The sequence below is a fragment of the Nocardia fodinahabitans genome, from assembly GCF_052983615.1.
Genome location: NZ_JBRJJC010000001.1, coordinates 2,173,771 through 2,286,603, shown reverse-complemented (window position 1 = coordinate 2,286,603; position 112,833 = coordinate 2,173,771). Strand labels below are relative to the sequence as shown.

General features: G+C 63.7%; 117 protein-coding genes, 1 tRNA gene and 2 pseudogenes (2 of these 120 cut by a window edge). 58 read left to right on the top strand and 62 right to left on the bottom strand.

The features are described from left to right. Positions 1-626, top strand: the 3' portion of a protein-coding gene (locus NV348_RS10730; protein WP_245914564.1) for a tyrosine-type recombinase/integrase. It extends 1,708 nt beyond the left edge of the window; 626 of the gene's 2,334 nt are visible here — the last part of the coding sequence; its start codon lies off the left edge, out of view; the stop codon is at positions 624-626. A gap of 153 nt (positions 627-779) precedes the next feature. On the opposite strand, the gene NV348_RS10725 is transcribed toward NV348_RS10730, so the two are convergent. The 3 genes from NV348_RS10725 to NV348_RS10715 all read right to left on the bottom strand — a co-directional run bounded on the left by NV348_RS10725 (position 780) and on the right by NV348_RS10715 (position 3,290). Next, on the bottom strand, positions 780-1,094 hold the full coding sequence (locus tag NV348_RS10725; RefSeq protein WP_374104922.1) for a PaaI family thioesterase: 315 nt from the start codon (positions 1,092-1,094) through the stop codon (positions 780-782). A gap of 234 nt (positions 1,095-1,328) precedes the next feature. Further along, positions 1,329-1,778, bottom strand: a complete 450-nt coding sequence (locus NV348_RS10720; protein WP_101465742.1) for a universal stress protein — start codon at positions 1,776-1,778, stop codon at positions 1,329-1,331. A gap of 12 nt (positions 1,779-1,790) precedes the next feature. Continuing rightward, positions 1,791-3,290, bottom strand: a complete 1,500-nt coding sequence (locus tag NV348_RS10715; RefSeq protein WP_170112309.1) for an MFS transporter — start codon at positions 3,288-3,290, stop codon at positions 1,791-1,793. A gap of 188 nt (positions 3,291-3,478) precedes the next feature. Between NV348_RS10715 and NV348_RS10710 the strand changes: the two genes are divergently transcribed. Next, on the top strand, positions 3,479-4,147 hold the full coding sequence (locus NV348_RS10710) for a TetR/AcrR family transcriptional regulator (protein ID WP_101468442.1): 669 nt from the start codon (positions 3,479-3,481) through the stop codon (positions 4,145-4,147). 23 nt (positions 4,148-4,170) lie between these two features. Here the strand turns inward: NV348_RS10710 and NV348_RS10705 are convergent. After that, positions 4,171-4,392, bottom strand: a pseudogene (locus tag NV348_RS10705) (Tn3 family transposase); the annotation flags it as partial. A gap of 148 nt (positions 4,393-4,540) precedes the next feature. Between NV348_RS10705 and NV348_RS10700 the strand changes: the two are divergent. Beyond that, positions 4,541-5,290 carry an ATP dependent DNA ligase gene (locus NV348_RS10700; RefSeq protein ID WP_357220729.1) on the top strand — a complete coding sequence of 250 codons (750 nt, stop codon included), beginning with the start codon at positions 4,541-4,543 and terminating at the stop codon, positions 5,288-5,290. Positions 5,291-5,459: 169 nt separating this feature from the next. Here NV348_RS10700 and NV348_RS10695 read toward each other — a convergent pair whose 3' ends face one another. Further along, on the bottom strand, positions 5,460-5,771 hold the full coding sequence (locus tag NV348_RS10695) for a hypothetical protein (RefSeq protein ID WP_101465744.1): 312 nt from the start codon (positions 5,769-5,771) through the stop codon (positions 5,460-5,462). A 311-nt stretch (positions 5,772-6,082) separates the two neighbouring features. Beyond that, positions 6,083-6,541: a DUF3085 domain-containing protein gene (locus NV348_RS10690; RefSeq protein WP_101465745.1), complete on the bottom strand. Its 459-nt coding sequence runs from the start codon at positions 6,539-6,541 to the stop codon at positions 6,083-6,085. Between the two features lie 20 nt (positions 6,542-6,561). Between NV348_RS10690 and NV348_RS10685 the strand changes: the two genes are divergently transcribed. Continuing rightward, positions 6,562-7,212, top strand: a complete 651-nt coding sequence (locus NV348_RS10685) for a hypothetical protein (protein ID WP_211300395.1) — start codon at positions 6,562-6,564, stop codon at positions 7,210-7,212. A gap of 524 nt (positions 7,213-7,736) precedes the next feature. Here NV348_RS10685 and NV348_RS10680 read toward each other — a convergent pair. The 11 genes from NV348_RS10680 to NV348_RS10630 all read right to left on the bottom strand — a co-directional run bounded on the left by NV348_RS10680 (position 7,737) and on the right by NV348_RS10630 (position 15,646). Continuing rightward, positions 7,737-7,976, bottom strand: coding sequence for a DUF6374 family protein (locus NV348_RS10680; RefSeq protein ID WP_062984935.1), 240 nt, complete (start codon positions 7,974-7,976; stop codon positions 7,737-7,739). 159 nt (positions 7,977-8,135) lie between these two features. After that, positions 8,136-8,861 (bottom strand): hypothetical protein, encoded by a 726-nt coding sequence (locus NV348_RS10675; RefSeq protein WP_062984933.1) that lies wholly within the window; start codon positions 8,859-8,861, stop codon positions 8,136-8,138. Positions 8,862-9,069: 208 nt separating this feature from the next. Further along, positions 9,070-9,609 (bottom strand): hypothetical protein, encoded by a 540-nt coding sequence (locus NV348_RS10670; RefSeq protein ID WP_062984931.1) that lies wholly within the window; start codon positions 9,607-9,609, stop codon positions 9,070-9,072. Between the two features lie 77 nt (positions 9,610-9,686). Then, entirely contained in the window at positions 9,687-10,031 is a 345-nt protein-coding gene (locus NV348_RS10665; RefSeq protein ID WP_062984929.1) for a hypothetical protein, read from the bottom strand. Beyond that, positions 10,028-10,510, bottom strand: a complete 483-nt coding sequence (locus NV348_RS10660) for a hypothetical protein (protein WP_062984927.1) — start codon at positions 10,508-10,510, stop codon at positions 10,028-10,030. The genes NV348_RS10665 and NV348_RS10660 overlap by 4 nt, the downstream gene beginning before the upstream one ends. After that, on the bottom strand, positions 10,507-10,842 hold the full coding sequence (locus NV348_RS10655) for a hypothetical protein (protein ID WP_062984925.1): 336 nt from the start codon (positions 10,840-10,842) through the stop codon (positions 10,507-10,509). The genes NV348_RS10660 and NV348_RS10655 overlap by 4 nt, the downstream gene beginning before the upstream one ends. Before the next feature lie 50 nt (positions 10,843-10,892). Further along, positions 10,893-11,669: a class II glutamine amidotransferase gene (locus tag NV348_RS10650; protein ID WP_062984923.1), complete on the bottom strand. Its 777-nt coding sequence runs from the start codon at positions 11,667-11,669 to the stop codon at positions 10,893-10,895. Continuing rightward, entirely contained in the window at positions 11,657-12,898 is a 1,242-nt protein-coding gene (locus tag NV348_RS10645; protein ID WP_245914568.1) for an amidoligase family protein, read from the bottom strand. The genes NV348_RS10650 and NV348_RS10645 overlap by 13 nt, the downstream gene beginning before the upstream one ends. A gap of 84 nt (positions 12,899-12,982) precedes the next feature. Then, entirely contained in the window at positions 12,983-13,768 is a 786-nt protein-coding gene (locus NV348_RS10640) for a class II glutamine amidotransferase (RefSeq protein WP_063816141.1), read from the bottom strand. Then, positions 13,756-14,979: a hypothetical protein gene (locus tag NV348_RS10635; protein WP_245914569.1), complete on the bottom strand. Its 1,224-nt coding sequence runs from the start codon at positions 14,977-14,979 to the stop codon at positions 13,756-13,758. The genes NV348_RS10640 and NV348_RS10635 overlap by 13 nt, the downstream gene beginning before the upstream one ends. A 91-nt stretch (positions 14,980-15,070) precedes the next feature. Next, positions 15,071-15,646: a hypothetical protein gene (locus NV348_RS10630; RefSeq protein WP_062984920.1), complete on the bottom strand. Its 576-nt coding sequence runs from the start codon at positions 15,644-15,646 to the stop codon at positions 15,071-15,073. 230 nt (positions 15,647-15,876) lie between these two features. Between NV348_RS10630 and NV348_RS10625 the strand changes: the two genes are divergently transcribed. After that, positions 15,877-16,401 (top strand): hypothetical protein, encoded by a 525-nt coding sequence (locus NV348_RS10625; protein WP_143876023.1) that lies wholly within the window; start codon positions 15,877-15,879, stop codon positions 16,399-16,401. Here NV348_RS10625 and NV348_RS10620 read toward each other — a convergent pair. Then, on the bottom strand, positions 16,386-17,003 hold the full coding sequence (locus NV348_RS10620) for a hypothetical protein (RefSeq protein ID WP_157125210.1): 618 nt from the start codon (positions 17,001-17,003) through the stop codon (positions 16,386-16,388). The genes NV348_RS10625 and NV348_RS10620 overlap by 16 nt on opposite strands. Positions 17,004-17,178: 175 nt before the next feature. Continuing rightward, positions 17,179-18,018 (bottom strand): DUF2637 domain-containing protein, encoded by an 840-nt coding sequence (locus tag NV348_RS10615; protein WP_062984914.1) that lies wholly within the window; start codon positions 18,016-18,018, stop codon positions 17,179-17,181. Positions 18,019-18,301: 283 nt separating this feature from the next. Here NV348_RS10615 and NV348_RS10610 point away from each other — a divergent pair, with 283 nt between their 5' ends. Together NV348_RS10610 and NV348_RS10605 are read left to right on the top strand one after the other, a co-directional pair. After that, positions 18,302-18,757 carry a hypothetical protein gene (locus NV348_RS10610; RefSeq protein ID WP_143876025.1) on the top strand — a complete coding sequence of 152 codons (456 nt, stop codon included), beginning with the start codon at positions 18,302-18,304 and terminating at the stop codon, positions 18,755-18,757. Between the two features lie 266 nt (positions 18,758-19,023). Then, positions 19,024-19,091: transfer RNA gene (locus NV348_RS10605), tRNA-OTHER, on the top strand. Positions 19,092-19,237: 146 nt separating this feature from the next. Here the strand turns inward: NV348_RS10605 and NV348_RS10600 are convergent. Further along, positions 19,238-20,557: a site-specific integrase gene (locus NV348_RS10600; RefSeq protein ID WP_084503720.1), complete on the bottom strand. Its 1,320-nt coding sequence runs from the start codon at positions 20,555-20,557 to the stop codon at positions 19,238-19,240. Positions 20,558-21,154: 597 nt separating this feature from the next. Between NV348_RS10600 and NV348_RS10595 the strand changes: the two genes are divergently transcribed. Beyond that, entirely contained in the window at positions 21,155-21,571 is a 417-nt protein-coding gene (locus NV348_RS10595; RefSeq protein WP_218721768.1) for a hypothetical protein, read from the top strand. Between the two features lie 474 nt (positions 21,572-22,045). Beyond that, on the top strand, positions 22,046-22,198 hold the full coding sequence (locus tag NV348_RS10590; protein ID WP_174562648.1) for a hypothetical protein: 153 nt from the start codon (positions 22,046-22,048) through the stop codon (positions 22,196-22,198). Between the two features lie 193 nt (positions 22,199-22,391). Here the strand turns inward: NV348_RS10590 and NV348_RS10585 are convergent, their stop codons facing one another. Continuing rightward, positions 22,392-22,835 carry a DUF3099 domain-containing protein gene (locus NV348_RS10585; RefSeq protein ID WP_062984908.1) on the bottom strand — a complete coding sequence of 148 codons (444 nt, stop codon included), beginning with the start codon at positions 22,833-22,835 and terminating at the stop codon, positions 22,392-22,394. Between the two features lie 95 nt (positions 22,836-22,930). Here NV348_RS10585 and NV348_RS10580 point away from each other — a divergent pair. After that, positions 22,931-23,434, top strand: a pseudogene (locus NV348_RS10580) (cytochrome ubiquinol oxidase subunit I); the annotation flags it as partial. 7 nt (positions 23,435-23,441) lie between these two features. On the opposite strand, the gene NV348_RS36495 reads toward NV348_RS10580, so the two are convergent. The 3 genes from NV348_RS36495 to NV348_RS10570 form a co-directional block, all read right to left on the bottom strand. Further along, positions 23,442-23,600 (bottom strand): DUF8730 family Cys-rich protein, encoded by a 159-nt coding sequence (locus tag NV348_RS36495; protein ID WP_494408692.1) that lies wholly within the window; start codon positions 23,598-23,600, stop codon positions 23,442-23,444. After that, on the bottom strand, positions 23,600-24,220 hold the full coding sequence (locus NV348_RS10575; protein ID WP_062984906.1) for a mycothiol-dependent nitroreductase Rv2466c family protein: 621 nt from the start codon (positions 24,218-24,220) through the stop codon (positions 23,600-23,602). The genes NV348_RS36495 and NV348_RS10575 overlap by 1 nt, the downstream gene beginning before the upstream one ends. A 101-nt stretch (positions 24,221-24,321) precedes the next feature. Then, complete coding sequence (locus NV348_RS10570) at positions 24,322-24,543, bottom strand: YgaP family membrane protein (RefSeq protein WP_062984903.1); 222 nt, start codon at positions 24,541-24,543, stop codon at positions 24,322-24,324. 109 nt (positions 24,544-24,652) lie between these two features. Here NV348_RS10570 and NV348_RS10565 point away from each other — a divergent pair, with 109 nt between their 5' ends. The 4 genes from NV348_RS10565 to NV348_RS10550 all read left to right on the top strand — a co-directional run bounded on the left by NV348_RS10565 (position 24,653) and on the right by NV348_RS10550 (position 27,884). Next, positions 24,653-26,812 (top strand): MMPL family transporter, encoded by a 2,160-nt coding sequence (locus NV348_RS10565; RefSeq protein ID WP_062984901.1) that lies wholly within the window; start codon positions 24,653-24,655, stop codon positions 26,810-26,812. 79 nt (positions 26,813-26,891) lie between these two features. Continuing rightward, on the top strand, positions 26,892-27,161 hold the full coding sequence (locus tag NV348_RS10560; RefSeq protein ID WP_062984899.1) for a metal-sensitive transcriptional regulator: 270 nt from the start codon (positions 26,892-26,894) through the stop codon (positions 27,159-27,161). 48 nt (positions 27,162-27,209) lie between these two features. Beyond that, the gene (locus tag NV348_RS10555) at positions 27,210-27,449 is read left to right on the top strand and encodes a YgaP-like transmembrane domain (RefSeq protein WP_062984897.1); all 240 of its coding nucleotides are present in this window, start codon (positions 27,210-27,212) and stop codon (positions 27,447-27,449) included. Between the two features lie 27 nt (positions 27,450-27,476). Next, positions 27,477-27,884: a DUF302 domain-containing protein gene (locus tag NV348_RS10550; RefSeq protein ID WP_062984895.1), complete on the top strand. Its 408-nt coding sequence runs from the start codon at positions 27,477-27,479 to the stop codon at positions 27,882-27,884. A gap of 630 nt (positions 27,885-28,514) precedes the next feature. Here the strand turns inward: NV348_RS10550 and NV348_RS10545 are convergent. From NV348_RS10545 to NV348_RS10525, 5 genes are all read right to left on the bottom strand, one after another. Continuing rightward, positions 28,515-29,249, bottom strand: a complete 735-nt coding sequence (locus tag NV348_RS10545; protein ID WP_211300396.1) for a TetR/AcrR family transcriptional regulator — start codon at positions 29,247-29,249, stop codon at positions 28,515-28,517. A gap of 116 nt (positions 29,250-29,365) precedes the next feature. Further along, the gene (locus NV348_RS10540) at positions 29,366-30,409 is read right to left on the bottom strand and encodes a ferredoxin--NADP reductase (protein ID WP_062984987.1); all 1,044 of its coding nucleotides are present in this window, start codon (positions 30,407-30,409) and stop codon (positions 29,366-29,368) included. Between the two features lie 62 nt (positions 30,410-30,471). Further along, positions 30,472-31,329: an SDR family NAD(P)-dependent oxidoreductase gene (locus NV348_RS10535; protein WP_062984890.1), complete on the bottom strand. Its 858-nt coding sequence runs from the start codon at positions 31,327-31,329 to the stop codon at positions 30,472-30,474. Further along, a complete protein-coding gene (locus tag NV348_RS10530) occupies positions 31,326-32,924 on the bottom strand; it encodes a flavin-containing monooxygenase (RefSeq protein ID WP_084503719.1) in 1,599 nt (532 codons plus the stop codon). The genes NV348_RS10535 and NV348_RS10530 overlap by 4 nt, the downstream gene beginning before the upstream one ends. A gap of 108 nt (positions 32,925-33,032) precedes the next feature. Continuing rightward, a complete protein-coding gene (locus NV348_RS10525; RefSeq protein WP_062984888.1) occupies positions 33,033-34,019 on the bottom strand; it encodes an AurF N-oxygenase family protein in 987 nt (328 codons plus the stop codon). Positions 34,020-34,225: 206 nt separating this feature from the next. Between NV348_RS10525 and NV348_RS10520 the strand changes: the two genes are divergently transcribed. The 3 genes from NV348_RS10520 to NV348_RS10510 all read left to right on the top strand — a co-directional run bounded on the left by NV348_RS10520 (position 34,226) and on the right by NV348_RS10510 (position 37,605). Further along, positions 34,226-34,621: a DUF4873 domain-containing protein gene (locus tag NV348_RS10520; protein WP_022565921.1), complete on the top strand. Its 396-nt coding sequence runs from the start codon at positions 34,226-34,228 to the stop codon at positions 34,619-34,621. Between the two features lie 61 nt (positions 34,622-34,682). Continuing rightward, complete coding sequence (locus NV348_RS10515) at positions 34,683-36,317, top strand: MFS transporter (RefSeq protein ID WP_063816138.1); 1,635 nt, start codon at positions 34,683-34,685, stop codon at positions 36,315-36,317. A 1,087-nt stretch (positions 36,318-37,404) separates the two neighbouring features. Then, a complete protein-coding gene (locus NV348_RS10510; RefSeq protein ID WP_143876026.1) occupies positions 37,405-37,605 on the top strand; it encodes a hypothetical protein in 201 nt (66 codons plus the stop codon). A 165-nt stretch (positions 37,606-37,770) separates the two neighbouring features. Here the strand turns inward: NV348_RS10510 and NV348_RS10505 are convergent, their stop codons facing one another. The 12 genes from NV348_RS10505 to NV348_RS10450 form a co-directional block, all read right to left on the bottom strand. Next, a complete protein-coding gene (locus NV348_RS10505; RefSeq protein WP_062984885.1) occupies positions 37,771-37,968 on the bottom strand; it encodes a hypothetical protein in 198 nt (65 codons plus the stop codon). Between the two features lie 688 nt (positions 37,969-38,656). Continuing rightward, positions 38,657-39,871, bottom strand: a complete 1,215-nt coding sequence (locus tag NV348_RS10500; RefSeq protein ID WP_447146854.1) for a cytochrome P450 — start codon at positions 39,869-39,871, stop codon at positions 38,657-38,659. Continuing rightward, the gene (locus NV348_RS10495) at positions 39,868-40,398 is read right to left on the bottom strand and encodes a PaaI family thioesterase (RefSeq protein ID WP_022565926.1); all 531 of its coding nucleotides are present in this window, start codon (positions 40,396-40,398) and stop codon (positions 39,868-39,870) included. Before NV348_RS10495 ends, NV348_RS10500 begins: the two co-directional genes overlap by 4 nt. A 282-nt stretch (positions 40,399-40,680) precedes the next feature. After that, positions 40,681-42,312 (bottom strand): long-chain fatty acid--CoA ligase, encoded by a 1,632-nt coding sequence (locus NV348_RS10490; protein ID WP_062984881.1) that lies wholly within the window; start codon positions 42,310-42,312, stop codon positions 40,681-40,683. A gap of 82 nt (positions 42,313-42,394) precedes the next feature. Next, positions 42,395-43,462: a BtrH N-terminal domain-containing protein gene (locus NV348_RS10485; protein ID WP_062984879.1), complete on the bottom strand. Its 1,068-nt coding sequence runs from the start codon at positions 43,460-43,462 to the stop codon at positions 42,395-42,397. Positions 43,463-43,511: 49 nt separating this feature from the next. Beyond that, complete coding sequence (locus NV348_RS10480) at positions 43,512-44,348, bottom strand: SDR family oxidoreductase (RefSeq protein ID WP_062984877.1); 837 nt, start codon at positions 44,346-44,348, stop codon at positions 43,512-43,514. Continuing rightward, positions 44,345-45,871: an aldehyde dehydrogenase family protein gene (locus tag NV348_RS10475; protein WP_062984875.1), complete on the bottom strand. Its 1,527-nt coding sequence runs from the start codon at positions 45,869-45,871 to the stop codon at positions 44,345-44,347. Before NV348_RS10475 ends, NV348_RS10480 begins: the two co-directional genes overlap by 4 nt. Next, complete coding sequence (locus NV348_RS10470; RefSeq protein ID WP_062984873.1) at positions 45,868-46,593, bottom strand: transglutaminase domain-containing protein; 726 nt, start codon at positions 46,591-46,593, stop codon at positions 45,868-45,870. The genes NV348_RS10475 and NV348_RS10470 overlap by 4 nt, the downstream gene beginning before the upstream one ends. Next, positions 46,590-48,050: a cytochrome P450 gene (locus NV348_RS10465; RefSeq protein ID WP_084503729.1), complete on the bottom strand. Its 1,461-nt coding sequence runs from the start codon at positions 48,048-48,050 to the stop codon at positions 46,590-46,592. Before NV348_RS10465 ends, NV348_RS10470 begins: the two co-directional genes overlap by 4 nt. 64 nt (positions 48,051-48,114) lie before the next feature. Further along, positions 48,115-49,317: an NAD(P)/FAD-dependent oxidoreductase gene (locus NV348_RS10460; protein ID WP_062984869.1), complete on the bottom strand. Its 1,203-nt coding sequence runs from the start codon at positions 49,315-49,317 to the stop codon at positions 48,115-48,117. Beyond that, a complete protein-coding gene (locus NV348_RS10455; RefSeq protein WP_062984867.1) occupies positions 49,314-50,702 on the bottom strand; it encodes a cytochrome P450 in 1,389 nt (462 codons plus the stop codon). Before NV348_RS10455 ends, NV348_RS10460 begins: the two co-directional genes overlap by 4 nt. A gap of 23 nt (positions 50,703-50,725) precedes the next feature. Continuing rightward, positions 50,726-51,046, bottom strand: coding sequence for a 2Fe-2S iron-sulfur cluster-binding protein (locus tag NV348_RS10450; protein ID WP_019050196.1), 321 nt, complete (start codon positions 51,044-51,046; stop codon positions 50,726-50,728). 118 nt (positions 51,047-51,164) lie between these two features. Between NV348_RS10450 and NV348_RS10445 the strand changes: the two genes are divergently transcribed. After that, positions 51,165-52,166, top strand: a complete 1,002-nt coding sequence (locus NV348_RS10445) for a helix-turn-helix domain-containing protein (protein WP_062984985.1) — start codon at positions 51,165-51,167, stop codon at positions 52,164-52,166. A gap of 529 nt (positions 52,167-52,695) precedes the next feature. Here NV348_RS10445 and NV348_RS10440 read toward each other — a convergent pair. Continuing rightward, the gene (locus tag NV348_RS10440) at positions 52,696-53,364 is read right to left on the bottom strand and encodes a TetR/AcrR family transcriptional regulator (protein WP_062984865.1); all 669 of its coding nucleotides are present in this window, start codon (positions 53,362-53,364) and stop codon (positions 52,696-52,698) included. A 128-nt stretch (positions 53,365-53,492) separates the two neighbouring features. Here NV348_RS10440 and NV348_RS10435 point away from each other — a divergent pair, with 128 nt between their 5' ends. The 4 genes from NV348_RS10435 to NV348_RS10420 all read left to right on the top strand — a co-directional run bounded on the left by NV348_RS10435 (position 53,493) and on the right by NV348_RS10420 (position 57,253). Beyond that, positions 53,493-55,091 carry an MFS transporter gene (locus tag NV348_RS10435; protein ID WP_062984859.1) on the top strand — a complete coding sequence of 533 codons (1,599 nt, stop codon included), beginning with the start codon at positions 53,493-53,495 and terminating at the stop codon, positions 55,089-55,091. Further along, positions 55,088-55,537, top strand: coding sequence for a universal stress protein (locus NV348_RS10430; RefSeq protein ID WP_062984857.1), 450 nt, complete (start codon positions 55,088-55,090; stop codon positions 55,535-55,537). Before NV348_RS10435 ends, NV348_RS10430 begins: the two co-directional genes overlap by 4 nt. Before the next feature lie 22 nt (positions 55,538-55,559). Then, complete coding sequence (locus NV348_RS10425; RefSeq protein WP_062984983.1) at positions 55,560-56,102, top strand: PaaI family thioesterase; 543 nt, start codon at positions 55,560-55,562, stop codon at positions 56,100-56,102. 191 nt (positions 56,103-56,293) lie between these two features. Beyond that, the gene (locus NV348_RS10420; RefSeq protein WP_169812775.1) at positions 56,294-57,253 is read left to right on the top strand and encodes a protoglobin domain-containing protein; all 960 of its coding nucleotides are present in this window, start codon (positions 56,294-56,296) and stop codon (positions 57,251-57,253) included. A 1,002-nt stretch (positions 57,254-58,255) separates the two neighbouring features. Here NV348_RS10420 and NV348_RS10415 read toward each other — a convergent pair. Together NV348_RS10415 and NV348_RS10410 are read right to left on the bottom strand one after the other, a co-directional pair. Beyond that, complete coding sequence (locus NV348_RS10415; protein WP_084503717.1) at positions 58,256-59,761, bottom strand: flavin-containing monooxygenase; 1,506 nt, start codon at positions 59,759-59,761, stop codon at positions 58,256-58,258. Then, entirely contained in the window at positions 59,758-60,687 is a 930-nt protein-coding gene (locus tag NV348_RS10410; RefSeq protein ID WP_062984851.1) for a ferritin family protein, read from the bottom strand. The genes NV348_RS10415 and NV348_RS10410 overlap by 4 nt, the downstream gene beginning before the upstream one ends. A gap of 1,002 nt (positions 60,688-61,689) precedes the next feature. Between NV348_RS10410 and NV348_RS10405 the strand changes: the two genes are divergently transcribed. From NV348_RS10405 to NV348_RS10380, 6 genes are all read left to right on the top strand, one after another. Then, complete coding sequence (locus NV348_RS10405; protein ID WP_022565909.1) at positions 61,690-62,334, top strand: TetR/AcrR family transcriptional regulator; 645 nt, start codon at positions 61,690-61,692, stop codon at positions 62,332-62,334. Positions 62,335-62,430: 96 nt separating this feature from the next. Further along, entirely contained in the window at positions 62,431-63,114 is a 684-nt protein-coding gene (locus NV348_RS10400) for a TetR/AcrR family transcriptional regulator (protein WP_084503727.1), read from the top strand. Between the two features lie 43 nt (positions 63,115-63,157). Beyond that, positions 63,158-63,598, top strand: coding sequence for a PaaI family thioesterase (locus NV348_RS10395; RefSeq protein WP_062984982.1), 441 nt, complete (start codon positions 63,158-63,160; stop codon positions 63,596-63,598). Between the two features lie 8 nt (positions 63,599-63,606). Continuing rightward, positions 63,607-64,485 (top strand): alpha/beta fold hydrolase, encoded by an 879-nt coding sequence (locus tag NV348_RS10390; protein ID WP_062984981.1) that lies wholly within the window; start codon positions 63,607-63,609, stop codon positions 64,483-64,485. A gap of 440 nt (positions 64,486-64,925) precedes the next feature. Beyond that, the gene (locus NV348_RS10385; protein WP_084503716.1) at positions 64,926-65,060 is read left to right on the top strand and encodes a transposase; all 135 of its coding nucleotides are present in this window, start codon (positions 64,926-64,928) and stop codon (positions 65,058-65,060) included. A 182-nt stretch (positions 65,061-65,242) separates the two neighbouring features. Next, the gene (locus tag NV348_RS10380) at positions 65,243-65,542 is read left to right on the top strand and encodes an IS3 family transposase (protein WP_063816137.1); all 300 of its coding nucleotides are present in this window, start codon (positions 65,243-65,245) and stop codon (positions 65,540-65,542) included. Between the two features lie 48 nt (positions 65,543-65,590). Here the strand turns inward: NV348_RS10380 and NV348_RS10375 are convergent, their stop codons facing one another. Continuing rightward, positions 65,591-65,890, bottom strand: a complete 300-nt coding sequence (locus tag NV348_RS10375) for a hypothetical protein (protein WP_062984847.1) — start codon at positions 65,888-65,890, stop codon at positions 65,591-65,593. Positions 65,891-66,903: 1,013 nt separating this feature from the next. On the opposite strand from NV348_RS10375, the gene NV348_RS10370 reads away from it, so the two are divergent. From NV348_RS10370 to NV348_RS10325, 10 genes are all read left to right on the top strand, one after another. Further along, the gene (locus NV348_RS10370; protein ID WP_084503715.1) at positions 66,904-67,638 is read left to right on the top strand and encodes an ABC transporter permease; all 735 of its coding nucleotides are present in this window, start codon (positions 66,904-66,906) and stop codon (positions 67,636-67,638) included. Beyond that, positions 67,639-68,505, top strand: coding sequence for an ABC transporter permease (locus NV348_RS10365; protein ID WP_062984843.1), 867 nt, complete (start codon positions 67,639-67,641; stop codon positions 68,503-68,505). It begins immediately after the preceding gene. Positions 68,506-68,571: 66 nt separating this feature from the next. After that, positions 68,572-69,564: an MlaD family protein gene (locus tag NV348_RS10360; protein ID WP_062984841.1), complete on the top strand. Its 993-nt coding sequence runs from the start codon at positions 68,572-68,574 to the stop codon at positions 69,562-69,564. Then, on the top strand, positions 69,561-70,577 hold the full coding sequence (locus NV348_RS10355; RefSeq protein WP_062984839.1) for an MCE family protein: 1,017 nt from the start codon (positions 69,561-69,563) through the stop codon (positions 70,575-70,577). The genes NV348_RS10360 and NV348_RS10355 overlap by 4 nt, the downstream gene beginning before the upstream one ends. A 107-nt stretch (positions 70,578-70,684) precedes the next feature. Continuing rightward, entirely contained in the window at positions 70,685-71,605 is a 921-nt protein-coding gene (locus NV348_RS10350) for an MlaD family protein (protein ID WP_357220750.1), read from the top strand. Positions 71,606-71,607: 2 nt separating this feature from the next. Further along, positions 71,608-72,711 (top strand): MlaD family protein, encoded by a 1,104-nt coding sequence (locus NV348_RS10345; protein WP_062984835.1) that lies wholly within the window; start codon positions 71,608-71,610, stop codon positions 72,709-72,711. Between the two features lie 20 nt (positions 72,712-72,731). Continuing rightward, positions 72,732-73,799, top strand: a complete 1,068-nt coding sequence (locus NV348_RS10340) for an MlaD family protein (RefSeq protein ID WP_245914573.1) — start codon at positions 72,732-72,734, stop codon at positions 73,797-73,799. After that, positions 73,796-74,752 carry an MlaD family protein gene (locus NV348_RS10335; protein ID WP_063816134.1) on the top strand — a complete coding sequence of 319 codons (957 nt, stop codon included), beginning with the start codon at positions 73,796-73,798 and terminating at the stop codon, positions 74,750-74,752. The genes NV348_RS10340 and NV348_RS10335 overlap by 4 nt, the downstream gene beginning before the upstream one ends. A gap of 30 nt (positions 74,753-74,782) precedes the next feature. Continuing rightward, a complete protein-coding gene (locus NV348_RS10330) occupies positions 74,783-75,415 on the top strand; it encodes a hypothetical protein (protein WP_084503714.1) in 633 nt (210 codons plus the stop codon). Positions 75,416-75,554: 139 nt separating this feature from the next. Beyond that, positions 75,555-76,352: an alpha/beta fold hydrolase gene (locus NV348_RS10325; RefSeq protein ID WP_169812772.1), complete on the top strand. Its 798-nt coding sequence runs from the start codon at positions 75,555-75,557 to the stop codon at positions 76,350-76,352. A 53-nt stretch (positions 76,353-76,405) separates the two neighbouring features. Here NV348_RS10325 and NV348_RS10320 read toward each other — a convergent pair whose 3' ends face one another. The 3 genes from NV348_RS10320 to NV348_RS10310 form a co-directional block, all read right to left on the bottom strand. Further along, positions 76,406-76,975 carry a Rossmann-fold NAD(P)-binding domain-containing protein gene (locus NV348_RS10320; protein ID WP_062984825.1) on the bottom strand — a complete coding sequence of 190 codons (570 nt, stop codon included), beginning with the start codon at positions 76,973-76,975 and terminating at the stop codon, positions 76,406-76,408. A gap of 27 nt (positions 76,976-77,002) precedes the next feature. Further along, positions 77,003-77,359: an NAD(P)-dependent oxidoreductase gene (locus NV348_RS10315; RefSeq protein ID WP_211300397.1), complete on the bottom strand. Its 357-nt coding sequence runs from the start codon at positions 77,357-77,359 to the stop codon at positions 77,003-77,005. A 267-nt stretch (positions 77,360-77,626) separates the two neighbouring features. Then, entirely contained in the window at positions 77,627-77,755 is a 129-nt protein-coding gene (locus NV348_RS10310) for a hypothetical protein (RefSeq protein WP_218721772.1), read from the bottom strand. 248 nt (positions 77,756-78,003) lie between these two features. Between NV348_RS10310 and NV348_RS10305 the strand changes: the two genes are divergently transcribed. After that, the gene (locus NV348_RS10305) at positions 78,004-78,543 is read left to right on the top strand and encodes a helix-turn-helix domain-containing protein (protein WP_062984823.1); all 540 of its coding nucleotides are present in this window, start codon (positions 78,004-78,006) and stop codon (positions 78,541-78,543) included. A gap of 1,045 nt (positions 78,544-79,588) precedes the next feature. Here NV348_RS10305 and NV348_RS10300 read toward each other — a convergent pair. Further along, positions 79,589-80,935 (bottom strand): site-specific integrase, encoded by a 1,347-nt coding sequence (locus tag NV348_RS10300; protein ID WP_447146853.1) that lies wholly within the window; start codon positions 80,933-80,935, stop codon positions 79,589-79,591. 1,257 nt (positions 80,936-82,192) lie between these two features. Then, positions 82,193-82,897 (bottom strand): TetR/AcrR family transcriptional regulator, encoded by a 705-nt coding sequence (locus NV348_RS10295; protein ID WP_447146852.1) that lies wholly within the window; start codon positions 82,895-82,897, stop codon positions 82,193-82,195. 69 nt (positions 82,898-82,966) lie between these two features. Here NV348_RS10295 and NV348_RS10290 point away from each other — a divergent pair, with 69 nt between their 5' ends. Continuing rightward, positions 82,967-83,755 (top strand): O-methyltransferase, encoded by a 789-nt coding sequence (locus NV348_RS10290; protein WP_447146851.1) that lies wholly within the window; start codon positions 82,967-82,969, stop codon positions 83,753-83,755. Positions 83,756-84,180: 425 nt separating this feature from the next. Here NV348_RS10290 and NV348_RS10285 read toward each other — a convergent pair whose 3' ends face one another. Next, entirely contained in the window at positions 84,181-86,337 is a 2,157-nt protein-coding gene (locus NV348_RS10285; RefSeq protein ID WP_447146850.1) for an MMPL family transporter, read from the bottom strand. Between the two features lie 204 nt (positions 86,338-86,541). Between NV348_RS10285 and NV348_RS10280 the strand changes: the two genes are divergently transcribed. The 6 genes from NV348_RS10280 (at position 86,542) to NV348_RS10255 (ending at position 92,505) form a co-directional block, all read left to right on the top strand. After that, positions 86,542-86,931: an ArsR/SmtB family transcription factor gene (locus NV348_RS10280; RefSeq protein ID WP_447146849.1), complete on the top strand. Its 390-nt coding sequence runs from the start codon at positions 86,542-86,544 to the stop codon at positions 86,929-86,931. After that, positions 86,928-88,892, top strand: a complete 1,965-nt coding sequence (locus NV348_RS10275) for a heavy metal translocating P-type ATPase (protein WP_447146848.1) — start codon at positions 86,928-86,930, stop codon at positions 88,890-88,892. The genes NV348_RS10280 and NV348_RS10275 overlap by 4 nt, the downstream gene beginning before the upstream one ends. Further along, positions 88,889-89,419: a signal peptidase II gene (gene lspA / locus NV348_RS10270; protein WP_447146847.1), complete on the top strand. Its 531-nt coding sequence runs from the start codon at positions 88,889-88,891 to the stop codon at positions 89,417-89,419. The genes NV348_RS10275 and lspA overlap by 4 nt, the downstream gene beginning before the upstream one ends. Positions 89,420-89,447: 28 nt before the next feature. Continuing rightward, a complete protein-coding gene (locus NV348_RS10265; protein WP_447146846.1) occupies positions 89,448-90,950 on the top strand; it encodes an MFS transporter in 1,503 nt (500 codons plus the stop codon). A 76-nt stretch (positions 90,951-91,026) separates the two neighbouring features. After that, positions 91,027-91,617, top strand: coding sequence for a cadmium resistance transporter (locus tag NV348_RS10260; protein ID WP_067486369.1), 591 nt, complete (start codon positions 91,027-91,029; stop codon positions 91,615-91,617). A gap of 135 nt (positions 91,618-91,752) precedes the next feature. After that, complete coding sequence (locus tag NV348_RS10255; protein WP_447146845.1) at positions 91,753-92,505, top strand: helix-turn-helix transcriptional regulator; 753 nt, start codon at positions 91,753-91,755, stop codon at positions 92,503-92,505. Positions 92,506-92,530: 25 nt separating this feature from the next. On the opposite strand, the gene NV348_RS10250 is transcribed toward NV348_RS10255, so the two are convergent. Further along, the gene (locus NV348_RS10250) at positions 92,531-94,525 is read right to left on the bottom strand and encodes an N-acetylmuramoyl-L-alanine amidase (RefSeq protein WP_447146844.1); all 1,995 of its coding nucleotides are present in this window, start codon (positions 94,523-94,525) and stop codon (positions 92,531-92,533) included. Between the two features lie 293 nt (positions 94,526-94,818). On the opposite strand from NV348_RS10250, the gene NV348_RS10245 reads away from it, so the two are divergent. Beyond that, positions 94,819-95,631, top strand: coding sequence for a sterol desaturase family protein (locus NV348_RS10245; protein ID WP_447150998.1), 813 nt, complete (start codon positions 94,819-94,821; stop codon positions 95,629-95,631). Positions 95,632-95,858: 227 nt separating this feature from the next. Here NV348_RS10245 and NV348_RS10240 read toward each other — a convergent pair whose 3' ends face one another. The 4 genes from NV348_RS10240 to NV348_RS10225 all read right to left on the bottom strand — a co-directional run bounded on the left by NV348_RS10240 (position 95,859) and on the right by NV348_RS10225 (position 99,057). Next, positions 95,859-96,263, bottom strand: coding sequence for a DUF302 domain-containing protein (locus NV348_RS10240; protein WP_447146843.1), 405 nt, complete (start codon positions 96,261-96,263; stop codon positions 95,859-95,861). A gap of 23 nt (positions 96,264-96,286) precedes the next feature. Continuing rightward, positions 96,287-96,529, bottom strand: coding sequence for a YgaP family membrane protein (locus tag NV348_RS10235; RefSeq protein ID WP_447146842.1), 243 nt, complete (start codon positions 96,527-96,529; stop codon positions 96,287-96,289). 48 nt (positions 96,530-96,577) lie between these two features. Further along, on the bottom strand, positions 96,578-96,844 hold the full coding sequence (locus NV348_RS10230) for a metal-sensitive transcriptional regulator (protein WP_447146841.1): 267 nt from the start codon (positions 96,842-96,844) through the stop codon (positions 96,578-96,580). A gap of 65 nt (positions 96,845-96,909) precedes the next feature. Next, positions 96,910-99,057: an MMPL family transporter gene (locus tag NV348_RS10225; protein ID WP_447146840.1), complete on the bottom strand. Its 2,148-nt coding sequence runs from the start codon at positions 99,055-99,057 to the stop codon at positions 96,910-96,912. Positions 99,058-99,335: 278 nt separating this feature from the next. Here NV348_RS10225 and NV348_RS10220 point away from each other — a divergent pair, with 278 nt between their 5' ends. From NV348_RS10220 to NV348_RS10175, 10 genes are all read left to right on the top strand, one after another. Further along, positions 99,336-99,728, top strand: coding sequence for an HXXEE domain-containing protein (locus NV348_RS10220; RefSeq protein ID WP_447146839.1), 393 nt, complete (start codon positions 99,336-99,338; stop codon positions 99,726-99,728). 158 nt (positions 99,729-99,886) lie between these two features. Beyond that, on the top strand, positions 99,887-100,237 hold the full coding sequence (locus NV348_RS10215) for a DUF3703 domain-containing protein (RefSeq protein WP_447146838.1): 351 nt from the start codon (positions 99,887-99,889) through the stop codon (positions 100,235-100,237). 84 nt (positions 100,238-100,321) lie between these two features. Next, positions 100,322-100,978 (top strand): class I SAM-dependent methyltransferase, encoded by a 657-nt coding sequence (locus NV348_RS10210; protein WP_447146837.1) that lies wholly within the window; start codon positions 100,322-100,324, stop codon positions 100,976-100,978. Between the two features lie 758 nt (positions 100,979-101,736). Further along, positions 101,737-102,375, top strand: a complete 639-nt coding sequence (locus tag NV348_RS10205; RefSeq protein ID WP_447150997.1) for a DsbA family protein — start codon at positions 101,737-101,739, stop codon at positions 102,373-102,375. Positions 102,376-102,466: 91 nt separating this feature from the next. Then, entirely contained in the window at positions 102,467-103,000 is a 534-nt protein-coding gene (locus tag NV348_RS10200) for a vitamin K epoxide reductase family protein (RefSeq protein WP_447146836.1), read from the top strand. A 126-nt stretch (positions 103,001-103,126) separates the two neighbouring features. Continuing rightward, positions 103,127-103,717 (top strand): TlpA family protein disulfide reductase, encoded by a 591-nt coding sequence (locus NV348_RS10195; RefSeq protein ID WP_447146835.1) that lies wholly within the window; start codon positions 103,127-103,129, stop codon positions 103,715-103,717. Continuing rightward, on the top strand, positions 103,714-104,367 hold the full coding sequence (locus tag NV348_RS10190) for a TlpA disulfide reductase family protein (RefSeq protein ID WP_447146834.1): 654 nt from the start codon (positions 103,714-103,716) through the stop codon (positions 104,365-104,367). The genes NV348_RS10195 and NV348_RS10190 overlap by 4 nt, the downstream gene beginning before the upstream one ends. Then, the gene (locus NV348_RS10185) at positions 104,364-105,167 is read left to right on the top strand and encodes a cytochrome c biogenesis CcdA family protein (RefSeq protein WP_447146833.1); all 804 of its coding nucleotides are present in this window, start codon (positions 104,364-104,366) and stop codon (positions 105,165-105,167) included. Before NV348_RS10190 ends, NV348_RS10185 begins: the two co-directional genes overlap by 4 nt. Then, a complete protein-coding gene (locus NV348_RS10180; protein ID WP_447146832.1) occupies positions 105,164-105,895 on the top strand; it encodes an AraC family transcriptional regulator in 732 nt (243 codons plus the stop codon). Before NV348_RS10185 ends, NV348_RS10180 begins: the two co-directional genes overlap by 4 nt. A gap of 52 nt (positions 105,896-105,947) precedes the next feature. Beyond that, entirely contained in the window at positions 105,948-106,868 is a 921-nt protein-coding gene (locus NV348_RS10175; protein WP_447146831.1) for a sterol desaturase family protein, read from the top strand. 22 nt (positions 106,869-106,890) lie between these two features. On the opposite strand, the gene NV348_RS10170 is transcribed toward NV348_RS10175, so the two are convergent. The 4 genes from NV348_RS10170 to NV348_RS10155 form a co-directional block, all read right to left on the bottom strand. Further along, positions 106,891-107,673 carry a M23 family metallopeptidase gene (locus NV348_RS10170; RefSeq protein ID WP_447146830.1) on the bottom strand — a complete coding sequence of 261 codons (783 nt, stop codon included), beginning with the start codon at positions 107,671-107,673 and terminating at the stop codon, positions 106,891-106,893. Positions 107,674-107,835: 162 nt separating this feature from the next. After that, positions 107,836-108,237, bottom strand: coding sequence for a Rieske (2Fe-2S) protein (locus NV348_RS10165; protein WP_447146829.1), 402 nt, complete (start codon positions 108,235-108,237; stop codon positions 107,836-107,838). Then, complete coding sequence (locus NV348_RS10160; RefSeq protein WP_447146828.1) at positions 108,234-109,418, bottom strand: ZIP family metal transporter; 1,185 nt, start codon at positions 109,416-109,418, stop codon at positions 108,234-108,236. The genes NV348_RS10165 and NV348_RS10160 overlap by 4 nt, the downstream gene beginning before the upstream one ends. After that, positions 109,418-110,458 (bottom strand): multicopper oxidase domain-containing protein, encoded by a 1,041-nt coding sequence (locus NV348_RS10155; protein ID WP_447146827.1) that lies wholly within the window; start codon positions 110,456-110,458, stop codon positions 109,418-109,420. The genes NV348_RS10160 and NV348_RS10155 overlap by 1 nt, the downstream gene beginning before the upstream one ends. Positions 110,459-110,598: 140 nt before the next feature. Here NV348_RS10155 and NV348_RS10150 point away from each other — a divergent pair, with 140 nt between their 5' ends. Then, positions 110,599-111,522, top strand: a complete 924-nt coding sequence (locus NV348_RS10150; RefSeq protein ID WP_447150996.1) for a cation diffusion facilitator family transporter — start codon at positions 110,599-110,601, stop codon at positions 111,520-111,522. 19 nt (positions 111,523-111,541) lie between these two features. Here NV348_RS10150 and NV348_RS10145 read toward each other — a convergent pair whose 3' ends face one another. Both NV348_RS10145 and NV348_RS10140 read right to left on the bottom strand, forming a co-directional pair. Then, on the bottom strand, positions 111,542-112,174 hold the full coding sequence (locus NV348_RS10145) for a DUF305 domain-containing protein (RefSeq protein WP_447146826.1): 633 nt from the start codon (positions 112,172-112,174) through the stop codon (positions 111,542-111,544). Positions 112,175-112,233: 59 nt separating this feature from the next. After that, a protein-coding gene (locus tag NV348_RS10140; RefSeq protein WP_447146825.1) for a thioredoxin-like domain-containing protein crosses the window boundary here: on the bottom strand, positions 112,234-112,833 show its 3' portion. It continues 162 nt past the right edge of the window; only the last 600 of its 762 coding nucleotides appear in the window; its start codon lies off the right edge, out of view — the gene reads right to left on this strand; it ends in the stop codon at positions 112,234-112,236.

Genomic DNA, 112,833 nt, shown 5'->3' with positions numbered 1-112,833 from the left:
AAGCGACCGGTGTCAAAGACGCTGCGGGGGCGCCGTTGTACTTCCAACCGCACGACCTGCGCCGGATCTTCACGACCGAAGCGATCATGAACGGAATGCCCCCGCACATCGCGCAACTGCTGTTGGGGCACAAGGACATCAACACCACCATGGGCTACAAGGCGATCTATCCGCAGGAAGCGATCGAAGGACATCGTGGCTTCATCGCCCGTCGCCGCGCGCTGCGCCCCGGTGAGGAGTACCGCACTCCGACCGATGCCGAGTGGGACGAATTTCTCGGCCACTTCGAGCGCCGCAAACTCGCCTTGGGCGATTGCGGGCGCGCTTACGGCACAAGTTGCCAGCACGAGCACAGCTGTGTCCGGTGCCCGGTACTGCGGGTCGACCCCGCCCAGCGCCACCGGCTCGCCGAAATCCGCGACAACCTCACCGTTCGTATCGCCGAAGCGCAGCAGGCGGGTTGGGTCGGCGAAGCCGATGGGTTGGCTGTGAGTTTGGCCGCCGCCGAGGACAAGCTCTCCCAGATCGACGCGCGCATCGCGCGCGCCGGTACCGTGTGTCTGAGCCTGCCGAGCTTCCCCGACATCGCCGCTCGGTCAGCCGTGATACCCGTCCGCCCGGATTGAACGGCCGGCCAGCCACCGCCCGGTTTGTGGTAGCGACCTCTGCGGTCGACGCCCGCGCTTTCCGAAGCTCAGTTATTCGGGGTTCCGGTAGAGCCTGTCCATCTGCGGGCGTTGTTTGGTCTTCGTGTGCGTGCATGGCCGCAGCCTGGGGTGCTATCTGCGTGTGGGGTTGGTGTGTCGTGGGGTCAGGAAGTGGTCGATGTCGACGATGAGGAACAGGGCGGTGGCGGTGGTGACCACCTGGGCGTGGTCGTTTTCGATGGTGGCGCGCAGGTGGAGTTTGCGGCCGTCGCGGGCGTGGATGTGGGCGCGCAGGGTGTAGGCGGTGTCGAGCAGGACCGGGGCGAGGTAGTCGATGGCGAGGTGGCGGGTGACGGCGAGTTCTTCCACGCTGTAGAGCAGAAAGCCGAACAAATCGTCGAGGACGGTGGCGACCGCGCCGCCGTGCGCGATTGCCGGGGCACCCACATGGCGAGAGTCGAAGCGGTGGTGGGCGTGGACACCGTGGGCGTCACCTCGCACGCGCAGCTGGTGACCGTGCGGGTTGGCCGGACCGCAACCGAGGCAGTGGTCGTGGTGAGGCGGCAGGTCGGCGGCTTCGGACGGGGCCACGGGGAATGCGGGGAACCAGTTCTCCGACCCGGGGGGAAGGGGTCCGGTGGTATCGGGTGTGCGGCTCATAGGTGCTTTCTGTGGGGTGTGTCACCGGGTGGTGGCGAACAGGATGTCGCAGTGGGCTTTACGAGCGAGTGCGATCGGTGGGGTGGTCAGCAGCCGGGCCAGCAGCGGTGATCGGTGCGCATCGGCGGTGACGATGAGGTCAGCGCCGGTGGCAGCGGCCAGGTGCAGCAGGGCGTGCGGGGTGGGCGCGGGCAGGATGTGGGTTTCGATGTCGGTGGCGCCGTGGTTGATCGCGTGCTGGTGGGCGGTACGCAGGATGGTGTCGGTGGGGGTGGTGCCGCGTAGCTGGTAGGCGTCGGGTCCGAGCCGGTCGAGGTCGGCCCCGAGATCATGTTCGTCGATGTCGTGACGGACGCAGATGATCAGGAGCCGGGCGTGGGTGGCGTGGGCGAGTTCGGCGGCGTGGTCGACCACGCGGTAGGAGCGGTCGGATCCGTCGGTGTCGACGATGATCGTGCGATAGGCCGTCATGACGGGCGTCTTTCATGGGATGGACGGGTGTGGGCGTGGTGTTCGGAATCGGCGGGTGGTGGGGCCGGGGGCGAGGAATGCCAGCACGATCGCCCCGATCGTGGTGAGAGCGGCCAGGGTGAGCGCGGCTTGGCCGCTGCCGTGCACGAACGCGGCCTTGGCGAACTCGGCCAGTGGCGCGGCTGCGGGTCCGGCCTGGTCGGCGACCTGCAGGGCGGCGGCCAGGGAATCGGCGACCGGGCCACGGGCGGGCTCGGGTAGGCGGGGCAGGGCGGGCGCGATGTGGTGGGAGTAGCCGGCGGCGAGCACACTGCCGGCCACGGCGATCCCGATCGCGGCGCCGATCTCGCGGGCGGCGTCGTTGACCGCGGCGGCGACCCCGTGTTTGGCCTCGGGGGTGTCGGCGACGATGGCGTAGGTCGCTGGGGCGGTGCACAATCCCAGGCCCGCGCTCATGATCAGCAGCGGCCACAGTAGATCGAGGTAGTGCGCGGCGAGGGTCAACCGGCTCACCAGCACCAGCGCGGCGGCGATGGTGAGCAGGCCGGTGACGGTCATCGCCCGCAACCCGACCTGGCCCGACAGCCACGGCGCGATCACCGAGATCACGACCAGCGGCACCACCATCGGCGCCAGCGCCAGTGCCGAGGCCAGCGGCCCGTAGCCGAGGATCAGCTGCAAATACTGCACCAGTAGCAGGAACACTCCGAAGGTGACCAGGAACTGGATGGTCACCGACAGCGATCCGGCACCGAAACCACGGCGGGCGAACAACCGCACGTCCAGCAGCGGTGCCGCCGAGCGCAGCTCGACGACCACGAACGCCACCGCCGCCGCGACACCGAGCCCGGCGGTGGCGGCGACGAGCGGGTCGGTCCAGCCGCGCGCGGGGACCTCGACCGCGGCGAACACGATCGCCGCGATCGCGACGGCCACCGCGCCCGCGCCGACCCAGTCCACCGGCGGATGCTCGCGTTGGCGGGACTCGGCGATGGTGCAGGCCAACCCCGCCAGCACTGCCCCGGCCACGGTCAACCCGACGAACACCGACAGCCACGACCACTGCTCGAGCAGTAGCCCGGCGCCGAGGATGCCCAGTACCGCCCCGGACCCGGCGACTCCGGCCCACACCCCTACCGCCCGGCCACGATGGGTAGGAGGGAAGCCCGCGGTCAGGATCGACAGTGTCGAGGGCATCACCAGCGCCGCGCCCGCCCCGGCCAGCGCGCGTGCCGCGATCAACCACGCCGGGTCGGACAGCAGCAGCGGCAACGCCGAGGCGGCGGCGAATACCGCCAGTCCCGCGACCAGTACCCCGCGACGCCCGTAACGGTCACCGATGGCTCCGGCGGGTAGCACCAGACATGCCAGCACCAGGGTGTAGCCGTCGACGATCCAGGTCAGCTGGGCTTGGGTGGCCCCGGTCGCGACCGCGATCTGCGGCAACGCCGAATACAACGCCGCCATCGCCGCGACCACCAGCGCCACCGCCAGGCACGACACCGTCAGCATCCACCACTGGGCCCTGGTCCAGCGGGCGATCTCGACCGTGTCCGTTCCGGGTGCGGTCACCGGCACCTCCCGACGTTGTAGACCAGCAGTCTCTGTGCGAGACCGTCAGTATCATAATGGTCGGGGTGTGGGATGATGTCTACACATTCGCAGGGTTGAACGACACGAATCGCAAGGAGCGCGCGGCCATGACCGACCCGGACCCCGCAGCGGCCGACCCGCTCACCACGGCCCCGGAGCAGGCCGATCCGCGGCTGGCACGCTCACGCAACCGGTTGCTCGACGCGGCCAGCCATCTGTTGTCCACCGGTGGTGTCGAAGCGGTCACAGTCGAGGCGGTCACCCGCGTGTCGAAGGTCGCGCGCGCCACCCTCTACCGGCACTTCGGTAGTACCACCCAACTGCTCGCGGCGACTTTCGAACGGCTGCTTCCGCAGGTCGACACACCGACCAGCACCGGGCCCGTGCGCGAGCGGCTCGTCGCGCTGCTCACCACCCAAGCCGACCTGATCCAACAGGCCCCGGTGCAGATGACCACCCTGTCCTGGCTGGCGATGGGTTCCATCGGCGAGGACCACCCAGACCCGGCCGCGGTCACCTCGCTGCGCGCGCGCGTCATCGAGCAGTACCGCCACCCGTTCGACCAGATCCTCACCAGCCCACAGGCCCGCGCGATGCTCGGCGAGCTCGACACCACCTTCGCCATCATCGAACTCATCGGCCCGATCGTGTTCGCCCGTCTCACCGGACTACGCACCATCGACCACGACGACTGCACCCGGCTCGTCGACAACTTCCTCACCGCCCACCGAACAAACACCCCGACACACACCCCTATCGACATCGCCACCCCGTAACCACAGATCCCGGGTCGCGCGGGTCAGAACAACGTGTCGCGCACCCGCAGCGGCCGGTACCCGGTCTGGCCCAGCTGGGCCAACTCGGCGTCGATGTCGACCTCGATCGCGCCGAAGAAGGTGATATTGGCGCTGTGGGCAGGGCTGATGTGGGTCAGGACTTCGTCATCGATACGCTGCCCGGCCCGGCGCATCTGCTCGATAGCGAGCCCGTAATGCTCCGTGGTCCAGGCGATGTTGTAGTTCAGAGAAGGGCCTATGAAATGAAACATGACGGCCTGAGGGCTATCGCCTATATCGATGACCAGCTGCGGCTCGAGTCGCGCAACGGCAACGACATCACCGGTCGCCTGGCCCGAGCTCGCCGGGCTGGCTCCGGTTGAGCCTGGTTTCGTGGTCGATGGGGAGATCGTGATCGAACACGCGGGCCGGTCCTCGTTCCAGGCGTTGGCTCCGCGGATGCATCAACGCAACCCGGCCACGATCCGGGCGCTGGCGGAAACGTCTCCGGCGACCTATCTGATCTTCGACCTGCTCCACATCGGTGACCGTTCACTGATCGAGTTGCCCTACGCCCAACGCCGCGAGCTCCTCGAACGCATCGGGCTGGCTGGACCGCATTGGCGGATCCCGCACCTGCTCCCGGGTCCTGCCGCTGCCGCTTTGGAGGTATCGAAAGAACTAGGGGCCGAAGGCATCGTCTGCAAACGTCGCGACAGCTGGTATCTGCCCGGCCAGCGAAGTCCGGCCTGGATCAAGATCAAGAACGTCAGCCATCAAGAGGTCGTGGTGATCGGGTGGAAGAGCGGGTCGGGTCGACGCGCGGGACAGATCGGGTCGTTGCTGGTGGCGGTGCCCGATGACCGGGGAAGTCTCGAATATGCAGGTAGCGTCGGGACCGGGTTCACCGCCGCGATGCTGACCGATCTACGCGAACGCCTGGCACCGCTGCAACAGTCGGACCCGCCGATCCCCAGCCTTGGACGTACCTCGGACGGAGTGGCCTGGGTTCGGCCGGCGCTGATCGGGGAGGTGGCGTTCACCGAATGGACCAGCGACGGCCGGTTACGGCATCCGAGCTGGCGAGGGCTGCGGCTGGACAAGGATCTCGACGAGATCGAAACCCCGACCGGGCGGCCGTGAAGCCGGTGCCGAGACCCTAGTCGGCTGGCGTGAGTGCATTTCCGCTCCACGTGGTCACCTGCCAGGGTTTCGTCGATGGCAGACCCTGGCTCGGTACCGCGAACAATGCCGGTGTGTGGTGAGCGTTCGGGCGGCGCATCGGTACAGCAGCCAGTGACGACGTCGATGGTCAGTAGGGCTGGTCATTCCAGTAGTCGAGCTGTGGGGGCGGGCTTTCCGCTGCCGCGAGCATGTCCCGCATGCGGGACAGCACAGCCGCCGACGATTCGCCGGGAGTGAAGCCGACGTGGGGCATCGCGAGGATATCGAGCACGGCACGCACGTCCCGGAGGCTCGGCGGGTTGGACGATTCGGCAACCAAGCCGCGATGCACGTCTTCGGCGGTGATGTCGGTATCGGGCTCAATCTGATCGATCACCAACGCCACGATCGCTGCCTGCTCGGCCGGGATCGGATCGCCATCATCGGGGACCACGGTCATCAGCGTAGTCCGATCTCGGCATCGGTCCTGTACGGCTGCCGTGATGCCGGGTTCAGTCGTCGGCGGTCACCATCAACGCTGTCGAGGCTGGCCACGGGTATGTGCCCGGGGTGTCGTCGACGGCTTCGACGAGTACCCGTTCCGGATCGCCCAGATAGTCGACTTCGAGCACCCTGAACACCGTTGCCCCATTGGGGTGTAATCGCACCCGCGCACCAACCTCGAACCTCATGGGTACAAGCTAACCGGATCGGCGGGGGAGCAAATCCGCGACATACTCCTCGGTCCGTTTCGGTGACTCGACATGACGGCTACTTGTTGAATGGTGAGGCGGCCGAGCTGAAACTGAGGTAGTAGGTACCGCCGGGAAACACGTTCAGCAGCAGGAATCCCCCGTGAGCGGCGTGGTGGCGGATCAGCTCGATCAAGGTGACGCCGTCTTGCTCGTCGGTGAGGGAGATGTATTCGACGAAGTCGTCGCCGCCGACCGCGGTGTCGGTGAAGTTGAAGTAGCTGTCGTAGCCGAGCGCGTACACCACCTGGGAGGAACCGTCGGGTTTGGCGGGGTCTGCCAGTAGCCGTGGTACTCCGTTCGAGAGTAGGTAGGTGCCTTGGTCTTTGGCCCATGCCAAAGCGGGTGGGATCGGGTTGGGTTTGTTGTCGTCCCAGGTGGGCCAGGAATGTTCGGTCGCGGCCATCGCGTGTTCGGCGATCGTGCTGACCTGGCTGAGTGGGAATCGCAGCTCGAATTCGCCTGTGTGCATGTCCATGGTCGTCCTTCTGTCGGTGGATGATTGAAGTGCGCAGTGGCGGGCCGGGGTACGCCCGCTTTAGCCGCCATTGCGACGGCGAACTCTGTCGGTGCCCCACGGCATGCTGGTGTTCGACGGATCGGCAGCAAGGGGGAAGTGCGATGGGCAGCAATGCTGGTAGCGGGGAAAGCGCGGACTATCTCGACAAGCACTACGTCCATCGGGACTGCGTGAGGCCAGGTCAGTCGCAAACCTCACCGATCTGGAACGCCTACCTCAAACTCCTCGTCGACCCGTTCGTCGACGAGGACATCGATTTTCGGTATTGCGATGAGGACGAACTCCACGAACTGATCTGGCAGCGGTGGGCCGACGCCGGCGTTGACAACGACGTCAGCATCGACCACGAGCTGGATCTCTCGGAGGGAACCTCGGCCGCGAAAGGCTGTCGGATCGACTTCGTCGCCACCTACGACGAGGGGCATCGGGTCGGTATCGAGATCAAAGGCGCGGGATGGTGGGCTTTGGATGTGGTGCAGGATCAGCTCGTCCGATACGCCGAGACCGGGCAGATCGACTCGCTGTTGCTGCTGACCGCCGATCCTGAGATGACCGAGATCGACTGGCCCAGTGATCTCACGGTGCCGTTGTTCATCGTCCTGATCACAGGGCGGCGGTCCCGGTTGTAGAAGGGGCGAGTATTGCCTGCTGGGCCGGGACCTTGGTGTTCGGAAATCGGGCCGCGGTGCCATCGAGATCACGACAGAGGGCTACCTCGGATCAGCAAACTCGCTGAGACGCTTCTTGTTTGACGCCGCGGCTGGTCATCGAGTGCCCGGCGCCCTGCGTGCGGGGTCCGATCAGCGTCGCGAAGAAGTCGACGGGTTCTGCGGAGACAGCGCGTGCTCGGGGCACCACTGTTCGACTGGGAGACGCCCCTGACCGTTCCCGGTGGGCACGGTGAAAGCCACGAGCCCCAGCCATGTCCCGTCCGCGACCCTGGCCCAAGCTCGGAGGAGGCCAGGTGTGGTATCTGTCAGGCGTAGGCCGCCTTTGCGGATGCCGAGGCGGACCTTGTTGACACCGAAGTGCGCCGGTCGGGTCACGATCGCGGTCCCGAGTTCGACGGTGACCGGCAGCGGGGGCTCGACGATCCGCCACATCGGCGCTGTCGGGTCGTGCGGCCAGGTCTCGAACAACGACGACGAACTGTTCACCGTGGGGTCTGTCGGTAGCTCTGGCAACCCATCGGCGATGGCGGTTTCAAGGGCCGGTTCGCCGCATTGAGCCCGTCGACGCGGAACTGTCGTTGCTTGTGCGCGTCGATGCGGGCGAGGACGTCATTGATCTGGTCGGCGGACGCGACCGCACCGAAGGCTGTCGCGTCACGGAGTTGCCGACCGACCGGGGCCAGGGTGGCTGCGGTTGATTCCGGTGTCGGCGGCGGGGTCATGTTCGGCACGTTACTCGTATTCGAACAAACTTTCGATAATGAGGTTCAGGGTCGAAGGTGTTGTGGTTGTCCACAGAGTTATCCACAACATGTGGATGCAGGTGAGAGTGGCTCACCATCTGTCGGTCGGATCGCCGACGGATCCAGTTGGTGATCGGGTCAGTGGCGTGGGCCGGTGTGGATGTGGAGGTATGCGCAGTCGATCACCTCCCACAGCGACGCGTCGCGAAGTCCGTGCTGGTCGGCGAGCTCCATCGCTGTGACGGCGATCGCGATGACATCCCAGGGCCGTATCGCCGGTGATCGCCCGTCTGATGGGTCTGGGTGCAGGCGCAACCGTTCGAGGGTGTCGAGTTGTCCGGTGCTCAGGATGTCGTCGGGGTCGCCGTAGGTGTCGTAGAGGTCGGTAGCGATCGAGATCAATCGTGCTGTGGTGACCGGGCCGATCGCGGCCGCGACCTCTGCGTTGTCCGCCATCGCGGTGGCGATGTCGGCCAGGGCTTGGGCCTGGTTCCATCCGTCGAGGAAGGTTCGCATGATTTCGGCAGCGCCGCCACCGACCGCCATCCCCGCGATCGCCTCGCGCACAGAGGAGTTCAGTGCGGGGGCTGCTGGCTCACCGCGGGCGTGGGCGTCCTGACCGACCTGGGCCCAGTCGATCGGCGCGGCCCGCGGAATCAGGTCCGGGGCGGGGTGGTCTGTGCAGGTGCACTTGAAGACGCCACACCGGCCGGGTCGCCCGGTGGATTGCTCGGCGGTGTGACCGCACGAGCACAGGGGCGAGGGGGAGTGTTCGTGGTCGACCGGGTCGAACTGGTGGACGTTGTTGGTCTTGTCGACCCACTGTCGGGGCGGCGTAACCCCGACTGCTTTGTCGGCTTGCAATGGCGCGATCGGTGCCTGGCATGTTGCGCACCGTTGATAGTAGGAACGTTGTGCTGGCGAGGCACGCTGGTCCTGAGCGCAGTGTTCGTCGGTCACTAGTGCACCCTCTTCTGTCACAGGTTCTCCATCCATTGGTGCCCGAAGTCGCGACCGCACCGGTCACGGCCAAGCCGGACGGTGACGGGCGCAACGCCGGAACGGGCGGGAATCAGGAATTGATGTCAGGGTGTTCGTCGACGACCAGGGTGTTCCACAGCCTTCGAGCCGCGACGATCTTGGCGAGCATGTCCATCCACTCGGTGTTGGCGCCGTCGGGTGCGGGATCGCGGACCTTACGCAGCCGCAGCAACGGCACCCGGCGAAGCGCGATTCCGGTGGCGGCGGGACCGGATTCGTCGGCGGGCACGGTGAAGATGCGGTAGTCCTCGAGCTTGATCCAGGCCTCGTACCAGGCTTCGGCGGGTTTGCCCTCGCGGCTCGGCGTGGCATCGTTGTCTTCGACAGAGGCCCAGAATCGGCAGCGACACAGCGGGTCACCGCACCGGTTGAGCGGGCTGCCGCCGGAGGGGTTGTAGCGGTCGACGTGCCCGGCCAGCATCACGCACGCACGCCGACTGTATAGAGCACATTCAGGATGCAAGCCGGGCTCTACGGCCACGCCGCGCACGTAGTCCGAAGGGCGGATCATCAGCACCAGGGTCGCGTCGAGCGGTTCGCCGCAGACCTGGCACCGCTTGTTGTCCAGCACCTCACCGAGGCGCTGCGCGTCGATCCGACCCCATATCGGACGGGTCCGATCCCGGTGCGCCAGAGTGATATACGGGACTACCAGTCCCGCCGAGACCGGAGAATGCGCCAAGCGCGCGGGGATCGGAACACGCTCGGCCGCAGCCGAGCGTGAGGCGGGGCAGCGGGGATTGTTGGGCAAGTGGTCCTCGAATCTGTCGATCCGGCATGCGGTTCGGTGTCGTCGGCGGGAGCGGGGTGGGCGACCAGGACCACCGTGGTGGCCCGATCGGGGGTGAACGGGGCTTCGACGCGGACGTGGATCAGCGTGACCAGCGACGCGGCGGTTGGTGTGCCGCTGTTCCAGGGCAGGTGCCGGTCTTCGTCGAGGGCGGGCATCTGGGCGCGCATCCACGCGGTGAGTTCACCGATGTGGGTAATCACGATGTCCAGCGTTTGCCGGTGTGGGGGTCGTGGTCATAGACCGGCACGACAGTGGGTGCGCCGAGCGCGCGTTCGGTGACCGAGTTCGACAGAACTGCTTCCTCGCCGTTGGCGGCCCACCACCCTGGTGCGATCACCCACCGGCCATCCCCGTCACGGTGGGCGGGGACCAGCCGCCAGCTGATGCCGGTCTTGGCGATCCCGAACGGGTCTGGACCCCATTGGGTTTCGTGGGTGCCGTCGTCGGTGATGGTGTCGAGCGCGGTGGCGTGTTCGATGCGCACCAACGCCATCACCGTCAGATGATCGGGGCCGGGTTCGACGTCGGGAAACACCGCAACCCGTGTACCTGCGGCGGGCGTGGTGGCGAATGCTGCGTGCCAGCCGATGACCAACACTTCCCGTGCGAGCTGGGGGATGGGGTGCAGGCGTGCGGTCCAGCGGGAGGGGTCGGCCGCGCCGAGGGCAGTGGTGCTCACAACAGCCCCCGCTCGCCGTCGGTGGTGGGGCGTAGTTGCTGCACGGATTCGATGAACCGCAACGGCACGATCACTGCTTCGCGGGAGTCGGTACTCAGGCTGGCGTGGCGGTTGTGGACGTTGTCCACGCTCAGCCGCGGCATCAGGTGTCCACCGCGGGTGCGGAGCGTGACCGGGCGGTTGTGGTGGCGTGCCTCGTGCAGTGCGGCTACCACCAGCGTCGACTCGCGCGAACCGGTGGCGGGATCGGCGGCCGACCCTGCTCCGCGCAATTGGGTGAGGGCGGCGCGCAGCCGATACCGCAGGGGAGGAGTGGTCAGGGGATGTGTCATCGAGGGTTTCCTTCCCGCAGAGCTCCACACGGAGCGATAGATGTTGGGGGTCAGGCGGTTTCGAGTTCGATGTCGATGAAGTCGGCGTAGCGCTCGGACTCGTCGGGGCAGGCGCACGTGCAGCGCGGGTAGGTCCGCTGGCACTGCACGCAGTAACCGCAATAGAGGCAGTGCGGGCCGTCCGGGTCGTCGATCTCGGCGCCGCAGTTGTCGCAGAAGCCGTCGTCGAACCCGTAGTCAAAGACCACGCCCTGGGGGAAGCGGCCCAGGTCGTAGGAGTGGTTGGAATACCAGGACCCGTCCCGCCAGTGCCCGGCCTGTTCGTTGAAGATGTAGGCGGGGTGTTTGTAGGCGGGATCGACAGTGAGGATCACGGCCTTGTCGGTCCCGAGCCAGCGTTCGAACCGTGTGCGTCCGGTCCAGGAATCCAGCGACCCGAACGGCAACCGGGGCAGGAAGTCCTCGGCCGCGATCCGGGTATCGGAGCGATCGTCACCCGGGAGCGGGTGGACATGCTCGGGCAGGATCCCGTTGTGGGCCAGCACGCTGCGTTTGTCACCACCGATAGCGAAGGGGTGACAGTTCGCGGTGGTGTGTTTGCCGTGGGTGGCGAAGCGGGAGTGGAACAACGCCGGCCCGTCCGGGAACAGCGAGCGGGCTTGGGCGAATTCGGTGATCGTGGTCTTCGGATCCAGGCCGTGCCCGACAATGAGCCGGTCTCCGGCATGGACGGCCCAACCATGCCCGTGCGGGTTGGCGGCGGCGCCGGCGGCGAGGGCGTCGTAGTCAGCGACGATGCCGGGCTTGATGAAGGTCAGGATGCACATGCGAGGTCCTCCTGGTGTTCGGTGGACACACTCGATCCGGTGGCGGTCAGCTCCGCGGTGAGCGCGGCGTACTCCGGTCGTGTGGCGACCCACGCGGTGAACGTGGCCCAGTCCCAGCCCTGGTTTCGGGCGACGTCGTAGGAGCGCAGGGTGCGCGTGTACTCCACGGAGGCGTGGGCGAAACCGAGGGCCGCCTGGACCTGCTGGCGCTGCAGTGAGCTGGCGAAGATCCGCAGCTCGAAGGTGTGCGGAGGGCGGGTGTTGATGGCGTGATAGCGGCCCCATCCACGGCCGCCGTGCGCGAGTTCCTTGGCTTTGGCGCGGATGTCGGGATGAAAGCCCGCCCATTGCGAATCGTGTCGGCGCGCGAGCGTGGTGACCTCGTCCTCGTTCCGGTAAACGAGTTTGAGCCAGCGGTAGATGTGGGCAGGGGAGTCGAACCCGGCCCGGGACAGATGGACGTGGATGCCGACCTCGTCGTCGGTGTAGCAGCCCAGCAACCGCAACCGCGACAGCACCGACCACGGAAACTCCGCGATCGCGTAGTCGAAACTCATTGGATGGGTGACGAGCTCGAATCCGCAGCTGATCGAGCCGTCGTGCTTGAGGTAGGCCAAACGCCCGAGCTGGTCGTTCGCGGTCTCGACCGAGTCGTCGAAACCGACTGGTGTGGTGCGCAGTTCGAGCTCGAGGCCCAGGAACAGCGGGCCGCTGCCGTGGAAGATCGGGCGCGGGGTGTACTCGGAGTCGTGGACCATTGCATGGTCGGGTCGGTAGCAGTCCTCGCAATAGTCCTCGCGGCCGCGGATGAGGGTCTCGCACCGGTCGCACTCGCGATAGTCCTGGCGGCAGTCATCACACACCGACCAATCACCGTTGATCGAGATCGGCTCGGCGACAGCGAAGTTGCAGTCCTCGCAGGTGGAGTACTCCAGCGCGCAGGACTCACACACATCACCACCGGAGATAACCGCGACGACGTAGCGGGCGTAGCGCACGCAGTCATCGCAAACACTGAACGCCGATCGGCAACTGGCACACCGGTAGTCGTCATCAGTGGTCAGCGCGGTCTCACGGGCGGGAAGATCACAGCCCGCGCACAGCTGCAGATCGGCGACGCAACCAGAGCAGAGCCGGTCGTCCTCAGCGGTCTCGACCAACTCCGTGAGCGGGTGTGGGGTGGAACAGGCCTCGCATTCGGCGAGGTCGACCATGACAGCGGTGGGCATCGAATTCCTTCCCTGAAAACGACGAAAGCCCGCACCGACGGGTGCAGGCTGAGGTGAAAAGTGGTGGTGGGCAGGTCAGGTCTGCTAGGTGCTCGGTGTAGTCGGCGGGCGCGCCGCGGGCAGGGCGATCGGGCGGCTGAGGGCGCGATGGCGGGTGCTGCGGGCGCGGGGTTGGCGGCATTCGCAGTGCGGGAACCGGTTCTCGCAGGCGAAGCACCACCCGCACTTGACGCAGTAGCGACTCACCCGGTACAGGTCGATGTCGTCACAGTTCTCGCAGACATACCGCTTCGGGTAGCGCTGGCTCAACGGCAGATAGCTGGTGTTCGAGTACCAGATTCCGTTGTCCCACTGGCCTTTCGACTCCCCGAACAGATACACCTGCTGATCGAAGGCCAGGTCGACCGTGAAGATCAGCAGCTTCGACGACCCCAACCACGACTCCAGCCCACGAAACCCGCGGTAGGTATCGATCGACCCGAACGGCTCAGACGGCAGGTAGTCCTCGGCCGCGATGCGCGTATCCGATCGCCAGTCATACGGGCCGGGGTGGACGCGTTTGGGCAGGACTCCGTTGTGCGCGAGAACCGTTCGCTTGTCTCCAGCGAGGCGGAAAGGGTGGCAGTTGTCTACGGTCCGGATGCCATGGGTGGCATAGCGGGAATGAAACAGCGCCGGACCTCTCGGGTGCTGGGCTCGGACACGGGCGAACAAGTCGATCACCTCATCGGCGTTCATGCCGTGGCCGGTCACGATCGTCGGCCCGGCGATGACCGCGAACCCGTGCCCGTGCGGGTTCGACTCGGCACCATGGCGCAACGCGGTCGGGTCGGGGGCCACGGAGGCCGGGATGAAAGTTAAGAGGCACACAGCACGACCTCCTGTTCGTCAGCAAGGTTGGTCAAGTCGGCGAGTTCGGCGACCAAGGGCGCGTATTCGAGCCGGCGGGTCAGCCAGTCGGTGAACCGCTCCCAGTCCCACCCGCCGGCGTGGATCTGGGGGATGGTGAGGTCGGCGGTGTAGCGGATCGAGGCCTCGGTGAACGCCAATGCCGCCTGCACCGCGCGGGTTTCGAGAGAGCTGGCGAAAACCCGCAGTTCGAGGGTGTCGCGGGGGTGGGGGTTGATCGCCTGATACCGCGGCAACCCGACCGCGTTGCGGCAGCCTTTCGCGAGGTATTTCGCCCGAGCGCGGGTGTTGGGTTCAAAGGGGGCGTAGCGGCTGACGCGTCGGGCCAACATCGAGACCTGGTCCTGGTTGCGATAGACCAATTTCATCCACCGGTAGATGTGGGCGGGCCCGGTGAACCCGGTCCGGGAAGCGTGGACATGGAGACCGACACTGTCGTCGGTTTCGCACCCCATCCGGGCGAGCTTGTCGAGGAGCTGCCAGGGGAACTCGGTCAGGGCGTATTGGTAGGTCATCGGGTGGCACACGATCTCGAAACCCGATGGCCGGATCGAGGAATCACGCTTCAAATACCCGAGCGAACCGAGCGCATCGGTCGCGGTAGCGATCGCGTCGTCGAAGCGATCCTCGGGCACGATGACTTCCAGTTCCAGCCCGAGGAACAGCGGCCCGGTGCCGTGGAAGATCGGATCGGGCCGGTAGGAGTAGTTCCACAACGCGTGCGGATCAGCGCAACGATCGCAGCCGCGGCGCCCGGCGATCAGCGTGCCGCAGTCCCGGCACGAGCGCTGCAACTGTGCGCACGCTGGGCAGGCGCGTTGGTTGCCGACGACGTAGCGGCTGTGCAGGGTGTAGCGCTCGCATTGGAAGCACTGGTCATAGAGCTGGTGTGCGCAGATCCCGCACACGAACCCACCGGTATCGACCGGCAACCGGGTGAACGTGACCGCCGAACACGACCCGCACGGGTGCAACCTGGACACGCAGATCGAACACAGCTGTCCTGCTTCGGCGGTCTCGGTCAGGGCGATCGAGCGGGCACCGCAGCGGTAGCACTGTCCGCAGGTCAGCACGCAGCGTTGGCAGACGCGTCCGCCGTCGATGTCGACGTGGATGTCGGGCTCACGGGATCGACAGATCCCACACGGGTCGAGCAAACCAAGTTCGGGCACAGCAAATAACCCCTTCCGGAAAACGACGAACGCCGCACCCGAAACCCGGGATGCGGCGCGAAAATTCAGGACGAAAAGGCGGAGGCGCAGGTCAGGCGGCTCGCGCGGACGTAAAGCGGCAGTCGGCCGGTTCGCCGAGGTGGCGGCCCTCGCAGGCGACGAGCGTCAGCACCCGTGAGGGCTTCGCGAGCTTGCGACGGGCGATGGCTTCGAAGTCATCGATCCCGCTGGTATTGATGGCTTCGTAGTGCCCGTCAAGGTCCTCGATCGGCCCGCCTAGGTCGGGCAGTCCTGCTTGGCGCCACATTCGTAAGTACAGGCCGAACGCGGTGGTGTTCAACGGCGTTACGAGGCTGGCACGCATCAGCAACAGCACGACCTCGACCGAGGTCCCGGGCTTGGTCGAGACTCCGGTCGCGACCCGCTCGATGAGCTCCCGGGCATGGGCTCGGTAGACGAACTCGGTGGCCATTCGTTCGTGAGTCGCGGTCAACAACGAAAAGCTGTGGTGCATCACGTCAGCCACGTCGGGATGTCGCTGTTGTGCTCGACTGATCTCGTCTTCGGCCCAGTCTTGCTGCGTGAGAGTCGTTGTGAGGGTCCTGATGAACTCTGGTCCGGCAATCTCGCGGAGTGCCAGCTCGATCCTGTTGAGTGCATCGGTCATTGGTGTCCGTTCTGTGCAATCGGTGCCACGGGTGAACGCTCATGTGGGGGTGCGGCGCGAAGACCGCTGGGTCCGACCCGCCGCAACGTGCGACATTCAGCGGATCACCGTTTCGACTGAGAGATGTTGTGGCAGATGTGGTTCCCTTCACAGCACTGGCAAGCCCCGCTGGCGGAGGCGTAGTCTGAAAGTGGAAGAGCCGCTGGTCGGGCCATTCTCAGGAGATTGAGATGCCTACTGGCAAACAACGACGGTCCAAGCGCGATCCCGAATTGAGTCGGCGTTTGGACGAGGTCCATAACGTGATGAAGGTTCGGCGTGACGAAGCCGAACGTCGCGAGGCCGCCATGATGGACGCGGTCCAGGTCTACCTGCGCGCTGCCGGATCGATCCGCCGGTGCACCGGGGTACATGATCAGCGCGTTAGTGAGCTACGCAAACGGATCGAACAGCTGGAAAGCGAGCACGAGGCAGAAGTTGCTCGATGGCTCGGTCAGCAAGCGGGCGCTGTGGCGGAGATACGCGACTTGGGGGAGTCCGATGACAGCATCGGTGAACTGCTCGAATTGACCAACAAACAAGTGCGACAACTGATGGCCTCGGCCCGAGCCTCCGACAGGGCAGCGAACAATCCTAAGCTGCGTGATCGCGGTCGACTCCCCGGATTGGCCCAGGAACCTGGACGGCCAGAGGCTCAGAGGGAACCGCAGGTCATGCCAAACGCTGATGAATCGGACGGTCAGAGTTTGGCGTAGCCGCCGGTGTTCCAGACATGCCAACGGAATTGGCTTGGTGCGAGGGCGACCCGGTAGGGGATGCCGGGTTCTGTTGGGTATGGCCAGTAGGCGACACCGCATCGGTGGCAGTAGTAGGCGTGGCTCCAGACACCGCGCGCGCGGTTGTGCCCGGCATCGACCTTGCCGTTGCGGCGGGCACGCTTGAACGCGACGGTCAAGATCGCTACAACCGGGATAGACAGCACGATTGGAAACAGATAGAGGCCCAGCAGCGAGGCCATCATCCGGATCGGATTGGATGGCAACGGATCCATGGTCAACCCGATACTGCAGAAGCCGAACATGATCAGGACGAAGAACATCAGGACCGTGCCTAGGGCGGACAGCGGGCCCGCCGATGGCAGAACTGGTCGCCACGCCAAGCTTCTGGCTAGGGCGGAGCTGTGGCTGAACTCGTGGGTAGAGGTACCGATGATGGGGACAGTTCCTCCCAGGGCGACGCCGAACCCGGCATGCATGCCGGTGCTGTAGCCGCTGTGCGTTCCCTCCGACATGGCGGCGGGCACGCTCTGGACCAAGTCGATACTTTGGCATTGCGGGCAGCTGATATCGAAGTTCACTGGTCCCCCAAGGACGTGGGTTTCGCTGGAGTTAGTACACGAGAGGTGGTGCCTGGCAACGAACCGTGCATCGATCCAACACCGGATGGCCTCAAACTGTCGATGTGTCCTGGCCCACATCGGCATAGTTTCGGGCGGGGTGTGCGCATGTTGAAACATTGTCTGGCCCAACCCGTCATAGGTGTTCTCCGTGCGCACGATCGCTGTCAGGGTGCGCACGCACAGTCGGCGGCCCAACCTCGGCGTGTGCACGGTCGGTGGCTGCGTGCGCACGCAACCGCTCGGCGTCGCGCAGGATACGGCTGACCGCCGAGCGGCTACATTCGAGCTCGCGAGAGATACGACTGGCATTCCACTCGTCGACATAGCGGTGTGTGAGAACTGTGGTGACAGTGCCGCGATCGCGCCGCCCGCCGGGATCTTGTTCGCAGATCAATGCTGCCAACACGTCGAGGTCGGGGCGTTTGTCCGCAGGTTGTTCGGCGGCGGCGTCCTCGATGGGCTCGGTGGCGGCTGGCTGTGGAGCCGGTAGTGTGACGGGCGCGCTGCGAGATTCGGGTAGTTCGGGTGTGGGCTGTGGTGCTGGGGCTGGAGTTACCGACTCGGTGTCGGTGTCAGGCTGCTGAGTGTGAGCCAACGTCAACAGGGCCAGAGAACTTTGCGTCATGCTCCCCTCCACTATGAGCGGCCAAAGCCATGCTTCGGCGGCGGGCACACCTGCGGTGATCGCCAAAGCGCGCAGCGCGGTGAACGACAGCCAGAACGCGCCACCGGCGATGACCACGGTCAGCGCGGTCGCAGCGCGTCGCGCAGTAGGGGAGGCGGTGTGCGCACGGGTGAGCAGGGCGACGCCGTGCACCGCGGCCAGCAAGGCCAGGGGCGGGATGACAGCGACGGTGGCCGCGACTGCTGGCAAGACGGTCGTATGGAGGACGGCTTGGGTTGCGTTGCCGACCACGCTGACTCCGGCGGCGATGCAGAGCTCGGTCCAGAAGAAGACGTGCGCACGGTCCATGCGCACGTCTTCGCTCGTAGTCGGCTGAGTTCGGGTAGATCGTGGTGATGCAGGCTGCATGGCTGGTCCCATCGTTCGGGGTGTTGATGGTCAGGACATTGCGGCGATCGGATGTGCCACGCGGTGGCTGACGGGACGGGTCAACACGGCGCGCGGCATCCAGCCACAATGCAACCGCTAAATGGTTGCCAACCGATTTGCGGTTGCATACCGTTGTGTGGGTCGCACCGGTTGCCCGTGATCACTGGGTCGGTTCTGCCTCTACCGTCAAGGAGTGTTCTCGATGACCGATAGCAATACCGCCGCCGTCGCCGACCAGCTGGCAGGTGCCCTGGACAACTACATCGTCGGAGCGCTCGAAGCGATCGGAGCTCTCGACCTCGCCGATATGACGCGAGAACGCATCGCCGAGACCGCCCCCACCCTGGCGGCGTCGCTGTGTAGCGACGATGATGAGGTCGCCGCGCAGACCGTGATCGACCTCGCTGGCGTCGCCTGGCCTGAAGAGCCTGAGCCGGTGTGGTGGCGAACACCGGTCGGGCGCATGGTGGGCCGCTCGGTCGGCAGGGACGACACCGAGTCGGTGTCGTACTCGGTGGCCGCGGCGATGCTGGGAGTCGCCACCGGCACAGTGAAATCGATGATGGCGCGTGAGCGCACCGACCTGGATCGCCACCCCGACGGCGGCTTGACCCGAGCGTCGGTGCTGGCGCGTATCGCCCGCCTCGACCGGCCGTGACCAGCTTCCGATTCAGGCCGCGCGGGCGCTCGGGGTTTCCCGAAACTTGGTGCGGGCGAGGCTTGCTGAGCTCGGCGGAATCGGGCATCCCAATGCGTCACGTGATGCTCGGCGTCGGGAGTGGGACCGCAAGGCGCTCCCCACTATGTCACCACTAATTCAGCTGGGCGGCCCGTTGCTGACCGTTGTCCATCGTTGTCGAAAGTTGTCGTAGCCAGTGCGTTTCACCAGGTAGGAGCGCAAATCAGTTGTCCGATTTGTTGTTTGGAGTTGTCTATGGTAGCCCGTCTCGCCTGTATCGAGAAGGTCAGGGGTTCGATTCCCCTTAGCTCCACATATGCGCAGTTCAGGCCATGTTTTTGGTCTGATTTGCGGGCTATGTGGTCACCAGTAAGTCCCCACTAATTCAAGTGGCGAGTGTCCGGCGGGGTTCGAGTTGGGCAGCGTATTTCGAACGGATTCGCGAGCGGTCTGAATCCGTTATCCGGTCACCGCTCGGTTGAGGACATCGGCGGCGGCCTTGTGTGGGCGTCCACGTGCCATGTAGTGGCGTTGGGTCATGGCAGGGTCGACGTGGCCGAGGACATCGGCAGTGACACGGGCCGACAGGCCGGCGTCGTCGAGGATGGTGGCCACGGCGTGGCGGAAACTGTGTGGGGTGATGTCCTCGGCGAATCCGAGGGCTTCACGGACTCGCTGCCAGCCGTGTCCGACGTTTTGCGGGTCACGCAATGTCCCCACGGCTGAGGGGAATACCAGGTCCAGCACTTCGATTCCGGGGTCCGGCGGAGAAGCCGGTCGGCGGTTCGCCACCGCGGCTTTGCGGCGTTTGAGCATTTCCACCGCGAACTCGGGTACTGCGATGGTGCCGGTCCGGTTCTTCGGGTCGTCTTTCCTGGTGACCCGGACCAGTCCTTTGCCTGCGACGCGGACGAGTTTTCCGGTGGGGCGCAGGGTCGCGGCGTCGAGGTCGATGTCGGTCCACAGCAAGGCGAGCATCTGGGAGCGGCGCAGGCCGGTGGCGGCGTAGAGGGTGATGACGTCGGCGAGGTCGGCGCTCTCGCAGTACGCAGCGACGGTCGGTGGGGTGTAGGCCTTGACGGGTGTGCCGCGTTCTCGTTCGGCTTTGGCGAGCTGTCGCGGGCACGGGATCTGGGAGGTCCGGACGGCGGAGAGGATGAACCGCAGTTCGTCGGTGGTGAGGTCGCCGGCCCCGCCGGTGCGGCCTTTGGCTTCGATATTTTTCGGCATCTGGACCTCGCGGACCGGGTTGACTTCGAGGGGGCTGGTGCGGACGGCGTAGCGGAACATCCCGGAGAGCACGATGCGCCCGGTGCGCATGTTCGAAGGGCCCCTGGCCTTTCCGACTTCGGTGAGGAAGGTTTCGATGGCTGAGGTGGTGACTTCGAACAGGCGCCGGTCACCGAAGGCGGTGTTGAACATTTTGGCGACTTCGTCGTAGCGGGCGATGGTGTTTGTGGTGCGGTCTTGTGCGATGAGGCTCGCGCGGTAGCGGACCCAGAGGTCGCGCACGGTCATGGATGTGGACAGTTCCCCGCCGAGGCCGACGGTGATGACGGCTGCGGCTGCCATGACGGCGTCGAGGGCTCGTTGGCCGGTGCGGTCGGGGATCGGGCGGTGGCGGGAGTCGAGTTTGGTCGGGGAGACACGCATGAGCTCTCGGCGTTTTCCGGAGGAGTCGCGGACCCGGACGCGGGCTTTCCAGTGCCCGGGAGCGAGTTCGGTGAGCATCGGTTTGCCGGGGACCCCGAGGGGCCGGGGTGGTCTACCGCGGGTCATGGGTACACCGATTGAGTCGGTTGTTGTGGGTGGCGGCTGTCTTGGTGTGGTGTGGCAACGAAATCCCTTTCCGTTCGGTGAGTTGGGGAGTCGGCGTCGTCTGCGGGTGGAGTTCGGGGTTCGACCTCGCGCAGTGCGCGTCGAGCACGCGGCGTCGGTCCACGTGACCTGTGTCTGGGGAGGCGACTTTTCTGAATGCGCAGCTCTAGCGGCTGCTGCGACCATTACGGTGGCGGCGGCGGTCGACCGTGTGGAGGATTGCTATGTCGCGCGAGAGGCGCCATGACCGTCTACCTGGCCCTGAACTAGCGCACCGGGCCCTGATTCGGCGTCGTCGAGTAAGTCCATCTCGGCGACGGCGACTGCCAGACTTGTCACCCCGCCTACGAACTGTTCGGTGTGCGCGTCGACGGCCACCCCTCGCGAGCGAGGATGAAGCCTCCCGATCGAGCTGCGGCACCTTTGCGTATGCGTGCTCCCCGGGCGCGCGGAATGAAGCCAGGGTGGGGGAGGTGCAGCTGTCCGGCCTACAGTGCTCCCCGCCCGAGCGGGGATGAAGCCACCGCCGGCCCCATTACAGGCAAGTCATGAGACTGCATGGTTCTGAGCGCCAAAGTGAACACCACGCGAGCGCGAATCCCGACACCACCTGCCGACGGCTCGATGTCCGTCAGCGCGAATTTCAACACCGCCGCCCGAGCTCGGCTCGTCCGGCGCGCTCGCCGTCCGGCGGCGCCAAGCCGCCGATCGCTGCTGATCTGGGCGACCTCCGCGTGCCGAGGGCGATTCGGCGGCACGACGACCCGCAACGCAACGGCCCTTCCTCTGGCTCGGGTGGTGTCGAAATTCGCGCTGACGATCGGCAGACCAAGATCGCGAAGTGGTGTTCGAGTTCGCGCTCGGGTGGTGTCAGTTTTCGCGCTCTTAGCCAACTGCATGCCGCTGCGGGAGATGCCGATGATGGATCATCTCCGTGTCGTGGGTATCGGCGAGTTCAGCCAGCATCTGTGCTGAGGGATCGCATCGACTGTCCGGTGACAGTGAAGATGAGCCACGCCAACCTCGCTGACCTGCGGTGGCCCATTTTGAGTGGCAGACTCCCCGACCCGATTTGCCATTCAAAGTGAGCCAACTCTCTCCATCGGCCACGGCGAACTGGCTGGTCGGGCTCTCGATGGTCCAGGTTCAGTGGCAAGGCTGCGTCGATGGCTCAGGTGGGTTGGCAATAGCCTATTTTCACTGGCAACGGACATCGGCTGAAGCGTTGCTCAGTGTCGGATCTCACCGATCCGATTGGTGAATTCTGACGTCGCCGGGTGTGGCAGGGCGGGATTGTCGACCAGTTGGCAGCACGCAACAGTGACAGCGGCGACCAGCAGAGTTCCGGGCGAAGATCCGTTGAGACAACGCTCAGCTAAGCCAGCGACGGGCCACTGGCCAGCGATAATCCCGGCGACGTCGATGGTCACCCCAGCCATAATCTCCGACGTGAAAGAAGTCGAGGTCGTCGTCCAGTACGAGCGCGCGACTCTGCACGTCGGCGGGGTGTTCCTGAAGATCGACGCTGAACAGTCGAACACCGACACCAAGGTCGAGGCGATGGCCGGCACCGTTCCCGACTCCGGATGTTCTGTGGCGTAAGCCACCAGTGCTCGCGCTCGCCGCTCTGCCAGGATTGGCACTCGGCGCCTCGGTGAGCCGTCGACCGCATCGCCAGCGGCGTGGGCCGCAGCGGGCGCCACCATACGGAAGCTGCACGACGCGCCGCTACCGCCATGGCCCGGCCGCAGCCTCGACGCGCACGCATCGGAGCTCAACCGCAAATGTGCAGCGCTTACCAGGAGCGGGGTGGCCCCACCAACGTAGTCGCACACAACCGCCGGATAGCCGAGATCGCGCTTCGGCCGTGAACGCCGGCATTCACCCACGGCGACCTCCAGATCTCCCATGTGTTCGTCGAAGGCGATGAGGTCACTGGCGTTAACCGGTGCAGCGAGGGAAGGCGTTTCTCGCGGGGTGGGCGGTCGTTGGCGATCAACACCGCCATCCACGACAACGGCAGTGTCACCCCCATGATCGCCGCGGCCACCCAGCCGGGACCACCAGCGGCGTACACGGCGGTGGCCAACAGCAACGACGGCACCCGACACGCCATCAGGACCACGTACTTGCGGACCCGACGGCGATGCTGTTCGGGGTAGGACAAGCCCACGGCGGTGATCAACGCCGCCTGCCGCTCGTCCCCGTCGGCGGCAGAGCCCGGCGCAGACCGTTTCATGCGCAGGCCTTACCCGCCTGTGCCGGACCGAATCACCGCGCGAATGTCGGATCCGCAGTGAGCGCATTGCTGACTGTATCGTCGGCCCGGATGCGATGTCGGTGACCGGCGCCTGGCCGAGCTGCTCCTGCGCGATCACGGCGGGCGAAGCAGATGCCGGTACGCATTGCCACCGATGTCGACGGGTGGGGCCCGGGAACTGTTTTAGGCGAGCAGGCGCGGGCATTTCGCAACAGGTCGTGTTGGGGCGATCGGATCGTGCAGTCCCGAGTGGCGAACTGACTTGTCACAGGGGGCGGAAAGGGGCTGTGATGGTGTCGAACACAGTGGTCTCGCTCCTGGTGGCGAGTGGGGAAGGACCGCCGGGCTTGTTGCCCGCTCGCCAGCAGATGGCGTTCTCGTTGGGCTGGCATATCGTGCTGGCCTGTTTCGGTGTCGCCTTTCCCGCCATGATCTATGTCGTGCACCGGCGTGGCCTGGTCCGGGAGGATTCCGTCGCGCTGGGGCTGGCCAAAAGGTGGGCGACGGTCTCGGCGATCCTGTTCGCGATCGGTGCTGTTTCCGGGACGGTGCTCAGTTTCGAAATGGGGCTGTTGTGGCCGGGGCTCATGGGCCGCTACGGCGATGTGCTCGGTCTGCCGTTCGCCTTGGAGGGCCTGGACACCAGTTATCGGGGCCCACCCGGGCGCGGACAGCCTCGATGTGGGCGCCGCAGCCCGACCAGGTGGTTTTACCGCAGGTGCGGCATCGCACCGGTGAGCACATCAGCGGGCCTCCTCGGTGGTGGCATCAATTGTGGGCGGGCCTTGATAGGGGCGATGCAGGGCAGCGAATCCCGGGGTGGTCGCGGCGGTGACCAAGGCGGCGAGCAGGCCCGGGCCGCGCTGCGCGGTCGGGGATTCGGTCAGGACGGGGCCGTGGAAGCCGTGTCCGTCGATGACGATGATCGGACTGCCACCGGCGCTGCCGAGCGCGTCCTGACTGGCTCGGTGGGTGTTCGCGAGTTCGGCGTCGAGGGCGGTGTCCTCGGTACGCTGGGCCAATGCCGGATCCAGGCCGGCCTCGGTGAGTGCGTCGGTGAGCGCGTCGTGATCGATCTCGTCGCCGCGAACGTGCAGTCGTGTCCCCAGCGTCTCATACAGTCGCGCGAAGGCCTCGCTTCCGGCGGTGTCGGTCGCCGCGGCGAAGACCCGGCCGAGGCGGCGTGATCGCTGGATCATCGGCTTGTGATCGGCGTCGACGTCGCTGCCTTCATTGAGCACCGCCAAGCTCATCTGTTGTAGCCGCACAGTGTGCGGACCGGATTCGGTGGCGGCGAGCAGCCACCGCGAGGTCACCCATGCGAACGGGCAGACGGGATCGAGATACAGGTCGATTTCGGCCATCGACGGCCTCCTGAGGGAAATGGTAGGAACGGCGGCTGGCGCCTTGGCATGAGCCGTGGGCCGCCGCGCAGGGTTTCGATGCGGTGCGAAAGTTGGGCCGATCAGTGGCTGCCGCGGGGTCGACCCTGCAGGTCGACTCCCAACACCGGACCGAGCAAGCAGAAGTTGAACACTCCCGCCGCGATGGGGACCAGCCCGATGATCGCCACCACGATCCCGGCGGTCCCGCCGACCAGGAGCAAACCCGCGGCGATCACCACGATTCCGGCGGCGATACGGGCCAGGCGCCCGGCGGTACTTCGCATGAATTCGACGATGCCCATAACGCTGCACTCCTTCGACACAGGAACAGGGGTTGCGCTCGACTATACCCCCTGGGGTATTGTCGAACTCGATATCAATATACCCCAGGGGGTATTAAAGGAGGGTCGGATGACCGAAACGAAGCTCGATACCGCCTCGGCGAAACCACCCCGCACGACCTCCGGGCCAGGAATGCTGGGCCGGTGGGGCGCGTTCATGGCCGGGCGCACCCGGGCAGTGATCGGGATATGGCTGCTGGTGCTGATCGCACTGGGCGCGGCCGCGCCGAGTGTGTTCACCTCCCTGGCCGGGGCAGGGTGGCAAGCCAACGGCTCGGAATCGGTCCGTGCCCGCGAGCTGGCTCAGCAGCATTTCGGCGGTAATTCCTCGGCCGCGGTGCAGGTGGTGATCCATTCCGACACCGCCACGATCGGTGGCCCGGCGATGGCACGGGTGGTCGAGCAGGCCACGGCGGTCTTCGCCGGGGACGAGCGGATCGGGCAGGTGATCGCCCCGCAGCCGGGGTTCACGATCAGCCCTGACGGACACACCGGCATCGTGATCGCGGGCGCCAATGCCTCCACCGATGACATGGTCAAAGCCGTCGACGAGCACAAAGCCGCGTTGACCGCGCTGTCGAAAGACGGGATCGAGGTGTATCCGACCGGGGCGTCGGCGTTGTGGAGCGATTTCAATGTCGCCAACCACGACGCGATGATCCAGGCCGAGATGTTGTCGTGGCCGGTCACGTTGGCGATCATGGTGCTGGCGTTCGGTTCGCTGGTCGCGGCCGGGCTGCCGCTGCTGCTGACCCTCGCGGGCTTGGTGGCCTCCGCGGGTGGGTTGGTGCTGCTGAATCAGATCACTCCGATCTCGGTGTGGGCGATGAACTTCGCCATGATGTTCGCCCTGGCCCTGGGGATCGACTACGCGCTGTTCCTGGTCGCGCGCTTCCGCGACGCGCTGGCCCGCACCGGCGATCCCCGCGCCGCGGTCACCGAAACCATGGACACTGCCGGCAAAGCCGTCCTGCTCTCAGGGCTGACGGTGCTGGTGAGCTTGTCGGCGGTGCTGATCGTGCCCGCTCCCGCCGTGCGGACCATGGCGGTCGGGATCATGCTCGCGGTGGTGTTCGTCCTCGCCGCGACCCTGACCCTGCTGCCCGCCGTCCTCGGCGCGCTCGGCACCAAGATCAACGCCGCCGCGCTGCCGTACGCGCGCCGCCAGCAGCACCGCTCGCCGGTGTTCGCGCGCTGGGCCCAGATCCTGCACAAGCATCCGTGGCCGTTCGCCGCGGTGGCACTGGCCATCCTGATCGGGCTGGCCGCACCGGTGTTCGGGCTCAAGACCGCGATGCCCTCGATCGCGGTCGTGCCCACCGACGCGCCGGTGCGCCAGGGCTATGAACTGATCGCCGAGCAGATGGGCCCCGGCGCCCCGGGCATGCTGTCGATCATCACCTCGACCGCCGACGCGGCGGCCACCGAGACCATCGCGCGCGCCGGCGACGGCATCGTCATGCTCACCCCGCCCCAGCTCGCCGTCGACGGTGCCGATCTGGTGATGATGCAGGCCATGCCCGCAGTCGATCCCTCCGCACCGCGGATGGCCGAAATCCTGGACCGGTTGCGTGCCGACCTGCCCGCCGACGCGGTGGTCGGTGGCGCGGCGGCGGAAAACCTCGACCTGCAACAAGCCCTCGACGACTATCTGCCGATCGTGGTGGTCATCATCTTGGTGCTCGGGTTCGTGTTGTTGCTGATCGCGTTGCAGGCCCCGCTCATCGCTGCCCTGGGAACCCTGGTCAGCCTGCTCTCGACCGCGGCCGCGTTCGGGGTGGCCAAGCTGATCTTCCAGGACGGGCACGGCGCCGAGCTGCTCGGCTTCACCCCGCAAGGGTTCCTCGACGGGTGGGGGCCGGTGTTCTTCTTCGCGATGATCTTCGCCATCGCCATGGACTACACGGTGTTCTTGCTGGCCACCGCCAAGGAACACTACGAGCGCACCGGCGACCCCCACGCCGCGCTCCTGGACGGGCTCGCGCATTCGGGGCGGGTCATCTTCGCCGCCGCGGCGGTGATGGTGGCGGTGTTCTTCACCTTCGCCCTGGCCGACCCGCTGCCCCCGAAGGAGATGGGCATCATCCTGGGTGTCGCGGTCCTGCTCGACGCACTGCTGGTGCGGTTGGTGCTGTTGCCGGTGATTCTGCGCCTGACCGGGCACGCTGCCTGGTGGAGCCCGGCGTGGCTGACCCGGGTGCTGCCCACCATCAGCTTCGCTCACCACTGACCCACCGGCCAACCCACTTCCTCGGAACCCCCTATACCCCATGGGGTATAGGGGGGAGGATCCGAGAAGGGAAACATCGATGATCGGCAACGACGACGCTATCGCGCAGGTACTCAACAGGCTGCGCCGCGCCCAGGGCCAACTCACCGGGGTGATCGCCATGATCGAGGACGGGCGCGACTGCAAGGACGTGGTCACCCAACTCGCCGCGGTCTCCAAAGCGCTCGACCGCGCCGGATTCAAGATCGTCGCCACCGGCCTGCGCGAATGCCTCACCGAGACCCCCGAGGGTGAGGCCGCGCCCATGAGCATCGACGAACTGGAAAAGCTCTTTCTCGCCCTGGCCTGACCCCGCACAGCGCGGGGTCGGGTACGCACACTGGAAGGACTCCCGCCGATGGCATTGCCACCGCGACCGCACGGATGGACCATCACCCGCCTCGTCCCGGCCCTGGCCGGGACCCTGGTCCTGCTCAGCGTATTGCTGAGTGTGACCCTGTCCCCGTGGTGGCTGATTCTGGCCGCCCTGGTCGGGGCGAACCTGCTGCTCTACAGCGCGGCGGGCTGGTGCCCGGCCACCCTGGTGATGCGCCGACTCGGTCTGACCGACACGACCTGCCCAACCCCCACCGCCTGACCACTCTCCTCGGATCGGAGCACACGAATGGACCTGGCCCTGTCGACCACGCTGCACACCACCTTCGACGACGCGCTCGAACGCACCCGAGACGCGTTGGCCGAGCAAGGATTCGGCATCCTCACCGAGATCGACATGCAAGCCACCCTCAAAGCCAAACTCGGCCACGACATGGAGGACTACCGCATCCTCGGCGCCTGCAACCCACCCCTGGCCCACCAAGCGGTCGAGATCAACCGCCAGATCGGGCTCCTGTTGCCCTGCAATGTCGTGGTCCGTCGCGACCGGACCGACACCGACACCATCATCGTCGAAGCGATGAACCCCCAGCTCATGGTCGCAGTCACCGGTCAGCCCGCACTCGATCCGGTCGCCGAGGATGCCACCACCCGCCTGCGCGCAGCCCTGGCTGCGCTGGGGGCCACGGGGATTTGACATGACGCCCACCGTCCCGGTCTATCCCGGTCACTGCGCCAGACTGCCGCGCCTTCCCAACGAGCCGATCGTCCCTACGGCCCTGAGCCGATTATCGACGACCCGAATAACCTTGGCACGCCGCTCGGTGAGACCACCCACCACATCTCACTCCGGCCTTCGCCAAGCCTAGGCTTTCCGACCGACCCGCCGAGCAAGCGCGCCGGTTCGAGACCTCGGACTCCGAGTGCACCGGTGGTGACTGGTTGCAGAGCGGGACCGATGGCGTCCTTGCCGGTGCCCGGCCGGGGGGATGCGTATCGCACTCACATGTAGCACCGGTGCATCAGCCACTGGCACTGAAGCAATTGAATATCAAGGAAATGATAGAATGATTGCCAACGCGAGGTGGTATGACGTGAGCAATGGGGCTGGATACATTGCAGCGCAGCTTCCTTCCAGAACCCTCATCAGCAATTACAGTAGCTATAGCCCGAAATCCTTTCTAATCTGCAGCAGACCCCGCACCCCAGCGCGGTCCTGAACCTGCTCGTCGGCCGTGCTGGGCCTGGCAAGCCACAGCAAAGCGACCGAGATGGTACGCCTGGAATGTAGGCCTTTGATCGGACTTCGTTGTCATGCGAAATCCGCCTAGAGCAGTCCAATATTCTCGGTGTGCAGCGTCGCAGTCGGATCGATTCGGATCCCCCGGGCTCGCGACGACGCATCGATAATTCCCCAAATGATAGCGCTGAGATGATCCCGGAAGGCCGAGCGGGACATCGCGGATGGGTCGGCTTGCGAGTTAATCCACCAATCGGTTGCGGAGAGGCTGGCCCCTATGATTGACTGCACGACCAAATCTATGCCGGTGCTGTCCGCGCCAACGTTCTCCAACACGGCGGCGAAATGGCCAGCAATGAAACCGGCGAGCTCGCGTGCATCCTCCAGGGCCTGATCGGATTCTGATGAGCTCTCGCTAAAATGACTCCGCACGAGATATTTGAAAACGTTGCGGTGCTCGTCGACCAATTGCGTATATTGCTCGACGAGCTGATTCATCACTTTACCGATCGGCTCGGATCCGAAGTCGACCGCATCGAGAATGTTGGTCCACATGAGGTCCTTCGCCCGCTCCACCACAGCGGCACGGAGGCCCTGTTTGTCGTTGAAGTGGCGATACAGCTTAGGTTTTGTTGCGCCTGCTTCCCGGGCGATATCGTCCATGCTGGCCTCGGGGCCATATTTAGCGAAGGCTTGGTACGCGGCATCGACCAGCTCCGCGCGCACTACGGCCCGATGCTCTTCCCAACGGCTTGATCGTGCGTCAACTCGCCGAACCACCGAGCTACCGACCTCCAACATTTTCCGTCGCGCGCCTGCCACGATGCCGATCTTACGCTACGGGCTACACGGATGGACAAGTACACGAGGTCGGCAGCCCGTTAACGCCTGGATTCTGGCGATGTCACCGCCGGACGGCCACTGCCGGTTGTGGACGGTTAGCCGAATGTCACAATGACAGTATCGGTGATCGGTAGAGACTGGCAAGCCAGGCGGTCGCCCTCCTCGATGTCGTCCTCGTCGAGTACGTCGTTCACTCTCATCTGTATGTCACCATCTATGACCTTGCATACGCACGCGCCGCATCCGCCTTCGCGGCACGAGTACGGCGGCGAAAAGCCCTCGTTCAGCAGGACTTCGACGAGCGTAAGATCCTTGGGCCATTGAAGCTCGGCACGGTCACCATCGAGGTAGACCACGAGACGTGCCTGCTCCGTGGTCATCGACTGCTTGACGCCAATTTCGGTGTCGAATGGATCGGAACGAAGAGATTGGAAAATTTCTCGATGGAGATTGCCATGCGGGATGCCGACATGATGCGCTACGTCGCCCACTAGGTCCATGAAAGCTGCTGGACCGCACACGAAGTACATTCGATTCTTATATGCGCTGCAGAGTTCTGAGAGAGTTTCTCGGTCCGGGAGTCCTCGCTCGCTCTCCAGCCATTCTATGAGAATGAGCCGTTCCGGAAACTGTTTCGCCATATAGCGAAGGTCTTCGCCAAAAATTACGCTCTCTGCGTCCTGGTTCGCGTAGAAAAGCACAAGATGGCCATCACCCTCGAGCAGGGCTGACTTGATAATTGAGATGATCGGCGTGATGCCACTGCCAGCTGCTAGCAGTACCATATCCGAATTCAAATCCTGCGGCGTGAAATGTCCGCTAGGCGGTAGCACGGACACGATAGTGCCAGTGGCGATATTGTCGCACAGCCAGTTGGATCCATACCCACCCGCTGTGCGTTTTACTGTGACAGCCAGCTCGTCCTCGGTGTGCGGAGAACTCGACAGCGAGTAGCAACGGGCTACAGGTTCCCTCTCGCCACTCCCAGGAATGCGCAACGTCAGGAACTGTCCCGGAGTGTACGAGAATGTTGCCCATTGATGCTCCGGGACTTCAAACCATATCGAGACCGCATCCTGCGTCTCCTGCACCACGCGTGACACAGTGAGCTCACATGGCATATTTTTCTTCGAGAACATTCCATCTCCCTCGATGCTGGACAGCCACTGTCGGAAGTCCCGTCTAGCCCGGCGGACCGGCATCAAATATTGTAATTCACCAGACCGTATCGGCGACCTATCGCGAATCCGAGGCGGGCCAGAGGCGCGTTGAGGTCCTGGTACCTAGGCCCTACCGCCCGCGTAATAACATCGAAGCCGAGGGCGTCAGGCCCGATGAGAACGCGTGGCTTATTGCGACGCACGCCTTTAATGATTGAATCCGCAGCGCCATCGGGTGTCGTGAGAGCAATCCGATCGAATCCGGCAACAATCTTCTTTTGATCGCCCATTGTGCCGACGCCCCGAGCATCCCGTACGATATTGGTCCGGACACCACCGGGATGAACGCAGGTTACACCTACGGGCAAGCGGTTAATTCGCATCTCTTGACGCAACGCTTCGGTGAAACCTCGGACAGCGAATTTGGACGCGTTGTACGCGCTCTGGCTGGGTATGGCCATCAGCCCGAAAACGCTCGAAACATTGACAACGTGGCCGTCACCTGAATCAATCAGATCCGGAAGAAATAGTTTTGTTCCGTTAACCACCCCCCAGAAATTGATGCCCATCAACCATTCGAAGTCGATCCATTCCATGTCCACTACATCGGCGCCTAGCGCAACGCCTGCGTTGTTGACGACCATGCTGATTGATCCGAAGTCCGCCAGGACGCGGTTCCGGTAATCCTGGAATGCGTGACGATTGGCTACATCGAGCTCATAGGGTCGGCATTCTGCACCAAGCGAATTGCAAACAGTGGCGGTCTCCTGTGCGCGTTCCGCGTCGATATCAGCGATCGCGAGCCGTGCGCCGTCGCCAGCCAGCCGAATTGCGACGGCGCGGCCGATGCCCGAACCGCCACCCGTTACCGAGACCACCCGGTCTCTGAAATCTTTCATTTCGGAAGGTTCCCCTTTTCGAGCGCATTCGGGAGGTCGGCGGTGTATTGTGCACCGGCCAACTCGCCGACAAATCCGAAATCCGCCGGCGCCAGTTTGCGAGTGCGCCGCCAGTATTGCCATGTGAAGCCCGGCCAAACAGTTCGGTTGACGCCCTGTGCGTCGAGGTACCAACTTGTACACCCGCCGCTACTCCAGACTCCCTTGACCAGCTTGGCCTGAATTTCGGAGTTGAATTTCCGCTGGACCGGCTCGCGTACTTCTAGCGCAGCTGCGCCACGTTTGTTGACAAGATCGATCGCCGAGATGATGTAACTGATCTGGCATTCAATCATAAAGACTACGGAGTTATGGCCTAGCCCTGTGTTGGGGCCGAGTAGGAAGAAAAGATTGGGGAACCCGGCGGTGGTGATGCCGAGGTGCGTCTGGATCCCTTCGTCCGACCAAACCGTTGCGAGTTCCCTGCCGGACAAGCCCTTGAGGCGAAGACTTTCAAACCCGTCGGTCACATGGAATCCGGTCGCGTAGATGATCACATCCGCTGGACGCTTCTCACCGTTCCGTGACACGATCGCATCCTCGGTTATCTCAGAGATACCTTCGGTGATGACGGTTGTGGTTGGTCGATTCAGTGCTGGATAGTAGTCACTCGAGCCGAGAATCCGCTTACATCCGATGCGATAGCTAGGCGTGAGTTTACCGCGCAATACGGGATCATCGATTCCCTGTGCGATGTTCCACTTGGCAATGCTCTCAAGTGGGCGCATGAGGTTGAGGTGACCATTGAGGCCCATTGACAACGATTCTGCTGACCAGTAGATAGCGGCCCGGACTGCCTTCGCAAGGATCGGCATCCTGGTGAATGCCGCACGGATAGATTCCGGGATCTTGACATTCTTCCTTGGCAGTACCCATGCTGGCGTCCGCTGGTATACGTGCAGTTCAGCGGCTTCCTTGGCAATCTCGGGAATGAACTGAATCGCACTGGCTCCGGTGCCGATCACGGCGACCTTCTTGCCCGCCAATGAGCAATCATGATCCCACTGCGCCGAATGAAAGACTGTGCCGTTGAAGTTCTTCTGCCCGTCAATTGTAGGGATGCTCGGTATGTGTAGCGCTCCGACTCCTGAGACTAGGAACTGGGCGATGTACTCGTGGCCGTCGGATGTGACCAGATGCCAGGCGGAATCATCGGGATCCCAATGTCCGGATTGCAGTGTCCGACCAAAATGAGTGAACCGATACAGATCGTACTTGCGTGCTAGCCCGGTGAGATAGTTCTGGATCTCGTCCTGCCCTGCCCAGAGCCGACTCCAGTCCGGTTTGGGTTCGAAGGAGTACGAGTACATATGCGAAGGAACGTCACATGCGCAGCCCGGATACGTGTTGTCGCGCCACGTTCCGCCGATCTCGGTCTCTTTCTCGATAATTAGGAAGTCATCTATTCCCGCTCTCAGCAACTGTATTGCCATCCCCATTCCCGAAAATCCGCTTCCGACGATGAGGACTTGCGCCCGGTGGACTGTGGCTCGCGCTCCGTCACCTCCCGAGCCATTGGCCTTTTGTGCATACTTGGCAGATCGACTTTTGCTCATCGGTTTCCTCTGGCCGGTGCGGCTCGCCCAGTGCTAGCCGCAAATTCATGTGTCGTGCGAAATTCCTGGCCACGTCCGTGCGCTTGTGTTTTCGCCGGACTGGGCTGCTCACCGCTGGGCGATATCCTCGGGGAGGCTCCTGGACAGACGCCACAGGAACATTGTGATGCGGCCTTCGATCATGCCGGCCTCGTCAAAGAACCGGATCATCGGCTCGGACATGAACTGCAAATTCTCCCGGTAGTGTGGACCGGACTGGCACGCCAAGAACCCACGTAGTGGATGCACGCCGACGACACGGTACAGCTTCGGGTTGATCAAGATGGGATAAGCCAAGTTCGCGACGACCGCGAGCACGCCGCGGTGCCATGCTCTCGAGGCTCGTCCCCGTACGCGCATACCATCGACAAGTTCGGTTCGCGCGAACGTGATGTGGCGTGCCTCTTCGAGTACATGGATCTTCATCAACTGCCGGACCTGTGGCTGTAGACGCTCGTCATTCATCGCCTCGCGCTGGGCCCTATCGAGGATCTCTTCGATCAACAGCGTCGCACCCTGAATGGACGGCCCCAGCGGGATGAAGTGCAGGATCTTCGCCATCGAAAGGAACCCGCGCGGGAGCTTGTAGGGCGGGATGCCCGTTTTGGCAATCAAGCGCGCGAACATCATGGAGTGGCGGCTCTCGTCGCCAACTTCGGCGAGTGCGTACAGCGACTTGTTGTCGACGAGGTCCCCTGTGGTGTTCTGCCGTAGCAATGCCATGCTCAGCAAATTCTCAGCGTAGATGCCGAAGCTGAGAATGCTCACGAGTTCATGCTTGCCCAGCTCAACTTTCTGTGCGTCCGAGAGCCGGTCCCAGATCTCGGTGCCGAAGAGCGACACCCGGTGTTCGGGCAGCCATGCCTTATCCGGCCACCATGGACTATCCCAGTCGATGTCAACCTCGGCGTCATAGGACTTCTCGGCAGAGGTCTTGAGCAGTCGCCCGGCCGATCGTTGAAGATCGGTGCGTCGGCGTCCGCTCACGCGGGCCATGCCGTCAGTGGTAACGGCTATCGGCCCGGCGCTGCGGCTTCGAACTTCGCTTGATGTCATTGGTCCATCTTTCGACTCGGCCGATGGCACAGCATCGGCGTATCTGGCACGGTGTGCCACCCCGTCGGAATGCTTGGACTCCCGCCCAAAGTTACCCGAACGATGGGTAGCGGATACTCGGGGTATGGGGTAACTTTGACTGCGGCAGACCGGATTGTCAAGCGGTCAACGCCCTCGGATTCCGACGTCGGCCCACCACACCGGCAGTGCTGGTGTGGTGGATCCCGTTGCAGGCGTCGGCTGGCGATCACGCGAAGGAAGCCACAGTGAATTCTCATAGTCCGCACGATGACTCCGACTACATCGGGTCCGCGACAGTGATCATGGCAAGCACGGAAGTTGAGGTGCAGGTCGAGCTGCGTGGCTTCTTCCAACCCATCGATGGCCGCTTCTGCTGGTACGGGCGGGTTGGACAGAGTGACATTCTCGACGAGTTTCTGCAGGGTCGTCGACGTTCGGTAGTGGTCCGGACTTCTGCCGGCGAAGCTGCCGGAACCATCGGTGATCGAGACTTCTGGGGTCGCTATCGGATTCAAGGCCGCGGTCGCCCGCCATACCCCACGCCGTCATCACTAGACGAAGTCGAGGCGACGCCGAGTTGAACTACAGACCGCGAAGACGGACGGCGACAACCAGCCGCTTGCGAATGGAACCGGAACCGACATGATCCGCTTTGGACACCTGCTCGACGCCCGAAGATCCGCAGCCTGGACCATGATTGTCACCTGCGGCGCAGTGGCTCTCGTTGTCGCGGCTATGGCAGCGCTCTATACCGCGCTCCCCGCTATAGCCTTGGACACGGGCGCGGATCAAAACGCGCTTACCTGGATAGTCGACGGCTATACGCTGGTGCTTGCTTGCCTCGTGTTGCCAGGGGGCGCGATCGGCGATAGATATGGACGTCGACGTGTTCTGACGGCAGGCTTGGCCGTATTCGCGGTCGCTTCTGTGGTGCCCGTGCTGGTCGATGCCCCGATATGGCTCATGCTCTCCAGGGCTGTGGCGGGAGCCGGAGCCGCCTTTGTCATGCCTGCGACTCTCTCGCTTCTGACCGCAAACTTACCGGTGGACAAACGGGAGTACGCGGTCGGGGTGTGGGCAGGTGTCGCCGGTTCCGGCGGAGTAATCGGTATGGTCGGATCCGGTCTGCTCCTCACACGTTGGTCATGGCACTCGATTTTCGTCGGCCTGACCGTCGTCGCACTGCTGCTGTTGGTGCTTGGTCTCACCGTCCCTGATTCACAAGACACCGAATGCCCGCGGCTGGAGGTTCGCGGCATGTTCTTGGTGGTACTGGCGATCGGGACGACGGTATTCGCGGTCATGGAGGCTCCGACGCGTGGTTGGACCGATGGCTGGGTCTTCGCCATGGGAGCGACCGGCGCAATGAGTGTCGTGGCCTTCATCGTCACTGAACTCCGTGTCGAGCACCCCTTGCTTGATGTACGGCTGTTCCGCCGCCGAGGTTTCTCGAGCGGTGCGTTGTCGATAACCATTCAATTCCTCGTGACTTTCGGTGTGATGTTCCTGCTGGTGCAGCATTTCCAGCTCATCTTGGGGTTCACGCCCCTGCACTCGGCCTTGGCGCTTGCCCCGATGGTTGCTCCCCTCATCGTGATGTCTCTCGTCTCACCGATGATCGCCGCGTGGCTGGGGCTCCGGGTGACGACCACGACCGGGCTACTTACCATCGCAGTCGGCTTGTTGGCCCTCCAGCGCCTCGACACCGGTTCGTCTTACCTCGATGTGCTCTGGCCGCTGCTGATCATGAGCGCTGGCCTGGGCATGTCGGCCGCTCCCGCCACCAACGCGATCATGCTCGACACGCCCTTGGAGAAACATGGGGTATCAGCTGCGGTCAACGACGCAACTCGAGAGATCGGCGCCGCAGTCGGTGTCGCCGTCGCCGGCAGCATCCTGTCGGCGAACTACACGTCGAAGATCGCGGAGGTGTTACCCCGCCTTCCTGAGCCTGCTCGCGACCCGGTGCGGAGTTCGCTGGCTGGTGCACTCGAAGTCGCTGAGCGCGCGGGGGCTGCGGGAGAGCCCCTCGCCGAGTATGCGAAAGCCGCCTTCTGGGATGGAGTGGAACACTCCGCGTTCGCGCTGGCCGTGATCAGCCTCGCAGGCGCGCTGATACTCATCCCGCTCTCTCCTGGACGCACAGTCGACGAAGGCCACAAAGTCAGTTGCGTTCGCCGGGGCCGTCGAAATCGTCTGCGACGCCTCCGGCTTACGCGTGGTGCGCGGAGGAAGCGGTTGGAGTCAATGCCTACCATTGAACCGGCGCAACGGTAAGCCGAACGCACTTTCCGGATCCGTTCACACTTGCGGACCGCTTCAGGGCGTCAGCAGAACAGCCAGTCGGGAGCGAACTCCGGTGATGAACTCTCGTCGCCGACGTGCTCTCGGGTGGTCGGCTAATGGCACATGCCCGATCTGAGTGACTGCCCGGTTGTCGTGGTGTCCGGCCCGAGAGTGGGCCCCGTTCCTGGTCGATAGTTGATTATGTGGCCAGTGTCTCTGATCTTGGAATGACGGGGTCCCGTTCCCGCACATGGACGGACTGTTGGTCGATGCGGTTCGTGGGGTCGGGTCCGTGCGAATCGACGCCGCAACTTTGCGATGCGGTGGCGCTCTGCCCGAGTGGCTCAGCGCCGTCCCGGTGGATTCACGGCCGTATCGGCGGCAACTGGCCGATATCTCGGTCACTGCCAGCGAAGCGGCGATCGTGTTGCTCGTCAGCAGATTGTTCTGCGACAACATCGACTTCGGAAAGACTTTCGCCGAGCAAGTACCTTGGCTCGCCGCACGCCGCGGGCGATGGACGTTGTTCTGCAGCGGGTGTTGGGAGCGGTGGCGTTAGTCCTGGGTGGCCGCCCGGGAGCGCCGTTGGACTGGACATCTCGCGGCGCGGACCGGATAACCCTGCTCCGCCATGTTCGTGCGATCCCTGACCTGCCGCAGCCCAACTATGCGCGGACGGCTCCGCGCTATGCCATGGACACCGCTACGCCACGATCCTGATCGCATGGAATCTCGCCGCCCGATCGACGTGCTCACAGATTGCAGCGCCAAGACTCTGAGAATATGGTTACAGACCCTTCTTGACATCGAGATCATGTGCCGCGACCGGGCCGACCCCTACTCCGGAGGTGTGGCCAGCGGGGAGCCAGTAGGATTCCAGGTCGCTGATCGGTGGCACATCTGGGAGAACCTCGGTGACGCCCTCGAACACGCTATCGCACCGCGCCGACACTGCCTGACCGCCGCGGCGGGCTGCCTCGATGACGCCCCCGCAACTACCCGATATCGCCGAGGTCTCCGCAGGCTTGCATCGTGGTCCGGTCGAGCCAGGTCTGCGCCAAGACAGGGTCGCGATCCGATGCCAGCAGCGTTTCGCCGAGGTCCAGGAATCATCTACGAGTTCAAGCCCTATCTCCTCAGCGGTGGAATAAGGGATGCACCCGACGCCGCCCTGCTGTTTGACGCGATCACCGCCTGCGGCTATCGAAGTCAGCCGAACCTCGTCCGCGCCCATCAGGCCTTCCTCGATGCCGCTCACATCACCGGGCCCCAATTATGACCGAACCTGCTCGCACAGACCCAAATGACCAGTGGCGCTTCGACATGACTCTACCGCCAGCCCGGATTCGACGCACCCGCTGGTCACGTTCGTTCGCCGCGATCATCAAGAGCCGTGTGAGAGGCGACGCCACCTTCGGCGAATCCTCCTGAGCGGCTGAGCAATTCACACAGTCGAATTGCGAAATAGTGCCAGATCCCTGATTCGGCCGGAATTGAACCTGGCACCGATGGAAGTGAGCGGCCCGCGGAAGTAGTCCGCGACTGCCCACGCGATCGCCAGTTTGCGGTACGCGGCAAAGAGTGGTTTACTCAGCGATTTCTCGTAAACCTTGCGGTGGAACTTGTTGTGGGCCTGTTCCATTTCGGCAGTCCGACACCGGGCGCCTGGCGGTGCGGGATGAAGAGGCCGTTCCCTGGTAGCCGCCGTCGGCGATGACCATAGCGGTGCGGCAGGCGTCGGCGCCGGATTCCGTCCAGGCCTGCGGTGCAACGGACGTCCGATCACGACGACGACTTCGTTATCGGGCGTCGATGACGACCAGATGGTGGGTCGAGTACCAGTGGTTCCTACTCGGTGCGGCAATGTACGGTCGCAGGTCGGACCAGGTGCTGACCACCGTAAGCACCACACCGTGCGGGATCGGACCGGGGTCGCAGCGCCAACGTAGTACCAGGTCGTCGATCACCGGGGTTGGCCGGCTTCCATTCCGAGTACCGCCGCGGGTTGACGCATCGTCAGATTCGTCCGCGGTACCTGGCCACCAGTAACACCTGGCCCTCGAAACACAACTCTCGATGTCGGCCCCGCAACGACCGGTCGGTGCCCTCGTGCGGAAGCCGTGTGGTCGGGCGAGCGAACATGCGTGGCCACAGCCCGGAGATCAACTCCATCATCGAATAAGCCGCCGAGTGGCTACCCCCAGAACAATACTCACTGCTAGTCGAACGAATTATGGACAGCCGTCAGGAGGAGCTCATCGGCAAAGCCGCCAGGGGCTTGTTGTTTGCCGGATCAACTCTGTCCGATGAACTATCAGAAGTCCAACGGCTTATGCGGTGACCACCTTCAAGGTCGAAAGTCCGCGAAAAGACAGCCCGGTGCGCCAGCGGGGCTGCTCGACCAGCCGAAGATCGGGAAATCGGGACGCCAGGAGCGGGAACAATATTGCCCCTTCGAGCCGTGCAAGCGGTGCGCCGAGGCAGAAATGGATGCCGGCCCCGAACGACAACGGCGGGACCCCGGTTCGGGTGATGTCGAGACTGTCGGGGTCGTCGAACCGATCCGGGTCTCTGTTGGCTGCCCCAAGCAGGATCAGTACGACCTGACCGGGATGTAAATCAACTCCCGCCAGTCGCGTCGGCTGGAGCACCGTACGCCCGTTGGTCTGGACGGGGGACTCATAGCGCAATAATTCTTCGACTGCGTTGCTCGCCAACTCTGGCCTGGCACGAAGTTCGCGCATTTGGTCAGGGTGGGCGAGCAGCGCGGCGACGCCGTTGCCGATCAGGTTCGTGGTGGTCTCGAACCCTGCCGCAAACAAAAGAATCGCGGTACCGACGCATTCGTCGTCGTCTAGGATGTCGTCGCCATTCGCGACGGCGAGCCAGCTCAGTAGGTCATCGGTAGGGCGGGCGCGTTTGACCGCCAACAGGTCAGCGAAATATGCGGCAAGTTGGTCTTCGGCGTCGCAGGCTGCTGTCAAGGCCGCGATATCGGCACCGGGTTCGAGCGAGGCCAGCAGGGCCCGCACCAGTGGGGCTGCTACTGCTCTATCAGTAAAGGGCACCCCGAGTAGATCTCCAATCACATTCACGGGCAGCGGGAGCGCCAGATCGTTGATGATGTCGACGGAGACCCGTGCTTCCATGACATTGAGCAAGTGGTTGACCTGTGTGACGATACGGCCGCGCAACGCGTCGATGTGCCTCGGGGTGAACACGTCGGCGACCAACCGACGCAGCCGGTGGTGGTCAGGAGGGTTGCGGAACAGCATGGTGCGTCGGAACCGGTGCATGGCCTGATGTTGCAGCTCTTCAGGAATGTCGGACAAGCCGAAGCCCAGCGACTCGTCGGCCTTGCCGAGGCTGCGGTCGCGGAGCGCCGCCGCGCAATCGTCGTAGCGGCTCAATACCAGCACCCCCGATCGTGTAACCAACACTGGTTGCGTCTGGCGCAGCCGCCGGAACGCCTCATAAGGTCCGGCCGAGCCGTGATCGGTTAGCAAGGCGTCCAGGAGCAGTGCTCGCTCGCTCGGTACAGTCATGCCTGTCTCCTTGCACTCACCGGCGACTGCAAGAAATGTTTGACATCGACCACAATGAACAGTGCTGTGGCCGTGACAACCAAATGTCCCCCTGCATCCTCGATTCTGGCCCCGAGATGTAATTTCCGGCCATCTCGAGACCGTAGTTCGGCGTGCAGGGCGTAGGGAGTGTCGAGCTGAACCGGAGCAAGATAGTCGAGGTCGAGATGGCGCGTCACGGCGAGTTCGCCGACGGTGTATAGCAGGAAACCGAATAGGTCGTCGACTACTGTCGCCACAGCGCCCCCGTGCACTATTCCGGGCGCTCCTACATGACGTCGATCGAATCGGTGGTGAGCGACCACGCCGCCTGCGCAGCGCTGGGCCGTCAGAAAATGCCCATGCGGGTTGGCCGGTCCACAACCGAGACAGTTGGGATGGTGGGGAGGCAACTCAGTCGATCGAGGTTCCAAAAGTCGGAACGAACGCACCCATTCCTCCAAGTCGGGATCGGACGACCTGCCGCCCGTGTCCGATAGATTGCTCATGGTCAGCCTTCCTGTCGATGAAGCCGCACCCAACATCGATCTCGAGCGTGACCACTATGCAAATACATATCGCGCACGCCAGAGGTGGTGCGCAGCCGGTGGCCCCATTCCACCACCACCGGCGCGAAACGTGCCGTGCACTGGGAGGTGACTCCCATCTTCGTTTGCAGCCTTTCGCCGATGTCGACGTGCACGGTAATGTCGCCGGTGTCGCGAAAGCTTCGCATTATGGGTATCAATGTCCTGTTCCGTCCTACTCAGGACCAGGCATGGAGACAATTCCTAAATCTCGACGACGGTCAGCTCGCCGTTCGCATGCAGGGTGCGCAACCGCTTCTTATCGAACTTGCCGACCGAGGTCTTGGGCACCTCTGCGGTGAAGCTCCAGCGCTCAGGCAGCCACCACGTGGCGACCTTGCCGTCGAGGAAGTCACGCAGTTGGGCAGGTGTTACTTGCCGCCCGTCGCGTACGACGATCACAGCGAGGGGGCGTTCCTGCCACTTCTCATCCGGGACCCCGATTACTGATGCCTCGAGCACGTCGGGGTGACCGGCGAGCAGAAGTTCGAGCTCGACCGAGGAGATCCACTCCCCGCCGGACTTGATCACGTCCTTGGTGCGGTCGGTCAGCGTGACAAAGCTGCGTTCGTCGATCCGGCCGACATCGCCGGTGCGCAACCAGCCGTCCTGGAACTTATCCCCGCCATCCTCTTCGCCGATGTACGAGCCGGTAATCCAAGGTCCGCGCACTTGCAACTCACCGACGGCTTCGCCGTCGTGCGGGAGCTCATTGCCTCCGTCGTCGACGATCCTAAGCTCGACTCCTGCAACCGGACGACCTTGGGTCGCTCGCAGACGCCACCGCTCCTGGGCGTCGAGCGACGCCGGTGGACGCGCGACAGCCGCTAGTGGCGAGGTCTCGGTCATTCCCCACGCCTGTACAACCTGTACGTTGTACCTCTCTTCGAAGGCCTTCATCAGATGAACGGGTACAGCTGAGCCACCGCAAGCGACCAGGCCTAGAGACGAGATGTCGTAGCTGGGGTTGGAATCCAGGAAGTCCAAGACGTCGTTCCAGATGGTCGGGACTGCCCCGGCGATGGTTGCCTTGTGGACGTCGATCAGCCGCACGAGCGGCTCGGCCTGTAGGAACCGGTCAGGCATGAGCAAGCCGGCACCCGCCATGAGTGCGGCGTAGACCAGCCCCCAGGCGTTCGCGTGGAACATCGGGACGATGGGGAGGATTCGGTCATCGCTGCTCACGCTCAGTCCGTCGGCGGCGCAGGCCGCCATCGAGTGGAGGTAAGTCGACCGGTGGCTATAGGCGACACCTTTGGGGTCGCCGGTGGTGCCAGAGGTGTAACAGGCCGCGGCCGCAGACTGCTCGTCGAGGTCTGGCCAGTCGAACGTCTCGGGCTGGGCGGAGATGAACTCCTCGTAATCAACGACTGTCAGTCCCTCACGGTGCAGCGGGGTAAGGTCCACCTCTCCGGTGACAACGATGGTATGCACGCTAGTGAGCTGCAGCAACACTGAGGCCATCATGGGTACTAGGCTTCCATCGACAATCACGACTTGGTCCTGAGCGTGGTTACCGATGTAAACAAGCTGATCGGAGGCGAGCCGTAGATTCAGGGTATGCAGCACCGCTCCCATCGAGGGCACTGCGCAGTAGGCCTCCACGTGCTCCTGGTTGTTCCACATGAGGGTCGCGACGCGCTCATCGCCTGTGATCCCGCAAGCCCGCAATGCGTTGGCCAACTGAGCGGACCTCCGTCCGATTTCGGAGAACGTAGCAACCTTCACGCTTCCGTCAAGTTGCAAAGTCCGCACGGTCGCCGAGCCGTGCACACTCGAGCCGTGGCGCAGAATCGCCGCGGTCGTCAACGGGACGTTCATCATCGTGCTCTGCATAGCATTTCCTCATTCAAGAGTGTCTTCGAACGTAGGCGATCTGGGGGTTGATTCGCCGCTGGCCGGCGACATGGGGCTGCTGTCAGCGATCCACAGCCGTCAGCGAACTGGAAGCAGCCTCCAGGGACGCGACCAGGTCCAACTCCAGCTCTGGCAGTTGGCTAGCGGCCGAGGCCACCCCGGCCAGGCGAACTCGTATATCAACGTCGCGGCGGATACCGGCACGCGCAGTGGCGGTCCACGCCTGCGCACAACGGCTGGCCGCTACGGCGAGTTGAGCGGTGGCGGAGTCCCCGGTCAGACGAGCGACATCTGCGCAGCCATCGGCTAGCAATCGGCGGAACAGCCCGCCGCCAGTACCTGCCTTCTCAATGAAAGCGCTCAGGCTGAACAGGAGAGTCTCGAGGTCGTCCACCGGAAGATCGGCCCAGGTCTGAATGTCGGCCGCCAGCTGCACCGCCGCGGCCAAGCCCTCCGCACCGGATGCCGCTGTCCTGAGATCGACGATCCCGGGTTGCGATGGGCGGCGCATTCCGGCTGCGGACTGTCGAAATGCCTCCGCCGCTACTTCCGCCACGTCCGGCAGCGCACTCGGCCAGCTGATGCGGTATGTACAGTGGCGCGTCGGTTGCGGGAAAGACTTCGAGGACCGCGCCCGAGCCAGTGCATCGAGCGGGACTTTCTGCACCTCGGCGCGGTCATTGTCTACGACAAAGGCGATCCCCTCGGCCTCGTCGTGACCGATCACGACGATGTCGTGGCGACTCATCTGGAACTGGACGCGGAGGTACGGCAACTCACCGATATCTCCCCATACCAGGCTGGGTCTGCCTGCTTCGAGCTCGTCGAGAACCCATGACCACCCCTCTCGGGGATCATCGGTCGTGAGAACCTGGACTTGCGCGCCGAGTCGGCGGGGCAGATCAATTTCGAAGTCGGCGCCTCGTCCTACCAGGTACAGCGGTGGAACGAGGTCGCTTGACCGGAGGTACGATAACCCCAGTGCGCCGCCGAGAGCGAACACCAGACCTTCGTCGGGCGGCCCATCCCACCCCAGTCCATGCCAATGCAGAAGATCCCGCATAGCGCCAGAACCGCAGTGTCCCCCCATCTTGTGCGGGTAGTCATCGACCAGGGTCCTGCGGGGCATGTGAATCCTTCCGGGTGAATGAGGGGGCCAACGGGGATCGAAGACCGGGTCAGTGGGTCCGGATTCTGTCCAGGTAGGCCTGGCGGGCCGCTGTGTCGACGCCGTCGAGAAATACCGAGTCCGTGCCCAGCGCGGATCCGAGCCTGGCGGTCAGCCAGCCAGGGACGAACTTCATCGCCGCGACCAATACGCCGGCCAGGCGAGTGACGCGTACGAATGGACGCGGGCGCTCGATAAGATCGGCTGTCGCACGCGCGATCTCCTCGGGCTCGGCATTGCGCAGTCCCTTGGCACCAGCGGTTCCCGCGACGAGCTCGGTGTTGGTGAATGTGGGCCTAACGGTGGACAGCTCGACGCCTGACGTGCGGTACTCGTGCCGTGCCGCCTCGGTGAATCCGATGACCGCGAATTTGGTACCGCAATACGTCGCCAGTCCAGGCACAGCGAGCTCGCCGGCCAGCGACGCGGTGTTGATGATGTGCCCAGCGCGCCGCGGCAGCATTCGCTGAAGGGCTAGTTTGGTCCCAAAGACGACTCCCAGGACGTTGATCTCGACCTGCCTCCGGGTCACCGTGTCGTCTTCCTCGTGTACGTGACCAGTGGGCATGATGCCCGCATTGTTGATCAGCACGTCGAGGGGGCCGAGCTCTTCCTCGACCAGCTCGAGAAATTGCCGAAACGAAGTGGGGTCGGTTACGTCGAGGTGGGTAACGATCTTCACGCCGAGTTCGGTGGCGGCCTCCTGAGCGCGCTTCTCATCGACATCGCCGATGGCGACGCGGTGGCCTCGTCGAATCAGCTCCTTCGCGGTCTGGTAGCCGATGCCGCGGGCCCCGCCGGTGATAGCTACGGTCTTTGCGGCGGTGCGGGCACGGTGTGTCGTCACTTGCTGTTCTCCTTGTTGAGGCCGAGGCGCTGCCATAGGCCGCGACCGGCCGCCGCGCGCAACACTCTTCCGGCCATGGCCGCGCGCCGCGGGGTGTACGGGTACCAGGTGAGTTCTCGCGACAGGACAGGGATCCGTGGCTCTGTCACTGCCTGTACCCGGCAGTACTTGCGTAGCCCGTGAGCTCCGCCGAGCCGAGCACCGATGCCCGAGGCCTTCCATCCACTGTGCGGCAGTGTGGTGGCGAACAGGTTGCTGAAGACATCATTTATGTTGACAGCTCCCGCGTTTAGCTGTAATGCGATGCGCTGAGCACGAGCATGGTCTCGGGTCCACACCGTCGCAGACAAGCCGTACGCCGAGTCGTTGGCCAGGCGGATGGCCTCGTTCTCATCCGCGACCTGCATCACCGGAATCGTGGGACCGAAGGTCTCCTCGGTCATGCAGGCCATCGTGTGGTCGACACCGACCAGGACCGTCGGAGCGTAGTAGTTTCCGACCGCACTCCGAGTTCCGCCAGCCAGAACCCGCGCACCTGCCACCACTGCCTCGCTGACGTGGCGATCGGCAATGTCGACCTGCCTCGCGGTGACCATTGCGCCCACGTCGCGACCGGCCGCACCATGGGCGAGGGACCGCACACGTTGGGTCAGCCGCGCCACGAACTCGTCGTAAACCTCAGATACCACATACACCCGCTCGACAGAGATGCATACCTGTCCCGCGTTGAACAGAGCGCCCCACGCGATTCCCTCCACCGCACGAGCAAGGTCGGCGTCCTCCAGCACGATCGCCGGATCTTTGCCGCCAAGCTCCAGACTCATCGGCTTCAAATGCTCGGCACAGCGGATCGCGACCGCACGCCCGGTGGCGGTCGAGCCGGTGAACTGTACAAAGTCAGCGGCATCGACCACGGCTGCGCCCGAATCGCCATCACCTACAACGTGCGCCAGAACCGCGGGGGCGCCGATCTCGTGCCAGCCCTCGATGATCCGCGCGCACGTCAGCGGCGTCTCCTCCGAGGACTTCGCCAGGACCGCGCAGCCTGCTGCCAGCGCGGGCGCTGCGTCCATGAGGAAGAGGGTGATCGGGAAGTTCCACGGCATGATCATGCCGACGACCGGGAAGGGGTGATAGGTCGTAGTGAGTCGTTTCGACAAGGTCAGCAGGCTCGAGGACCTGACCTGCTCGCCGGCGAGAAACTTCGCGGCATGGTCGGCGTAGTAGCTGATGAACTCGCACGATGCTGTCGTCTCCACCAGGGCGTCGGGACGCACCTTGCCTGTCTCGGCTTGCAACAAGTTGGTGAGCTCGTCGGTGTGATCAAGGATCCAGTCCCGCCAGCGATGCAGCCATTTGGCGCGTTGGCGTGGGCCGGCTTCGGCCCACCCGACCTGAGCGTCTCGAAGATCAGCAGCGACGAGACTTACTGTCTCGCGGTCGTCGACAGCGACGGTTGCGATGAGCCGACCGTCGGCGGGGTTGCGCACGTCCAAGACGCCCGCTGGGATCGTCGCGCTCATCGGACCTCCGTAGGTGAATGGGGATCGCGGGCGATCCCGTCGGGATGGGTGCGGTGGGCGGGTGTATCGGTGAAAGCGTCAGCGATCACCTGGGGCCGCTTGAAGATAAGAGGCCCATAGGTGCGGCGAAGTTCGGCCAGGATCGCGTTCAACGGCAAGTCGTCGTAGACGCCCCGCTCGCGGACGTACTCCATATGCTCGGCTCCGTCGGCAGAAAAGGCGTGCAGTAGTGCATCGCGATCGCCGTCGAAATCCACCGGCGGCACACCGAAACGCGCACACAACTCGGTGTTGAACGCGGGCGTCGCCTTCAACCACCGGCCGTCGATATTGAGGAGGCTGTAACCGTGATAGACGAACAGGTCTGTGCCACCCATGAGCGCTCGCAACGCGTCTGTCTGCAAGTGATTGCGGACGTCAGCGAAGCCAAGCACCGCAGGGATCCCCGCCGCACGGCACACCGCGGTCAAGAGCACCGCCTTCGGGACGCAATAGGCGCGCCCGGACTCGAGGACGAAGCTCGCGCGATAGTGGGCAGGGTCGTCAGACACCGTGTAGGGGTCATACCAGACCCGGTCGCGAACGGCGGCGAAGAGACGCTTCGCCTTCTCTCGGCCGGTGCTCGCGTCGCCGATCACAGTGGCGGTGAACTCCCGGACTAACTCGTGCTCGATGTCGAGGAAGTCGGTCGCTGCCAAGAATGTCATCCGGTCCGTTTTCATCTGTGCTCCAGGTCTATCGGCAATCCGTCGACGGGAATTGGGAGCGAGGTGTTGTCCCACCTGGCTTCATACTGGTCAGGGACCGTCCAAGTGTAGGTTCGCAGCATGTGATGCAGGATCGCCTTCACCTCGAGAGTGCCGAAATGCAGGCCGATGCACTTGTGCACGCCTCCTCCGAAGGGGATCCAACCGAGGCGATGATTCCGGTCCTCATGCCGCGGCTCGGTGAAGCGGTCAGGGTCAAAAGTGTCGGGATCGGTCCAGTACGACTCATCGAAGTGGTTCACCGCCGGAGCCACGGCTACCAGTGTGTTTTCGGGGATTTGGTGTCCGGCGATTTCGACATCCTCGATGGTCTTACGCATCATGATCGGCACGGGCGCCACCAGCCGCAGCGTCTCCTTGATCACCAGGTCGAGAGTCTTCAGCGCGTCCAGGTCGTCGATAGTTGGGCGACGTCCGCCCAGTTGGTCGGACTCGGCCCGAGCCCGTTCCTGCCAAGCTGGATGCTTGGCGAGGAAGTAGACGGCAGCGGTGCTGGTGATGGTCGAGGTGTCGTGTGCCGCCATCATCAAGAAGATCATGTGGTTGACGACGTCCTCATCGGTGAAAGCTTGACCGTCGGCCGTGCGGGCATGGCACAGCGCCGCAAAAAGGTCCTCTCCCTGGGCGCTCCGCGCCGCCGGCAGGTGGAAGGTGAAGTAGTCCTCCAGGAGCGCACGCCCACGGACTCCGGCCCGCCACCGAGTCCCCGGCAGCGGGAAACGGATGATCGAGCTGGCCGCACGCACGGCCGCCACGAAGGCATCGTTGATGGCGTCAGTGTCCTCACTGCCACCCCGATCCGCCATGAAGACCTTCGTTGCTACGTCAAGGGTCAGGCCCTTCAGCAGTGGATAGATGCGTGTGGACTGGCCCGCTGGCCACGCGGGAATACCGGTCTCGAGCGGCGGCCCGAGCTGGTCCACATAGGCGGTCAGGCGGTCGCGGGTGAACGCCTCCTGCATGATTCGTCGATGCATCCTGTGCTCGTCGAAGCTCATCAGCATCAGACCCCGGTGAAAAAAGGCGTCGATGAGATACGCCCACCCGTCCTGTGAGAACGATTTCGCCTTGACGGTCAGCGCCTCCTGCATGGCATCTGGACCGGCCACCATCACAATCTTCGTGCCGAAGGCGCCCATCCATGAGACGGGCCCGAATCGCTGGTACCTGGCCCGGGTGAAGCTGGATCCGAAACGGATGTAGTCCAGGGTGTGACCGAGCACAGGCAGACCAGCGGTCCCTCGGATCGGCTTGAGGCCCGACCCTGCGGGGGGCATTGCCAGCTCACGGACAGGCCACTGATCACTGGCCCGCAGGAGGGCCACATCGACCCGGCTCGGCAGTGGCGCCAGGAGGACTGACGAGAGTCGCTCCCGACTCTTCGCCAGCGGCAGATGGATGGCGTACGTCACTGACATTCCTTTCTGAATGCTGTTCGCACGCAGTCGTCGTGCGAGTCGCCTGAGAGTCGGTCACTCAGGGCGAGCCAGCGAGCACCAGTTCTGCCCGGCTTATGCGAAGCTGCTGGGTGATGGCCCGCTTGCTGAAGATGAAGTCACGGGGGCGATTGATGCAGTCGGCGGCAATCAGCTCGCCAGCACGGAGGTAGAAGCATGTGAATTCGCGGCCCCGGGTAGGATCCCCGCTGAGTACGACTTCGTCGTAGCCGGTGTTTAGACCGGCGATCTGGAGCTTGAGATCGTATTGATCCGACCAGAACCATGGAAGCGCAGCTATGTTCTTTGACTTCCCGCAGATGGTCGCGGCAGCGACCTTGGCCTGCTCGCCCGCGCTGGGTACAGATTCCAGGCGTATGCGACGGCCGTAACGGGCCATGTCGTGACTGGCGCAGTCCCCAGCGGCCATGATGTTGCGGTCGCTGGTCCGACTCTGGCCGTCGATCACGACCCCGTTGTCGACCAGCAGACCCGCGTCGGCGGCGAGTTCGGTATTCGGCTCCACGCCGATGCCGACAATGACGAGGTCGGCAGGAATTGATTCGCCGCTGGACAGGAATACCTCTCGGATCCTGACGTCTCCGGATAGGGCCTCGACTAGCGCGCCTGTTCGGATGTTCACGCCCTCCTGTCGGTGAATTCGGTCGAAGAACGCGGATACCTCGGGGGCTGTGACCCGTTCGAGGACGCGTTCGGTAGCCTCGAGCACAGTGACCTGCAGACCCAGCGCACGCAACGAGGCGGCCGTCTCCAGTCCGATATATCCGCCGCCGATGATCACGACCCGGCGCCCCGGGCTGCTTTCCTCTCGGATCATCTCGACGTCCGCCGCGGAGCGTAGGTAATAGACCCCGGCCAGGTCGACACCGGGCACGGGGAGTCGACGGGGGCGAGCGCCCGTGCACAGTGCGAGCTTGTCGTAGGGCACTTCGTCGCCGGTGCTCAGTGAGAGCAGGCCAGCCGAACGGTCGATCGCCTCCACCGTTGCATCCACGAGTTGGATTTCCTGCTTGTTATAGAACTCGGCGCTGCGAATCGCGAGCTCGTCGAGGGTTTGCTTCCCTGCCAGGTATGCCTTCGACAGCGGAGGGCGGTGGTATGGTAATACCGCCTCTTCTCCAATGATGGTGATCTCGTCGGTCCATCCTTCTTGGCGCAGACTGCCGGCGAGTTGGACCCCGGCGTGGCTGCCCCCGACGATGACGGCCCGCCGCGTGGTCATATGCTAGTTTTCGGGGTGAGACGGACCATCATCTTGCTGATGCCCCGCACAAAGTTGGACTGCACGTACTCGGGCTCCTCGACAACCTCGATACTTTCGAAGCGAGGAAGTAGCTCCTCCCAGAGGATCCGCAGCTGCAGCTCGGCGAGCCGGTTGCCCATACAGCGGTGAACACCGAAGCCGAAGGCTATGTGGTTGCGGGCGTTTGACCGGTCGATGATGAAATCGTCGGGGCGTTCGAATACTCGCTCGTCGCGGTTTCCCGAGGCGTACCACATCACTACCTTGTCGCCCTTGCGGATGAACTGCCCGTTAAGAACGGTGTCAGCTCTGGCGACACGGCGCATGTAGGCAAGCGGAGTTTGCCATCGGATGATCTCCGAGCACATGTTGGGGATCAGGTCGGGGTTCGCTTTCAGCTTCGCGAACTGTTCAGGGAAGCGGTTGAGCGCAAGAACGCCGCCGCTCATCGAGTTCCGGGTCGTGTCGTTCCCTCCGACGATCAGCAATACGAGGTTGCCCAAGAACTCCATCGGGCGGTCGATCAGGTCCTTGGTATTTTCATTGCTTTGCAACATCGTGATCAGATCGAATCCGGGCTGCTCCCCAGCGGCTGTCCGGGCCGCTTTGTCGTGCCAGAGAGCGCTGAGACCTCTCGCCATGTCGCGCATGCCGGGGAACACCTCGTCGTTGTCCGATGGCCCACCGTTGGCCTGCTCCAGCGAGGTTGCGAGATCCGACCAGTAGACGAGCTTGTGACGTTGCTCGTACGGGAAATCCAGCAGGGTCGCAAGCATCCGCGCGGTCAGTTCGATCGAGACGTTCTGCACCCAGTCGAACGGCTTATCTACGGGTAGATCGTCGAGCACCTCTTGGACGCGCGATCGAATCAGGCCCTCCATCTCGCGCAGGTTCTTCGGCGCGACCACGCCTTGAACAGCGGCCCGCTGTGCGTCGTGTCGTGGCGGGTCCATCGCGATGAACATCTCGATATCGAGGAAACGGGGCGGAGCCCCGATAACGATGAACGGCTCAGCGGAGAAGAGTTCGTGGTTCTTGTCGACGGCCACGATGTCAGCATGCCGCGTCACGGACCAGAACGGACCGAACGGACTGTCTGGCTGATAGTGGACCGGGGCCTCGTTTCGCAGGCGCGCGAAGTAGGACTGCCAGCGTCCCTGGCGGTACAGGAAAGGGTTGCTGAGGTCGATGTCAGCGAGCGCGACTTCTTCGACTGGCGGGATGGGCCTCTCGACGAAGAGCTTCTCCCCGTTCGTTCCGGTCATCCATCGGCGAGTCTTGTCATATAGGTGTGCACCCTGGATCTGTAGATCCATCGGGATGGTCGACTGAACCTTGGCGGTGATTGCTCCGGGAATCTTCATCGCGTCGTATCCGTTTCTCGCCGTTACATCTGGAACTCGGGTAGGTGGACGATCAAGCCGTCCCAGGCCGTCGATGCCATCATCTGGCACGACAGCCGGGAGGTCGGCTGGCGCTCGGGGTTCATCGCGAGCATCTCCTCCTCATCGGCGCCGGAACGTCCGACCTGCTCGATCCACTGCGGATCGACAACCACATGGCAGGTGCCGCAGGCAGCTTCGCCTCCGCAGTCCCCGTCGACGCCGGGCACAGCGTTGTTGGTCGCGACCTGCATCAGCGACTGGTCTTCCTCGATCGGCGCCTCGTGCTTCTCGCCGTCGTGGGAGACAAAAGTGACAACTGCCATAGCCAACTCCTCGATGCGTTGTCCTCAATGTGACTTGGTCCAAGTGTTGTCGAACACGGGTTCGGAGGCTATGTTCGGCAGAGTCAGAAATTTGTGAATTCGGCTCAGAGAGACCATGGTGAACCTCAACGACGAGGGCGTGCCTCCGCTCATGTTCGTGCAACTGCTCGAGAGCCAAGCGCTCGACCCGGACGCCGCCGCTCGGCTTCGCGACATCATGGCTCGCGAAGGAATTGACGAGACGACGTTGATCCAACGCAATATCCAGGCCCCGATACGGTGGTTTCGCGAGGTCTACCCTGCACTCGATGTCGACCAGGCAACTTCGCTCGGCTTCGCGTTCGCCGAACAAGCTCAGTTGACATCCTTCGGCCCATTGAGTTTTCCGCTGGTCAGCGCAGGCTCGGTAGCTGAGATCGTGGAGCTGCTCACCTATCTGCCTTTGATCTCGACGGCTCTCAGTCCGCAGTTCCACCCAAGTGACGAGGGACTCACCGTCGGGCTCGCCGCGCACACAGGCGATTCGGCGCTGAACTGCCTGGTCGTCGCGTATGGCGGGTCGGCACTCCTGCGCCTGCTCGACATGCTGGCCGGCGATATGCCGACCGTGACACTCCATCTGAGCTGGTCAGCGCCGAACTTTCTAGCCGATAATGAGGACGCCCTAGCTGGGCGGTTGTTCTTCGACGCTCCGACGTCATTCCTTAGTGTCCCGGCGGACACTCTCAACGAGGTATGCAGGTTCTCCGATCCGGTCGCCTATCGACTTGCCATCGTGGATCTGCAACGAACCCTCGACCAGCGAAGTAAAACCATGTCTTTCTCGGAGAAGGTACGACGGCTGCTGGAGGAAGATCCTGGAAAGCGGAGTAAAGACTGGGTCGCGCACGAGCTGTCGATATCGACGAGCACACTCAAGCGGCGTCTATCCGGGGAGGGGACCACCTTTCGCGAGTTGCGCGAATCATTTCTGCGTGACCGTGCGATGCTGCGGCTACTCGACCGATCGATGTCGGTGAGTGAGATAGCTGCCGATCTCGGATATAGCGACCTCGCGAACTTCTCGCACGCCTTCAAGCGATGGACCGGTCGCTCTCCCAGCGAATTTCGACACGAATAGGACCACCCGTCCCGTCGTTGGTGGATGGAGTCTGCGCGAACTGGTGCAGATCGGTTGGGGCTGGCCCCAGGCAGGAACCCGCTGCGGCATACGACAAAAACTCGCGACTTTGCCGAAACCGTGCAGAACTTTGCCGAACTCGTTGCTGCAGCCAACGGCTATCAGCGGCGTAGCCAACACCTAACACGGCGAGTAGTGAGTCGGCACCGGTCTGAATGATCTCAGCGCGTTGCCACCAGGATCCTGTCGGTGACGGCTGCGCATGAGATGGACGGAGTCGAGTCTCTCAATCGTGAAGCACATCGACTCGGTTAGCCAGCCCTAACTGGTCCAGTTGCGATGCGATGCAGGACTGCAGCACGAATCGATCGTGCCCCGCATCCAGGGCCGGTGTTGACGAGAAGGCGACGATCGGTGCCGAACCGACAGTCTTACCCGCTAGGTGGAGGGGATCGCCGGTGAGCTGGGTACTTGATCTTGTCGGCCTGCTTCGAAGCGGCTCACCCGTTATCCACGGGCGGGTATTCGGTCACTGGCACTGATCGGCGGTCGGTCCGTTTCCGACCGCGACCCTTGGGTGGGTAGCGAGAAAGTTGTCGACCAGTTGGGTGCAGTCGTCATGATCGATGGTGCGTAGTCCGGTGAGGCGCGCGAACACGATCGGGCCGAGGAGTTCGATGATGGCGAACGTGGTGTCGAACTCGCCGAGCATCGCCCGCGCGTCGGGGCCGGTGAGGATCCGGTCGAACGGCTGGCGATATTGCTCGATGACGCGGGCACGCAGCGAGGTTACCGCTGCCGGGTCGGTGTGGTCGTCGCCGATCGATCCCATCGCCAGCCAGGCCAGCGTGGTCATCTGCACTGGGGCTTGTTCTACGAGGTCCGCCTGAGTAGTGAGTAGCGCGATGAGTTGATCGCGCACGGGCCCGTCGCCGGTCGGTGTGTCGACATGGGGAAGCAACCGTTCGAAAGTTGCCGCGAGCAGTTGGGTGGTGCTGCCGAAGTGTCGATAGAGAGTGGCGCGCGCGACCTTCGACACGCGGGTGACGGCATCGACTGTGACCGCTTCGACCCCGCCGGTGGACAGCAGATGACTGGCCGCGTCGAGCAACCGGTTGCGGGACCGCGCCAGCCGAGGATCGGCCTGCTCGTCGGCTACGGTGCGCGGATCGGCCGCGGCAGAGTCCGGCTCTGTCATGGCCGCCCCTTCCTCGATTCGTATCGCTCAATTTGATCGTGCGTGGACGTCATCTCGCTCGCCGACCCACTATGATACTAATAGTCTCACACAGAGACTATCGATCTACAACGGCGGGAGGTGCACCGGTGAACACTTCCCGGACGGGCGCTGTCGAGATCGCCCGGTGGACCAGGGCCCAATACTGGGTGCTGGCAGTATCGTGCCTGGGGGTGGCGCTGGTCGTCGCGGCCATGGCGGCGTTGTACTCGGCGTTGCCTCAGATTGCAGTCGCGACCGGGGCGACCCAAGCCCAGCTCACCTGGATCGTTGACGGCTACACACTGGTGCTGGCGTGTCTGGTGTTGCCCGCCGGAGCCATCGGTGACCGCTATGGGCGCCGCGCGGTGCTGGTGGCGGGACTGGCGGTGTTCGCGGCCGCCTCGGCGTTGCCGCTGGTGCTGACCGACCCGGTGTGGCTCATCGCGGCACGCGCACTCGCCGGTGCTGGCGCAGCGTTAGTGATGCCATCGACCCTGTCGATTCTGACCGCAGGCTTCGCACTAGCTCATCGCGGCCGAGCGGTGGGGGTATGGGCGGGCGTCGCCGGATCCGGAGCTGTTCTGGGGATTCTCGGTGCCGGGATGCTGCTTGAGCGGTGGTCGTGGCAATCGGTATTTGTCGGGCTGACCGTGGCGGGGATTGTGCTGGCCGGGTTGGCTTGCACGATCGCGGAGTCTCGCCAACCCGAGCATCCGCCGGTGGACGGAATTGGCGCGGCGACGGTGGCTGTCGCGATCGCGGCGATCGTGTTCGCCGCGGTCGAGGTTCCCGCACGCGGCTGGGCCGACCCGCTCGTCGCTGTCACCGCCGGTGTCGGAGTCGTGGCGGCGGTGGCGTTCGTGGCCGTGGAGCTACGGATCTCGGCACCACTGTTAGACGTGCGGTTGTTCGGACGCCGAGGCTTCGGTGCTGGCTCCCTGTCCGTGACCATTCAGTTCCTGGTCACCTTTGGGGTGTTCCTACTGCTGGTCCAGTACCTACAGCTGATTCTCGGATACGGGCCGCTGGCGTCGGCCCTGGCGCTGGCGCCGATGGTGGCGCCGCTGGCCATGATTTCCGTGATCGCGCCTTGGCTCTCGAGCATGGTGGGATTGCGGGTGATGACCGTGACTGGCCTTCTCACCATCGCTGCCGGGCTGGTGCTGGTGAGCCGGTTGGACCTCGCCGCGAACTACCTCGACCTACTGTGGCCGCTGCTGATCATGAGCGCGGGCCTGGGATTGTGTACCGCCCCGGCGACTTACGCCATCGTCGCCGACACCCCCGAGGCCAAACACGGGGTCGCCGCGGCGGTGAATGATGCCGCCCGCGAGATCGGCGCCGCGATCGGGATCGCCGTGGCCGGCAGCGTGCTGGCCGCCGGCTATACTCAGCGTATCCAGCCCGCCCTACCCCGCCTGCCCGAGTCCGCTCGCGAACCCGTTGCCGATTCCCTGGCCGCCGCCCTGCAGGTCGCCGAGAAGGGCGGACCAGCGGCCCAGCCGCTAGCCGAGTACGCCAAGGCCGCGTTCGTGCACGGCAGCGGCGAGGCCGCGCTGGTGTTGGCTGCTATTACCGCCGCAGGCGCGATCGTGCTGGCTGTGCTTGCACCCGGGCCCACCACTCGCCGATGCCGCGCACAACCCTCGTGCACGATGGCTCCTGCCTCTCGCACGTCCCCTACCCGCGAAGGACGCCCGGCATGACGGCCTATCGCACGATCCTTGTGGATACCGATGGATCCGATCGCTCCTACCGCGTGGTCGACCGCGCCGCCGAATTGGCCCACGCCACCCACGCCCGACTGGTTATCGTCGGCGTCCGCCACCACATCGACGAACGCACACTCGGAGTTGACCTCGACCGGCTGGGACCCGAGGCCTACCGGCTGCGCGGCACCAACCCGGTCGAAGCGATATTGCGCACGGCCTGCCAGCACGCCCTAGCGCACGGCGCCATCGACATCGACACCCGCATCTTGTCCGAACCCACTTTGCGTGCCCTATTGCGCCTTGCCGCCACTGCGGCGCCGGACCTCATCATCACCGCCGACTTGTGCCGGTCGAGTCCGCTGGCCCGGCTGCTGTCCAATACACCGACCGAGCTCGCACGCAGAGCTCACTGCGACATCCTTATCGCCACCACCCAATGACACACATATGCAGAAAGCACCCATGAGCCGCACATCCGATACCATAAGATCCGTATCGTCCGAGGCCGAGGAGAGTACGCCCCTCTTCCCTGTGGTTCCGCCGGAATGCCAAGACTTGCCGCCCCATCATGATCATTGCCTCGGTTGTGGGCCAGCCAATCCGCACGGCCACCAGTTGAGCGTCCGACGTGACGCGGAAGGTGTCTACGCCCGTCACACGTTTGACTCCCGCCACGTTGGCGCCCCAGCGATCGCCCATGGCGGCGCAGTCGCCACCGTCCTCGACGACCTGTTCGGGTTCCTCCTCTACACCGTGGGAGAACCCGCCGTCACCCGCCACCTCTCCATCGACTACCTCTCCCCGGTTCTACTCGACACCCCGTATATCGCCCGCGCCCATCTTCATTCCCGCCAGGGTCGCAAACTGAACCTTCGGGCCACCATCGAAGACGACCATGGCCACATGGTTACAACCGCTACTGCCCTCTTTCTCGTCGTCAACATCGACCACTTCTTCCTGGCCTCACAGCGTGCCACCTCTTCAGACGTGCCACCAACGGCCTAAGCGGCGATCACGTACTGTGGCCGGCGCGATCAGGCGATGAGGACGACTTGGGTCGGGACCGCTATGCCGCCAGCGCACTCTGGGGTGCAGGCTGCTGTGGGACGGTGACCTACGGGCTTCGCTCACGAGTATGCGCTGTCTGACACGATCCGCCAAAACACTACGCACAGGATGCGGCTGTTATGACTCTAATGGGCACGCACGGTCCGGAAATCCCGGAAACGCCAAGCTTCGGTGGCCTCGTGACCACCGATGACATGGTCGCTGCTCGGAAACGATTAATGGAATTCACCGATGAAGACGAGGCATTGCTGCGGCAGTTTAGCGGAGTCGCGACACCCGGTATGGCTGAGATCGTCGACGAACTCCGCGCCTACCTAAACGAACACCGGGACACTGCCGCACTTCTTTCTGGGCGCGACACTGAGGAACAGGTCGAACATCTTCGAAGCGATCACCTTTCCGGTTTGACGGCGGGAACCGTCGATGCTGACTATCTCATCGAGCGTATGCGTATGGCCGCGCGTCACGAGCGACTCGGCGTGAAGCCGACATGGCTTCTCGGCGCGTACAATCGGTTTCTTTGCTCTGCTGCGAGCCGGATCTGTGAATCCAGCTCATCTTCCGATCCCGAGCGTGCGTTGGCGACGCTGCTGGCGCTACAAAGGCTGGTGTTCCTCGATATCGGCCTCGCCGCCGACATCTACCTCGCCAAACGCGAGCACTCGAATCGCGAGCAGCAGAGGGCGGTGAGCGAACTCCCGACTCCGGTACTGCAGTTGATCCCAGGGCTTCTGGTGGTCCCGATCGTAGGAGAATTGGACGATCGCCGGGCTCTCAATTTGACCAATCAGCTGATGGCGCATATCCGCAATTCGAGGGCGCAGGCCGCCGTCGTCGATATCACCGGACTGCCGTCGATCGATCTCGACGTTGCTGCCCATCTGATCACAGCAGTAAAAGCATGTGCGCTTTTGGGTGCGGAGGTTATTTTCACTGGGCTTTCCGCCGAAGTCGCCCGGACGCTTGTCGACATCAGTCCACAGAAAACTACGCTCATTACATTTGTCGACTTGCAGAGTGGGGTCGAGCATGCCACACAGACACTTGGGTACGAGATGGTGATGACGTGGCCATTACGCAATACCTGATTTGGCGAAGTGCTTGGCCAGTTGCGCAGTCCCGGCTGCGGTGGGCGATCCGGCTCACCAGCCTGTGTACGTGCCGACGCGGTGCTGATTGCGAAGTAAGTCCGCCGTCGGTGAAGATGCTCAACAGCAACGTTCGCGCGCACCGCCAAACATGCCGCGCGCAGTATCTGCGGTGGGCCACCGCTGGTATCGTACGGAGCTTCGGCGGCATTCGAGTTCGGGTACCGGTCCTCATAGCTCCTAGCGTGAATCTGCATGTGTCACCGAGACACGTTGCGATGCAGGAAGTTTCGCAGCGGACCTATGTGACGGATGATTGTGGTGGTTAGCGAACCGCAACTCCCAGTGAAGCCGCCGGGAATAGCCAGCCCTCACCACACAGCCCGAGGTTGGTGTTCAAGGGGGAGTGGGGGAGGGCTGTACGTGCTGTCGGGGGCCGCTCATTCTCGGGTTCGTGTCCGGATGACCTTCTGGCGCAGGCTAATAGCTTCTGTCGGTGCGGTTGCTGTGCCGTCGCCATCAGATCAGTGCGGCATCGAGATTCAGGAATCCGTAATGGATGTCGATGCGGCGTGCCCACCGGATGGCCAGGCGCCGGTACCGGGGGAGCGGGCGCAAGTCTGCTCCACGATCCACCGGCCGCAGTGACTTTGTCCCGGGTTCCGCGGCGGGATGTAATTCGACGCAGTAAATCCCCTTGCCTGGACGGCCGAGGCCACTGGGACGGCGGATCGATAAAACTATCACCGACACGGGTTGCGAGCATGTAGTCTGTACGCCGACCTGCGACAGCGCCGGGATCGACGGCCCATTCCCATCGCGGAACCCGAGACAAAGGTCACCGCCAGTCGGCTAGTCGTGGAACAAACCATGGCCCGACCCCACCAATATCGGCGAACGGTGATCGATGGAACGCCGCATCGACATCCACTATCGATTCCTGAATGTCGGTGCCGCAGTATCAGACCGCGACGACTCAGCAACTGAACCTGACAGGAGCTCCTAGGGCACAGCGTGGTAGTCGGATAGGGCGAACTGAGTCATTTGGCTACGGAATTGTCGAGCCAAGCCCGGGAAAGCCGCGGGATTAAAACCATCTTCCCCGACAGGCCAAGTAACGCATCCAGAGTTCCAAGTCGTGCGAGCCAAGTGCCGTTGAACAACCGCGTTGAATCGGTCCTGCGCTGACTTTCGTACATCAATATATCGGAGCCCCCATCGCTCCAGCGTCCGCACCGACTCTACGATGTAATCTATCTGCGCCTCCAGATAGGCTAGGGCTGTGTAGAAATACGGACCGGAGTTCGGTCCGAAAGTGAAATGTAGGTTGGGATACCCAGAAACATGTATGCTCTTGTACGCGTAAACTCCTTCGACCCATTCTTCCTGGAGGAGTCGTGCGCCACAACCACGAACCGGGAATGGTACTCCAGCCTCGCCGGGTGCATCGAAAACGATCGTATCGAAGCGGCGCTCGACGCCATCAACCGTGAGGATTCCGTGCTCCGTAAGCCGAATGATCGGGAAGGTGAGGAGTCTGCAGTTGTCCCGATCTAGAGCCGGTAAGAAATCATTTGAGATGAGCAATCGCGGACGGCACGCCCGGTTGTCCGGTGCGAGCTGCCGTCGCGCCCATCTATCTTTGACCTGAAGCCTCAACTGGATTTTAGATACCTGTTCCAGCGCGGTGGTGAGACCTGTTGTTCGAACCAAACCGTATCCGATAGACTCGTACGCCCAGAAGTGGGCACTCCGGGCTAGATCCTCGGCCAGCGGTAGTTTCTCGAATAGCGAACGTCTCCACCCTGCCGTCCCGTACTGCGGGTGGGGAAGAACCCATCGCGGTGCACTCTGAAATACGGTGACGTGGCGGGCTCGGTCCACCAACTCCGGGATCATCTGGACTGCATTGGTGCCGGTACCGACGACTGCCACCGTCAGTCCGGTGACATCGATACCGGCGTCCCATCGGGTACCGTCTATCTTGTGGCCACGAAAGTCGTCGGCGCCCACGATCTCGCGCCTGCTTGCGTTCGAGAACGGCACAGTCGCCACCACGACCGAGCGGGCAGTGATGCTCTCCTCCTCGCCACTGCTGGTCGAGACACGCACATGCCAGGTCCCTCGAGCCTCGTCGAAGTCGAGTCCGTTTACGTTGTACCCGTAGCGAATCCGTCCATCGAGACCATGCCGGGTGATCACGCCGCGCATGTAGGCGCGGACGTCTACGCCCGGCGTATACCTATGGCTCCAGGCGGGATCCCGCGTGAACCAGAACGACCGCAGTACTGACGGACGACCGCAGGATGCGTCCGGATGAACGCTGTCGCGCCACTCACCGCCGGGCTCAGGTGCGCGCTCGAGAACCACGACGTCCTCGATCCCCGCGCACCGTAATCGGATCGCGGTGCCGATTCCCGAGAACCCGGCACCTATGATCACGACTCGTGTGGGACCGGGAATTGTTTGCCCGGGGTCATCGTCTGTCGGCCGCCCCTCGTCGATCATGCTGCGGCCACCGGTTGGTAAGTGAGCTCGTTGATCCAGGAAGGAGTCGAACCGAGCCATTGTTTAGGGTAGTGCTCAGTGATCGTCAACAGGGCATTGCCGAGTAGTCGATGATAAGGGTGCGACTGGTCCATGACCATTTCACCGTAGTACTTGACGAGTTGGTAGATCGGATTGCGGCGGGTGGCGACGCTCCGGTCACCGATAATGCCGAACTTCCGAATCGCGTCGAAGAGCTTCTGTTCGTCGAGTCCCATCGCGATGATGCTGTCGTGCATACGGGTCAGCAGGGGCAACCCGGTGAGGATGCCGATGAGTAGGGATGGGCGCAGCGCGGCGCCGGCGGCTTCGATCAGCAGTCGGTGTATCGGCCCCGCTCCAATCATGTCCAGCACATGGAAATCCACAGCTAGGTGACGGGACTCATCGGCATTGATCCGCTGAAAGACCTTGTGGCACAGGGGATCCTGGATCTCCTCAAGTAGGAACTTCAACAGTGCTCCGTCGAGTGCCACCTCGAGCATCGGAATCGCTGAGCCTAGTACGGACAGCGGCAGATCATCTGCGTAGCTGTCCAGCCATTCTATGGCTAGTCGGATATTGATATTCGGTTCTGGGATCTCGTCGTCATCGAGCATTCCCCAACGGCGCATGAGGGCCAGCTCGGCGTTTGCGTGCTTTTGTTCCTCGGCCTGGAAGTAGCGGTAGATCTCAGCTAGCGTACTGTCCTTGGTTTGACGGCCGAGCGCGACGAAGGCGCGCGAGCCGACCTGCTCGATCCAGACCAGATCGGACATGAATTGCTTGACCTGCGGGAGCTGCTCGGCCGTTATCGTGTCCGCGCCGGGCTCCGCCCAGTCGAAGTCGCCGAGTGCCCATTGGCGTTGTTTTATGATTTCCAAGGTGTGCGGCAAATCGATTGACATCGCTCTACTCCTTCGCGAATATGGACACAAAATCTTGGCCTGGTGTCCGGAGGCCGTGCATTTCGCAGCGGTAGCCGCTCACGTGTGGCATTGTCGGACAAAACTCTTGGAACTCGTTCCAGTAGACGAAAACGCTCGTCGCTGGCGCATGCTGGCCGTGAGTAATCCGGCGCCGGGCGAAGGCCGCGGCGCAGCGGGGTCTCCTGAAATCGCGGGCCCGTGCGCGCCATTTGCGTCCGTTAGCGAGGTCGAGGCCGGCGAGGGGGGAGGTGTCAGGCGATCGCAGCTGCGATTAGGCGTACGTCCTGGCCATGAATCGACGGGCAGAGGCCCCGCCTCGGGTACTCCGCGATGGCGATTTGAAAGCCGTCTAATCGCGTGGCCGACCACCGACAGGCACGCCATCCATGGTCGTGCGCACCAGGAGAGCGACACCGTCGGGGCGTTCGGCGCACGACCGAGGGCACCGGGAAACGCAGATCGTGCGGAGAGCTCAGACGTCAGTCTGCTGTGGGCGGGCAGTGAACAAGCCGCGAGCGTAGCGGCGTGAACGCAGGGGAGTGTAGGTCCGCAATGCTTGACACCGGGAGCGTGAACTGCGCCACCAAGTGAGCAAGCAGCCCCGAAACACGTGCGCACAAGCGAGACCGCCGACGCCCACACCGCACTTCGGACACCGCTTCCAATGATGACTGTTGCAAGGCCAGAGCACTCCCTCTCCGATAGGGCCAGTCCCGAGGCGACGACATCCGACGATGAGGACCCGCGCGTGTTGGTCCTCATCCATTCGTTCGTCGTCAGCCCGGACTTGCACCGGGGCGCCCCGTTGCGTACCACAGGAACGATGGTACTCACCTAGTATGATCGTTTCAATGCCCACGTCAGGGGTTTGAAAGTATGGCGTACGGAGGTTCATTGGGTGCATACTCAACGGTCGACCAACGACCCCTGCCCACATGACACCCGGCGACGTTGCCCGGCTCGAAGGATCCGATCACGACGATGAACTACACCAGGTTGCTTCTGAAGGCCATCGCGGTGATCCGGACGCCGTCGCCGTCTGGGACCTCGGAACGTATCCTCGACGCCGGGCTAAGGCAATTCGAGGTTGTCGGGATCAGCCGCACACGTATCGAAGACATCGCTCGTCGCGCACGGCTGGCACGTGTGACGCTGTACCGACACTTCCCGAGCAAGGGGCGCATTGTCGAGGCGGTGATTCTGCGAGAACTCGCCAGGTTCCTCGTTGAGTTGGAAGCAGAGGTGTCAAATCATCAGGATCTCGAGGAGAAGATCGTCGAAGGATTCGTTTTCACGCTGAAGGCAGTACGGGGGCACGCCCTGCTCAACAGGCTGTTGGAGACCGAGCCGGAGTCACTACTGCCGTTTCTCACGATCGAGGCAGGGGGTCTTGTCGCGACCGCGTCGAACTTTCTGGCCGACCAACTCGCGCAAGAAGTTGATGCTGCCCGCACGGATGTCGAACTTCACGTGGTTTCCGAGCTGACTGTCCGCGTGATCCTGTCGTTCGTGCTGACCCCATCGACCCGCATATCCCTCGATACCCCTGAGGGTGCGCGCCGATTCGCGCGCCGCCACCTCCTGCCTCAGCTGCGTGACGACTCAGTTGGCGGTAGCGCGACATAATGTCAGATCTGTATCGCTGCCCGGCCGCAGAGATGCGCACCGGTAGAGGACAGAGGGGGATGCGCTCCTCGACGAAGTAGCGGCATACTCGTTGTGGTGACGACGAAATCTGCACGTCGCGGCGCGCGATTCTCGGCCCTGGGTAGCACCCGGGATGCCCTACTTGATGCCGCAGAGTTCTGCTTCGAAGAGGTCGGATTCTCGGCGACGACGATGGAGGACATCGCTCGGCAGGCCGGCGTCTCTCGGGCCACCGTGTACCGGCACTTCGCGAACCGTGAATCGGTGGTCTCGGGCGTCGTCCTGCGGACGGCCGGCCGCTACCTCGACGGGATTGGCGGGCCACTCGCCGGACAGCCTGATCTCGCATCTGCCGTGCTGGTCTTCGTAGAGACCACTGTTCACGCCGCCAGCCGAGAGAAGTCGATTTCCGCTCTGTTCGTCAGCGATGATCGCCTCGCTGGAATCGGTCTGACAGAGTCCACATCGGTCGCCCTCTTCGAACTCGTCACCGAGTTCCTGCGACCGGTATTCACCCGTCACCGCGATGACCTGCAGCCGGGGATCTCAGTGGACGACGCCGCGGAGTGGATCCTGCGGACGATCCTCAGCCTGCTCACCGTGCGCGGCCCGAGACGGCGCAGCCCTGAGGGCCTACGCGCGTACCTTTGCCGCTGCCTCCTTCCTGCCATCGTCGTACCAGGGTCTACCGAATTGGATCGGCACCGCGGTCATGACGAGCGTGCAGATCGCAATCCAGGTGACACAAATCTGCAGTAGTGTCACCTTGGGGCAGGTCAACGCAGAGACGGAGGAGGCTCCGATGGAATTCCCGCAGTTCGACCCCCAAGTTGCTGGGCAGGTGCTCGGCGCGGCAACGGATGTGGGCGGCATCTCGGCATATCTCGGATTTCGTCATGCTGAACTGAGCGCCGGTCGGTTGATCGCCGAGATGGAGGTGCGAGACGAGCTCCTTACCCCCTTCCGTACATTGCACGGTGGCTGCCTGTCAGCCATGGTCGACCATTGCCTGGGTGTTGTCTTTTATCCGGTGATCCCGACCGGCTGCTGGGTCGCGACAACCGAGTTCAAGATCAATCTTCTGCGGCCGGTCACGGCTGGGGTATGCATCGCCACGGCAGATATCATTGCCCTGACCAGGCGATCGGGCGTCGCACGCATCGACATCACCAACGACGGCAGGCCAGTGTGTGCCGCTCAGGGGACCGTTACGATCGTCAGCGACGGGGGCGGCAGCTCGTGACGGAGGGCATGATCGAGATGCAGGTGCTGGCTCGTGACGGAATCACGCTGGCAGCCGACTACTATCCCCATGGTTCCAACCATCAGGTTGTGATCCTGTTGCATGGAGGTGGGCAGAGTCGTCACGCCTGGACCACCTCAGCGCTCCGCCTGCGCGATCGCGGCTACACAGTAGTTGCATACGATGCACGTGGGCACGGCGACAGTGACTGGGCCCCCGACGGACGATACGACGTCGAGCACCTTGTCGATGACCTGCTCATGGTGCGAGAACGATTCTGCACCGAGGACGCGCCCGCGGTCGTCGGAGCATCGTTGGGCGGGATGACCGTTCTTGCCGCGCACCTGCTTGCGCCACCCGAGTTGTGGGGAGCGGTGGTGCTGGTCGACGTGACCCCACGGATGGAATTCGATGGCGCTCGACGCATCGTCTCGTTTATGTCTGCGCATCCTGACGGATTCGCGAACCTCGAAAACGCTGCCGACGTCATCGCGGCATACAACCCGCACCGCGAACGACCGGTGCGGCTTGAAGGCCTTCACAAGGTACTGCGGCAACGAGCCGACGGTCGATGGGTGTGGCGATGGGATCCCGCCTTCATCACCAGTCGTTTCCAGGCGTTGCAACAGGACGCGTCCGCCGGTGCCGAGCAATTCGAGACGCTTGTAGAATTGCTCGTCGCGGGTGCGGGTCGAGTCGTCGCGCCGACTCTGCTCGTGCGCGGTGCCCTGTCCGATCTGGTATCGCATGAGACCGTTGCAGAATTCCTGGAAATTGTGCCGCACGCGGAGACGACCGATGTCTCCGGAACTGGCCACATGGTGGCAGGAGATGACAATGACGCATTCACGCAGGTTGTCACCGACTTCCTCGGACGCACCCTATAGGCCCGATCGCCTCCGGGAGTTGGGTGCTGGTCATGGCGTCTTTGCGCGACACCATTGCCAAGGGATCGACTGCTGACGGGCTGTTCTCTGATTGCAAGAAGGCACACCGCGACTTGCAAGGCCAGGCGGCTGAAGGGTGAGAGGCCCATCGGCCGCATATGACACCGGCCAGAGATAACGGGAGAGGCGCGGACTCCAGGTCGCTAGCGATGGCCAACTGGCGATACCGCGCGGCCTGGGCAGCATTGAATGTGCTCTCCGTTCGTGCTACTTGTGCTGGCACTAGCCTTGCCCGTTTAAGCCCAGTTCGGACAGTTTATAGACCAATCTCAACTGTGTCACAGAATGATGCAGGGCCGGCGGCGAACCGCCCCGGGTTGAGTACCGCTTTGGGCTGTCTCGGAATTCTGTCCGCTGAGTTGTGAGATTCCAACCGTTCGATGGAAGGATCTCCGCTCGTGCCGATGATGTACTCACCGCAGTTCCGTGAAAGCGCTGTCGCTCTGGTCGTCGATGAAGGAAGCAGGGTCGCCGACGTCGCCCATGATCTGGGAGTCACCGAGGCCACGCTGTAGCGGTGGAAACATCAGGCCCGCGGTGAGGCCCACGGGACGTCCACGGTCGAATCGGCGCAACTGAGGGATGCGCTGAACAGGATCAAGCAACTCGAGGAGGAGCTGCGAGCGACTCGGCTGGCCGCGAAGGTTTTCGACGACACCACGCTCGGCTCAAAAGGCGGTTCCCGGCTGTCACGACCTTGACCGGGCAAGGAATCAGCATCCGCACCGCCTGCCGTGTGCTCGGCGTGTCCGAGCGCGGCTACCGCCATCACGGCAACCGATTACCCAGCCAACGCCGACTGCGCCACGAGATGCTCGCCGAAACGATCCGGTCTATCCATGCGGCCTCGCGCGGCTGCTACGGCGTGCGCCGCATGCACCCCGAGCTCACCATCGGCATGGGTATCGAGGTTGGCTCTGGACGGGTGCGCTCGATCAAAGCAGCCAAACGTTGGGCTGGTGTGTCGCAGTCGAGAATTTTTGTGGACGGCCGGTGAGCTCCTCAGCGACCTCGCAGTGCGCATTTGGATTGTAGATGCGTAAGTCTATTCGTCGCGGCAGGTTCTGCCGCAGAGTACCATTAGTGTCTTCGTTGCTGTCGCGCTGTCGCGCTGTCGCGCTGTCGCGCTGTCGCGCTGCCGTGCTGCGCCGGGATCGGCGAAGTAGACGCGAATGTCGGTGGCCATGGGAAAGGATCGGTGCTCGGCTATCTCGGCATCCTGGTCCCGAGTCGCGGTGCGGTGGAGGGTCGCGGGTAGTTCGGTGCCGGCGGCGATGAGGCTGTCGCGGACGACTTCGGCGGTCCGTTCGGCGCCGAGGTGTCCGAGGACGAGATAGCGCTTCAAAGTTTCTGGATCGAGGAGCCACGAACCGGGCCCTGCCGCGGCCGCGGGAGTTTCGCCTGATGTCGGCTATCGGTGGGTTCACCGGGCTGGAGGCTCGACGCCGCGCCCGACGCCACGGGTGTGTATGCGGAGCAAGACGCGATGTTCGATACCTCGAGCTCTTCCGCAACCCTGTCAGCGGCGTCACAGCGGCATCGGAATGCTGACCTCGATGGAGTACGAGAACGCAACCATCGTGGCGTGAGGTCCACGACTCCGTGAAACCAGGGTAAGACCAGACCTAGAAGACCGGCCGAGCCAGATTCCAACATGGCTGGCGGAAGCACTCGCGTCAGCCATGCAGTTAACTGTGGTGTTGCTGCCACTATCTCGGTCACCTTGTGCGAGTGGTGATGGGCCAGGTCTTCCCCGGACCGCTCTCCCGGCAGATTCTGTTGTGTATGCATGGAGACGGCCCGAAAATGGAGTTACGGGAAGGCTTCGAGACGGTCGGGCGGCGACGAAGGGGCATATCGCGGTCGGTCAGACCGCGCTGATGGGTCTGGCGTGTCGGCGAGCTTGCATCCGGTGGAGGTCGCGAGCGACTCGAAATCCATCGCCAAGCGGCGATCGTCGGATCGAATCGCGAGTTTGCGGATCAATTGCTGTCACGCATCCGTTGGAGTCTGATGGTCTATTGACAGGGTGTGACCCAGGACGCATACTCGTACCTCAAGTATCTAGTACTTGCCGTAGCACACATGGAGGTGTCGTGGTCGTGATGGCGCACTTGGTCACAACTCAGCAAGGCACAGCTTTCCGGCCAGCACCAGCCGAGCACGTCGAGTGCAAGATCAGCCGAACCGATGCGTTCTTTGCGCCCGCCGCGACGTCGGGCAACGATGCGAGAGACGAGATGGGAATCTGCCGTGGTGCCTGCGCGTAGTGAGTTGTCGGCGTCGGCCCGAGTAATTCGCGAGAATTTATCCGGAACAGTGGTCTCTGGCCTCCGAACGTTTGGTCGGACTACGCGGATGGCGTATTCAGCCGTGCTGGGTGCCGCGAGTGACATTGCCGGATCTAAGTTTCAATGGCGTGAGGCGCTGTATCAATCCTGGTACTTGATTACTGTTACCGCAATTCCGGCAATCCTAATGGCCGTGCCATTCGGGGTTATCGTCTCGGTTCAGGTCGGGAATCTGATCCATCAAATCGGCGCAGATTCACTGCTCGGTGCAGCTGGCGGTTTGGGGGTAATTAAACAGGGTGCCCCCATGGCGACAGGATTGTTGCTGGGCGCGGCTGGCGCGGCCGCGATCGCGGCCGACTTGGGCGCCCGCAACATCCGTGAAGAGATCGACGCCATGCGAACAATGGGCATAAGTCCTATGCATCGCCTCGTAATTCCTCGGATGGTGGCGATGATTCTCGTTGCACCGATGCTCAATGTCTTGATCATCTTCGTAGGGGTCGTGGCGGGATATGCAGTCGCGGTCGGTCCTCAGGGGGTGACGCCCGGAAGCTATTGGGGAACCTTCGGATCCTTCACCGTAATGGCGGATATCGGCGTGTCGATTGTCAAGTCTGTCCTGTTCGGCTTCATCGTCGTGATGATCGCGTGCCAGCGGGGTCTTGAGGCCAAAGGTGGTCCACGTGGAGTAGCGGATGGCGTGAACGCGGCGGTTGTTCTCTCCGTCGTCTCTGTCGCTGTCGTGAATCTATTGGTCACTCAGTTGGTCTCAATGTTCCTTCCAACAAGGCTGGCATAGATGTCGGAGATGAAGTACACCCCCCCGCGGCTAGTGAAGGCCCGGCGAACTGCGACGTCACTCGGGCACCGTGTCGTTCCGGTGGAGCTCCTAGGTTTCGTCCTCAATTTCATCTGGCAGGCATTGTCGGCGATACCGTTCACGCTCAAACGATATCGAGCGGAGACAATGCGCGCGATCACGGATATGACGTGGGGGCAAGGCTCGATCATCGTGGGCGGTGGAACGGTCCCGATGCTGGTGGTGCTGGGACTGGTCATCGGCGGCTCGGTCGGCGTCGAGTCATTCGCGACTCTGGATCTCATCAGTATGGGGCCAGTGTCAGGCATTGTCTCAGCCTTCGCCAACACCCGAGAGCTGGCGCCGATCGCGGCAGGAGTCGGATTCGCCGCACAAGCTGGGTGTCGTATAACAGCGCAAATTGGATCGATGCGGATCTCAGAGGAGATCGACGCCATCGAATCGCTTGGATTGCGATCGATACCTTTCGTGGTAACGACCAGGATTATTGCCGGCGCGGTCGCCATCGTTCCGACTTTTCTTATTGCTCTAATCCTCAGCTATGCGGCGTGCCGGACTGTGATCGTCCAGCTGCACGGCCAGGCCGCAGGTGTCTACGATCACTACTTCTATCAATTCATCAGCGGGTGGGATATCACTGCTGCGGTGATCAAGGTTCTTGTATTCGGAACGGCTGTAATTTTGATTCACAGTTATCAAGGGTTCTTCGCGACAGGCGGTCCGGAAGGCGTCGGAATTGCGTCCGGCCGCGCCGTCCGGGCAAGTTTTGTGGCGATCATCAGTCTGGACATGGTATTGACCATGCTCTTGTGGGGTGTCAACTCCGCGATCGAATTCACAGGGTGAGCGCCGATGTCTCGATATGAAATGCCGGGAGTATCGGCAACAAAGCGATCGTCGATTATTGTCGGTATGGTCGCCGTGCTGACGGCACTGTCAGTAGCGGCCGCTTGGACAGTTGGCAACGCGGCCCGCGGCGACAACCGAATGCTTGTGGTGTTGCGCACCGAGAAAATCGGAGACGGCGTCGGGGTGGGTACGCCGGTGCAGTTCGACGGTGTCGGCATCGGTGCCGTCACTGCCATCGGTTCAGGTGATGGGGCGAAACAGGTGACTTTGATGCTTGATCGAGCAAACTCGAGCGGGCTCACCGACAGCCTTCTCGTAGACTACTCGCCGTCTAATCTTTTCGGTATCAGCGAGGTTGCGCTGAAACCGGGCGTTGGGGGCGCGCCCCTGCGAGACGGCGTTGTTATCGACCTGACGGGTCCTCGATCTGACAGGCAGCGAGATGCGACCATGGGTGTACTGATTCGGACAGTCGCCGAGACCACGGGAAGCCTTCTTACCCCGGAACTCACCGACGTGCTGGTGCGGGTTGCTACAGCGGCCCGCCAATTCACGCCACTCATGGAGGCGATTGTGGTATCCGGCCGGAACGTTGCTGAGACACGCTCTGTGCCGGTATCGGAGTTGCTGGAACAGTATGGCTCGATGCTTGTCGGCAGCGCATCGATGATCGACGGCACGGTAGGCCTGATATATCGGCTCACCACCATCGAGATTCTGAATAGCCAACGCGAGCTATTCGACGCCACAGTCAGTGTTGTAGGCCAACGCTTCTTCCCCGCCCTCGCAGGAACGCTATTCACGGCGCAGGCTCATCTGTCAGAGTACGCGGTAATGCTCACGCCGGTTCTTGCAAGTGGCAGCCGAATGGTTTCGACGCCTGGTGTTTCGAGCATGCAACTCTCCGAGATACTGTCGCGTCTGGATCGGTCGTTCACGTCGACACCTAGTGGCCCGGCACTGAGTATCAAACTGATTCTCGATCTAGTGCCCGCGATTGCGGCGTCCTCGCCGGGAACGTTCGTTCCGTCACCGTATTCCGGAGGTGGTCGATGAACAGGCATGGCAGCCTATTGGTGGTAGTCGCGAAGCTCGCGGTTTCTGTAGTCGTGATCGCAGTGCTGCTCGCAGCAATCGCGCAGACTGTGCAACGCCCCGTCTCAGGAGGGACTAAGCAGTTCTCATCGGAATTCGTCGATGCGAACGGTCTCAAGTCCGGAGACGATGTTCGGATGAACGGTGTCCGCATAGGCAAAGTGCTTTCGATCTCACTTGAGGATGGTCGCGCAATCGTTACGTTCATGGTCGAACGCGATCGGAATTTATACGAGAACACCGTCCTGGCGATACGATATCAGAGTCTGGTGGGCCAGCGTTACGTCGATGTTCAACAATCATCGCCAGTCACGGCGGAGTTGGCGGCAGGCAGTAGGATCGGGGCTTCCAGAACCATCCCGTCATTCGACATCACAGCCCTATTCAACGGGCTGAAACCGGTTCTGAGCGAGTTGTCGCCAGCAGCAGTAAATAAGTTCGCTACTAACATGATCGCCGCTATAGAAGGAGACGGCTCGGGTATCGGTTCGGTTCTCGACTCTATCCAGACGTTGTCCAGCTATACGATGGACCGACAGGCAGTGATTACCGCATTGGTGGCTAATCTGAAAAAGATATCTGACCATCTCGGCGGTCGATCCTCACATCTGGTGCAGCTTGTTTCGGAGCTGTCGGTGGTTGTCTCAACGCTACGTAGCAAGGTGGATGGAATCGTCGAATTCGCTCTTATGGCTCCAGACGTGATCGCGCCGCTGAACAGCCTCCTCGACGCGATTGGGTTGACTCCTGGTAGCAATCCGGACGCCGATACGCTGCTGCGGGCGATATTTCCAGATCCTCAACAGGCAGTCGAAGTACTCCGAAAACTGCCAGCGATGCTCCAGACCCTGAATAGTTGGATTCCGTCCGATAGTCCTGTCGTGAACCGAAACTGTTCGAACGGGAACGTAGACAGTCCGGATCCTTTCCAGGTGATGATCACGGGACAAAGGATATCGATATGCAAAGGATGATAGCCAAACTAGTAAGGATAGCCGGGAGATTCGCTGGCTGGGCGCCAACGGCCGCCTCATCACGTGATTTGCGGGAATTGCGATGGGGCTTCGTCGGAGCGTTCCTGATGGGTGTCGCGTTGCTAGCGAGCGTTTTGGTGTACGTGGTGCCATTCGGCCAGTCGACGTACTGGGCCGAGATGTCGGAACTCGGGTCCATAAAGGTCGGCGATGACGTCCGTATCGCCGGTGTTCCGGTCGGTGCCGTGAAATCGATTGAGCTGCGTCGGAAGGACGTCCGCGTGAGCTTTACGATTGACGATGATATTTTCATAGGCGATCAGACAAGTCTCGACGTCCGAATGTTGACTCTGATCGGTGGGCACTATCTCGCCGTGACATCAGCAGGGACTTCATCGCTTCGCGCCCCGATACCTTCTGACAGAGTGCATCTCCCATACAGCCTCGGTCGGACCTTTCAAGATGCAGCACAGCCGATCGCGGATATCGAGGGCGACACCTTACGGCAGAACTTGACTAACATGAATCGCGCGATCGCCTCCGGGCCGGCAGGGATCCAGCGAGCAGTCGATGCGTTCACATCGCTCGTCGAAATTCTCGACCGTCAGAGTCGGGACGTGTCGGAAACGCTTGCGATGGCCGACGAGTACATCAGTGCGATCAATAACTCGAAGGCGATCCTCGGGGAACTAATCGCAAGTGTCAACCTTATGGAGACGGTGGGGCTCGGCAAAAGGGCTGAGATTTTCGAGGCAGTCCGGTTGATGGAACAGCTTCTGTCTCGGATCGCGGCACTCGAGCCGGTGTACCGGTCAAGGCTGGATTCCATCGCCCGAAGTCTGGCCGAGATCATACCCGAACTGAACCGTCTGGGCGAAGGTATGGGGCAGATCATCACAAGCACTCGGGACTTGATGTCGAGACTGCAGCCGATCGCTTCCTCAGAAGATGGCGTCGTTGTTGACCAGTCTGCATCAGTTGTCGTTGCGCAATCGGTTTGTATTCCCGTCCCTGGAAAGGACTGCTAAGGATGAATAGGATTCTGGCCTCCCGCGGTCTCATATCCGTCCTGGGCGTCGGGGCTATGTGCACGATATTGGTTGCTGGGTACTTCGCGGTACTCAATCCGCCCAAGACGATGCGGCACTACTGTGCAACGATGCCGGACGCAATTGGGCTGTACACCGGAAACCACGTCACCATTCGTGGCGTCAGAGTTGGCACGGTGACGCACATCGAACCCCGTGGTGATGCGGTGCAGGTTGGTTTCGAGGTGGACGCCAACTATTCGCCGCGTGGTGAGGTATCGGCCACTACCCTGTCAGACACCATCGTTGCTGATCGCTCCCTTGCTATTCTCGACAACAGCGAATCCGATGCTGAATGGGATCCCCGGAAGTGCATTTCCCGTACATTGACTCCGAAGAGCATGACACAGACACTCGATGCGTTGGGTGCCCTCGCAGCAGAAATCGACAATGGGAGTGATCCGGCACAGCGAGGGCAGCTATCCGAGGAAATCGCCGCACTCGACAGCTCGTTGTCCGGCACCGGTCCGAGAATGAACGAAATAATCCGCACACTCGATCGAGCGCTCGGCTCTTCCAGCGCTGCCGCCGGACACCTCGGGGCACTCATAGATTCGCTGCACATCTTGATGAATAGTGTCGCGCGTGGATGGGGAGATATCGAATCCATGATCACCCGTTTGGCGCCGGGGCTGGCGGTGATCGACCACGGAATCTTCGCGCGAACAGTCTCGATCATCGACTCATTGCGAATTATCGTGCCATGGCTGAACGAAATCACCACCATGTTCGGTGACCAAATCCTCCAAGGTCTCGATGCGACAGTTCCCCTCGCTCGCCTCGCTAGCGCGAATATCGGTACAATGAGGGACATTGTCGACATGGCGCCGCCGCTGCTGCAAGCCTTCGTGGACGTAACCGACGCGCACAGCGGTCGACCCGTTCTGACGTATGCAGCACCTAGGGTGGCCATGCCCCAAGCTGATGCTGACCGAATATGTGCTGCGATCGGCCTTGTCGCACAGGGCCGTTGCGATACTGCCGAGGACGGGTTGACGAATGTGTCTCTGATTCCCTTGGTGCTCGGAGTGGCAGGTGCGCGATGATTAATCTGAGAGTACATGCGGTGGCCATTCCTTCCCGGACCTGCCTGACGCAATTCGTGACCGCGGCCGCTGTGGCACTTGTATGCCTTGTCCCCGGCTGCGGATTCGATCCAGCTGCGATTCCTGTCCCTGGGACTGGGATATCGGGGGACCGCTATGGTATCCGAATCGAGTTCGCCAATACGCTAAACCTGCCGTCACAAGCACGAGTGACGGTCGACGGTCTACGTGCCGGAATTGTCCGCGATGTTGCGGTGATCGATGCCGGGAAAGATAACGACGGATACGTCGTGGTCGACGTGGAAATCATCGAATCGGTGCGGTTGCCTGTTGGAACTACGGCTGAGCTCCGCCAGCCGACCATATTGGGTGACGTCTCCATAGCGTTGATCACGCCGGAGGCCGACGGAGGTGGCCTCATCGCGCCGGGCTCCACAATCGATCGAGGACAAACTAAGCCGTTGCTTCAGGTTGAGGACACCATGAACGTCTTGGCGACCTTTGTCCAAGGGGGTGGAATACAGCAGGCTCAGGAGATCATCAACCGCGTGAACTCGGTGCTTCCGGCGGATACACGGGAGACTGCCTCGATCTCGGAGGTGCTGGGTGCCGATATCGAAGACTTGGCACAGCACCTGGATGCTGTCGACGCCTTGCTGGGTGGACTGCGGGCCAGTACCGATGCTGTGCTGAGCCGAACACCCGAGTTGGAGTATCTGCTTACAGATTCTGGAGTGGATCAGGCGGCTGCGTCGATGACGTCCATGATCGGTTTGATCTCACTGTACGATGGATTCACGCTACTGGCAGATTCCCTCCGATGGATCGGTCCACTGGCGCAGTCAGGCGACGCGGCTGCCCGTGCCTTTATACCACTCCTTTTCACGTCCCGGCCGTTGGACCTCTCAGCCCCGTCGAACTTGAACAAGATCATTGCGTTGTTGCGCGAAAAGGTCATTCCATTCGTGGAGCACGGACCGAAGGTTAATGTTATCGGCCTTGAGACTGCCGAAGGCTCTCCCGGATCCGAAGCCGACCGGATCGCTGGGATTTTATCGGCATTGCGTATGATCGGAGCAGTGCGATGAAACTGAGTTCGGCACTATCCCTCGTTGCGATCATGTCGGTTTTGACTCTGGGCGTCGGTTATCTCGCATTCGGTGTATTGCGAATAGATGTCTTCAGCGACTCGATCAACGTGACGTTGCGTGTTCCCCAGGCGGGAAGTCTGCTGGTGGGTTCACCGATACTTCTACGTGGTGTGAAGGTGGGAGAGATCGCGTCGATAGAGAAAGTCGAACGTGGTGTCGAAATGCAACTAGCCCTCGAGTCGAGATACCGAATTCCGGCAACGGGGACCGCGACAGTCGAAGACCTATCAGGTCTCGGTGAGCCGTATATCGAGTTCGTGCCCAAGAACGGCGCCGGTCCCTACCTAACCGATGGCCAGCGCCTCGACGCGGTACAAGTAGTACTGCCCCGTTCGATTCCAGACGTGGCGCAGACTGTTACGGGGCTGCTTGAACAACTGAATCCACAGGCGATCAGCAACATCGTCAAGACGTTGGATCAAGCGCTGACGGGAACAGACACCGTTATGCCGAGGCTGGCAGCCTCGACGACACTGTTGTCGGAGACGATTCTGAGTAGGTCGCCCGCCATCCGCAGCATCCTCGTCGATCTACAGACGATGGGCGCGGACATGGCTTGGGCCGGGCCCGGGATGGAAGCCGCTGGTCCCTTGTGGGACGAGGCAGGAATGTGGGGTGCTCTCATCGCCGATTCCATCGCCCGGCTGGCCCGTATCGGCACCATGCCGGACGACTACTTGCAAGGCAACGGCGTCGTACCTTTCCTCGGCGAGGTCACGGAATATCTCAGCCGCATTGGACCCGACTTGCAAGAATTGGCACCAGCCGTTCAGCCGCTGGCGGACAGCGCGGCGATGTCCATACCACAGATAGACATAAGCGATTTGATATCACGTGCTCTCAGCGCGACTGGAGACAGTGCATTAAATGTGCGTATCGGCATCAAATAGGACTGAAACACGCTATCCGAGGAGATATTCATGCCCATAGAAACCGCTGACAACATCGACGGCCGAACGGAGAGCGTATCCAGTAAGTTGGATATGCCGCCAGAGTCGGTCGTAGAGATCAGGAACCGGTTTGGTCCGGGAAGAACGCTGTCGGTGGACTTGCGCTCGATCATTGTCGGGGTGATAGTGGTAACACTTGTCGTTGGGATGTCTGTTAGCTTTTTGTTGTGGCTCTCGACGAGGAATGAGCTGCGAGAAACTGACTCCATTGCGTCCGCGGAAGAAAGGGCTGAAGAAGTAGCCTCCGAGTACGCTGTTGGCGCGTCCAATATTGATTATCAGAACTTCGATGGATGGGTACGTAATCTGAAATCGAATACTTCCCCCGCCCTAACGAACAAGTTCGACCTCACTGCCCCTCAACTCAAAGACATAGTACTTCCGCTTAAGTGGAGTTCGAACGCGACCCCCATCGCCGCGAAAGTGAAATCGGAAGACGCTGGTGTTTATGTTGTGAACGTCTTCTTGAGTGTGACATCGACCAGTGTGCAGACCCCGGAGGGTGCGCAAACAACCGTCACCTACACGGTGACGCTAGACAAGAACGCGGATTGGAAGATCACGGATGTCGGCGGTGTTGACATGGCCCTTCCGATCAAGTAGCCGGCGACACTGTCAGTAGCAGGGAACTGAAATAATGACCTCGAAATCTACGATCTTTGTTGCTCCCCGAAACTACACGCTGGAGCGGGACTCTGGGCCTGCTTTACATATCGCCGAGTGGGGATCGACGAGCCCGAGAGTGACAATCATCCTGGCACACGGGTTGGCTCTTTCTCATGGGAGTTGGGAAGACGTCGCACAACTGGTCGTCACGGCGGATCCCACCGTACGTGTACTCGCCTACGACCATCGAGGACACGGGCAGTCGCAATCTGCTCCAGCGAGCCTGGAGCTTCTCGCCGACGATCTCGCTGCAGTCATCTCCGCATATGCACCCGTCGGCCCGATCGTGCTCGGCGGTCATTCCATGGGCGGAATGACATTGATGGCGTTGGCCGAACGCGACAGCATGGTGCTCGAAGCGCGAGTCGTCGGCGTCGCGTTCGTGGCGACTGGAGCCGGAGATATCCTCGGACGACTGATGCGCCGCGGGTTCTGGTCATGGTTGGTATCGCTGGCGTTGACTGTGGCACCGCTTCTCGTGATCCCTTCCCGGCCGCTGCTCATCGTGCGACAGCTGACACGCGCCGTCTTGTTCGGGTACCGACCATTCCGCCACGACCTGAACCGAGCGGTAGGGCAGCTGGCGAGCAGCAATCCTCGCAGCGTCGCACAGCTGACTCGTTCGATCCTGTCCCATGATCGGTACTCGGCACTGGATCGATTCGACTGCCGTGTCGTCGTATTCGCAGGTTCGCGAGATCTGTTGACTCCCGTTTATCACGCTCGTGCGATACACCGTCGCGTACCAAGGAGCGGCCTGGTCATCTTCCCGAACTCCGGACACTTCCTACCCTATGAACGTTGCGGTGAGATTGCGGCCCACCTACTGGGATTGACAATGCCAATGGCGTACTCGGACAGCGACGTTGCATAGCGGCATGGAGGCTCGAGTTCGTCGTAGGCCCAGCCGGTGTCGCCGGACAGCTCTTAGGTCTTGCCCTGATGCTCCTCGGTGGTGACCACAACGGCGATGATTTCAGCCAGATTCCGGCGCGACGCCGAAGCGACCACACCGTCGCCGGTGCTCGACAGCGGCACCGGTCTCGCGAACGGTGGGGATGATGTCGCGGCCGTAGTTCTCGCTGTACCAGCCGCTGCGCAGGATCGTGAACGACACCCCGCTGGCACGCACGCGTCTTCTGTGGGCAGGTGCATGGCCGCGGTCGACAGCGCGGTGTCGTCGGCTTTGAGGCCGCTGGTGTAGATGATCCGCGCGGCACCGGCTTTGGCGACGGCAGCGATCTCCTCGGTGTGCTGGCGGTCGCGGTTGGCCAGGGCGGTGCCCGAGATCAGCACGAACATATACACCGGCGTAATGGTGGTGGGGTCGTCGTAGTCGATGACCGCGGTGTGCACCCCTCGGGCGGCGTGGTCAATGATCTTGGCCAGGTCGCGGGCACCGGCGATTACCTCGGCGGGGTCGGTGCTGCGGTCGAGGACGGCTTCGACGGCTGCTCGGCCGAGGTGACCGCAGGTAACGGTGATGACGATGGACACAGGTCTCCGTTCAGGTTTCGACGGTGGTCAGTTGCTGATGGCGGCTGCGCGATGCAGGTAGCGACTCTCGCCGATCTGATCGGCGGTGAAGGCGGCGATGCCGGCGCGGGTGATCGCGAAGCCGAGCTTGTCGGTGCCGAAGAACCTGACCGGATATGGCCCTTCGGTGCACAGTCCTTGGGGGGCGATGAACCGCACGATCGTCCTATCCAGCCCCGAGGGCATGATCTTGTTCGACATGCCGGTGATCTCCTCGTAGGCGCGGGGCATGAACGTGCGCGGCATGAACTCGATCAACCCGGTGATCAAGGTCGGGGACCCCCGCGGGTCCAGTACCGCAGGAGTGGCGTGGCCGATGAAGCGGCCCACACCGTGACGCTTCATCGCCGCCAGGATGTGGCTGGTGCCCTCGATCAGCGGGGTCCCGGTTGGCTTTGCGGTCCATGCTCGGGCCCAACGCGCTGATCACTGCATCGGAAACCTCGCCGACCACGACTTTCACCTGCTCACCCCAGCGAGAAGGGATCTTGGCGGGTTGTGGGCGTAGGCGGTCACGGTCTGCCCGGCCGCGAGCAGCCGTTCCACCATCAGCGAACCGGTGGCCCGAAAACAGTGACATTCATACGAGTCCTCCTTCGGGAATCGGGGTGGTCAGGAGGCGTAGGGGCCGAAACGTCCCCAAGCGACGAACACCGCGGCTTCCAGCAGGGCAAGGTTGAACACGATCGCGGCGGGCTCCTTCCAGCGCGCGTGGGCCACCATTGCCAGCGCCATGATCACCGCGAGGCCGACCGCGGCGCTGAGACGTCGATGCCTTCAGCTTCTACCGCCGCAATACTCCGTTCGTTTTCCTCGACACCACCGCCGAGCGGCTACGGTTCGATGCACCTCACGACCTCGGGCACCTGTGTATTCACGGCATTCATGCTGTGCCGCACGGGTGCGAGGCAGAAGCTGCGGCGATCAGTTCGCTAACGCGTTGCTCAAGTCGCCATGATGTTCTATCGGTGGGACTGCGAAACCCTAGCGTGGCGCAGGTCATCCGTGCCAAGGCTCGATGGAACGTGTCCGCGACAGCGCTGGCGAACCGGCTGCATGCGCTGGGTTTGATAGCTGACTGGACGTATCGCGCAGCGTTGGTGGAATTGAGCAAGCGCGGAGTCCGCTCCGCGCGCCCAGGCTCGGCGCTTGTCCACGAATCGTCACAGGTGCTGGGTAAAGTGCTCGCCGGCCTGCATGGGCAAGGGATGACGGTGCGCGACATTGCCAAGGAGTTCGGTCTCACTCCCCAAGGGGTGACCGAGTACCTGTTCGGACTGACGACGACCCAGCACGAAGGTAACGGGTCCGGACGGTCGCGGATGGATCGCTTCGCCCGTGCCTCCCTGTCGTGCGAGATTACGTATCTGCTGGGTGCAGCGCCGAGAACATTGCGTTGCAGGGTGTGCGCACGGCAGAATTTCTCGGACTTCTCGGCGTGCGCACCGGTCGAGTGCGGGTGCACACGGTCAGTTGCACTGTGCGCACGGCTGAACGAGCGTGCGCACAGTGTCGATCTTGGGGGTTAACGTGCGTATGCACCCTGATCGGGGGAGCACAGGATCAGCTGTGGTGGGGCGGGTGAATCCAATCGCGCGAGAAATGGCTGTTGTCCCAGCTCTCGATGTCGTCGGGCGGGCGTCGGCCACCTCACGTTGCGTGCTCTGAAGGCGCCTGCCGCGCAGGCGTGGCCTGGCGGGGATCGTGGGGGTCGGCGCCACGGCATTAGCGTCAATCGGTCTGCGATCGTGGCTCACGTGATCTTGGCCCCGCTCGCCGGAGTAAGAGCTTTCGTCCCTCGATCTGCTCCCCGTACAGAGGACGATCGTCGAGAGCCGTTGATGCCGTGTAGACGGCTCCTGCATGTGAGCCATTCGGGAACTCAGCTCGACTTCTCTGCTTGTCCGCACGGCGTCTTTCGAGAAGGTCGTGAGTGCGATGCTCGGGTGTGTGACGCGCGATCGCTGGGTGCTAGTGGCTGTCGGCGATGCGGCGTTGCGGCGAGATACACGGCTCGGCCAGAAGGTGGTGTGTTGATCATCACGTGTGGATCGGGTCGGGCGGGGCCGTGCCGATCGCTCGTATGGCTTGGCACACTCTCAGGCGGCCTCGATCTGGGGTGCGCGATCGTCGATCTCGACGCAGGGCGAGTGGCTCTCCAACGCGGTGGCAGCGGGCGGGGACCCCACTATGTCACCACTAATTTGGCTGGACACGCCGTTGTCGAGCGTTGTCCAGCGTTGTCGATAGTTGTCGTATCGGAGCGTATTTCCCCAGGTAGGCATGCTGATTTGGTAGACGATGGTTGCCCAGAGTGGGCCACGGTTGTCTATGCCGCGCGCTCCGAGAAGGTCAGGGGTTCGATTCCCCTTAGCTCCACATATGCGCAGGTCAGGCCATGTTTTTGGTCTGATTTGCGGGCTATTTGGTCACCACGAAGTCACCACTAATTCAAATGACGACTATCCGGCGGGGTTCGAGTTGGGCGTTCGTACTTCGAACGGTTTCACGAACGTCTGAATCCGCTACCCGCTACCCGCTACCCGCTACCCGCTACCCGCTACCCGCTACCCGCTACCCGCTACCCGGATCGGCCTTCGAGAGGCCGGTCACCGCTCGGTTGAGGACATCGGCAGCGGCCTTGTGCGGGCGTCCACGTGCCATGTAGTGGCGTTGGGTCATCGCGGGGTCGACATGGCCGAGGACATCGGCGGTGACCCGGGCCGACAGGCCGGCATCGTCGAGGATGGTGGCCACAGCGTGGCGGAAACTGTGTGGGGTGATGTCCTCGGCGAACCCGAGGGCTTCGCGGACACGCTGCCAGCCATGTCCGACGTTCTGTGGGTCACGCAACGTCCCCACCGCTGAGGGGAAGACCAGGTCCAGGACCTCGGTGCCGGGGTCCGGAGGAGAAGCTGGTCGCCGGTTCGCCATGGCGGTTTTGCGGCGTTTGAGCATTTCCACCGCGAAACCGGGCAGGGCGATGGTGCCGGTCCGGTTCTTCGGGTCGTCTTTCCTGGTGACCCGGACCAGTCCTTTGCCGGCGACGCGGACTAGTTTTCCGGTGGGGCGCAGTGTTGCGGCGTCGAGGTCGATGTCGGTCCACAACAGTGCGAGCATTTGCGAGCGGCGCAGGCCGGTGGCGGCGTAGAGGGTGATGACGTCGGCGAGGTCGGCGCTTTCGCAGTAGGCGGCGACCGTCGGCGGGGTGTAGGCCTTGACCGGTGTGCCGCGATCTCGTTCTGCCTTGGCGAGCTGTCGCGGGCACGGGATCTGAGAGGTGCGGACGGCGGAGAGGATGAACCGCAGTTCGTCGGTGGTGAGGTCGCCGGCGCCGCCGGTGCGGCCTTTGGCTTCGATGTTTTTCGGCATCTGGACCTCGCGGACCGGGTTGACTTCGAGGGGACTGGTGCGGACGGCGTAGCGGAACATCCCGGAGAGCACGATGCGCCCGGTGCGCATGTTCGAAGGGCCCCTGGCTTTTCCGACTTCGGTGAGGAAGGTTTCGATGGCTGAGGTGGTGACTTCGAACAGGCGCCGGTCACCGAAGGCGGTGTTGAACATTTTGGCGATTTCGTCGTAGCGGGCGATGGTGGATTCGGTGCGGTCTTGTGCGATGAGACTCGCGCGGTAGCGGACCCACAAGTCGCGCACGGTCATGGATGTGGACAGTTCGCCGCCGAGGCCGACGGTGATGACGGCTGCGGCGGCCATGACGGCGTCGAGGGCTCGTTGGCCGGTGCGGTCGGGGATCGGGCGGTGGCGGGAGTCGAGCTTGGTCGGGGACACACGCATGAGCTCGCGTCGTTTTCCGGAGGAGTCGCGGACCCGGACGCGGGCTTTCCAGTGCCCGGGAGCGAGTTCGGTGAGCATCGGTTTGCCGGGGACCCCGAGGGGCCGGGGTGGTCTACCGCGGGTCATGGGTGCACCGATTGAGTCGGTTGTTGTGGGTGGCGGCTGTCTTAGTGTGGTGTGGCAACGAAATCCCTTCCGCTCGGTGAGTTGGGGAGCCGGCGTCGTCTGCGGGTGAAGTTCGGGGTTCAACCTCGCGCAATGCGCGTCGACCACGCGGCATCGGTCCACTTGACCTGTGTCTGGGGAGGCGACTTCTTCGAATGCGCAGCTCTAGCGGCTGCTCCGACCATCACGGTGGCGGCGGCGGTCGACCGTGTAAAGGATTGCTCTGTCGCGCGGGAGGCGCCATGACCGTCTACCTGGCCCTGAACTAGCGCACCGGGTCCTGATTCGGTGTCGTCGAGTTAGTCCATTTCGGCGAGAGCGACGACGACTGCGAGACCTGTTACGCCGCCGGTGAACTGTTCGGTGTGCGCGTCGACGGCCGCCCCCTCGCGAGCGGGGATGAAGCCTCCCGATCGAGTTGCGGCACCTTGGCGTATGCGTGCTCCCCGGGCGAGCGGAATGAAGCCAGGGTGGGGGAGGTGCACCTGTCCGGCCTACAGTGCTCCCCGCCCGAGCGGGGATGAAGCCACCGCCGATCCTATTAAAGGCAAGTCATGAGACTGCATGCCGCTGCGGGAGATGCCGATGATGATCATCTCCGTGTCGTGGGTATCGGCGAGTTCGGCCAGCATCTGTGCTGAGGGATCGCATCGGCTGTAGCGCGTGCAGTTCTGATGTGCTGTCGCAGGTTCGTGTCCTCGGCAGGACACACAAAACATGGGGAACCGGAAAACGCCTGGTCATCGCGGATGCCTATCCGATCTGACGATGCTGATCGGCCGGTCGGAATGGTTTCTGTTCCCCTCTTCGAGGGATCCACACGTCGGGGCGTGTCGAAGAGGGGAACGGGGACGACCCGCGGTTTCGCGCGGTCCGTTGAGGATCGAAGCCGACTACCAACCGTAGGCTGCCCCGTCAGTGAACATGGGACACCGAACCGCTGAGTGGGTCAGGGGTTCGAGTCTCCTTAGCTCCGCAGAAACAGCAGGTCAGGCCCAATCTAAGACCAAGATCAAGCGTGTCCATCACCCGGGTCAGGGCCCTACCCCACGTTTTGGTCCTGTATTTCCGTCCACAGAAACATTGCGGCATTGAAGAAGGCGTCCGCTGGGTCGACCAGTGGGACACCAAACCCCCGCCCGTTCGTCTGGCGCAAGACTGCCGACGAGATTCTCGACTCCTCGCAAGATATCTGCAACGGATTTCAGACGCGGAACACTAGCGCTCGCGCAGCCGGATGATGGTGTGGGCGATGTCGTCCACCATGCGGTCGAACATTTCATCGGGGCCGGTGCGTGAAACGTCCATGGCTTCGCGCAGATGCGGCACGTCGAGGTCCGGGAACTGATCGAGCCAGGACCGCGGCATCGGAGAGTCATCGACAACATTCTGGCCGATGTCATGGCGGTAATCGATGAGCAGTGCGAAGGCGTACAGCCGCAAGGTCAGGTCGCGGTGCACGAACAGCGCGTCGGGCATGCTCAGGCCGAGGTCGGTCAGGAACCCGAGGAAAGCGTCGGGCGCGGTGAGGCGCGTCGGATGCAGGCGCACGTCGCCGACTTGCTCGTCGAGAGAGAACAGCAGCGCACGCGGGTGCGCACGGTTCGTTTCGCGTCGCAGGCGGCAGTACTCGGCAAAGCTGGCACGCCAATCGTTCGGATCGAGATCGGGCTCAGGCCATTTCGCCATCCAGAGCTCGACCGCCCGGTCGACGACATCCTGCCGATCGCGGACATGGCGATATAGCGCACGCACGGTCACCTCGAGATGTTCGGCGAGGACCTGCATCGTCACCGCGCGGAACCCGTCGCGCCCGGCCAACTCGAGCATGGCCGCGGCGATCAGGTCGGCGTTGAGCGTCGGCCGCCCGCCCCGGGTGACCGGACTTCGGCGCTGACGCCCTGGTGAAAGCTGGTCCGGCATTCCTGCACGATAACCCAGCCGCTTGACGTTCGCATAGCATTGACATTAATGCGGGGCGGTCGCAGACTGGTGACGGTCGCCTCCAAGGACAGCGGAACCTCCACTCGCCGAAATATGTCCGGCCGCCATGCCGCACAACGAATTCCAGCAAGAAAGGTTGTCACCGTGACGCAGAGCGAACTGCGAAACCCGCACCTCGATCAGCTGATCGCCGAGCTGCAGCGGCGAAGCACCGACCAGATCGTCGATATCCGTGACCATTTCATCGCACGCGCCGAACGCGGCGAAGCGCTCGATCCAGGAACGATCGACGACGACGCCACTCGGTTCCTCGCCGACAAATTCGTCGCTCTCGACCACGACAAGGCACTGTTCTGCCACCGTCTCTGCCTCGCACTCCGCGCGAAATGCGCTGTAGAAGTGGGCACTTCGTACGGCGTCTCTACCCTCTATCTCGCCCAGGCGATCCACCTGGTCGCCACCGAAGACGGAGAACCCGGTGTGGTCATCGGCACCGAACACGAACCCGCCAAGGCCGCCACGGCGCGCAAACACCTCACCGCCGCCGGCCTCGACCGCTACGTCGATCTCCGCGAGGGCGATCTCCGCGAAACCCTCCAGCACATCGATCAACCCATCGATTTCGCACTGATCGACATCTGGCCGGTCATGGCCCGCCCCGCAATCGAATTGATCGCACCCCACCTTCGCCGCGGCGCCATCGTCATCGTCGACAACACCGAGAACCGCCCACCGAGCTACCGCGACCTGTTCGACTTCATCGATGACCCCCTCAATGGGTTCACAACCCAAACGCTGCCATTCGAGGGCGGTTTGGAGATGGCCGTCAAGCTCTAACGGCGTCGGTTGTGCCCTGAGTTCTGCCACCCTCGACAACGACTCCACCGGGCGGCCACCATGGAGCACGAGGGGCTCTCCATGGGACGGCGAGGGCTGTAACCGTTCGTCGCCGACCCTTGCGGGCTGACACGCCGACTTCGACCCGGTTCGATCTGAACCTCGTCGATGACGACGAGACTGCTGGGCGTGAACTCGCGGCGGCCGAGTCGGGCTGTTGCTCGTTGTTCACCTTCACGTTCGATGCCATCGGGTCGCGATCGACAATGCGCATCGACGTCTCCACGTCCCAGGTCGCGGTACTGGACGCACTCGCAGTCAGAGGGGATCTCGCGACCACTCGGGAGACCCCGTGACTGTGCTACGCACTGGCGAGGTGGCTGCCGCTTCAGGGCTCGCGAATGCGACTCGTCGTGATCGCGGTGCTATTCATCGGCGGTTCGCCTTTTTGGCGAGCGGATGCTGGGGAGGGTCGGTAGCCACCAGTTCCAGCCGCCGAGCAGTCGCATGAGGGCTGGGACGAGGATGAGGCGGATCAGGGCGGCGTCGATGGCGACCGCGAGCGCGAGCGCGAGTCCGAGTTGTTTGAGCTCCAGGATGTCGGCGGTGAGGAAGCTGGCGAAGATGGCGATCATGATCGCGGCGGCCGCGGTGATCGGGCGGGCGGTGTGGGTGAGTCCGGCCGCGACGGCGTGCTGGTTGTCGCCGGTGGCGTCCCAGTATTCGCGCATGCGGCGGATGAGGAAGACCTCGTAGTCCATCGAGAGCCCGAATAGCAGCGCGAACACGACGGTGGGCAGGTAGACCTGCACGAAGCCGGGACTGGTGAAGTCGAGGAGGTTTTCGCCGAGGCCCCATTGGAATACCGCGACGGTGATGCCGAGGGCGGCGCCGGTGGCGAGCAGGTTCATCGCGATGGCCTTGACCGGCAGGGCGACGCTGCGGAACGCGGCGATGAGGAAGATCAGCGAGGCGGTCAGCACCAGGGCCACGACGAGCGGGAGTTTGGAGGTCATTTCGTCGGAGAGGTCGACGAATTCGGCGGTGCTGCCGCCGATGCGGATCTCGAGTCCGGCCGTGTCAGCTGCTGCGTTGCGGAGGTCGCGGATGAGGTCGGTGGCCTCCATCGAGTCGAACGCGACCGACGGGATCGCCATCGCCAGCGCTCGACCGTCGTTGAGTTGGGTGGGGAGAACGGTGTCGATGCGATCGTCGTCGGCGATCTCGGTCAGGAATCGGTTGACTCGTTCGGAGGCGTCCCCGGTGAGTGGGGCGCCGCCAGGACCGGTGGCGATGATGTCGACCGGTGCGAGTGCTCCGGCAGGGAAGTTGGTAGTCAGCGCGGTGGTGGCGCGTCCGGTGGGGGTGTCGTCGAGTGCGCTGGTGCCCATGTCGAGGCCGTAGCGGATCCCGAATACCGGGAGTGCGGCGATGATCAGTACCGCGACGGCGGCCGTGCCGAACAGGACTGGTCGGCGCATAACGAGATACGCCCAGCGCGCCCAGCGACCACGGCTGCCATCACGAAGGCTGGTGGCGGTGTCGGCGGGGCGCCAGCGGGCCGGGAGCGCACCGCGGTTGACAGAGGAGCCCAGCGCGGCGAGCAGGGCGGGGAGCAGGGTGACGGCGACGACGAGCATGCTGGTGACGGCGGTGGCGACGCCGATGGCGATGCCACGGAAGATCGGTGCCTGGATGATGATCAACGCGCACAGCGAGATCATCACCACCAAGCCCGAGACCAGAATCGTCTTGCCCGCTGTGGCCAGTGAGCGGCCGACAGCGGCCGTGATCGCGGCGTGGTCGGCGACGGCGTGGTGGGCGAGTTCTTCGCGGAAACGGCTGACGATGAACATCGCGTAGTCGATGCCGACGCCTAGGCCCACCATGGTGGCCATGGCCACGGTCAGCGAATCGAACGCGGTCACGGTGGTGAGGGTGAACAACACCCCGACCGTGGTCAGTAACCCGGCGATGGCGACTCCGATCGGGACCGCCGCGGCGGCGAGCGCGCCTAGCGCGAGGACGAGCAGGATCAGGGCGACCGGGATGCCGATCGCCTCGGCGCGGGCCAGATCGGCGTTTTGTAGTTCAGTGGCCGCGTTCTGTACTGCCGAATATCCGGTCAGCCCTACTTCGATGGAGTCCTCGCCGGTGGTGGTGATGGCGTCTTGCAGGTCGCGGGCGACCCTCGCGCGTTCCGCCATGTCGCCGCCCATCCCTGCCAGTGCGATCGCGACGTGTCCGTCGGCCGAGATCTGGGCTCCGGGTAGCCCGTCGTAGGGGCCGACGACATCGACTACACCCTGCACCTCCTTGGCCGCGGTGGCCGTGTGAGTGACCACTGCACGGAAGTCGGTGTCGTCGGCGGTGAGGCCGGATGATCGGAGCACGATGACCGCCTGCTCGGCGCCGAACTGCGGGAAGTGCTGGGCAACAAGGCGATCGACCTCGCTGGACTCGGAGCCCTCGACCCCGAAGTCCATGGCACCGAGCCGGTTCTCCAGTAGTGGGTAGGCCACCGCGCACACCGCCAGCAGTAGCCCCCAGATCGCCAGGACCGCGCGTCTGCGTCGGGCCATGAGGACCCCCCACCGATACAGCAGCCCTGGTGAGCCGGGTGGCACTGGTTTCTGAGGTGACCTCTCGATGACATTTGGCTGCTGGTTCACGTGTTCTCCTCCGTAGCCGACCATCATTGATCGTCGAATGACGATGTGATCGTTGAAATGAGATTAATCACGAGAGCGGTCGATATCAATACCTTTTGTCGCTATCATCGCCATATGACGATTAATGAGGGCGAGGGTTGCCTCGTCGAGACGCAGGGGTTGGACCCAGCGGTGGCGTTGTTTCACAGCCTCTCGGATGGGACCAGGTTGGCGATTGTCCAGCGGTTGGCGTGCGGGGAAGCGCGGGTCGCGGATCTGATGGCCGGGCTCGGGCTGGCGCAGTCGACGGTGTCGGCGCACGTGGCGTGCCTGCGTGACTGTGGGCTGGTCGTGGGTCGTCCGCAGGGCAGGCAGGTGTTCTACAGCTTGGCCCGTCCCGAGCTGATGGATCTGCTCGCCTCGGCGGAGACCCTGCTCGCGGCGACCGGTAGCGCGGTGGCGTTGTGCCCGAACTACGGCACCGACGCCACCGCGACAGAGACCACCACGGAGGTACAAGCATGAGCGACGCATGCGGCTGCGGCCACGACGAACCCACCGCAGACGGCGAGGCCGAGGAGCGGGAACCCGAAAAGCTCTGGGAGGTCAGCGAACTACGCGCCGCCGCAGTGGCCGGAGTGCTGCTGGTCGCGGCACTGATCGTCGGCTGGACCGGCGGCCCCGGCCCGGTCGAACTGGGCCTCGAGATCGCGGCACTGCTGGTCGGCGCCTACACCTTCGTCCCCTCCACGCTGAAACGCCTCGCCAAAGGCAAGATCGGTGTCGGCACGCTGATGACGATCGCCGCGATCGGAGCGGTGATCCTCGGCGAGGTCGGCGAAGCCGCGATGCTCGCGTTCCTGTTCTCGATCAGCGAAGGACTTGAGGAATACGCGGTCGCCCGCACTCGCCGCGGTCTGCGCGCCCTGCTGAACCTGGTCCCCGACCGCGCCACGGTGCTGCGCGAGGGCACCGAGACCGTGATCAGCCCGGCGGAGCTGCGGGTGGGGGACCGGATGCTGGTTCGCCCCGGCGAGCGAGTCGCGACCGATGGTGTGATCGTCGAAGGCCGTAGTGCGCTGGATGTTTCGGCGATCACCGGCGAGTCGGTACCTGTCGAGGCCGGTCCGGGCGCGGAGGTGTTCGCGGGGTCGATCAACGGCACCGGGGTGCTGACCGTCGAGGTCACCACGACCGCTGAAGACAACTCGTTGGCGCGGATCGTGCGGATCGTGGAGGCCGAGCAGGCCCGCAAGGGCGATGCGCAACGCCTGGCCGACAAGATCGCCAAACCGCTGGTGCCCGGCATTATGATCGCGGCCGCCGCGATCGCGGTGATCGGTGCGGTCTTCGGGGATCCGGTGACCTGGATCGAGCGTGCGCTGGTGGTGTTGGTCGCGGCATCGCCGTGTGCGCTGGCGATCTCGGTGCCGGTCACCGTCGTTGCCGCGATCGGTGCGGCGAGTAAGTTGGGTGTGCTGGTCAAGGGTGGTGCCGCACTCGAGGCGATGGGTCGGGTGCGCGAGGTCGCGTTGGACAAGACCGGGACGCTGACCGCGAACAAGCCTGCTGTCGTCGAGATCTCGACGGTCACCGGCGTCGAGCAGGCAACAGTGCTCGCTGTCGCCGCGGCGCTGGAATCGCGCAGCGAACATCCCCTCGCCCGCGCCATCCTCGCGGCCGTTGACACCTTCACCCCGGCGACCGACGTCGAGGCCGTCACCGGTGCAGGGCTGACCGGCCTGGTCGACGGGCGTGCGGCGCGGCTGGGCCGCCCGGGCTGGATCGAACCCGGTGCACTGGCTGCCGATGTGGAGCGAATGCAGCACGCGGGGGCGACCGCGGTGCTGATCGAACTCGACGACCAGGTGATCGGCGCGATCGCGGTGCGCGATGAACTGCGACCCGAGGCGCGCGAGGTCATCGACCGGTTGCACGCCTTGGGTATTCGCGTGTCGATGCTCACCGGTGACAACGCTCGCACCGCCGCCGCTTTGGCCGCCGAGGCGGGGATCGAGGACGTGCACGCGGACCTGCGCCCCGAGGACAAGGCCCGCATCGTGGGCGAACTGCGCACCGACCGGTTCACCGCGATGGTCGGCGACGGCGTCAACGACGCCCCCGCCCTGGCCACCGCCGACCTCGGTGTGGCGATGGGTGCGATGGGGACTGACGTGGCTATCGAGACCGCCGATGTGGCGTTGATGGGCGAGGACCTGCGGCACCTGCCGCGCGCGCTCGAGCACGCTCGCCGCGCCCGGCGGATCATGTTGCAGAACGTCGGTTTGTCGCTGGGGTTGATCACGATCCTCATTCCGCTGGCCCTGTTCGGGGTGCTCGGGTTGGCGGCGGTGGTGCTCGTTCACGAGCTCGCCGAGATCGTCGTCATCGCCAACGGCGTCCGCGCCGGACGCACGAAATCCCTTGCCTCGCTGCCGGATTCGGTGGCGAAGCCCGCCCCGGTGCTGACCGGAGTCACCGCATGATCGCCACTACGTCGTCTGCTCCCACCATCTCGCGGTGGGGGCGGCGACTGCGGTTGGCCACCGCCGCGGCTGTACTCGCCGGCCTCGACCTCGCACTCAAGGCGTGGGCGCAAACCGCGCTGGACGGGTCGCCGATCGAGGCGGGACCGGTGGATCTGCGGTTGGCATTCAACCCAGGTGCTGCGTTCTCGATCGCCGCCGACGCACCGAGCTGGGTGATGCTGTCCATCACCACGTTGATCACCACCGCGGTCGCAGTGGGCGGATGGGTCATCGCGCCGCGCGCGAACTTGCTCACCAGGGTCGCGCTCGCCGCGATCTTGGGCGGTGCCGCCGCCAATGTCATCGACCGGGTGCCCGACGGCTTGGTCACCGACTACCTGCATACCGGCTGGTGGCCCACCTTCAACCTCGCCGACACCTTCATCGTGTTCGGCGCGATCGCCCTCATCATCACGACTCTGATCGGAAATTCCGATGAGCGAGAACAACTCTCACCCGATCATCACACCGACAATCGGGACTGAACCGAGCGCGTCGCGTCGGTGGGCAGGGTTGGCGGCGCTGGTCGTCGCCCTGCTCACCGTCGGGTTGGACCTCATGGTCCTCAACGTCGCCCTGCCCACGCTGGCGCAAGACCTGGGCGCGAGCACGACCCAGTTGCAATGGATCGTCAACGCCTACACCCTCGTCTTCGCCGCGCTCATGCTGCCCGCAGGCGGATTCGGGGACCGCTACGGACGCAAACGGCTGCTGCTGGTTGGCTTGGTCGTCTTCGTCGCCGCTTCGGCATGGGCCGCCTACAGCGGATCCACCGGCTCGCTGATCGCTGCCCGCGCCGTCATGGGCATCGGGGCCGCGATCATCGTCCCCCTGTCGCTGGGGATCCTGCCGACCCTGTTCAGCCCCGACCAGCGTCGTCGCGCGATCGCGGTGTGGGTCGGCGCACTGGGCGTCGGCCTGCCATTGGGCCCGATCGTCGGCGGCTGGCTCTTACAGCACTTCTGGTGGGGTGCGGTATTTCTCATCAACGTCCCAGTCGGCGTCGCCGCGTTGGTCGCCTGTGTCGTGCTGTTGCCCGAATCGGCAGATCCGCACGCACCGCCGCTGGATTGGCTCGGAATCATCACCGCCGTGCCCGGTACAGCGGCGGTGGTGTTCGCCGTCATCCAAGCTCCCGAGTACGGGTGGACCGACCCCGTCGTGCTCACCACTTCCGCGGCCGGTGTCGCACTGATCGTCGGATTTCTGGTGTGGGAACGGCATACCCGCCACCCCCTGGTCGATCTGGCACTGTTCACCAACCCGACCTTCACCTGGCCCACCCTCGCCGCCACCGCGGGCACCTTCACTCTCGTCGGGGTGCTGTTCGTGTTGCCGCAATACCTGCAGATCCTGCGCAACTACGACGCCTTCGGCACCGGCCTGCGTCTCGTCCCTTTGGTGCTGGCGATCATCGTCGCCGCAACGGCGGTCGACAAGATCGTCACCCGCATCGGCGCCAAGATCCCGATCGTCACCGGAATGGTGATCGCCGCAGCAGGATTCGTACTCGCTTCCCGCATCTCCGTCGACTCCGGCTACGGCTTCGTCGCGGTGTGCCTGGCGGTGGTCGGCCTGGGCGCTGGGCTGGCGTTGGCACCAGCGGTCGATGCGGTCATGGCGAGTCTGCCCGAAAACCGTAGCGCCGCAGGGGCTGGGCTGCTGATGGCCATTCGACAGGTCGGTGCCGCGTTCAGCATCGCCGTCCTGGGCTCCCTGCTCACCGTGGTCTACACCCGCGAGCTCGACCCCCACCTGAGCAGCCTGCCTGAACCAGTGCTGAGTGCGGCCCGCGACAACCTTGCCGGAGCGCAACTGGTCGCCACCCAGCTTCCCGGCCCAGCCGGTGCGGATCTGGCCGCCACCAGCGCCCACGCCTACACAGCAGCCATATCCGCGGTGTTCCTGGCCAGCGCCGCCGTCAGCGCACTACTCGCGGTGGCCATCGCTGCCAAACTCCCCAAACAGACACCCCCGCAAGAGCTGATCACCGGTCCGCGAACCGGGATGGGATAGACAGTCCAGTAGGGCGCGGCGCGTCATCCCTGTCCCGCCGCATCGCAGCGCAACTTCGAGAAAGGCACCCGCCAGCATGGTTACCTCGATCCTGCAGGCCATCGGGCTCTTCCTGGTGACCAACATCGACGACATCATCGTGCTCTCACTGTTTTTCGCCCGCGGCGCGGGAACCCGTGGAACTACGGTCGCCATAGCGACGGGACAATATCTCGGTTTCGGAGCGATCCTCGGCGCCTCCATCCTCGTCTCCCTGGGCGTGACGGCGTTGCTACCGGAAGAAGCGATCGCCTACTTCGGGTTGATACCTCTGCTGCTCGGTTTGCTCGCCGCCTGGAGGGCGTGGCGAAACAACGGCGATGACGATGAACGCCTCGGCGGCAAGAAGGTAGCCGTCTGGACGGTGGCTGCGGTGACTTTCGCCAACGGAGGCGACAACATCGGCGTCTACGTCCCCGTTTTCGCCACCGTGGGAACGGCGGCGATCATCGCCTACTCCGTCGTGTTTTTGCTGCTGGTCGGGCTACTGGTGTTCACCGCCAAGTTCCTCACCACCCGCAAGGGGATTGCCGAGATCTTGGAACGGTGGGAACACGTCCTCTTCCCGCTCGTGCTGATCGTGCTCGGCATCGTCATCCTCGTCAGCGGCGGCGCATTCGGCCTCTGACCGTACAGCCGCCCCGGGTCTGCACACCACATCATCACCCCGAGAGGCCATCACCGTGATACGTCCGTACACGAGCTCGAGTGGATCACCGTCGAGGACTGAGCACCGGCGGCGTCCTCACCGCAGCGATCCGAGATGAGACCCACCGCGCACAACTGGTCCGGAGGGATCGCGCTGACTCCCGGGCTCATGACCTTCACCGGCGACATCGGCGACGCAGCTGCCCACGCCCACGCCGCAGTCCAGGTGCTCTTCGTCGCGCGCGGTCGACTGACCCTGACCGACGCGGCCGGACACACCACACCCGCCCGTGCCGCGATCATCCCACCCGGCGTGGTCCACCAGGTTCACACAGACCACGGCACCAGCGGATTCCTCGCGTTCCTCGATCCCGACAGCGTGACCGCCCACGCTGCGCTGGCCCGACTGGACGGGAAAACGCGCCAGGCAGCTACCAGCTGGGTCAGCGTCGCCGCGCCCGCACCGCCCACGCCTGTCGGCGACCCGATCACCTCGGTGGTGCGCCGGTCGTCGCACCCGGTCGTGGCGCAGGCGCTGAGGCGGGCAACCGACTGGTTGGGAGGGCCGCCCTCGCTGGGCGCGCTTGCCGCCGACATTGGCATTTCGGCGAGTCAGCTATCCCACCTGTTCACCGCCCAGGTCGGCTTGCCGTATGTGGCGTGGCGGCGGTGGATCCGGCTCCGGCTAGGGTTCGCCGTTGTGCGTGAAGGCGGATCCCTGACCGAAGCCGCGCACACGGCGGGGTTCGCCGACAGTGCACACCTCACCCGCACCTGCCGCGACCTGATCGGCATCTCTCCGACCGAAGCGCTCATCGCCACCGGATGGCGGCCACCACCAGCACGGGACCGAGCCATCACCGGATGATGCTGATCGCGGCGCGCGGGCTACGTCACTGCCCGGCCACCGGCACCTCGCCCGGAACAGTTCCCGCCGGTTCAGGCGCTGGGGGAGCATCTGCTGAAACTGGTGGAGCTGGCCCTGGTTCAGGCGTCGGGGACGCCGCAGATGGCATCGGATGATCGGAGGCCGATCGGGGCAGCCCGAGCGTGGTGACGACACCGGTCGCCTGGTTGAACACCAACGCCCCGCGACCGAAATCGACGCGCACACCGCCCGGGACGGGGTACTCGTTGCTGCGTGGCGCACCCAGCACACCGGTGTTTCCGCCGAGCTGAGCGAATCGTTGCCCGATGCGCCCGGTTACTTCGTAGACCTGGCCGCCGGGGGCTTGGAACAGGTAGCCGTTGACGAACCTGGCGTATTGTCCCCCCTCCGCGGTGGGCACCGGCTCCGAGGCGGCCAACCCGAGCCGCCCCTGCGGTCCACCGGTATCGACCCAACGCCGAGCCAACACATTTCGGTCGACCAGATCCAACAGTTTGCCCGTCAATGCGGCCAACGCCGACACATCGACATCGGAATCGGAATCGGAATCGGGCTGCGCGGGTACCGGTACCGAATCCTGCCCGCCCAGAGTTTGTCTGGGCGCCGCGCCCGAACTCACACCCGCCGCGATCGAACGGATCCGATCCATAAGGGCATAGGCGGCGTCCCCGGCGCAGGCGGTGTTGCCGACATCGCGGTGGGAGAACACCACCGGCAACTGCACCTGTTCCCCCTCACCGTACGGGGTGAATTCGGTGCCCTCGGAGATCATGGTCGTGGTCCCTCGCGGATTCAAACCCGCTACGCGAGCGCGCCACCCGATGAACTTGCCCATTGCGGTGATCGCCGCCTGGGACGGTTCCTCGGATTCGTGATTACCCATGAACGCCACCCCGGCGGTGTTCTCGTTGAACCCGCCGGTGTGCGCGCCCTGCACCGGTCGGTCCAGTCCACCGAAGTGTCCCTCGAAGATCTGACCGTATTTGTCCACGAGCGCGTGGTAGCCGATATCGCACCACCCCAGCGTTTCGGCATGGTAGGCGTAGATGCCGCGCACGATCGCCGCGGACTCGGCCTTGCTGTAGTCGTTGCGCCCCGCGGTGTGATGCACCACGATCCCGCCCAGACCGTCGTCGTAGGTCGGATCCTCGCATCGAATCGATTCGTCGGCACCCCACTGGGAACGGCTGATCACCCGAGGCCCGCCACCGGCCAGCGGTGCCGCGATCGCCGACAGGTTCTCCTCACCACGACGGGGATCGAGCAACACCGCGCTCATCTCCGGGACCGCGATCCCGAGGTGGTCCGGGCCCGCGACCGGCCGCGGTCCCTGGAACTGAGGGTGGTCTGTCGCGGCGGATTGGCGGGTGCTCAGGATTTGCACCGCGTCGGTGTCACCCACATAGACCGGTTCGCTTCCCTGCATGCGACCCGGGCCCGGGCGACGGGCCGCGACACTGTCGTCGGTCCCGGCTTCGAACCACGGACCCCATGAACCGTCGAGTTGGCGGGCCCGCACCATCGTGGTGATGCCCTCCAGATTCGGCGCGGTCAAACCGATCATGCTGAACCGGCTCTGGTGGGTGAGCTCTGTGACCTGGGCGCCGACCCGATCGGTCAACTGCTCGGGCACCACACCTGGATCCAACGCCGAGGTCCAGGCTGATATCGGCGCAGCCCCCTCGCTGGCGATGAACCCGATCTGCCCGACCCGGGGGCCCTCCGGCAACGGTGGTGCGCCGGGTACGAGCCGAAGATCGGAAACTCTCAGGTCCGGCAACTGCATGCCGGTCAGCTCGCGTAACGGCAACACCACGGTCGGTGCCCCCGACAGCCCGACCTGGGTGGTCGCAGTAGGCGAAGGACCGTCGGCTTCACTGTCGTTGGAGAACCGGAACTGCCCCCCGCTATCGAGGAAACCGGCCGTGACCGGCGCCGCGACCACAGCCACCGCGAACAGGGGAAGCACATAGGTTCGTTTGCGGGTGTAATTCGGCACCAGTACTCCTATTTGGTAGAAACCGCGATGGCGGGTCCGAACCGTCCGGTCCCGAACTGACACCACCGATCACACCAACCACAACCACCCCAAAGAATGAAGTGTTACTTGAGACTGTAGCCAGGATGTAGCCGTACGTCGGCGCGACACCCGGATCGCTCGCCAGATCGATGAGCCGTCACCGGCCCGGGTAGTCAGCTGATTTCTTCAAGCCCGCCCTGCCGCCTGGGTGCGAAGTTGAACCCGTGTCCACACTGATCTCGCCTCTCATCCGCTATGGCTACCCGCCGTTGATGCTGCTCGGCATCAACGGCACCGGAATCGCCCTAGCCGCCACCGGAGCCAACAAACTCTGGCTCATTGCCCTGCTTGCGCTCGCGGTTGTGGTCTCCTTCGCCGCCGAACGTCTCCTGCCGTATCAAACGGCCTGGAACAACTCCCACGGTGACACCGGCCGCGACACCGCCCATGTCTTCGTCAACGAAACCCTCATCCTCGGCAGCGTGGCCGCCATCCCGGTCCTGGCCGCGGTGATTCCCGGTGATGGAATCTGGCCGGGAGGTTGGCCTTTCGCCGTCCAAGTGGTGGTCGCGATCCTCGTCGCCGACCTCGGCATCACCCTGGCGCACTACGCCAGCCACAAAATCGGTGTCCTGTGGCGGTTCCACGCCGTGCATCACAGCGTGCAACGCTTCTATGGGCTCAACGGACTGATGAAACACCCCCTGCACCAAATGATCGAGATGACCGCCGGAGTCACCCCACTGCTCCTGGTCGGGATCCCGGTCCCGGTCGCAGCAGCGCTGTCGCTGGCGGTGGCGGTGCAGCTGCTGCTGCAACACTCCAACGCCGACTACCGAGTCGGTCCTTTCAAACACGTCCTGGCGCTCAACGAAGGCCACCGCTTCCACCACCTCAAATGGGCCGGCATCGGTGACGTCAACTTCGGGCTGTTCACCCTGGTCTGGGATCACCTGCTGCGTACTTACAGCTACGACCCACACCGGCGCTTCACCAGCGCCGACCTCGGTATGGCCGCCAAGCCGGACTATCCCACCGGCTACCTCGCCCAGCTCACCGAACCCTTCACCCGCCACGGCGCGTGAACCGTTCCCTAGCTCAACCCGTTGCGACTTGGAGAGGATTGTTTCAATGCACCGGGAGCGCCCAGCTCGGGTTGCGGCAACCGGTGCCGGTACCACCGGAGCTGGCGGCATTGCTGCCTGAGGATGTGGTGTTCGTGCTGGATCCGGACCGTCGTCACCGCACGAAATCACCGTGCGGCCCCGCAGGCGGTGCTCGGGACCACCTTTGCCCCACGTAGAAGGCGTGGTCAGGCGTTGCGGTCGAGGGCCGCGAGCGCGGCGGTCAAGCGGGTGGTGGCCTCTGCGGCGACGGGACGGAGTTGTGGGTCGCCGGTGACTTCGACCATGAGCTCGGGGTTCATCGCTTCGACGCGGATCAGGCCGGGATCGTCGCGGTCGCGGCGCACCACGACATTGCAGGGAAGCAGTAGGCCGATCTGGCGGTCGATGTCGACTGCCCGGTGTGCCAGCGGCGGGTTGCAGGCGCCGAGAATGCGGTAGTCCTCCATGTCGTGGTCGAGTTTGGCCTTCAACGTGGCTGCCATATCGATGTCGGTGAGCACACCGAATCCTTGCTCGGCCAACGCAGCGCGCACAGCGTCCACGGCGTCGTCGAAGCCGATACGCAGCGTGGTCGACAGGGCGAGTTCCATTTGGGTCATCCTTTCGGTGAGTGTCAGGTCCGGTCAGGTGGGCAGGTACCGGAGGCGATCCCGGCGCGGCGCATGAGCAGCGTGGCCGGGCACCAGCCCACGGCGCTGTAGAGCAGCAGGTTCGTGCCGACCAGCGTCGGCACGATCAGCCACCACTCCGAGATCGTCGCGGCTGCCGCCGTACCGACGAGAACCAGAATCCCGGCCAGGAGTGGCACCAGCCGGGCAATGGCCCAGCCGCGACGATCCAATGGTGAGGTAGGCATGAATCTCCTTGTCGGGCCGGCCCTACGTCCGGGGTGGGTCACCGCGGATCAGGCGAGGGCGAGAAACAGTTTTTCGAGTTCGGCCACGGTCAACGGGTCTCCGGAATCCTTTGAGGCATCCAGGCATTCACGTAATCCAGTGGCGAGGATCTTGAACCCGGCCCGGTCCAGGGCGCGGGAAACCGCCGCGAGCTGGGTGACCACGTCCTTGCAGTCACGACCCTGCTCGATCATGGTGATCACCCCGGCGAGCTGACCGTGCGCGCGGCGCAGCCGGTTGAGAACCTGATTGATGCTGTCTTCGTCGCCGACCACGGTGTCCTCCTTGATAGCCATCCGAAAAACTCACTATACCCCCTGGGGTATATGACTATGGCGTGTCAGTGGTGGGCGAAACTGATCCGTGGCAGGACTCGGCGCAGCCAGGCCGGTGACCACCAGGCAGCACGGCCGGTGAGACGCAGGATGACCGGAAGTAGGACCAGCCGCACGATCAGGGCATCCAGCAGCACGGCGACACCGAGGATGATGCCCATTTCCTTCGGGGGCAGCGGTTCGGCGAGGGCGAAGGTGAAGAACACCGCGACCATGACCGCCGCCGCGGCGAAGATCACGCGTCCGGAATGGACCAGCCCTTCCACTGCCGCGGTCCGGGCGTCGCCGGTGTGTTCGAACTGTTCTTTGGCGCTGGCCAGCAGGAACACGGTGTAGTCCATCGCGATGGCGAAGATCATGGCGAAGAAGAACACCGGTCCCCAGCCGTCGAGGAACCCCTGGGGAGTGAGGCCGAGCAGCCCCGCGCCGTGTCCGTCTTGGAAGATCAGCTTCGCCACACCGAATGCCGCGGCGGTGGAGCCGAGGCTGACCAGTGTCCCCAGCGCGGCGATCAGCGGAGCTTGCAACGCGACCAGCAACAACACGAAGCCCAGCACCAAGATCACCGAGACGACGATCGGCAGGTAGTCGTTCAGCGCCTGCTGCAGATCCAGGTTCTCCGCAGGCGCGCCGCCGACCATGGCCTGGCCGGGCAACCGGTCCCGCAACCCGTCGAGCACCGTGCCCATGCGTTCGTCGGAGGGATCCATAGCTGGCAGGGCCAGCATCATGACCCACCCGGAACCGTCAACGGCCGGTTGCGCGGGCGTCACCATCGTGATCCCCGCGCCCGCTGCCGCCCCGGCGGTGCTGTCGGCCTGATCGGCGGGGGTGATGATCTGCAGTGCACCGGGCGAGCCCTCGCCGAGTTGACGTTGGACCAGTTCATAGCCTTGACGTACCGGTGCCTGCTCGGGCACCACTTGGATCGAGGGCATCGCCACCTTCAACCCGAGAACCGGCAGCGCCAGCACGATCAACGCTCCCGCCCCGGCGATCGCGAACGGCCACGGCCGGTCGTGTAGCAACTGTCCCCAGCGTGCGAACCGCGGCGAGCGGTGCTGCTGACGGGTCGCATACGGCAGCGCCGCAGCATTGATCCGCTTGCCGAGCGCGCCCAGTGCCGCTGGCAGCAATGTCAGTGTCGCAATCAGAACAAACGTGACCGCGAGCATGATCCCCACCGCCATCGTCCGCACCGCCGGGGCCGGGACCAGCAGTACCGCCGAAAGGCTCACCAGCACAGTCAGACCCGACAACACCACGGCCTTGCCTGCGGTGGCCATCGTCTCGGCGACCGCGCGGCGCGCATCGGCGGTCTTGCTCAGCGCATCACGGAACCGGGCTACCATGAACAGCGCGTAGTCGATGCCCAGCGCGAGGGCGAACATCATCGCGAAGTTCATCGCCCACACCGAGATCGGGGTCACCTGATTCAGCAATACCAGGCCGCCGGCCGAAGCCACCAGCCCGGCAACAGTCAACAACAACGGTAACCCCGCCGCGACCAACGAACCGAACGCCAGGACCATGATCAGCAGCGTTACCGGCCACGAGAACAGCTCCGCTTGAATCATCGCGTCGTGGTTGGCCTTGTTGAAATCACTCCACAACGCCGAAGCGCCGGTGGGATACACCTCGACACCGTCACCCGAGAGCCCGGTCAATGCCGCCTTGTGCTCGTCGACCGCACGCACCATGTCATCGGCCGACGCGTTCGCCCCCGCGATAAGAACTCCGGTATGCCCGTCCGGGCTGATGCTCATCCCGGGTTGCGGCGCTATCACCGCCCCGAACCTGGAGTCACCGGCGAACACCGCCGAAGCCTCATCCAGCACCGCCTGCACCTGCGGGTCGGAGACCTGCGCGGTATCGGAGTGCACCACCACTTGCACCGCCGCCGAGGAATTACCGCCGAAATGCTGCTGAGCCAACTCCCGGACCTGTACCGATTCCGAACCGTTGGCCTGCCATCCCGCACCGGCTAACGAGCTGAAGACACTCGGCGCCACGGAACCCAGTGCGACGAGCACCATCAGCCACACCCCGACCACCACCCGGGCGCGACCGGCCATCACTGACCCCAGCCGGGCCAGTGACCCTGGCCTGCTGGGCTCAGCCGTGCTCGGCGGCTGCACCGTTGTCTCCGTCATGTTCTTCCGCCTTTCGAGTGCTACTCGATCTTCAGGAGGTCATATACCCAGGGGGGTATCTCTCGTCTTGGAAGACGATACCCCATGGGGTATGTGTCGAAGGGTTGGTCGATGTCGCCTCTCTCTGGGAGGGTCGACCCGCCGTGGGAATCTCGCTCTGAACGTGAGCACGGCTGACGCGCGAAAGTGTGCCCGCGCCCGGGTGTCTAAAGGGTCGCGAATCACGGCTCGATCAAATATAGTCATATTCGCATGTATAGACGAATGAGGAGATCTCGATGGCTGATACGCTCGAAACCCGCCCGGATACCGCTGTGGCACTGGATCTTTCGAAATTTCGACCCTTGATGCTGTGGGCGCCGTTCGTTGTCTTCGTGGTGCACACCCTCGAGGAGATCCCGGGGTTCGCCGCCTGGACGAGCTTGCATTTCGCACCGCTGACCACGGAGGCATTCGCGCTCAGCCATATCCCGCTGATCTTGTTGGTCTTGCTGTGCTCCTGGCAGGCGACGCGACCTCGGGCGGCATCCGGGTGGGTCGTGATCGCAGTGGCGTTGCAGTGGCAGTTCGCAGTCAACGCCCTGTTCCACCTCGGCGCTGCGGCTTGGTTCGGTGACTATTCACCCGGAATGGTCACCGGCGCCACGGTCGCGCTGCCGGAGCCACGCTGATGCTGCTCACGTGGGTGCGCCGCGAAAGTGTGCTCACCGCAACCCAACTCGCCGCCGCGATCGCGATCGGCTCGGCCATCGCTGCGGCCGCGATCAGCGTGTTGTTCCTCGGCTGACGCACGAGGCCACCACAACCTCACCCAGGAAAGGACGACTGCATGTCCCGCTTGCCCGCCCCAGCCCGTGCCCGCTACTTCGACGAGATGCGCGCCGCTGCCACCGTCGCAGACCCCGACCGGCGCTGGACCCATCTCGAACGTGCTCACATCTTGTCTCAGCCGGACCCGTGGCTGCACACCCGAAATCATGTCGCGATGTTGGCTCTGGCGGTGCGGCAGCGCGATCGTCGCGAGGCAGTCGGCCAAGTCGTGCGGATCATCGTCGCTGCGCCTGGATCCTGGTCGGGACACTACCCCGAGGGCAACACCGGCCGCGCGAGAGTCGGCCTACGCCAACCCATGCCGACCCCACCGGACCTGAACGCTCTGCTGCACCCCGCCGCCACCTAGAGAATCAGGGGTTTCCCCGATAGTGGCTGTGCAAGTTACAGCGCAGACTTGGACCCACCGTTTCGGCCATCGAACAGAGGCATCATGCAGCAGCCGAGTATCGACCGCATCGCCGCGGTCTTCGACAGAAATGCCACACGCTACGACCGCCAGATCGGGGCGTTCGAGCGGCTGGTGCTCGGTGACGCGCGTGGCTGGGCTGTGAGTCATGCCAGGGGCCGGGTCCTCGAACTCGCCGTGGGCACAGGGTTGAATCTGCCCCGCTACGGCGGCGAGGTCGAGCACGTCATCGGCGTCGACATCTCCCAAGGAGTGCTCGATATCGCCGAGCAGCGCCCCCACCGCCCGGACCTGGCGGTACAGCTTCGTCTGGGCGACGTGCAGGACCTGGACGTGCCTGACGCGAGCGTCGACACCGTGGTGTCGACCTACAGTTTCTGCACGATCCCCGACCCGGGACGTGCCTGTGCGCAGGCTTACCGAGCCCTGATCCCGGGCGGAGTGTTCGTGCTCGCTGAGCACGGGCCGTCGACCTCCGCACCGGCGCGGCTGTTGATGCGAGTAGCCGAGCCGATCAGCGTCCGGTTCGGCGCCGACCACCTGCTGCGTGACCCGATTCCCTACCTGGAATCCGCCGGATTCGTGATCACCGAATCGCGGCGCAGCGGGCGCGGGGGAATTACGTTCCGGGTCCTGGCGCACAAGCCTGTCGAAGAACGCGTAAACGCCCACCACGAGTAGTCGGCTGATCGCCTCCATGGCGCGGTCCGCAGTCGGCCTGGGGCGATCTCGAGTTATCTACTACCCTGGCGGCGTGCAGAGTCGGCATCGTGGTGTAGCCGTGCGAGTGGGACTCGCGCGGTTGATCGCGGTGTTAGCGGCTCTGGTGGGGCTGGCCATGATGCAGACCTCACCGTGCGCGGATGAGGTTCGCGCCTTCGGTCACGATATTCGATGCTCGACCGCGGGTCTGGTCGCGAACGCTGTCACGGATGTAGGGGCGGCGACGTCGGCGTCGGAGGTGGTTGGGGACCTCGAAGCTGGCGCTGATCTTCTCGGCAGCGCCATGCTGGAACCGGTGGCTCCCGTCGGGGCGCTCGGTCTGTGTCTGGTTCTACTTCTGAGCGTGTTACTCGCCGTGACGTGGCCAGCGCGTGCCCGCCCGATCCTGCTCGCACCAGCACGCGCGGGACCGCATCCGGTGATCATCCAGCGGCGCTGCAATGCGCCCAGTTTGGCCATGCTCTGCGTGTTGCGCACATAGAAGCGCGGCAGTCTCAACGCGTCCGCAGATTGCCGGTGAACACCTCCCGACAGCGCCGACGCGTTCTTTCCGGAGGCAGTTGCCTGCTCGCGACCGAGTCGCGTTCGCAGCACGGCACCATGCCCATCCCCATTGTCCAACAGCGACGGGGGACTCCTGTCGCTGGCATGAAGGATCAGAGATGTCGCAGAAGCAGAGCAAGACCGGCGAAGCCACTCGCCGAAAGAGAAATTTGATGATCTCGGCGGCGATCGTTGCCGTCTTCCTCGTGGTAGCCGCGGTGATCGTCGCGATCAACTCCGGCTCCGACAAGGACCAGCCGGTCGCGGGTGCCGGAACGGAGAACCTGCTCGTCCGCGACAACAGTCACCGGGCCGGGCCGGCCGGTGACGGCAAGGTCACGCTGGTGGAATTTCTCGACTTCGAATGCGAGGCCTGCGGAGCGGCGTTTCCCTTCGTGGAGCAACTGCGCGAAACCTACAGCGGTCGAGTGACATTCGTCGTGCGCTACTTCCCGATTCCGTCGCACTTCAACGCCGAACGTGCGGCGCGGGCGGTGGAAGCCGCCGCAGGGCAGGGTGCGTTCGAAGCGATGTACAAGAAGATGTATGAAACGCAGACCGAGTGGGCCGAGCAACGTGTTCCGAAGGATGACGTCTTTCGTGGCTACGCCAGCGAACTCGGGTTGAACATGACCCAATGGGACAACGCCTACAACGATCCTGCCACCCTGCAACGGATCAAGGACGACGTCGCCGACGGCCGAACCCTCGGGGTTCAGGGCACACCCACCTTCTTCCTCAACGGCGCCAAGCTCCAACCGCGATCCGCCGAAGACTTCATCGAGGCCATCGATGCCGCACTCGCCAAGTGAGGCAAGCATTTCCACGCAGACGAGGGACCATCGCTCCCCGTTTCCACGGTTGTTGCCATGGCTGCTACTGAGCGGTGGTCTGCTCGGCACGGTGGCCGCGAGCGTGCTCACCGTGGAGAAAATGGCGCGATTGCGAAACCCTGACTATGTACCGAGCTGCAGTCTGAACCCGATCGTGTCCTGCGGGTCTGTCATGGACAGCCCGCAAGGAGCGGTGTTCGGGTTCCCCAACCCTGTGCTGGGAATCGCCGGGTTCGCGGTCGTCACCACCGTCGGCGCCGGGCTGTTGGCCGGAGCACAGTTCCGGCGCTGGTTCTGGCTGGGATTGCAGGCCGGTGCCAGTTTCGGCGTGGTGTTCGTGCACTGGTTGATCTACCAGACGCTCTACAGCATCGGTGCCCTGTGCCCCTACTGCATGGTGGTCTGGGCGGTGACCATCCCGATCTTCGGTTACGTGACCGTGCGCAACGTGGTTGTCGGCGACCTTCCCGTCCCTGCTGCCGCGCGTCGACTCGCTGACGTCGTGGCCGACGGCTACCACGGGGTGGTGCTCACAGTCTGGGCCCTCGCCATCGTTGCGTTGATCGGCATCCGGTTCTGGAGTTACTGGAGCACGCTGCTGTGAATGCCGCGGATCCGCACCTCAGCACCTATCTACTACGATAAGTAGTAGATAGGGTGCTGAGTTATGAAGAAGGGATCACACGTGCAGCCGAGAGCTCGATGGCTTGTCCTTGTTCTTGTCGTGATCGTGGCACTGATCGTGGCGATCTGGCCACGATCGACCTCGGCCGAGACCAGTTTCGCGGAACCTGGCGTGACGCGAGATGCGGTCTCTGGCTCCGCTGCTGTTGCTCCAGAGGGCACCCGAGCAGGTGCGGCCCTGCTGACGCGGTGCCCGGCCCCCGCGGTCTCGCAACCCGCCGACGTGCGCCTGAGCGGTGTCTTGGCGCGGTGCCTCGGGTCTACCGTCATGGTCGACCTCGGTGCTGCGCTGAGCGGTGAACCGACCCTGATCAATCTCTGGGCATCCTGGTGTGGGCCGTGTCGAGAAGAGATCCCTGTGCTCGACGCTTATGCCAATGAGCCCGGTTCAGTCCGCGTGGTGGGGATCAATGTGCAAGACAACCCCGTCGCTGCCCTGGAGTTGTTGACAGGGTTGGGTGTCGGCTATGCGTCGTTCGTCGATTCCGGCGACGTGCGCAAGGTGTTGTCCGCGCCCCCGGTGTTGCCGCTGAGTTTCCTTGTCCAGCCGGATGGTTCGGTCGAGCGGATCACCACACCAGCCGTGTTCGACAACCCCGGCCAGATTCGGGCCGCGATCAGTGAGGTGACCCGATGATCGAGCAACAAGGTACGCGAGTATTCCCACGATCCACCCCGACACGAGGTCGGCATCCGCGGTGGATCAGGGTGCTCGTCCTGTGTGCATGCTTGGAGATCGCTGTGACAGGTTGCGCTTCCGGCTCGGATTCGGTCGCCACCGGCGGTGGCACATTCGATTTCGTCTCACCGGGTGGGCAGACCGACATCTTCTACGACCCGCCGGACAGTCGCGGGCAGATCGGGGCCCTGTCGGGGCCCGATCTCATGGCCGAGGACAAGGTTGTGTCGGTGGCCGACTACGACGGGCAAGTGGTGGTGATCAACTTGTGGGGTCAATGGTGTGGGCCGTGCCGAGCTGAAGCCGACGACCTCGAACGCGCATATGCGGCCACCAAGGATATGGGGGTGCAGTTTCTGGGAATCAATGTCCGCGACCCCCAGCGTGACAAAGCGCAGGATTTCGTCATTGACTACAAGGTCGGCTATCCGTCGATTTATGACCCCTCGATGCGCACGCTGATCGCGCTCGGCGGCAGCTATCCCACCAGCGTCATCCCTTCTACCCTGATCCTGGATCGACAGCACCGGGTAGCGGCGGTGTTCCTGCGTGCTCTGCTGACTGAGGATCTGTTGCCGGTGATCGAACGTGTGGCGGCAGGACGATGACGGCGCTCGCCCAGGGGATCGGCACCAGTTTTCAGACCGCCGCCGCGACCGGGCCGCTGCTGCTCGCGCTCGCCGCCTGCATGCTCGCCGGGCTGGTTTCGTTCGCCTCGCCGTGTGTTGTGCCGCTGGTTCCCGGATATCTGTCCTACCTCGCTGGCGTTTCCGGTGCCACTACCTCACCCGCGGGCGGAGACGAGCCGGGCTCTGCCGGAGACCGTTGGCGCGTGGCCGGCGCGGCGGCGTTGTTCGTTGCCGGATTCACCGTCGTCTTCGTCCTTGCCACGGCGTCGGTGTTCGGGGTGATCGGAGCGTTGCGGCTCAACGAGGATCTGCTCCAACGCATCGGCGGAGTGATCACGATCGTGATGGGGTTGGCGTTTGTCGGGCTCATCCCGGCGCTTCAGAAAGACACCCGCTTCTCCCCGTTGCGGATCTCCTCGCTAGCCGGAGCACCCCTGCTCGGGGGAGTGTTCGGGTTGGGGTGGACGCCATGTCTGGGACCGACTCTCGCGGGGGTTCTTTCGGTCGCGGCGGGAACTGAGGGCACGACCGCCGCTCGTGGCGTGTCGTTGATCGTCGCCTACTGCGTCGGGCTCGGATCACCGTTCATCGTTCTTGGCTTCGGCTCCGCGAAAGCCCTGCGGGGTGTCGGGTGGTTGCGCCGATATTCCCGGGCAATTCAGATCGCCGGTGGTGTCATGCTGATCTTGGTGGGCGCGGCGCTGGTCAGCGGTGCGTGGGCGGTGTTCATCGGTTGGCTACGCAACGAATTCGTCACCTCGGTCGTGCTGCCGATATGACGTTGCGCTGGCTCGGCGGCGTTGTCATGACACCAGGTCTGATGGCGTTCACCGGCGACATCGGTGACACCGCAGCCCATTCGCACGCCGCCGTGCAGGTCTTGCTTGTCACTTCCGGCGAGGTGAGCTTGATCGATGCGGCCGGGCGCGAGGCGCGCGCGGAGTGGGCGATCATTCCACCCGGTGCCCGGCATGAGGTTCGAGCCGGTCCTGCAACCAAGGGATTCATCGCTTACCTCGATTCCGCCGACATCGTCGGCCGCGCAGCCCTCGCCCGCTTGCGTGGACTGCCTCCCGATGAGGTGATGAGCTGGATCGTTGCTGCCACGCCTCGCAGCTCTAGGGTTGCGGCACTGGGGAATTCGGTGAATCGCTCACCGATTCGATCGTCGCATCAGGTGGTGACGCGAGCGATGCGTTTCGCCGCTGAGTCGGCGGGCGGGCCGCCGTCGCTGGGTGATCTCGCCGCGGCTGTCGCGATGTCACCGAGTCGGTTGTCACACTTGTTCGGCGAGCACGTGGGGTTGCCGTATGCGGCGTGGCGACGCTGGACTCGCCTGCAGTTGGCGGTCGGCACCGTGCGCGCGGGAGGAACATTGACCGAAGCCGCCCACGCCGCGGGTTTCACCGACAGCGCCCACCTGACCAACACCTGCCGCGACCTGTTCGGTATCACCCCCACCGAAGCGCTCATCGCCTCAGGCTGGCGGGGACCGCCCGCGACGTAGGTCAGTCGATTTCTACAAGCTCACATGATGGTGTTGGGGCGAACCTGAATTCATGTCAAAGATCACTCGACCTCTCATCCGTTACGGCTACGTACCGGCGATGCTGCTCGGCATCAACGGCGCCGGGATCGCCGTGGCCGCGGGCGGTGCGAACAAAGCCTGGCTGCTGGCGCTGCTGGTTACTGCGATCGCCTTGTCGTTCGCCGCGGAACGCTTGTTGCCCTATCAGGCCGACTGGAACAGCCCGCACGGCGACACCGGCCGCGATACCACCCACGCCTTCGTCAACGAAACGCTGATCCTTGCCAGCGTCGCCGCGATCCCCGCCTTGGCCGCGTTTGTGCCTGGCGACGGAATATGGCCGGGCAGTTGGCCGTTCGTTGTCCAGGTGCTGGTCGCGATACTGGTCGCGGATCTGGGCATCACCATGGCTCACTACGCCAGCCACAAGATCGCGGTGCTGTGGCGGTTCCACGCCGTGCACCACAGCGTTACCCGCTTCTACGGACTCAACGGCCTGATGAAACATCCGCTACACCAAACCATCGAGATGACCGCTGGTGTCACCCCGCTGTTATTGGTCGGGATCCCGGTCCCCGTGGCCGCTGCGCTGTCGCTGGCCGTCGCGGTGCAGTTGCTGCTGCAACACTCCAATGCCGACTACCGCGTCGGCCCGATCAGACACATCTTGGCCCTCAACGAAGGCCACCGCTTTCACCACTTGAAATGGGCAGGGATCGGCGACGTCAACTTCGGCCTGTTCACCCTGATCTGGGACCACATCGCGCGCACCTACAGCTACGATCCCGCTCGCCGATTCAGCAGCACAGATCTCGGCATGGCTGCCAAACCCGACTACCCCATCACCTACCTGGCCCAACTCGGTGAGCCGTTCACTCGCCATGGCGCATGCCAGTTCACCGGCGAGACCACTGGAACACCCGATCCGGTCGAACAGGTGAGAACAGCCTGATCGCTACGCGGCCGCCCGACGATCAGTCGCTGCCCCAACGCTGTTCGGTGATAACGCCGTTGCCCGCCAGCCAGGCGACGGGGTCGATCTTGTTGCTGTTCTGGTCCCAGATCTCGAGATGCAGGTGGGGGCCGGTGGATTGACCGCGGTTGCCGACGGCCGCGATCACGTCACCGGCGTTCACCCGGTCTCCGGCTTGCACGTAGTACTCGTTGATGTGGCCGTAGACCGCGATCGTGCCGTCGTCCTGCTGCACGCGCACCCATTGGCCGAACCCTGACGCCGGGCCTGCTTCGATCACGGTGCCGCCCATCGCGGACTGGATCGGAGTTCCCAGCGCGTCGGCGATGTCGACACCGTAGTGGAACGCTCCCCAGCGGCTGCCGTACCCGGAGCTGATTTCACCACCGACGGGAAGCACGGCGGATGCGGGTGCCGCGGCGGGCGGTGTGACCGCGGAAGGGATCGCTTGGAGGTCCTTGATAATCTGCTCGGCCTGCGCGAGTGGTCCAGCGAGTTCGACCGGGAGACCCGCCAGGCCGAACGGTGCCGCGACAGGAGCCGGGGAGGGAAGGTCGACCGAGTCGGAAATCCCTTCGGCACCAAGGTCTGTGGACGCCATCGCGGGCGTGGCCTGGGCAACCGTGCCGAGCAGAGCCCCAGCGGCGACCGCTACGCCTGCCATTCCCTTGAACCTGTCCGTGGAGTCGGTGGCCAGACGGTGCTTGGCCCGGGGTTCGTCGGTGACGCCACCGAGCAGTTCCTTGACAGTGATGGAACCGGAGGTCATTCGATGGTGCGGCACAGCTGGGTCCTAACGTCGATCAGAGTGGTCGTGATGCGGTCGAGTTGTAGGTGCGTAACGTCAACTGCCTGCGACGACGTGACACAAACTGTACCTGGTCGTGACCAATTTGCGACCATATTGGAGCCAGGCCATGACCCCGCAATATCCGCGAGCGAGGGGTCACTGCACCGTCAGTGTGTCGCCTTGCACGGTCACGGTGAGCTCGGCCAGCGGTTCCCGAGCCGGGCCCTTGGCCACGGATCCGTCGGCGAGTTTGAAGGTGCTTCCGTGGCACGGGCACTTCATGACATCCCCGGCGATATCGGTGACACTGCACCCCTGGTGGGTGCAGATCGCCGAAAAGGCCCTGTACACCCCGGCGCTGGGCTGGACGACCACGATCCGATGTTCGGGAAATGCTGTGGCGCCGCCGACTTCGACGCGGCTGGCCGGAATTCTGGCCGGTTGTCTTTCTTGGTCGGCTCGTCCGGTGGCACACCCGGTGGCGACGATCGCGCAGACGGTGCAGCATCCGGCGATGGCGGTTCGGCGGGTGATCGCCGTGGTGGGTTCGGTGCTCATCCGGCCACCAGCAGCCCGGTCGCGTACATCGTCAGCATGCCCACACCGATCCCGGCGAGGGTTCGGGCGCTGACCGAGGTGGTACCCGGTTCACGCAGGCTCGGCGCGATCTGCACGATGACCTGGACGATGGCGCCGACACCGATACCGAGCAGCAATGCCGACAGCTCGGGGTTGTTGGCACCGGCACCGATGACCGCGCCCACGATGGCGGGAGCTCCGGCGATCAACCCCAGTCCGAGCAGCCTGAGCAGCGGTGGCCGCCGCTCGGTCAGCGGTGCGACGACAGCCAAGCCTTCGGTTGTGTTCTGGATGGTGAAGCCGATAACCAGAAAGGCGCCGAGCGCGAGTTCGCCCACTGCGTAAGCGGATCCGATGGCGAGCCCTTCGCCGAGGTTGTGCAAGCCGATACCGATCGAGATCATCAGCGCCAACCGCAAGCCACTGGCGCGTCCACTCGCGGCGGCTTGCTGCCTGCGGGTTCGCAGCCAATGGTCGATCGCGGTCAGCGTCAAAAAGGCCAGTGCCGCACCGAGGACGACGAGTTCCGCACCGCCGAACGGGCTTCCGGAGGCGCCTGCCAGCTCGAAGCCTTCGCTGGTGCCCTCCCAAGCGAGAAACGCCAACAGTCCAACGGTGAAAGCGAGCAGTACCCGCACCGTTGCTCCACCGACCGTGCGCAGGAACGGCAGGAACAACATCCCGAGCACCACGGGAATGATGCCCACATAGGTGCCGAGCAAGGCCATCAACCCGAAGAACGACGCTCCCGCCTGCGGGGTCTGCACCGCGGCGGCGATGTCGTGTTCGATCACCAGCCCGGTGGAGGTCAGCATCGAGATCTTGTAGGGCTGACCGTCCTGCCAGGGATAGTCCAAGCGGAACTGCGCGGACCGCAGTCGGCCGATTTCCTCGACCGGCCCGGTGAAATCGACGTAGGCGTCGTTGACGAAGATCTGCCCGATACTGATCGGATCGGCGCCGGTGTTGCGGATGTCGAGCTCGATCGAACCAGGTTGCAGTACAACGCGTTCGACGCCGATCTCCTCGATCGGGGGGCCGGTTCGTTCGGGCAGGCTCCGTCCACCGACGAAGGCGAGGCCGGCCAGCGCGAGAATCAGCAGCACGCCGGTGCCGAGCCCGAGGGCCCAGGCCGGTTTGCGGGTGTCGGGAGTACTCATCAGTCACTCACCTCGAAGAACCCCATCCAGCCCAGTTCGGCGAACTCGGTTTTGTGGGCGTGGAACATGTACTTGCCCGGATGCGGAAAACGCATCTCGCAGATCCCGCGCTGGCCTTGCCCCTGCACGATCGTGTCGGTGAATTCCGAGGACTGTAGCCGGGTGCCGGTGGGGTAGTAGTCGAAGAAGTTGCCGTGCACGTGGAAGCTGTTGATCGGGTCGTATTCGAGCACGTTGACCAGGTAGATCCGGACGAGTTCGTTGCGTTTCACCCGCACCGGTTCGTGCATGTAATGGAACGGGATCCCGTTGACCGCGTAGAGCTGGTTGCCCTCGCCGTCGAAGGTGGTGTTGTACCCGTGCATGACCATGACCATCTCGTCCGCGGGCGGTCGCGGGGTGGGCGGGTCGACGATGAACGTGCCATACATTCCGCGGGCGATGTGCTCGGCCAACGGGCCGACGTGACAGTGGAAAAGGTGCAAGCCGAACGGGGTCGCGTCGAACTCGTAGGTCGTGGACTGTCCCGGTTCGATGATCCCGGCGCCCAGGCCTGCGATGCCGTCCATCTCGGCCGGGTGGATCCCGTGGAAGTGCAGGGTATGCGGATGCTTCGAGCCGTTGCGAAAATGCACCCGCAGCAGTTCACCTTCCCGGCAGCGCAGGGTCGGGCCGGGGATGCGCGCGTTGAGCGTCCACGCCGGGAAGGTGACACCCGGTGCGACCTCGATGTCCTCGTCGCTGGCGTAGACCTCCCACTCGCGCAGGGTCCGTCCGTCGGGCAGCCGCGTGGTTTTGCCGTAATCGAAGTCGCGCAGCACCTGGGTTGGATTGAATCCGTTGGCATCATGATCGACGGCCTGGCCGATCCGGAAGGTCGGTCCGCTGGCGCCCCCGCCATGGGAGCCGCTGTGTCCGGACGTGGGCTGCGCCTGTGCTTTTGCCGGTGACGCGTCGAGCACTGCCCGCCCGGCGAGCGCCAGACCGGCGCTCCCTGCCAGCGCGCTACCCAACAGGAATCGGCGGTTCGGTTCACTCATAACCTGAATAGTTTGGCACACCGAAAAAATTGATTCAATAGGCCGAAGTTCAGAGGTGCTGACGGCCCGGCCGTTGCATTAGTTGCTACATGCGCATGTTAATATGTATTGAACGGGCCGGTTCGTCGGAAGGGTTCATGATGGGGCACAGCCACGACCACGGGGTCTCGGCGACGGAGGCGACCAGCGCTTCCAGCAAGTACGTATGGCGGTTGGCGATAGCGATCGGGCTGGGCCTGATCACCTTCATCACCCAACTCCTGGTGGGTCTGTCGACCTCGTCGCTGGCCCTTTTGTCGGATTCCGCCCACGTTTTCACCGATGTATTCGGTGTCGCCATGGCCTTGGTCGCGATCTTGGTCGCGCGCCGCACTGTGCGCCGCAACGATCGATCGTTCGGGATGTATCGCGCCGAGGTCCTTGCCGCGTTGTTCAACGCGGTCCTGCTGTTCGGTGTGGCGATGTGGGTGCTCTTTGAAGCTGCCGGGCGTCTGTCGGACCCGCCGGAGGTGCCGGGTCTGCCGGTCGTGATCGTGGCGATCGTCGGTCTCGCCATGAACGTGGTGGCCATGCTGGTGCTGCGCAGCGGCGCGAAGGAAAGTCTCAACGTGCGCGGCGCGTACCTGGAAGTCATGGCCGACATGCTCGGGTCGATCGGCGTGCTCGTCAGTGGATTGGTCACCTTGATGTTCGGGTGGCGCTACGCCGACCCGATCATCGGTGTGCTGATCGGGCTTTTCGTCTTGCCGCGGGCCTACAACCTGGGCAAACAGGCCCTGCGAATTCTGTTCCAGCACGCCCCGACCGGCTTGGACGTCACCGAGGTCAGCACAGCACTGCACGGCGTCGACGGCGTGCAGGAAGTGCACGACCTGCACGTCTGGACCCTTACGCCGGGTATGGAAGTCGCATCGGCACATCTGGCGATCGATGATGCCGCTGACCCCGACGCGGTGTTGAGCGCGGCCAAGCACCTGCTGGCCGACTCGTTCGAGCTTCATCACGCCACCCTTCAGGTCGAGCCAGCCGGCATGGCCGAGGACTGCAGGAAGCAGTCCTGGTAGGTCGGGGGTGTCCATGAACTCAGTTCATCGGCAGTGTGGGCGCGCCGCGTTGGGCGAGCATGTCTCGCAAGGCCTGCGATTCTGCGGTCTGCGCGTCATCGATCTGTCTGGCCAAGTTCGCGACTGCCGGGACCGTCGCGGTGTCGCGGGCCGCGCGCGCCATCATCACGCCGCCTTCGTGGTGGCGCAACAACAGCTGCAGATACAAGGTGTCGAAGGCGGTACCTCGGGCTCTGCGTAGTTCGGTGAGTTCTTCGGTTGTGGCCATCCCCGGCATTCGCATCGATTCCTGCTCGGGCATCTGATGGTCTGACCCTGGCGTGTGCGAGTCCGCGCGGCTCATCCACAGCATCGGTTGCTCAGCCGAGACCGGCCGATCCCACAGCATCAGCCAGCCGCGCATCATCCCCAATTGGCTCTGCTGGCTTGTCATGACGTCGAAGGCCAATGTCCGCGCCGCGGGGTCGACCGCATGCTCCAACGCTGTCGCAGACATCTCGACCGCTTGATTGTGGTGAGTCGCCATATCCTGGGCGAATCCCACCTCGATGACACCGAGCGGCATGTCCGGGGTATCCGAAGTGACGATGCCGCGCATCCAGAACCCGGCGAGCAGACCCACGATCAGCGTGGCGGCCAGTATCGCGGCCATGATCGATCCGGATCGGGACCGTCCAGGTGTGGTGGACGCAGGTCTGGTCGGCTCAGCTGTCACCGAGGGCCTCCGGAAGGATCGGTGGATCCGCCGCCGGTGGGAGCGAGCGGAACGGCGTCGGGGCCCGGCGGGGTGGGATCGAACGGCGGCGGTGCGTCGGGATCGAAACCCGCTCCCGAAGTGGCGCAACTGGCACCCGGCTCGGGGTGAGTGTTGGGGTTTTGCCGCAACGCGGTGACGAATCGTGCGATCCGGGGGTCTTCGGCGCTGTCGAGCTGGAGCTGGTGGCCCCAAGACTGCAGCGTCACAGGCGAATCCAGATCCGGATAGGGCGACATGAACATGTAGGGCTTGCCGTCGACCTCGGCTTGCAGGGTCGCGATGTCGTCGGCGTCGAGGCGATCGGCGTTGTAGGTGATCCAGATGGCTCCATGTTCGAGCGAGTGGACAGCGTTCTCGCTGCGAATCGGGTTGGTGTAGACCTCGCCGGTACAGGTTGCCCAACTCTGATCGTGGGGTCCGCCGAACGGTGGGGTCTGGTCATAGGCGACTCGCTGGGTCGCCCGCACATGATTGCCCGCCGGGTATTGCTGCTTGGTCACTCCGTCGATGAGGTCGGAGGGGTCGGGTTGACTGCTGCCGGGAACGTAGCGCTG

What these genes read in the sequence shown, in the direction of transcription:
- NV348_RS10720 (WP_101465742.1), bottom strand. Translation starts at nt 1,778, where the DNA reads ATGACGGCCTATCGCACGATCATCGTCGACACCGACGGATCCGACCGC.
- NV348_RS10715 (WP_170112309.1), bottom strand. Translation starts at nt 3,290, where the DNA reads ATGCTGACGGTGTCGTGCCTGGCGGTGGCGCTGGTGGTCGCGGCGATG.
- NV348_RS10710 (WP_101468442.1), top strand. Translation starts at nt 3,479, where the DNA reads ATGACCGACCCGGACCCCGCAGCGGCCGACCCGCTCACCACGGCCCCG.
- NV348_RS10695 (WP_101465744.1), bottom strand. Translation starts at nt 5,771, where the DNA reads ATGACCGTGGTCCCCGATGATGGCGATCCGATCCCGGCCGAGCAGGCA.
- NV348_RS10690 (WP_101465745.1), bottom strand. Translation starts at nt 6,541, where the DNA reads ATGGACATGCACACAGGCGAATTCGAGCTGCGATTCCCACTCAGCCAG.
- NV348_RS10685 (WP_211300395.1), top strand. Translation starts at nt 6,562, where the DNA reads ATGATTGAAGTGCGCAGTGGCGGGCCGGGGTACGCCCGCTTTAGCCGC.
- NV348_RS10680 (WP_062984935.1), bottom strand. Translation starts at nt 7,976, where the DNA reads ATGACCCCGCCGCCGACACCGGAATCAACCGCAGCCACCCTGGCCCCG.
- NV348_RS10655 (WP_062984925.1), bottom strand. Translation starts at nt 10,842, where the DNA reads ATGACACATCCCCTGACCACTCCTCCCCTGCGGTATCGGCTGCGCGCC.
- NV348_RS10650 (WP_062984923.1), bottom strand. Translation starts at nt 11,669, where the DNA reads ATGTGCATCCTGACCTTCATCAAGCCCGGCATCGTCGCTGACTACGAC.
- NV348_RS10645 (WP_245914568.1), bottom strand. Translation starts at nt 12,898, where the DNA reads ATGCCCACCGCTGTCATGGTCGACCTCGCCGAATGCGAGGCCTGTTCC.
- NV348_RS10630 (WP_062984920.1), bottom strand. Translation starts at nt 15,646, where the DNA reads ATGACCGATGCACTCAACAGGATCGAGCTGGCACTCCGCGAGATTGCC.
- NV348_RS10625 (WP_143876023.1), top strand. Translation starts at nt 15,877, where the DNA reads ATGCCTACTGGCAAACAACGACGGTCCAAGCGCGATCCCGAATTGAGT.
- NV348_RS10615 (WP_062984914.1), bottom strand. Translation starts at nt 18,018, where the DNA reads ATGGACCGTGCGCACGTCTTCTTCTGGACCGAGCTCTGCATCGCCGCC.
- NV348_RS10610 (WP_143876025.1), top strand. Translation starts at nt 18,302, where the DNA reads ATGACCGATAGCAATACCGCCGCCGTCGCCGACCAGCTGGCAGGTGCC.
- NV348_RS10600 (WP_084503720.1), bottom strand. Translation starts at nt 20,557, where the DNA reads ATGACCCGCGGTAGACCACCCCGGCCCCTCGGGGTCCCCGGCAAACCG.
- NV348_RS10595 (WP_218721768.1), top strand. Translation starts at nt 21,155, where the DNA reads ATGGTTCTGAGCGCCAAAGTGAACACCACGCGAGCGCGAATCCCGACA.
- NV348_RS10585 (WP_062984908.1), bottom strand. Translation starts at nt 22,835, where the DNA reads ATGAAACGGTCTGCGCCGGGCTCTGCCGCCGACGGGGACGAGCGGCAG.
- NV348_RS36495 (WP_494408692.1), bottom strand. Translation starts at nt 23,600, where the DNA reads ATGTGCTCACCGGTGCGATGCCGCACCTGCGGTAAAACCACCTGGTCG.
- NV348_RS10575 (WP_062984906.1), bottom strand. Translation starts at nt 24,220, where the DNA reads ATGGCCGAAATCGACCTGTATCTCGATCCCGTCTGCCCGTTCGCATGG.
- NV348_RS10570 (WP_062984903.1), bottom strand. Translation starts at nt 24,543, where the DNA reads ATGGGCATCGTCGAATTCATGCGAAGTACCGCCGGGCGCCTGGCCCGT.
- NV348_RS10565 (WP_062984901.1), top strand. Translation starts at nt 24,653, where the DNA reads ATGACCGAAACGAAGCTCGATACCGCCTCGGCGAAACCACCCCGCACG.
- NV348_RS10560 (WP_062984899.1), top strand. Translation starts at nt 26,892, where the DNA reads ATGATCGGCAACGACGACGCTATCGCGCAGGTACTCAACAGGCTGCGC.
- NV348_RS10555 (WP_062984897.1), top strand. Translation starts at nt 27,210, where the DNA reads ATGGCATTGCCACCGCGACCGCACGGATGGACCATCACCCGCCTCGTC.
- NV348_RS10550 (WP_062984895.1), top strand. Translation starts at nt 27,477, where the DNA reads ATGGACCTGGCCCTGTCGACCACGCTGCACACCACCTTCGACGACGCG.
- NV348_RS10540 (WP_062984987.1), bottom strand. Translation starts at nt 30,409, where the DNA reads ATGTTCTCGAAGAAAAATATGCCATGTGAGCTCACTGTGTCACGCGTG.
- NV348_RS10535 (WP_062984890.1), bottom strand. Translation starts at nt 31,329, where the DNA reads ATGAAAGATTTCAGAGACCGGGTGGTCTCGGTAACGGGTGGCGGTTCG.
- NV348_RS10530 (WP_084503719.1), bottom strand. Translation starts at nt 32,924, where the DNA reads ATGAGCAAAAGTCGATCTGCCAAGTATGCACAAAAGGCCAATGGCTCG.
- NV348_RS10525 (WP_062984888.1), bottom strand. Translation starts at nt 34,019, where the DNA reads ATGACATCAAGCGAAGTTCGAAGCCGCAGCGCCGGGCCGATAGCCGTT.
- NV348_RS10515 (WP_063816138.1), top strand. Translation starts at nt 34,683, where the DNA reads ATGATCCGCTTTGGACACCTGCTCGACGCCCGAAGATCCGCAGCCTGG.
- NV348_RS10510 (WP_143876026.1), top strand. Translation starts at nt 37,405, where the DNA reads ATGCCAGCAGCGTTTCGCCGAGGTCCAGGAATCATCTACGAGTTCAAG.
- NV348_RS10505 (WP_062984885.1), bottom strand. Translation starts at nt 37,968, where the DNA reads ATGGAACAGGCCCACAACAAGTTCCACCGCAAGGTTTACGAGAAATCG.
- NV348_RS10500 (WP_447146854.1), bottom strand. Translation starts at nt 39,871, where the DNA reads ATGACTGTACCGAGCGAGCGAGCACTGCTCCTGGACGCCTTGCTAACC.
- NV348_RS10495 (WP_022565926.1), bottom strand. Translation starts at nt 40,398, where the DNA reads ATGAGCAATCTATCGGACACGGGCGGCAGGTCGTCCGATCCCGACTTG.
- NV348_RS10490 (WP_062984881.1), bottom strand. Translation starts at nt 42,312, where the DNA reads ATGCAGAGCACGATGATGAACGTCCCGTTGACGACCGCGGCGATTCTG.
- NV348_RS10485 (WP_062984879.1), bottom strand. Translation starts at nt 43,462, where the DNA reads ATGCCCCGCAGGACCCTGGTCGATGACTACCCGCACAAGATGGGGGGA.
- NV348_RS10475 (WP_062984875.1), bottom strand. Translation starts at nt 45,871, where the DNA reads ATGAGCGCGACGATCCCAGCGGGCGTCTTGGACGTGCGCAACCCCGCC.
- NV348_RS10470 (WP_062984873.1), bottom strand. Translation starts at nt 46,593, where the DNA reads ATGAAAACGGACCGGATGACATTCTTGGCAGCGACCGACTTCCTCGAC.
- NV348_RS10460 (WP_062984869.1), bottom strand. Translation starts at nt 49,317, where the DNA reads ATGACCACGCGGCGGGCCGTCATCGTCGGGGGCAGCCACGCCGGGGTC.
- NV348_RS10455 (WP_062984867.1), bottom strand. Translation starts at nt 50,702, where the DNA reads ATGAAGATTCCCGGAGCAATCACCGCCAAGGTTCAGTCGACCATCCCG.
- NV348_RS10450 (WP_019050196.1), bottom strand. Translation starts at nt 51,046, where the DNA reads ATGGCAGTTGTCACTTTTGTCTCCCACGACGGCGAGAAGCACGAGGCG.
- NV348_RS10440 (WP_062984865.1), bottom strand. Translation starts at nt 53,364, where the DNA reads ATGACAGAGCCGGACTCTGCCGCGGCCGATCCGCGCACCGTAGCCGAC.
- NV348_RS10430 (WP_062984857.1), top strand. Translation starts at nt 55,088, where the DNA reads ATGACGGCCTATCGCACGATCCTTGTGGATACCGATGGATCCGATCGC.
- NV348_RS10425 (WP_062984983.1), top strand. Translation starts at nt 55,560, where the DNA reads ATGAGCCGCACATCCGATACCATAAGATCCGTATCGTCCGAGGCCGAG.
- NV348_RS10420 (WP_169812775.1), top strand. Translation starts at nt 56,294, where the DNA reads ATGGGCACGCACGGTCCGGAAATCCCGGAAACGCCAAGCTTCGGTGGC.
- NV348_RS10415 (WP_084503717.1), bottom strand. Translation starts at nt 59,761, where the DNA reads ATGATCGACGAGGGGCGGCCGACAGACGATGACCCCGGGCAAACAATT.
- NV348_RS10410 (WP_062984851.1), bottom strand. Translation starts at nt 60,687, where the DNA reads ATGTCAATCGATTTGCCGCACACCTTGGAAATCATAAAACAACGCCAA.
- NV348_RS10405 (WP_022565909.1), top strand. Translation starts at nt 61,690, where the DNA reads ATGAACTACACCAGGTTGCTTCTGAAGGCCATCGCGGTGATCCGGACG.
- NV348_RS10395 (WP_062984982.1), top strand. Translation starts at nt 63,158, where the DNA reads ATGGAATTCCCGCAGTTCGACCCCCAAGTTGCTGGGCAGGTGCTCGGC.
- NV348_RS10390 (WP_062984981.1), top strand. Translation starts at nt 63,607, where the DNA reads ATGATCGAGATGCAGGTGCTGGCTCGTGACGGAATCACGCTGGCAGCC.
- NV348_RS10385 (WP_084503716.1), top strand. Translation starts at nt 64,926, where the DNA reads ATGGAAGGATCTCCGCTCGTGCCGATGATGTACTCACCGCAGTTCCGT.
- NV348_RS10370 (WP_084503715.1), top strand. Translation starts at nt 66,904, where the DNA reads ATGGCGTATTCAGCCGTGCTGGGTGCCGCGAGTGACATTGCCGGATCT.
- NV348_RS10365 (WP_062984843.1), top strand. Translation starts at nt 67,639, where the DNA reads ATGTCGGAGATGAAGTACACCCCCCCGCGGCTAGTGAAGGCCCGGCGA.
- NV348_RS10360 (WP_062984841.1), top strand. Translation starts at nt 68,572, where the DNA reads ATGGTCGCCGTGCTGACGGCACTGTCAGTAGCGGCCGCTTGGACAGTT.
- NV348_RS10355 (WP_062984839.1), top strand. Translation starts at nt 69,561, where the DNA reads ATGAACAGGCATGGCAGCCTATTGGTGGTAGTCGCGAAGCTCGCGGTT.
- NV348_RS10350 (WP_357220750.1), top strand. Translation starts at nt 70,685, where the DNA reads ATGGGTGTCGCGTTGCTAGCGAGCGTTTTGGTGTACGTGGTGCCATTC.
- NV348_RS10345 (WP_062984835.1), top strand. Translation starts at nt 71,608, where the DNA reads ATGAATAGGATTCTGGCCTCCCGCGGTCTCATATCCGTCCTGGGCGTC.
- NV348_RS10335 (WP_063816134.1), top strand. Translation starts at nt 73,796, where the DNA reads ATGAAACTGAGTTCGGCACTATCCCTCGTTGCGATCATGTCGGTTTTG.
- NV348_RS10330 (WP_084503714.1), top strand. Translation starts at nt 74,783, where the DNA reads ATGCCCATAGAAACCGCTGACAACATCGACGGCCGAACGGAGAGCGTA.
- NV348_RS10315 (WP_211300397.1), bottom strand. Translation starts at nt 77,359, where the DNA reads ATGAAGCGTCACGGTGTGGGCCGCTTCATCGGCCACGCCACTCCTGCG.
- NV348_RS10300 (WP_447146853.1), bottom strand. Translation starts at nt 80,935, where the DNA reads ATGACCCGCGGTAGACCACCCCGGCCCCTCGGGGTCCCCGGCAAACCG.
- NV348_RS10295 (WP_447146852.1), bottom strand. Translation starts at nt 82,897, where the DNA reads ATGCCGGACCAGCTTTCACCAGGGCGTCAGCGCCGAAGTCCGGTCACC.
- NV348_RS10285 (WP_447146850.1), bottom strand. Translation starts at nt 86,337, where the DNA reads ATGGCCCGACGCAGACGCGCGGTCCTGGCGATCTGGGGGCTACTGCTG.
- NV348_RS10280 (WP_447146849.1), top strand. Translation starts at nt 86,542, where the DNA reads ATGACGATTAATGAGGGCGAGGGTTGCCTCGTCGAGACGCAGGGGTTG.
- NV348_RS10275 (WP_447146848.1), top strand. Translation starts at nt 86,928, where the DNA reads ATGAGCGACGCATGCGGCTGCGGCCACGACGAACCCACCGCAGACGGC.
- lspA (WP_447146847.1), top strand. Translation starts at nt 88,889, where the DNA reads ATGATCGCCACTACGTCGTCTGCTCCCACCATCTCGCGGTGGGGGCGG.
- NV348_RS10260 (WP_067486369.1), top strand. Translation starts at nt 91,027, where the DNA reads ATGGTTACCTCGATCCTGCAGGCCATCGGGCTCTTCCTGGTGACCAAC.
- NV348_RS10255 (WP_447146845.1), top strand. Translation starts at nt 91,753, where the DNA reads ATGAGACCCACCGCGCACAACTGGTCCGGAGGGATCGCGCTGACTCCC.
- NV348_RS10245 (WP_447150998.1), top strand. Translation starts at nt 94,819, where the DNA reads ATGCTGCTCGGCATCAACGGCACCGGAATCGCCCTAGCCGCCACCGGA.
- NV348_RS10240 (WP_447146843.1), bottom strand. Translation starts at nt 96,263, where the DNA reads ATGGAACTCGCCCTGTCGACCACGCTGCGTATCGGCTTCGACGACGCC.
- NV348_RS10235 (WP_447146842.1), bottom strand. Translation starts at nt 96,529, where the DNA reads ATGCCTACCTCACCATTGGATCGTCGCGGCTGGGCCATTGCCCGGCTG.
- NV348_RS10225 (WP_447146840.1), bottom strand. Translation starts at nt 99,057, where the DNA reads ATGACGGAGACAACGGTGCAGCCGCCGAGCACGGCTGAGCCCAGCAGG.
- NV348_RS10220 (WP_447146839.1), top strand. Translation starts at nt 99,336, where the DNA reads ATGGCTGATACGCTCGAAACCCGCCCGGATACCGCTGTGGCACTGGAT.
- NV348_RS10215 (WP_447146838.1), top strand. Translation starts at nt 99,887, where the DNA reads ATGTCCCGCTTGCCCGCCCCAGCCCGTGCCCGCTACTTCGACGAGATG.
- NV348_RS10210 (WP_447146837.1), top strand. Translation starts at nt 100,322, where the DNA reads ATGCAGCAGCCGAGTATCGACCGCATCGCCGCGGTCTTCGACAGAAAT.
- NV348_RS10205 (WP_447150997.1), top strand. Translation starts at nt 101,737, where the DNA reads ATGATCTCGGCGGCGATCGTTGCCGTCTTCCTCGTGGTAGCCGCGGTG.
- NV348_RS10190 (WP_447146834.1), top strand. Translation starts at nt 103,714, where the DNA reads ATGATCGAGCAACAAGGTACGCGAGTATTCCCACGATCCACCCCGACA.
- NV348_RS10185 (WP_447146833.1), top strand. Translation starts at nt 104,364, where the DNA reads ATGACGGCGCTCGCCCAGGGGATCGGCACCAGTTTTCAGACCGCCGCC.
- NV348_RS10180 (WP_447146832.1), top strand. Translation starts at nt 105,164, where the DNA reads ATGACGTTGCGCTGGCTCGGCGGCGTTGTCATGACACCAGGTCTGATG.
- NV348_RS10175 (WP_447146831.1), top strand. Translation starts at nt 105,948, where the DNA reads ATGTCAAAGATCACTCGACCTCTCATCCGTTACGGCTACGTACCGGCG.
- NV348_RS10165 (WP_447146829.1), bottom strand. Translation starts at nt 108,237, where the DNA reads ATGAGCACCGAACCCACCACGGCGATCACCCGCCGAACCGCCATCGCC.
- NV348_RS10160 (WP_447146828.1), bottom strand. Translation starts at nt 109,418, where the DNA reads ATGAGTACTCCCGACACCCGCAAACCGGCCTGGGCCCTCGGGCTCGGC.
- NV348_RS10155 (WP_447146827.1), bottom strand. Translation starts at nt 110,458, where the DNA reads ATGAGTGAACCGAACCGCCGATTCCTGTTGGGTAGCGCGCTGGCAGGG.
- NV348_RS10150 (WP_447150996.1), top strand. Translation starts at nt 110,599, where the DNA reads ATGGGGCACAGCCACGACCACGGGGTCTCGGCGACGGAGGCGACCAGC.
- NV348_RS10145 (WP_447146826.1), bottom strand. Translation starts at nt 112,174, where the DNA reads ATGGCCGCGATACTGGCCGCCACGCTGATCGTGGGTCTGCTCGCCGGG.